At 53.4% G+C, this 83,765-nt stretch carries 65 protein-coding genes and 1 pseudogene (1 of these 66 running past the window's edge); 16 read left to right on the forward strand and 50 right to left on the reverse strand.

Features of this window, described 5'->3' with window-relative positions:
• Positions 1-698, forward strand: partial view of a TIGR04141 family sporadically distributed protein gene (locus ACHZB8_RS08315; protein WP_316859785.1) — the 3' portion only. It extends 877 nt beyond the left edge of the window; 698 of the gene's 1,575 nt are visible here — the last part of the coding sequence; its start codon lies off the left edge, out of view; the stop codon is at positions 696-698.
• 517 nt (positions 699-1,215) lie between these two features.
• Here ACHZB8_RS08315 and ACHZB8_RS08320 read toward each other — a convergent pair.
• The gene (locus tag ACHZB8_RS08320; RefSeq protein WP_316859786.1) at positions 1,216-1,983 is read right to left on the reverse strand and encodes an FCD domain-containing protein; all 768 of its coding nucleotides are present in this window, start codon (positions 1,981-1,983) and stop codon (positions 1,216-1,218) included.
• A 478-nt stretch (positions 1,984-2,461) separates the two neighbouring features.
• On the opposite strand from ACHZB8_RS08320, the gene ACHZB8_RS08325 reads away from it, so the two are divergent.
• The gene (locus ACHZB8_RS08325; RefSeq protein ID WP_316859787.1) at positions 2,462-3,688 is read left to right on the forward strand and encodes an efflux RND transporter periplasmic adaptor subunit; all 1,227 of its coding nucleotides are present in this window, start codon (positions 2,462-2,464) and stop codon (positions 3,686-3,688) included.
• Positions 3,685-6,789: an efflux RND transporter permease subunit gene (locus ACHZB8_RS08330; RefSeq protein WP_316859788.1), complete on the forward strand. Its 3,105-nt coding sequence runs from the start codon at positions 3,685-3,687 to the stop codon at positions 6,787-6,789. Before ACHZB8_RS08325 ends, ACHZB8_RS08330 begins: the two co-directional genes overlap by 4 nt.
• A gap of 97 nt (positions 6,790-6,886) precedes the next feature.
• Here ACHZB8_RS08330 and phnN read toward each other — a convergent pair whose 3' ends face one another.
• The 14 genes from phnN to phnG all read right to left on the reverse strand — a co-directional run bounded on the left by phnN (position 6,887) and on the right by phnG (position 20,065).
• The gene (gene phnN / locus ACHZB8_RS08335) at positions 6,887-7,486 is read right to left on the reverse strand and encodes a phosphonate metabolism protein/1,5-bisphosphokinase (PRPP-forming) PhnN (protein ID WP_316859789.1); all 600 of its coding nucleotides are present in this window, start codon (positions 7,484-7,486) and stop codon (positions 6,887-6,889) included.
• Positions 7,487-7,532: 46 nt separating this feature from the next.
• A complete protein-coding gene (locus tag ACHZB8_RS08340) occupies positions 7,533-8,687 on the reverse strand; it encodes an alpha-D-ribose 1-methylphosphonate 5-triphosphate diphosphatase (RefSeq protein WP_316859857.1) in 1,155 nt (384 codons plus the stop codon).
• A gap of 200 nt (positions 8,688-8,887) precedes the next feature.
• On the reverse strand, positions 8,888-9,577 hold the full coding sequence (locus ACHZB8_RS08345; protein WP_316859790.1) for a DUF1045 domain-containing protein: 690 nt from the start codon (positions 9,575-9,577) through the stop codon (positions 8,888-8,890).
• Between the two features lie 50 nt (positions 9,578-9,627).
• Positions 9,628-11,187 carry a phosphonate ABC transporter, permease protein PhnE gene (gene phnE, locus ACHZB8_RS08350; RefSeq protein ID WP_316859791.1) on the reverse strand — a complete coding sequence of 520 codons (1,560 nt, stop codon included), beginning with the start codon at positions 11,185-11,187 and terminating at the stop codon, positions 9,628-9,630.
• Positions 11,188-11,201: 14 nt separating this feature from the next.
• The gene (gene phnE, locus ACHZB8_RS08355) at positions 11,202-12,170 is read right to left on the reverse strand and encodes a phosphonate ABC transporter, permease protein PhnE (RefSeq protein ID WP_316859858.1); all 969 of its coding nucleotides are present in this window, start codon (positions 12,168-12,170) and stop codon (positions 11,202-11,204) included.
• A gap of 291 nt (positions 12,171-12,461) precedes the next feature.
• The gene (gene phnD, locus ACHZB8_RS08360; protein ID WP_316859792.1) at positions 12,462-13,376 is read right to left on the reverse strand and encodes a phosphonate ABC transporter substrate-binding protein; all 915 of its coding nucleotides are present in this window, start codon (positions 13,374-13,376) and stop codon (positions 12,462-12,464) included.
• Between the two features lie 82 nt (positions 13,377-13,458).
• Positions 13,459-14,304 (reverse strand): phosphonate ABC transporter ATP-binding protein, encoded by an 846-nt coding sequence (phnC, locus tag ACHZB8_RS08365; RefSeq protein WP_316859793.1) that lies wholly within the window; start codon positions 14,302-14,304, stop codon positions 13,459-13,461.
• 205 nt (positions 14,305-14,509) lie between these two features.
• Positions 14,510-15,124, reverse strand: coding sequence for a DapH/DapD/GlmU-related protein (locus ACHZB8_RS08370; RefSeq protein ID WP_316859859.1), 615 nt, complete (start codon positions 15,122-15,124; stop codon positions 14,510-14,512).
• A gap of 80 nt (positions 15,125-15,204) precedes the next feature.
• Positions 15,205-15,978 (reverse strand): phosphonate C-P lyase system protein PhnL, encoded by a 774-nt coding sequence (gene phnL / locus ACHZB8_RS08375; protein ID WP_316859794.1) that lies wholly within the window; start codon positions 15,976-15,978, stop codon positions 15,205-15,207.
• 9 nt (positions 15,979-15,987) lie between these two features.
• The gene (gene phnK / locus ACHZB8_RS08380) at positions 15,988-16,770 is read right to left on the reverse strand and encodes a phosphonate C-P lyase system protein PhnK (protein WP_316859860.1); all 783 of its coding nucleotides are present in this window, start codon (positions 16,768-16,770) and stop codon (positions 15,988-15,990) included.
• Between the two features lie 56 nt (positions 16,771-16,826).
• Complete coding sequence (locus ACHZB8_RS08385) at positions 16,827-17,771, reverse strand: alpha-D-ribose 1-methylphosphonate 5-phosphate C-P-lyase PhnJ (RefSeq protein WP_394706150.1); 945 nt, start codon at positions 17,769-17,771, stop codon at positions 16,827-16,829.
• Between the two features lie 2 nt (positions 17,772-17,773).
• Positions 17,774-18,910 carry a carbon-phosphorus lyase complex subunit PhnI gene (locus ACHZB8_RS08390; protein WP_316859795.1) on the reverse strand — a complete coding sequence of 379 codons (1,137 nt, stop codon included), beginning with the start codon at positions 18,908-18,910 and terminating at the stop codon, positions 17,774-17,776.
• A gap of 1 nt (position 18,911) precedes the next feature.
• Complete coding sequence (phnH, locus tag ACHZB8_RS08395) at positions 18,912-19,580, reverse strand: phosphonate C-P lyase system protein PhnH (RefSeq protein WP_316859796.1); 669 nt, start codon at positions 19,578-19,580, stop codon at positions 18,912-18,914.
• A complete protein-coding gene (gene phnG, locus ACHZB8_RS08400; protein ID WP_394706151.1) occupies positions 19,580-20,065 on the reverse strand; it encodes a phosphonate C-P lyase system protein PhnG in 486 nt (161 codons plus the stop codon). Before phnG ends, phnH begins: the two co-directional genes overlap by 1 nt.
• 425 nt (positions 20,066-20,490) lie before the next feature.
• Between phnG and phnF the strand changes: the two genes are divergently transcribed.
• The 4 genes from phnF to ACHZB8_RS08420 all read left to right on the forward strand — a co-directional run bounded on the left by phnF (position 20,491) and on the right by ACHZB8_RS08420 (position 23,226).
• A complete protein-coding gene (phnF, locus tag ACHZB8_RS08405; RefSeq protein WP_316859798.1) occupies positions 20,491-21,258 on the forward strand; it encodes a phosphonate metabolism transcriptional regulator PhnF in 768 nt (255 codons plus the stop codon).
• Between the two features lie 285 nt (positions 21,259-21,543).
• The gene (locus ACHZB8_RS08410) at positions 21,544-22,008 is read left to right on the forward strand and encodes a YbhB/YbcL family Raf kinase inhibitor-like protein (protein WP_316859799.1); all 465 of its coding nucleotides are present in this window, start codon (positions 21,544-21,546) and stop codon (positions 22,006-22,008) included.
• Between the two features lie 109 nt (positions 22,009-22,117).
• The gene (locus ACHZB8_RS08415) at positions 22,118-22,456 is read left to right on the forward strand and encodes a hypothetical protein (protein ID WP_316859800.1); all 339 of its coding nucleotides are present in this window, start codon (positions 22,118-22,120) and stop codon (positions 22,454-22,456) included.
• A 146-nt stretch (positions 22,457-22,602) separates the two neighbouring features.
• Complete coding sequence (locus ACHZB8_RS08420; protein ID WP_316859801.1) at positions 22,603-23,226, forward strand: response regulator transcription factor; 624 nt, start codon at positions 22,603-22,605, stop codon at positions 23,224-23,226.
• A gap of 20 nt (positions 23,227-23,246) precedes the next feature.
• On the opposite strand, the gene ACHZB8_RS08425 is transcribed toward ACHZB8_RS08420, so the two are convergent.
• Positions 23,247-25,052: a hybrid sensor histidine kinase/response regulator gene (locus ACHZB8_RS08425; RefSeq protein ID WP_316859802.1), complete on the reverse strand. Its 1,806-nt coding sequence runs from the start codon at positions 25,050-25,052 to the stop codon at positions 23,247-23,249.
• A 488-nt stretch (positions 25,053-25,540) separates the two neighbouring features.
• Between ACHZB8_RS08425 and menA the strand changes: the two genes are divergently transcribed.
• Entirely contained in the window at positions 25,541-26,464 is a 924-nt protein-coding gene (gene menA / locus ACHZB8_RS08430; RefSeq protein WP_316859803.1) for a 1,4-dihydroxy-2-naphthoate octaprenyltransferase, read from the forward strand.
• 82 nt (positions 26,465-26,546) lie between these two features.
• Here the strand turns inward: menA and ACHZB8_RS08435 are convergent, their stop codons facing one another.
• The gene (locus ACHZB8_RS08435; protein ID WP_316859804.1) at positions 26,547-27,005 is read right to left on the reverse strand and encodes a copper chaperone PCu(A)C; all 459 of its coding nucleotides are present in this window, start codon (positions 27,003-27,005) and stop codon (positions 26,547-26,549) included.
• A gap of 297 nt (positions 27,006-27,302) precedes the next feature.
• On the opposite strand from ACHZB8_RS08435, the gene ACHZB8_RS08440 reads away from it, so the two are divergent.
• Positions 27,303-28,196, forward strand: a complete 894-nt coding sequence (locus ACHZB8_RS08440) for a bile acid:sodium symporter family protein (RefSeq protein ID WP_316859805.1) — start codon at positions 27,303-27,305, stop codon at positions 28,194-28,196.
• Between the two features lie 18 nt (positions 28,197-28,214).
• Here the strand turns inward: ACHZB8_RS08440 and ACHZB8_RS08445 are convergent, their stop codons facing one another.
• Positions 28,215-28,847 carry a cupin domain-containing protein gene (locus tag ACHZB8_RS08445; RefSeq protein ID WP_316859806.1) on the reverse strand — a complete coding sequence of 211 codons (633 nt, stop codon included), beginning with the start codon at positions 28,845-28,847 and terminating at the stop codon, positions 28,215-28,217.
• Positions 28,848-29,022: 175 nt separating this feature from the next.
• Here ACHZB8_RS08445 and ACHZB8_RS08450 point away from each other — a divergent pair, with 175 nt between their 5' ends.
• Positions 29,023-30,351, forward strand: a complete 1,329-nt coding sequence (locus ACHZB8_RS08450) for an aspartate aminotransferase family protein (RefSeq protein ID WP_316859807.1) — start codon at positions 29,023-29,025, stop codon at positions 30,349-30,351.
• A gap of 101 nt (positions 30,352-30,452) precedes the next feature.
• Here the strand turns inward: ACHZB8_RS08450 and ACHZB8_RS08455 are convergent, their stop codons facing one another.
• From ACHZB8_RS08455 to ACHZB8_RS08475, 5 genes are all read right to left on the reverse strand, one after another.
• Entirely contained in the window at positions 30,453-31,565 is a 1,113-nt protein-coding gene (locus ACHZB8_RS08455) for a sn-glycerol-3-phosphate ABC transporter ATP-binding protein UgpC (RefSeq protein WP_316859808.1), read from the reverse strand.
• Positions 31,566-31,623: 58 nt separating this feature from the next.
• The gene (locus tag ACHZB8_RS08460; protein WP_316859809.1) at positions 31,624-33,267 is read right to left on the reverse strand and encodes an alpha-glucosidase family protein; all 1,644 of its coding nucleotides are present in this window, start codon (positions 33,265-33,267) and stop codon (positions 31,624-31,626) included.
• Between the two features lie 59 nt (positions 33,268-33,326).
• On the reverse strand, positions 33,327-34,484 hold the full coding sequence (locus ACHZB8_RS08465) for a carbohydrate ABC transporter permease (protein WP_316859810.1): 1,158 nt from the start codon (positions 34,482-34,484) through the stop codon (positions 33,327-33,329).
• 2 nt (positions 34,485-34,486) lie between these two features.
• Positions 34,487-35,497 carry a sugar ABC transporter permease gene (locus tag ACHZB8_RS08470; RefSeq protein WP_316859811.1) on the reverse strand — a complete coding sequence of 337 codons (1,011 nt, stop codon included), beginning with the start codon at positions 35,495-35,497 and terminating at the stop codon, positions 34,487-34,489.
• Between the two features lie 404 nt (positions 35,498-35,901).
• Positions 35,902-37,257: an ABC transporter substrate-binding protein gene (locus ACHZB8_RS08475; RefSeq protein WP_316859812.1), complete on the reverse strand. Its 1,356-nt coding sequence runs from the start codon at positions 37,255-37,257 to the stop codon at positions 35,902-35,904.
• 389 nt (positions 37,258-37,646) lie between these two features.
• On the opposite strand from ACHZB8_RS08475, the gene ACHZB8_RS08480 reads away from it, so the two are divergent.
• A complete protein-coding gene (locus tag ACHZB8_RS08480; protein ID WP_316859813.1) occupies positions 37,647-38,666 on the forward strand; it encodes a substrate-binding domain-containing protein in 1,020 nt (339 codons plus the stop codon).
• Between the two features lie 68 nt (positions 38,667-38,734).
• On the forward strand, positions 38,735-40,099 hold the full coding sequence (locus ACHZB8_RS08485) for a GH1 family beta-glucosidase (RefSeq protein ID WP_316859814.1): 1,365 nt from the start codon (positions 38,735-38,737) through the stop codon (positions 40,097-40,099).
• A 327-nt stretch (positions 40,100-40,426) separates the two neighbouring features.
• Here the strand turns inward: ACHZB8_RS08485 and ACHZB8_RS08490 are convergent, their stop codons facing one another.
• The 4 genes from ACHZB8_RS08490 to ACHZB8_RS08505 all read right to left on the reverse strand — a co-directional run bounded on the left by ACHZB8_RS08490 (position 40,427) and on the right by ACHZB8_RS08505 (position 46,191).
• Complete coding sequence (locus tag ACHZB8_RS08490; RefSeq protein ID WP_316859815.1) at positions 40,427-40,891, reverse strand: Lrp/AsnC family transcriptional regulator; 465 nt, start codon at positions 40,889-40,891, stop codon at positions 40,427-40,429.
• Between the two features lie 498 nt (positions 40,892-41,389).
• On the reverse strand, positions 41,390-42,748 hold the full coding sequence (locus ACHZB8_RS08495) for an amidase (RefSeq protein ID WP_316859816.1): 1,359 nt from the start codon (positions 42,746-42,748) through the stop codon (positions 41,390-41,392).
• Between the two features lie 228 nt (positions 42,749-42,976).
• Entirely contained in the window at positions 42,977-45,163 is a 2,187-nt protein-coding gene (locus tag ACHZB8_RS08500; RefSeq protein WP_316859817.1) for an anthranilate synthase, read from the reverse strand.
• A gap of 359 nt (positions 45,164-45,522) precedes the next feature.
• Positions 45,523-46,191: a methyl-accepting chemotaxis protein gene (locus tag ACHZB8_RS08505; protein WP_316859818.1), complete on the reverse strand. Its 669-nt coding sequence runs from the start codon at positions 46,189-46,191 to the stop codon at positions 45,523-45,525.
• A gap of 196 nt (positions 46,192-46,387) precedes the next feature.
• Here ACHZB8_RS08505 and ACHZB8_RS08510 point away from each other — a divergent pair, with 196 nt between their 5' ends.
• Entirely contained in the window at positions 46,388-46,567 is a 180-nt protein-coding gene (locus tag ACHZB8_RS08510; protein WP_316859819.1) for a hypothetical protein, read from the forward strand.
• Here the strand turns inward: ACHZB8_RS08510 and ACHZB8_RS08515 are convergent.
• The 4 genes and pseudogenes from ACHZB8_RS08515 to ACHZB8_RS08530 all read right to left on the reverse strand — a co-directional run.
• Positions 46,487-46,720, reverse strand: a pseudogene (locus ACHZB8_RS08515) (hypothetical protein); the annotation flags it as partial. The gene ACHZB8_RS08510 and the pseudogene ACHZB8_RS08515 overlap by 81 nt on opposite strands.
• Entirely contained in the window at positions 46,674-47,552 is an 879-nt protein-coding gene (locus ACHZB8_RS08520) for a hypothetical protein (RefSeq protein ID WP_316859820.1), read from the reverse strand. The gene ACHZB8_RS08520 and the pseudogene ACHZB8_RS08515, both read right to left, overlap by 47 nt.
• A gap of 398 nt (positions 47,553-47,950) precedes the next feature.
• A complete protein-coding gene (locus ACHZB8_RS08525; RefSeq protein WP_316859821.1) occupies positions 47,951-49,996 on the reverse strand; it encodes a methyl-accepting chemotaxis protein in 2,046 nt (681 codons plus the stop codon).
• A gap of 375 nt (positions 49,997-50,371) precedes the next feature.
• Positions 50,372-51,064, reverse strand: a complete 693-nt coding sequence (locus ACHZB8_RS08530) for a response regulator transcription factor (RefSeq protein ID WP_316859822.1) — start codon at positions 51,062-51,064, stop codon at positions 50,372-50,374.
• 407 nt (positions 51,065-51,471) lie between these two features.
• On the opposite strand from ACHZB8_RS08530, the gene ACHZB8_RS08535 reads away from it, so the two are divergent.
• The 3 genes from ACHZB8_RS08535 (at position 51,472) to ACHZB8_RS08545 (ending at position 58,675) form a co-directional block, all read left to right on the forward strand.
• The gene (locus tag ACHZB8_RS08535) at positions 51,472-52,914 is read left to right on the forward strand and encodes a short-chain fatty acyl-CoA regulator family protein (RefSeq protein ID WP_316859823.1); all 1,443 of its coding nucleotides are present in this window, start codon (positions 51,472-51,474) and stop codon (positions 52,912-52,914) included.
• A gap of 311 nt (positions 52,915-53,225) precedes the next feature.
• Positions 53,226-55,916 carry an aminopeptidase N gene (pepN, locus tag ACHZB8_RS08540; RefSeq protein WP_316859824.1) on the forward strand — a complete coding sequence of 897 codons (2,691 nt, stop codon included), beginning with the start codon at positions 53,226-53,228 and terminating at the stop codon, positions 55,914-55,916.
• A gap of 188 nt (positions 55,917-56,104) precedes the next feature.
• A complete protein-coding gene (locus tag ACHZB8_RS08545; protein ID WP_316859825.1) occupies positions 56,105-58,675 on the forward strand; it encodes an ATP-binding protein in 2,571 nt (856 codons plus the stop codon).
• Positions 58,676-58,764: 89 nt separating this feature from the next.
• Here the strand turns inward: ACHZB8_RS08545 and ACHZB8_RS08550 are convergent, their stop codons facing one another.
• From ACHZB8_RS08550 to ACHZB8_RS08640, 19 genes are all read right to left on the reverse strand, one after another.
• Positions 58,765-61,773: a bifunctional [glutamine synthetase] adenylyltransferase/[glutamine synthetase]-adenylyl-L-tyrosine phosphorylase gene (locus ACHZB8_RS08550; protein ID WP_316859826.1), complete on the reverse strand. Its 3,009-nt coding sequence runs from the start codon at positions 61,771-61,773 to the stop codon at positions 58,765-58,767.
• Positions 61,774-61,837: 64 nt separating this feature from the next.
• Positions 61,838-63,316 carry an ATP-binding protein gene (locus ACHZB8_RS08555; protein WP_316859827.1) on the reverse strand — a complete coding sequence of 493 codons (1,479 nt, stop codon included), beginning with the start codon at positions 63,314-63,316 and terminating at the stop codon, positions 61,838-61,840.
• 90 nt (positions 63,317-63,406) lie between these two features.
• On the reverse strand, positions 63,407-64,084 hold the full coding sequence (locus tag ACHZB8_RS08560) for a response regulator transcription factor (protein WP_316859862.1): 678 nt from the start codon (positions 64,082-64,084) through the stop codon (positions 63,407-63,409).
• 258 nt (positions 64,085-64,342) lie between these two features.
• Positions 64,343-65,854 (reverse strand): Do family serine endopeptidase, encoded by a 1,512-nt coding sequence (locus ACHZB8_RS08565; RefSeq protein ID WP_316859828.1) that lies wholly within the window; start codon positions 65,852-65,854, stop codon positions 64,343-64,345.
• A gap of 350 nt (positions 65,855-66,204) precedes the next feature.
• The gene (locus tag ACHZB8_RS08570; RefSeq protein WP_316859829.1) at positions 66,205-67,470 is read right to left on the reverse strand and encodes an Hsp70 family protein; all 1,266 of its coding nucleotides are present in this window, start codon (positions 67,468-67,470) and stop codon (positions 66,205-66,207) included.
• 159 nt (positions 67,471-67,629) lie between these two features.
• Positions 67,630-68,139, reverse strand: coding sequence for a cytochrome c-type biogenesis protein (locus tag ACHZB8_RS08575; protein WP_316859830.1), 510 nt, complete (start codon positions 68,137-68,139; stop codon positions 67,630-67,632).
• A 54-nt stretch (positions 68,140-68,193) separates the two neighbouring features.
• A complete protein-coding gene (locus tag ACHZB8_RS08580; protein ID WP_316859831.1) occupies positions 68,194-70,179 on the reverse strand; it encodes a heme lyase CcmF/NrfE family subunit in 1,986 nt (661 codons plus the stop codon).
• Positions 70,180-70,235: 56 nt separating this feature from the next.
• Complete coding sequence (ccmE, locus tag ACHZB8_RS08585) at positions 70,236-70,691, reverse strand: cytochrome c maturation protein CcmE (RefSeq protein ID WP_316859832.1); 456 nt, start codon at positions 70,689-70,691, stop codon at positions 70,236-70,238.
• 81 nt (positions 70,692-70,772) lie between these two features.
• On the reverse strand, positions 70,773-72,014 hold the full coding sequence (gene ccmI / locus ACHZB8_RS08590) for a c-type cytochrome biogenesis protein CcmI (protein WP_316859833.1): 1,242 nt from the start codon (positions 72,012-72,014) through the stop codon (positions 70,773-70,775).
• Positions 72,015-72,294: 280 nt separating this feature from the next.
• Entirely contained in the window at positions 72,295-73,689 is a 1,395-nt protein-coding gene (locus tag ACHZB8_RS08595; RefSeq protein WP_316859834.1) for a hypothetical protein, read from the reverse strand.
• Positions 73,690-73,897: 208 nt separating this feature from the next.
• A complete protein-coding gene (locus ACHZB8_RS08600; protein WP_316859835.1) occupies positions 73,898-74,362 on the reverse strand; it encodes an RT0821/Lpp0805 family surface protein in 465 nt (154 codons plus the stop codon).
• Between the two features lie 363 nt (positions 74,363-74,725).
• Positions 74,726-76,129, reverse strand: a complete 1,404-nt coding sequence (locus ACHZB8_RS08605; protein WP_316859836.1) for an ATP-binding protein — start codon at positions 76,127-76,129, stop codon at positions 74,726-74,728.
• Positions 76,126-76,800 (reverse strand): response regulator transcription factor, encoded by a 675-nt coding sequence (locus ACHZB8_RS08610; RefSeq protein ID WP_316859837.1) that lies wholly within the window; start codon positions 76,798-76,800, stop codon positions 76,126-76,128. The genes ACHZB8_RS08605 and ACHZB8_RS08610 overlap by 4 nt, the downstream gene beginning before the upstream one ends.
• Positions 76,801-76,881: 81 nt before the next feature.
• Positions 76,882-77,160 carry a hypothetical protein gene (locus ACHZB8_RS08615; protein ID WP_316859838.1) on the reverse strand — a complete coding sequence of 93 codons (279 nt, stop codon included), beginning with the start codon at positions 77,158-77,160 and terminating at the stop codon, positions 76,882-76,884.
• A 629-nt stretch (positions 77,161-77,789) separates the two neighbouring features.
• Complete coding sequence (locus tag ACHZB8_RS08620; protein WP_316859839.1) at positions 77,790-77,999, reverse strand: hypothetical protein; 210 nt, start codon at positions 77,997-77,999, stop codon at positions 77,790-77,792.
• A gap of 85 nt (positions 78,000-78,084) precedes the next feature.
• Positions 78,085-81,966 carry a glycoside hydrolase/phage tail family protein gene (locus tag ACHZB8_RS08625; protein WP_316859840.1) on the reverse strand — a complete coding sequence of 1,294 codons (3,882 nt, stop codon included), beginning with the start codon at positions 81,964-81,966 and terminating at the stop codon, positions 78,085-78,087.
• Between the two features lie 26 nt (positions 81,967-81,992).
• A complete protein-coding gene (locus tag ACHZB8_RS08630) occupies positions 81,993-82,442 on the reverse strand; it encodes an NlpC/P60 family protein (protein WP_316859841.1) in 450 nt (149 codons plus the stop codon).
• A gap of 3 nt (positions 82,443-82,445) precedes the next feature.
• Entirely contained in the window at positions 82,446-83,339 is an 894-nt protein-coding gene (locus tag ACHZB8_RS08635) for a DUF2163 domain-containing protein (protein ID WP_316859842.1), read from the reverse strand.
• Positions 83,336-83,765 (reverse strand): DUF2460 domain-containing protein (locus ACHZB8_RS08640; RefSeq protein WP_316859843.1); only part of this gene is annotated, 430 nt, incomplete at its 5' end. The genes ACHZB8_RS08635 and ACHZB8_RS08640, both read right to left, overlap by 4 nt.

Genomic DNA, 83,765 nt, shown 5'->3' on the forward strand with positions numbered 1-83,765 from the left:
CCAGGAAAAGCTGGTCAATTAAAAAAGCTCTGGTTGGCTCAATTGTCGTTGACGGAGGTTTGTATGCAATTAGTGAAGGCGAGTGGTATCGGCTTGACGAACAGTTCAAATCAGATGTTGATGCCGTTTTCAACGAACTTAAAGAAAGCTGGCCATTCGCGCCTTTAGTGATAAAGAAAATAATCTCAGAAGATGGGAAAAAGACCGGTTTTGAAAGCGAACTTAGCTACAACTTACGCTGTGCTGAAGAATATGGTCAAATATGCCTCGACCAGAAGATACTCTCGGTTCCTGCCATACCATATGGAAAATTCGAGGCCTGTGATCTCTTGGATATAGAGAACAAGCGCCTGATCCACGTTAAGAAAAGCTCACGACAATCGAGTGTGCTTAGCCATTTTTTCAAACAAGGAGCTAATTCCGCACAAATTCTGAAGACCATCCCTCAGGCCCGAGAAACTATGATTGAAAAGGTTCGCGAACTAACAAATGATGCAACTGCGGAGACATTAGCAAAAGCGATGGGCGATGCAATGGCTGGATGGAAAGTTGAGTTTCAAATCATCGATGCTCCTCGAAAAGATGGGGGATTCATGATTCCCTTTTTCAGCAGGATAACCCTTCGAGATGAGAGCAGAACTCTCAAGGGAATGACATACAAACCAACATTGCGCTTTATTCCAACTCCAGTTACATAGCCATGAAACTCTTTCTCCTGATTAGTGTGGATTCAACTGAGGACTCAAAACTGACCAAAATTCTGCTGCTGCAACAGAAATCTGACTCACACAACTCTCGCACACTCACGCAAAATTTAGAAAATAACACTTATATTACATACTATTAGAAGTTTTTAACTCGGACTCTGACTCCGTCGGTCCTGGTTCGAGTCCAGGATCCCCAGCCAAATTTCTCCGTTACAAATCTGCCCCGTATGCGACGCTCAGGCTTGAGTGGTCGTGCTGGTTGCGTTTGCCGTTGAAGCATAGTCTGTCCGGGGGGATAAAAATGCTCGGCCACGTCGGCTTGAGCTTCAGCTTCAAAGATCTGATGAGGTGACGAGCCGTTTCAGCCAGCAAGCTGCCAATCTGATGCACTTGCTCTTAAAGGCGGTCAATCACGGATACCCCCAGGCATGGCCGCAACAAACTGGCGAGGATATCAGCATCGCGAGCCCCCTCAAGCCTCCCCCGCTTGGCACAGGCCAGTCCGTTTTCATGTCTTTTCCGACTTCGCGCCTGCTTTCTCAATCGCCTGACGCAGATAGGCGGCGCTCGTGTCAATCTGTGCTCTTATGAGGTCTGTGGCACCGCTTGTGTCTTTGGCAAGAATCTTCTCATAGATGTCGGCATGCTCGTCATAGGCCTTGTCCAGAGACTTGATCGGAACCCGACTGGTCACATGAATCACGTCATTGATCAAACCGGCGAAATTGTCATAGATCCTGACAAGAATCTGATTGTCGGTTGCATGCACGAGGGCGAGATGAAAGGCGGCATCGGCGTCGACAAAGCCGGAGAAATTTGTCTCGTCCCGCGCCTTTTTCATATTGGCCAGTGCCGTTCCCATCGGACCAAAATCGGGAGCATCGAGGCTGGCAATGATTTCAAGCGCTTCAGACTCGATCATCCGTCGCACTGTCATCAGTTGCAGAAGATAGTTTGCGTCGGAATAGAATTGCTGGCGCACTGTGACCGCTAGCGCATCGAGATAGTTATTGACGTCATCACGAACAATTTCCGTTCGCTCTCCATGGCGTCGCAGCACAAGGCCCTTGACCTCAAGTTCCTGGATGGCCTCTCTGACGGCTCGTGTGGAGACACCGAATTCGCGCGCAATGGCGCTTTCGGATTCCAGCCTGTCGCCGACTTTCAAATCACCATTCAAGATCCGACTCTCAAGCACGGACGATACGACGGAATGCAGCCTGCCACGTTTCAGTGGTGTTTGGAGCGTTTCACCCAAGTCCATAGAGTCAGTCATTTGGTTTTCATACATCCCTTTTTGGTGTTGCCTCGTCAATACTCACAATACATGCCATATATCAAGTATTATCCCTGCCCGCCACAGTAGGACTGCGTCATGTTAAGCAGCTTTTTAGCGGGAGATTACTTACATGCCCTCATTTTTCAAGCAATTCCTCAAAGTTTTGTATAATCAAAGACGCTATTCACAGTTGTTTCAAAGATTTCTGCTGCCAACATGGAGCATTCGGTTATGCAAATATTTTCATGCCCTGGAAGCAGCCCTAATCCGGCGCCGCAGTCGACGCATTCCGTGTTTTTTCGAATGCATTTCTCGATCCACGGTCCAGAATTGCACGCGGGGACCCGTTTCTTACGAAACTGATACTCTTTGATACAATTAGATACAGGATCGGAAACAATCATTCTTGAAATTGACATACGACAATATGATAAGATCCCATCTTGTGTTCGGTGTCTCTCCAATGGATAAAATAATGAAGCACGTTTTTAGCCTTCTGGTTGCAATTCTTCTCATTTTTGGCGTTTATCTCTATCAGTTCGGAATTCCCTTTGGATTGGGCGGTCTGTTATCAGGCGACCCACCGCAGTCCCAGACAACACGGGGAGCATCTGCACCAGATGGTGCAGGTGGAGGACCTGGAGGTGGAAGCTTTGGCCGTCGGGGTGCTTCGATGGCAACCTATGTCACGCTGACAGATGTTGTTTTCACGCCTTATGAAGACACCTTCAGCTCGATCGGTACCGGAGTGGCCAAGCAAAGTGTCTCACTGGTCTCGGAAGTCTCCGGTCAGATCAAGGCGGTTCATGTCGAGGGTACACCACTAGTCGGGAAGGATGACATCCTTATAGAGCTGGACAGCACCAGTGAGCGGATCAATGTGGAGATCGCCGAAGCGAACCTCTCTCAGGCCAAGGACACCCTGGAACGCTATAGCACGCTTCAAACACGCAACAGCGGCGCGGTCACCGCATCCAACATGAAGGAAGCAGAATCAGCGGTTGCCGTGGCACAGGGACAACTGGCCCTTGCACAGAATGAGCTTGAAGACAGGACCATCACGTCCCCCATCAATGGCAAGCTTGGCCTGTCGGAATGGGAAGTGGGCGATTTCATTTCCAATGGCACAACGATTGTTGAAATCAACAATACAGAGACAATTCTCGTCACGTTCGAGTTGCCGGAACGCGCCATTTATCTGCTCGAGCCGGGGAGAGAGGTCTATGTCACGACGCCGGCGATCAACGGCAAGATATTCAACGGCAAGATCATTGCTTTTGACAGCACCATTGACGAGACGACACGCACGGTAACAGTCAAGGCGGAGATCGACAACAAGGATGGGCGCCTCTGGCCCGGCATGACGTTCGAGGTTCTTTTGCGTCAGAAAACCGAACCTCTGGCCTCTGTACCGGCCATGTCTCTCACCTGGACCCGCGACGGAACCCAGATCTGGATCGCCGAAAAGGGCAAGGTCCGCGCGGTTCCTGTCATTTTCCGATATCGTCAGGATGACACCATATGGATTGAAGGGGACTTGAAGGAAGGCATGAAAGTGGTCGTGGAAGGGGTGCAGAAACTTCGCCCCGGAGCCCCCATCACCTCAAGCGGTTCTGAGCAGCAGGACGCTCGCACGGATGGCGGAACAGGCAAACCTTCAAAGGCAAATGAAAATGCCGCTGGTGCGGAGGCAACCAAATGAGCAACAAACATGTTGATGGCATGACACGCATTTTCGTGGCGCGCCCCATTCTGGCCTTTGTGATCAACCTGCTCATCATCATCGCCGGAGCCGCAGCGCTCAACGGTGTTGAAGTGCGCGAGATGCCCGACATTGACAAGCCTGCCCTCTCGGTTCGCGCAAGCTATGACGGAGCCTCAGCGGATGTCGTTGACAGGGAAGTCACATCGGTGCTCGAAGACGCCTTCGGTGCGCTTGATGGTGTCAAGGGCATCTCCTCGACCTCAAGCTATGGCAGCAGCCGGATCACGCTTGATCTGAACAGTGACGTGGATGTCGATATCGCAGCCAATGAAGCGCGTGAAATCGTATCACAGACCATACGACAGCTTCCCGATGACATGGATGATCCAACCATCAGGAAAAGCGATGCGGATGCCGAACCGATCATTCGTCTGGCCCTTTCCGGCAACAAGAGTCTTGCCGAACTGACAGCCTATGCCGAAGGGATCATCACCGACAGGCTATCTCTTGTCGAAGGCATTGCCGAAATCACAGTGACCGGCGCCAAGGCCAATGAGTTCCGCATCAGCGTGAACATGCCCACGCTGCTGGCTCGCGGTCTCACGCTTGATGACCTCAGCTCAACGCTCACAACCTTGCGCAATGACTACTCGCTCGGCTCCATCGAAAGCGACACCAACACGACCACTCTTCGGTCTGTCAATCCGGTGGTCACGGCAGATCTGATCGACCACCTGCGCATCAACGACACGACCTATGTCTCTGACATTGCAGATGTCCAGTTCACCGGCGAAGACACCAGCCAGGCGGCGCGTGTCAATGGCCGCCCTTCCATAGGGATCGATATCGTTCGCCAGTCGGTCGGCAACACCCTGACCATTTCGCAGGATGTTCGTGCGGCCGTGGCAGAACTCAAGAACCAGTTGCCTGACGATGTCGCCCTGACCATCACGACCGATGACGGCATTTTCATTGAAGGATCGATCACGGAAGTCACCAAGTCCATCCTTCTGGCTGTCGCAATCGTGATTGTCGTCATCTTCCTGTTTCTGCGTTCATGGCGGGCAACAATCATTCCGGCCATCGCCATCCCTGTTGCCCTTATCGGTACATTGGCCGCCATCTGGCTGGTCGGCTTTTCGGTCAACACCATCAGCCTGCTGGCTCTGGTGCTGGCGACCGGCATGGTCGTGGACGATGCCATCGTTGTGGTCGAGAATATCGTCCGACGTCGGCACGATGGCGAGGGAGCACGCTTCGCAGCGGTTGCTGGGACGAATGAGGTCTTTTTCGCGGTGATCTCGACCACGGCCACTCTTGCTGCCGTTTTCATCCCGATTTCCTTCCTGCCGGGCCAGGCTGGCGGCGTCTTCTCCGAATTCGGCTTCGTGCTTGCCTTTTGTGTGACGCTGTCATCGGTTGTCGCGCTGACCATGGCCCCCATGCTTGCCTCTCTGCTTGATCCGGGCAAGCCATCGAAAAAGATGCTGGCCAATGCGCAAACAGAGGAAGAGCACAAGGACGGTTTGGTCACGCGCGCTTTTCTTTATGTCATCGACAAGGCTATTCGACTGCCATTGCTGACAATCGGCATTGCCACCGCTTTCGCAGTTTTTGCCGTTGGCGCATCACAGACGCTGACCAGCACCCTGACACCGCCCGAGGATCGCGGCATGTTCTTCATGCTTGTCTCAGGGCCTGTCGGGGGCACCAATGATTATATGAGCGAGCAGGTCGCCGAGGTGGAAACTGCCCTTACTCCCTTTATTGAAAGTGGTGAGGTCACGTCTATTCTCAGCCTGATCGGACGTGGCGGGGGAACACGCGCTTTCGTGATCGTGCGGCTTGCGGACTGGCTCGATCGCGATCGTGATCAGCAGGAGATCATCACGGATCTCAACAGGAGTCTCGACAAGATCGCGGGCGTTCGCGTCATGGCACGCTCGTCAAACTCGCTTGGCATTCGAGGGGGCGGATCCGGGCTCAGTTTTGCCGTGACGGGGAACGACTATCCCAAGCTCGTTGAAGGGGCAGACAAGCTGATTGCGGCCATGGAAGGCGATCCGTTGTTCGTCAATCCGCAGCTCAGCTCTGACTCCACCGCACTCCAGATCAATGTGAATATTGACCGGGACCGTGCATTGGAACTGGGCATTACACCAGACACGATTGCCGACACCATTTCGGCAGTCACGCAAGGACTGACGCCAACCTCCGTTTTCATCAATGGCGAAGAAGTGGACTTGACGGTGACGCCGGATGGCGGCTGGCCAGTCAATGACGCCAATGACCTTGAGCGTCTGTTTGCACGCACGAGTCAGGGCAATATCATTCCACTTTCCTCGGTCGCAAGCTTCATTCAGGAACTCAACCAGTCTTCCTATGCCCGCGAGGGAGGATCGCTGGCCGTTTCCATTCGCGCCAACCTGGCAACGGGGGTCAATCTTGGTGAGTCTGTCACGCGAATGCGTGAGCTTGCACAGCAGGTTCTGCCTGCGGGAACGAGCATCACGCTGCTTGGCGAGGCTGCCGAACTTGACTCAAGCCGCTTCGGAACAATCCTGATTTTCGGTATAGCCGCCTTGATCGTGTTTCTGGTGCTTGCCGCTCAGTTCGAGAGCTTCGTCTCGGCTGTCATCATCATGATCACTGTTCCCTTTGGCCTTGCTGCGGCGATGCTGGCCATCACCATTACCGGCGGAACGCTCAACTATTACAGCCAGATCGGGCTCGTCATGCTCATTGGCGTGATGGCCAAGAACGGGATCCTGATCGTGGAATTCGCCAATCAGCTGCGCGAACGCGGGCTTGATGTCGACCGGGCCATCAGGGACGCGGTACGCTTGCGCCTGCGTCCGGTGATGATGACGATGGTCTCGACCGTATTTGGTGGCCTTCCTCTCATCCTCACATCCGGTGCCGGGGCAGAAGCGCGTATTGCCGTGGGCTGGGTCGTTGTTGGTGGACTTGGATTCGCCACCGTCTTCACCCTGTTCCTCATCCCCGTACTCTATCGATGGATTGCACCATTCGGCGGGGAGCCGGGTGCGGCGGGCCACAAGCTGGAGCAGGAAGTGGCCGAAGCAGCAAAATCCTGATGCAGCGGCAGGCCAAATAGTCGCTCGCGAAGGCAAACCAAAAAGGCGATGTCACTCCGGACATCGCCTTTTTGGTGTTACGGGCCTCGGATCTTTCCTATTGATCGATCGAAGACAGAATGAGTTCGACCAAAGCCTTGCCAGCGGTTGCCAGTTCGCCAGAATTGTCTAGATGAACCGTCTCATCTCCGAAAAGCTCTTCCCTTGCAAGGCTCTTTGTCCGCGCAAGCCTTTTCTCGATTTCTTCTGCCGTTTCCCGCCCACGACTGGCAAGACGACTTGCCAGGATATGCGGTTCGACAGTGAGATTGATGACCTTGAAATTGGAGAAACGATCCTTGAGGACAGGGATCGTCTTGCGCGAGCCGTTGGCGATGGCAACCCCGCCCTTCTCCAGATGATCCAGCATGGAAACAGGCAAGCCATAACGCAGGCCATGAGCCCCCCACGAGATCACGAAGTCGCCGGCCATCTCGGCTTTTTGGAATGCAGCAAGGCTCATGCTCTGATGATCTTCGTTCGGGTCGTCCTTTTCACGCGTGATACAGCGACGGACAAACAGGACGCGCGGGTCATCCTTGAGACATTCCCTGGCGTAATCGAGCAGACTGTCCTTGCCTGAACCACTTGGTCCGACCATGAGGATCAAGGGACCCAACCCGCCTTGTTTCTGCTTCTCTTGGCTGCGATCATACATTCGATTGCTCCGATGCCCCGTCGCTGCGGGTGTCTGTCTGTTTGCGTCATGCGACCCGCATACCGTTGCGCCAGACCTGTCTGATGACCGGTGTTCGGCGCGACTTCTTGACATGCACCAGATCGGCGCGCTTGCCGATTTCAATCGATCCTCGATCCTCAAGGCCAACCGCACGAGCCGGGGTGTCGGAAATCATCCGAACCGCTTCGGGCAGAGAAATCGCTTCGTCTTCATGGGCAAGCCGGAAAACCGCCTGACCCAACGAATATGGAATGTAATCGGAAGAAAGAATATCCAGCACGCCCATCTCGACCAGATCCTTGGCGGCGATATTGCCCGAATGGGATCCGCCCCGCACGATATTGGGTGCGCCCATCAGAACCGCAAGCCCGGCCTGATGGGAAGCCCTGGCGGCCTCAAAGGTGGTCGGGAACTCGGCCACATGTACGTCGTGACGGACACTTTCCTCGACATGCTCAACCGTTGCATCGTCGTGCGAGGCGAGGATGACACCTCGCTCACGGCAGATATTGGCGATTTCGGTACGGAACCTGTCCGAATTGCGTTCAGAGGCCGCTGTTCTGCGCACGCACATTTCCTTGAAATCGGCGTCCGACATTTTCAGCTTGCCCTTATAGTAGACTGCATATTGATCGATATTGACAAACTGGCGCTGCCCCGGAGCGTGGTCCATCACCGAGACCAGCTTGACCAGATCATATTGATCGAACTTGTGAAAGGCATCCAGACAGTCATCGGCAGAGACCTCACACCGCAAATGGATAAAGTGATCGGCGCGCAAGGTCCCCTCTTCCACTCCGCGATGAAACGCATCGGCCATTGTCTTCATGTCGTCATAGCTCAAGTCTGCATCATGATCGATCCCGACACGCAAGGCATCAAAGACGGTCGTGATCCCGGAGGACGCGATCTGGGCATCGTGAGACAGCACGGCAGCCATCGCGTTCCAGCGCACTTTGGGGCGCGGCGCATAATGGCCTTCGACATGGTCGGTATGGAGTTCGACAAAACCGGGCAACAGGAAGTCGCCCTCGAAATCTTCGGCGGATTTGTCGAGCACGGATGACAATGCCCCTTCCGAGACATCATCGATCACGCCATCCTTGACGTGGACATGGCCGTTTATCATCTCGTCCTTGAGGACGATCTGCGCATTTTTCAAAATCAGTTCGTTTTTCATAACGGACATTTTCCCGTCTCTTAACTCTTTGGCTCAAGCCATTTCGTGGCCTGCAAATTGACGCCCGACAGGTCGGTGAACGCTGCCAAGGCCAAAAAGGCCCAGCGGCACGATTACGACCAGCCAAGGGGTGGAACACGGGTGAAGTTTCACCTTCTATTCCTGGCTGTTCATGGTGACAGGCCAACAGGGCCTTACTCTCAACCAATCGGGAATTGTGCCCGTACAAGGAATGGAGCACCACGCTCCTCTTCCTGATACAGGGACAGGGCCGAGACCTCTCTTGCCTGAGAAAGACAGGGCTCGAAATAGCGTTGCAAAGCCAGTTTGAATGGCTCGGTCAGATGATCCGGAATCGGATTGGTCAATGTCATGTGAAACCGGAAATCATCAAAAATATAGGGGTAAGCCCAAGTCAGGAGATTCTCGCGCTGACGCTCCGTCAGCCTTTCCGGATTGCGCCGGGCGATGTCTGCTTCGCTCAGGGGTGCTCTGAAACTGTCGAAGTCACGCACGAGATTGCTTGCGAGCTGTTTCAGGGCTTCGGATGGCTCGCTGGGCCTTAACGCAAAGAAGGCACCCAGCTGTCCCACCTCGAATGTTGGCAGCATGAACGGTGTCAGTGACTTGCAATAGCTTTCAAGTGCCTCCTCGAGATCTTCGACAATGTGCCCCTCTGCCAATTCGAACGGAGCCTTCAGGGTTCCATGAAAGCCGTAGCGTCGGGCTGATGCTGTCAAAGCGTCGAACTCTTCCCGTTCGATCCCCTCAACCATCGACGGGCGCTCGAGACTTTCACCGGAAAAGACATCACGTCCCAACCAATGGGCCGCTGCCTTGTTGAGCGGGTCCTTCTGGAGCGGGGCGTAAAAGATGGCGTAGCGGGGCACTTCACTTGTTCCTTTGAGGCATTCGCTGCACATCTGACTGGCCGGGCCCTCTAGCCCTTGGTCAGTTTGGAGCGCAACTTGTTGGATATCGTATCAAAAACATAAACCACGAGCAGGATCAGGATCACCATGTAAAACACGTTTTCCCAGTCCTGATTGGTCCGCATGGCTTCCCAGAGCTTCAGCCCGATACCGCCCGCACCGACAGCGCCGATGATGGTGGCGGACCGGGTGTTGGATTCCCAGAAATAAAGCGATTGGGACAGGAAGACCGGCAGGATCTGCGGCACGACGCCATAACGCTGGACAAGAACGGGGCTCGCTCCCAGCGACTTGACGCCTTCGCGCTGCTTGTCATCAATATTTTCCAGCGTTTCGGAGTTGAGCTTGCCCAAGGTCCCGGTATCGGTGAAGAAGATGGCCGAAATCCCGGCCAATGGCCCCGGACCGAACGCGCGGGTGAAAAAGAGAGCCCAGATCAACATGTCCACTGATCGCAGGAAGTCAAAGAAGCGCTTCAGGAAATGGTTGAGGAAATGATTGGGTGTGATGTTCCGCGCTGCGAGGAATGAAAGCGGGAAGGCAATCATTGAAGCAAAGAGCGTACCGACAAAGGCCATCACGATGGTCTGAAGCAGCTTGATCCAGACATCCCCGTGTTGCCACTCGCCATTATTGAGGAAATTATCGATAGCCAGCATGACGTTCGACCGCTTGGGATCAATGCGCTCACCGGAAAAGATCATGTTCATGACCTCGCCTGCGCTTTTGTTCCAGAAGGGTGAATTGGTATCGAAAATGAAATTCTCCCAGCCAAGAAAACGGTGATAGACCTTGACCTTGTAGTCCTGCACTTCGACGCGACCATCAAAACCGAAGCGAGCGACGACTTTTTCATTCTCGTATTTCTGCCGTGCCCAGCCTGGCAATTCACCTTGCGGCAAAACGGCCTCATCGCGCTTGATCTTGATAACAAGACGCTCGTCACCCTTGCTCAGGATGACCTCGCCGGGAACAACCTCGACCCGGCCAGCACCGATGGTGACGATGGCCTTTGTGGTGACATTCTTGATTTCCGCTTTTGCCTCAATGGTCTTGTTTTCCTGCGCAACAATAGCGGGATTATTTGCAGTCGGCGCATCGGGAACCATGAAGCCGATGGATGGCTTTGACGGTGTGGCAGGATTGTCTGCAGTGGGTGCATCCGGAGCCATGAAGCTGAAGGTTGGGGTTGTCACTTCGGCCTGTTTCAGGTCTTCGGCATCAGGCAGAATTTCCTTGTCTTCTCTGGTCTGCTCGATCCACTCAGGGTCGGGATTGTTGCCAAGAGCAGAGAAGCGTGGAAATTCCACACTCAGATAGTCTTTCTCGAACTTGATGTCCGGGCGCGCTTCGTAGGAGATCCAGTCGGCAAGATAGGCGCTCGCGATTTCCCAGTTGGCATTGGACAAGACCTGTCCGACATGCAGGAAGCTGGCGCCGAAATAGGCATAGACAACAATGCCCAGCGCGATAATCCAGCCGCGAAAGCGCTTCCAGAGGCTTGGGCGGAAGACATCGGGGTAGCGGGCATAAACCGACTGGAGGTCTGTGGCAGAAACTGAAGTCATGGATCCCTCTCCCCTTACATACTGGCGCCGAAGGCAAAGGCTTGATTGCCGACGATTTTCTTGCGCAACCACGCAGAAAACTGGTCAATTGCGATGATGGTGCAGAAGAGCAGGAGAACGATGGCCAGCGTCTTGGCTTCGTGTCCGCGTGAAATGGAAAGTCGCAGCGCTTCACCAATCCCGCCGCCGCCAACGGCACCGATGATGGTGGAGGCGCGAACATTGATTTCCAGACGGAGGAGACCATACGACAGAAAGTTTGGCAGAACCTGAGGCACGATACCGAACCATACCCGCTCAACGCGATTGGCCCCGACGGCCTGCAATCCCTCATCGGCCTTCATGTCGGCATTCTCGACCACTTCGAAGAACATCTTGCCAAGAGAGCCGATGGTGTGGATCGTCACCGCGATCATGGCAGGTACGGCACCAATGGTGAGAACCGCAACGAAGAAACCGGCAATCACGATCTCGGGAAAGGCGCGCAGGATTTCGAGAATACGGCGCACAATGAAACGCATCCAACGGCTCGTCGTAACGTTGGTTGCCGCAAGGAAGCAGAGGATGAAGCCGGCGCCAAAACCGATCAGGGTCGAGAAGATCGCGATGTTGATCGTCTCCAGCATTTTGTAGACATACTCGGGCATGTAGAGTGCCCCAATCAGGTAGACGCGCCCGTCCGGATAATTGAATTTCAGGCTGCCATCGGCATAAGGCGTGTTAAGGTCGAACAGAGCGCGCCAAATCTCCCAGCCATCGCGCGGCACCATGTCACCGAAGAAATCAAAGAAATAGGGAAGCCGGTCGAAGAACTTTCCTGCATTGGTCTCGTTGGCAAACCAGAGCGAAGCAATCAGCGAAACCGCCAGAATGGAGATCGATAGCAGCGTATAGAAACGCCGCTTGCGAGCGAGTTCCTGCCAATGGCGCTCGATCGTCGCGCGGCCTTCAGACAGGCTTGATAGGTCATTCAGTTGCGTCATCTTTTCACCATGGCGTCCTGGTTGTTTCATTCGGCTGAGGCTCGCGAACAGGAAGTTCGACTTGTCATGGAAATGGGCATTCTGCCTTGGAAAAAGCCAAAAACCGGGCTTTCTCGATGGTCCTGAGATCACGGCGACCAAACTGCCCGCTTCAATGACAAGGTCTTGTCTGGCATTGGCCTCGCCTCTCAGAGCCAACAATGCCAAAGAGAAGATGACCCGGAAGTCATTCCGGATCATCTGTGCTCATGCAAGTTCAATCACACCCGAACAAATCGGATGCGGCAAACCTTAAGAACCGATTTTTGCTTTACGAGCAGCGATGATGGCTTTGTAGAAGCCAGCATCCACTTCGACGAAGCCTTTGTAGCTGCCGCCCTGAATAGCAGCAAAGCATGCTGGATCAGCTTCTGGCATTTCCATCATGAATTTTTTGAATTTGGCTTTGACTTCCGGGTCCAGGGTAGAACGGACAACAACAGGGCCGTTCGGGATCAGAGGGGAAACCCAAAGAGGAACCAGGTCGTTCATGTCGAGGATGCCTTTGTCAACCATTTTGCGCAGGTTGCCAGAGGTGTAACCGTCTTCGAATTTGCCAACGCCGGAAGCCCAGGTGGTACCTGCGTCGAAGGTGCCTTTGACAACTTCGAGAACGAGGTTTTCGTGGCCGCCGCCAAAGCCGGTGGAACCGAAGAATTCTTCAACAGGAGCGCCAACAGCTTCTGGCAGGGTAACGCTTGGTACCAGGAAGCCAGAGGTGGAGTCAGGATCAGCAAAACCGAGTTTTTTGCCTTTCATGTCAGCCACTTCGTGCATGCCGGAGTCTTTGCGAGCAACCATGACAGAATGGTAGCCGGTGGAACCGTCGGTCTGAACAGTGGTCAGGATTGGCTCAACAGCGTCAGGGTTGGTCAGGTAGGTTTTTGCATAACCGGAAGCGCCCAGCTCAGCATAGTCAAGAGTACCGCCAAGAAGGCCCTGGATGGTGCCGTCATAGTCAGCGGAAGGGAACAGAGAAACTTTTTCAACACCCAGAGCAGCGGGAAGTTTTTCAACCATGCACTGGAAGTTACGCAGACGGTCAGCTTCGTTTTCACCACCGAGGATGCCGATGCGGAATTCTTTTTCAGCTGCAAAAGAAGGGGCGGCAGCGCCAGCCACCAGTGCAGCAACAGAAACAGCTGCAAGAACAATTTTCTTGAACATTTTCATGTCTCCTGATGTCAACCGGCCCGTTGCCGGCATCATTCATTTTCGAGTATTGATTTAGGTTTTCGTAATTGGCCTTTTACGCTGGCGAAGCGATCTCTGTAGCGGCCACAGGTGATGCTGCGGCTTCTGTCGGCTTTGAAGATTCCTTGATAGACGTGGAGGTAATGGCCTCGGAAATTTCGGTATCATTGCTCGAGCCATAAATCATCCTGACGGCTTCGCTCGTCAGTTCCGACGCAGGACCATCGAACACCACTCTGCCGTGATACATGCCGATGATGCGTTCACAATAGGCCCGTGCCGTGTCAAGCGTGTGAAGGTTGGTCACCACGGTGATGCCATCCCGCTCGTTGATGTCCTTGAGGCTATCCATCACGATCTTGGCATTGAGCGGGTCGAGCGATGCAATGGGCTCGTCCGCCAGAATGACCTTGGGGCTCTGCATCAGAGCGCGCGCAATTGCCACGCGCTGCTGCTGACCACCGGACAAGGTCCCTGCTCTTTGCAATGCGGTCTGTTCGATGCCCAGCCGCTCAAGAGCCATCAGCGCATGAGCGCGCTCGTCGTGAGAAAAGATGTTGAACAGGTTCAGCAGTGTGTTGCGATGGTTGAGACGACCAAGCAGGACGTTGGTCAACACATCAAGACGCGGAACGAGGTTGAATTGCTGGAAGATCATCGCGCAGTCACGCTGCCATTCGCGCAGCTCACTGCCCTTGATGGCAGAGACCTGCTTGTCGCCAAAGGTGATTGATCCATCCGACGGATCAATCAGACGGTTGATCATGCGAAGCAAGGTCGATTTACCGGCCCCTGAGCGCCCGATCACGCCAACCATTTGCCCTTGAGGAATAGAGACCGTGACTGATTCCACCGCAGTATTGGCGCCAAAGCGGCGGGTCACATTCTTCAATTCCAGCATTTGCGTCTCCTTAACAATCCCGAGCCCCAAAAGGCACCGGGCCAGCCATTCAAAAAGCGATCATATCTGGCGATGATCTACCCGCCTTTTGTGACACGTTCTTGTCTTGAAGATTGCAGTTCGATGACAAACACAAATTTCATGATACTCAGTTACATATTTTAGAAGCTTGTCACAAAACGGCGCTACACCATTGGCATTATTACTATTTATAAGTTTCGACAAATTTCTCGACGGGCAGATTCCTGAAGTCTTCGAGCGCTTCTCTGAGGGCTTCATGGGACCAGTCCCACCAGGCGATGGCCTTCAATTCCATAGCTATTTCCTTTGGAAAACGCTCTTTTATAGGTTCGGCAGGCACACCACCGAAGACCATATAATCAGGCACATCGTGAGAGACGACAGCCCCGGCCCCGACGATGGCACCATCGCCTATGCTCACGCCGGGAAGGATCGTTGCGCCATGGCCGATCCAGACATCATTGCCAATGGTCACGGAATGATCCCGCCGCCAGTCGATGAAGTCTTCTTCCTGCTCACAATCGTCGAAATAGGTATTGGCGCGATAGGTAAAGTGGTGCTGGGTCGCACGCCATTGCGGATGGTTGGGCGCATTGATCCTGACGGACTGGGCGATATTGGCGAACTTGCCGATCGTCGACGACCAGATATTGCCGTCCCGTTCGATATAGGAATAGTCCCCCATGACACTGTCAATGATGAGCGTGCGGTCGCCCACATCGGTGTAGCGTCCCAGCTTCGAATTCTGAACGGTTGCATTGGGGTGAATGGTCGGCTCCAGACCGAGGCGCTTCACGATTGTCTTTTCTTTCATTGCTCTCTTCCGAATTGCTGCTGCCGGGCATGAGTGCGGATTGTTCCGGCTCAAGCCTGATCTTGCTATTGATAGTCCGCGATCACGCTTTGAGATATTGGGGAATTTGTCCGGTCCGCATGCTGGGCAAAGCGTGAGACGTCGATGATGACGTCGCCAATCTCGCTTCTCACATCGGCATCATGGAAAATGCCGAGCAAGGCGACACCCTGTTGTTTCTTTTCTCGGATAAGACCGATCACCACTTCGCGGTTTGCCGCGTCAAGCGAGGCAGTCGGCTCGTCAAGCAGCAATACGGGATGATTGGTCAGAAAGCCGCGAGCGATATTGACCCGTTGCTGCTCGCCACCGGAGAAAGTCGCCGGGGGAAGTTGCCAAAGTTTTTCAGGCAAGTTGAGGCGTGCGAGCATGGCCCCGGCCTTGTTGCGAGCGATCTCAATATCCTCGCCTTGTTCGACGAGAGCTTCGGCGGCAACATCAATGGCCGGCACACGAGGCATGGCACGCAGGAACTGGCTGACATAGCCGATGGTTTCCCGCCGGACAGCTATGGTGGTGCGTGGGTCTGCGGTGACGATATCAATCATCCGATCCCGATAGCTGACGAGGATCTGACCGGTGTTGGCGGCATAGTTGCCATAGATCATTTTCAGGATTGAACTTTTCCCCACCCCGGACGGCCCACCCAGAACTGCGCATTCGCCAGCCTTGAGCGTGAAATTGACGCCGGAGACAACCGGAATGGTGATCGAGCCCCTCAGATGCATTGTGAAGCTTTTGGTCACGTCGCTGACAATCAATGGATTTGTCTGCATGACAGAAGAAACGGGTTTGTTCATCGAAAGCCCCTAGACCTGTAAAATGGATGATATCAGCAGTTGGGTATATGGTGCCTGCGGATCGTCGAGAACCCGGTCAGTGAGACCCGTCTCGATCACCCTGCCCTCTTTCATCACCACCATGCGATGAGAGAGCAGACGGGCAACCGCCAGATCATGGGTCACGATGATGGCAGCCAAACCCAACTCGGCAACAAGCCCACGCAGCAAATCCAGAAGCCGCGCCTGAACGGAGACATCGAGACCTCCGGTCGGCTCGTCCATGAAGATCAGCCTTGGGCCGGTCACAAGGTTGCGTGCGATTTGCAGGCGTTGGCGCATGCCACCGGAAAAGGCCCTCGGCTGATCGTCGATGCGATCCTTGTCGATTTCCACCTGCTCCAGCCAATCAGAGGCCGTTTGGCGAATGTCGCCATAGTGGCGTTTGCCAATGGCCATCAGCCTTTCGCCGACATTGGCACCGGCCGAAACGGACATGCGCAAGCCATCGGCGGGGTTTTGATGCACAAAGCCCCAGTCGGTGCGCATGAGAAAACGTTTCTCTGCTTCGGTGAGGCGAAACACTTCGCGCATGGAACCATCGCGCATGCGATAGTTGACCATGCCGGAGGTCGGCGTCAGGCGGGTTGATATGCAATTGAGCAAGGTAGTCTTGCCCGAGCCGGATTCACCAACGATGGCCAATACTTCACCGGGCCAGAGATCGAAGCTGATCTCTTCGCAACCGATGCGGCGGCCGTAATATTTGGAAACGGAACGCACCTGCAACAGCGGTTGCTCTTCAAGGTCCATCTGCCGGTGTGGCACTAGCGTTGCGTCTCTCAAACAATCTGCATCCTGATTGATGGTCATCTGTCCGTGCCTTCCCGTTGCTGTTCTGCGGTATCCTCGTCCAGAATATCGGGTGACAAGGCTCCCCGGTGCCCATTGGCTCTGCGGTCCTCGCAATAGTTACTGTCCGAGCAGACAAACATGTGCCCGCCAGCGTCATCGAGGATGACTTCATCGAGATAGACGCCCGTGCCTCCGCACAAGGCACAAGGCTCCTTGAATGTCTGGACTTCAAAGGGATAGTCCTCGAAATCAAGGCTTACCACCTCTGTGTGGGGCGGAATGGCATAGATGCGCATTTCACGGCCCGCTCCGTATAGCTGCAAGGCTTCGCTCATATGCATTTTCGGATTGTCAAATTTCGGGGTTGGCGAGGGATCCATGATATAGCGCCCCTTCACCTTGACCGGATAGGCATAGTTTGTGGCGATGTGCCCCTTCTGGGCGATATCTTCGTAAAGCTTGACATGCATGAGGCCATAGTCTTCCACGGCATGCATTTTCCGGGTCTCGGTTTCCCGTGGCTCGAGAAAGCGCAAGGGCTCAGGGATGGGAACCTGAAAGACGATGATCTGTCCCTCTTCAAGCTTTGTCTCAGGAATACGGTGGCGGGTCTGGATAATGCTCGCCTTTGTCGTGTCCGTCGTGGTTTCTACCTCGGCCATCTTGGCAAAGAAGGCTCTGATAGACACGGCATTGGTTGTGTCGTCCGCACCCTGATCAATGACCTTCAGAATGTCGTCGGGACCGATGATGGATGCAGTGACCTGCACGCCTCCAGTCCCCCAGCCATAGGGCATGGGCATTTCGCGGCTGGCAAAGGGCACCTGATAGCCGGGGATCGCAATCCCTTTCAAAATGGCACGACGGATCATCCGCTTTGTCTGCTCATCGAGATAGGCGAAGTTATAACGCGCGATGTTGTCTGTTGCAGACATGTCATCACAAAGCGCTGTCGTCATGGTCATTGGGCTGCCTCCTGGTCGCCGTCGTCATCAACCGCGGCAAATCTTTCATTGAATTCGGCCTGCATCTTGCGCACCAGACCAAGCTCTGCCTGGAAGTCGACATAGTGCGGCAGCTTGAGATGCTCGACGAAACCTGTTGCCTGAACATTGTCCGAGTGGGAAATGACGAATTCCTCATCCTGCGCAGGCGCATAGATGTCCTCGTCCAGCTCACGTGCACGCAAGGCACGATCACACAGAGCCATGGACATGGCCTTGCGCTCTGACTGACCGAACACCAGCCCGTAGCCTCGGGTGAATTTGGGCGATGAAGATTTCGAGCCCTTGAACTTGTTGACCATCTGGCATTCGCTAACCTGAATGCGGCCGATGGAAACGGCAAAGCCCAATTCCGGCATATCGACCTCGACCTCAACCTCACCGATACGGATTTCACCGGCAAAGGGATGGCTGGTGCCGAAACCGCGCTGGGTGGAATAGCCCATGGACAAGAGAAAACCTTCGTCCCCGCGTGACAGGGCTTGCAAGCGCAAGTCTCTGCTCATCGGGAATTGCCTCGGCTTGCGGGTCAAGTCTCCGGGCTCAGGCCATTCGCCATTGTCTTCGGGCGGTTGACTGTCTGCTTCGATCAGCCCTTCTCCGGCGATCAGATCAGACACGCGGGGCATGGCTTCATCTGCCATCTCTCCGCCGATATCGGCTTCAGAGGCTTCAGGTACCTGTTCATCGCTTGCCAGGGACGGATCGAGCAAACGGTGGGTGTAATCGAAGGTCGGCCCCAAAATCTGGCCGCCGGGCAGATCCTTGAAAGTGGCAGAGATGCGGCGTTCGATTTTCATCTTTGCCGTATCAACGGGTTTGGAATAGCCCAATCGTGGCAAGGTGGTGCGATAGGCCCGCAGCAGGAAAATCGCCTCGATCATGTCGCCCCGTGCTTGCTTGATGGCAAGAGAGGCCAATTCACGATCATAAAGCGCACCCTCACTCATGACACGATCCACGGCCAGCGCCAATTGCTCGGTGATCTGATCGAGCGTTATCGAAGGAAGAGAACGATCACCGCGGCGACGATCTGCAAGCAACTCGTGGGCGGCCTTGATGGCGGCTTCCCCGCCTTTCACAGCTACATACATGTCAAAGCTCCTGATGCTTTTTGGTCCGGCTCACATCTTGCACGGAAATCCGGGTAGTCCTTGGCAGGCAGGCCAATGCATCCGGCGCAGAGAAAATGACGTCGACACCGCGTGGAAACAGGTCATTGTTGCTCGCCCACAAAGGCAGGAAGCTCTGTATGATCGGCTCGACAGAAAAGGGCTGGCTGTCCTTGATGCCGGGGCCCTCAAGCTGCCATAGAGGCTTGTTACCGAGCGCGTCGACCTGAATGATCAGGGTTGTCGAGCGATCGGGATATTCGAGCAACCCTTTGGCAAAGATATCGAGTGAAGGAACGGCCTTCCCGCTTGAAATAACGGCAAAGCTCGCTTCCGAGCTTTCGCTTGCCAATGGAGCACCAAGATGGAAGCCGAGCCAGTCCTTGACGGCTTTGCTTTCCGACAGGGAGGCATCCAGCCACAAGGGCGTGTCCGCATCGGCAAGGGTTGCCAGAATGGCAGCGGTTATCGGGGTCAGTGGCTGTGGTGGACGGGCATCGCTTGCCAGTGCAATGACCTTGCCCGGTCTTGCCATGGCATCCATGATTGCCCGGAAAATCGTCTGGGCCTGCAAAACCGGATTTCCGAGACCTCCATGCATGACATCCAGATCGATATCAGCAACAGGAACATTGAGATTTGCATCGCTCATCAATCGTCACCTCGAACCATTGTGAAGAAGTTGACACGGGTTGCCAGAGTCTGGGCCGCCTTTGCCTGATCGCACTCGGATGCCTTCGCTTTCAGGGGTGAGAGAATTTTCTCGTCAACTGCCTCTGCCATGTCAGGATCTGTTGCCAGGGCATCAATGACAGCTGCAAGCTTGGCCTTGGTCTGATCGCGACCAAGCATGATGGCATGACCCACCAAGCCATTTTCCATGCGAACGGTTGCGCGTGTCACAGTCGCCTCACCAAAGTTGAACGGGGCACCGCCCCCTCCAATCTGTCCCCGCAGGGCAATCAGACCGGTTTCCGGTCCGCGTAAAACTTCGCAGCGAGGATTGATGTCGAGCGCTTGCCACAATGCTGCCAGCTCCTTTGCCGAAGCATGAGCAAGTATTGCCATGCGCTCCTGTCGCATTTGCTGCGCCGGGGACAAGGGGGAGGATGCCTCTCCTGCGCTCTGTCGGGACATGCCTGCCCCTTGCTCATTTTCGCTATTCATATCCTGGTTCTACCCTTTAGGATCTTCCGATTTCCACATCCGCCGACCAGCCCAAACATGCTTTTCGTCTTCGTCTCCAAAGCCCAAATGATCAATCGGGATTGTCATAAGCGACCAAAGTGTCCGGACGGCTTCGGGGGGCTCCCCTTCTGGTGCGCACAGACCGGCAAAATTGCGGCTGCCGGGCTCCGGTAAAGACGAGGCGTGATTGACGTTTCTTATTTGTCTAGTTATATAGACAACTGTACTGGTATGGAATTAGTCAATTTTGATGACATTGATATGACAAGTTGCGCTTTTTCTGATGCTCGCTAAATTATGACTTGCCAGAAACGACACTTTCGGATCATTGAACCGAAAGGCAATCGGATCATCCGCGAACGGAGAAACAGGCTATGGCTTCGGAGATAATGCTGCGTGGCGTTGGACGGCGAACAGGTATCGCCCTGTGGCGTCAAATTGCCGATGCGATACGGGCGGGCATTTCCTCCGGACTGGGAGACGAGACAGGCAAATTGCCGTCTGAGACCGAACTGGCCGAACAGTTTGGCGTGAACAGGCACACGGTTCGATCTGCCATATCGGCTCTGGTCAATGAGGGAATATTGCGGGCAGAACAGGGGCGCGGCACCTTTGTCATCAGTCCCAGCCGCCTCACCTATCCGATTACCCGACGCACCCGCTTTTCCGCCAGTCTCGCCGAACAGGGACAAAGAGGGGTTTCCCGGCTTATCAGTCACGATATCATCGAGGCGCACCGTGATGTGGCCACGTCGCTAGACCTTGAAGAAGGCGTACCGGTTTTGCAAATCAACTCGGTGGGCACAAGTGATGATACCCCGGTAAGCCGCACGACCGCCTGGTTTGACCATGCCCGTTTTCCCGACCTGCTCAGCCATCTGAAAACCACCAACTCGGTCACCAAAGCTTTTGCGGCATCCGGTCTAGACGATTATGTCCGCCAGTCCACCTTGATCGAAGCCTATCATGCAACCCTTGACGACATCGAGATCATGGGCCTTTCCCCCGGTTCGATTGTGCTGGTCACTCACGCGGTCAACGCGGATCTTGATGGAAGGCCCGTTGAATATTCAAAAACACGCTTCTCCGCAGACCGGGTCAACTTGCAAATCGAACTGGGATCAAACGCAGCGGAAGACTAAGGATCAGACAGGGTACAGTCCTTGCCGGTAGCAGGACAGCACTTGCCTTGATGTCGCTCCTTGCTTGTGAGGCAAGTGTGAGTTGAGCGCGGCCTACTTCTGAAGTTTTGTGACTTGAAACGTTTCAGGCGATCAAAAAGGCGGGATGGGCCCAGACATCGCCATTTGCCATAGTATAGTCATAGCTGTTGAACATACCAGACAATCCCGGTGCCCTACTCGACAGCGCCGGAAAGACGTGAGCAGGGTTCCCTCAAGCCCAATCATTTTCAGGAGAACACCTTGATGTTATTGACAAGTCCAGATTTTAAAGACGGCGATCCCCTACCCTCAAAATCCGTTTCGAAACGCCTTGGCGGCGAAGATCTTTGCCCGATATTGCGATGGTCTGGCGTTCCCGCGGACGCCAAGAGCCTTGCGCTCACATGCTATGATCCGGATGCGCCCACGGGCTCCGGCTTCTGGCACATGATCATTACCAATATTCCGGTTTCCGAATCGGGAGAGATTTCCTGCCAGACACTGCCGGAGAGTGCAAAAAGCGCTCTCAATGATGCCGGCACGGAAAGCTATATAGGCGCTTGTCCACCGGCAGACGATCCTGCACATCGCTACATCTTTACCCTGCATGCGTTGTCGCTGGAAGAAATCGAGCCTTCCGGAATTACCGGTGCCTATGTTCGGTTCAACATCATGCGCAACCAGATCGCGTCTGCGAGCATCACGGGCCATTTCAAGAATAATGGCTAACAGCATTTACCAAGACCCACTACTCTGGTAAATCTTGTTCCTTCGGGCCGGACTACACAGTCCGGCCCTCTGCTTATCCGTTTCCAAACAGGTTCAAGGGTTGGATAGAATGAAACGCGTCAATCCGCTTAAACTCAACAAGCTTCAATTGCGGACTCTGGTCCTGACACAAATCATCGCACGCACCCAGCCAGATGACGCATGGGATGCAGATGGCTCGGTGACCATCCTGCGGCTTCCCCATGCACATGGAGATCATCTGCATGTTGGCGAATTTGTGGTCAATATGGCCGATGCATCCGGCTTCAACAATCGTGCGGTATGGACAGCACTCGCCCGCAAGGGCCTTGTCAGGGACAAGGATGTACCACCGATTGTCCTCACCCGAGACGGGCTTGAGTACGACACCGGGCTGGACCATCATTTCCTTACAAAATCAGACCATTAGGCGCGGTTGATCGTCGCTTGTACAGATGTAGCTATGGACACTCACATGGCTTCATTGGAGACTTGCCAAAAAGGGAAGCAAAGTATTTAGTGGTTCTGTGTAACAGTGACCACTAACATGTTCGCGTTGTGACAGGAGGACAGGACTTGCGTATCATTCTTGCTGATGACCACCCTCTTTATCGAACCGGCATGAAACAGATGCTTGAGGGCCTCTACCCCGATGCACGGATTGACGAGGCGGGTGATGCGTCTTCTCTTGACGCACTGATAGCCGTCAAGCCTGAGCCTGATCTCATCATTTCGGATTTACTCTTTCCCGGTTTTGATTATGTCAGAGACCTGAAACGATTGCGGCAAACCTTCTCGCTTTGCCCGATTATTGCCGTATCCATGATGAATGACCCACTGGAGGTGGATCACATCATGGCTCTGGGTGTGAACGGTTTTGTTTCCAAATCCGTTCCCTCCGATCAGATGCTTGAAGCGGTTGTCAGCGTCATGCAAGGGCAGATCGAAGTCCGCATTAGCGAGGATGAAATGCCCCAGACGGTTGCGGGCAAGACCCGCGCGGCCATTGAAGAGCTGACACCACGTCAGATCGAGATCCTGAAATTGCTGCGCCATGGCCTCTCCAACAAGGAAATCGCTCGCGAGTTGGACCTCTCCCCTTTTACGGTTCGCAGCCATGTATCGGCATTGATGAAAAACCTGGGCGTTTCCAACCGCGCGGCAGCCTCCGCCATCGCAGCAAGCTATGGGTTGAATTAGTAGCCGGCTTTTTCAGGAAATCATGAAATCACTTCGGCCTGATCGTGCGTTGACAGGAAAATATCCAGCATCGCCGAGCGCAACTGCACCGGCTGAACCGGTTTGTGAATGAGCAGCAAGCCTGCATCTTTCACTTGCTTTTGCACCTGCTCGCTAGAATCAGCAGAAATGATGATCGCCTTGAGGTCGCTGCCATGGGTCTTGCGGGCTTCCTCGATGATTTCAAGTCCGGTTTCTCCACTTGGGAAAGAGAAATCACTGATGATCAGATCGCAAGGCCCGGATAGATTTTTCACCTCGGCCAGATTGGCCGCTCGGGACAGTTGGCATCCCCATTTCTGCAAAAGACCGACAGTGGCTTCCAGGGTTTCCATGTCATCATCAACCACCAGAATGCGTTTCTGCTGGAACCGCTCACCAATCTTCTCACTTGGATTGGCTGCTTTGGCTGCATGTTCGCTGAGCGGAGCACGGACCAGTCCACGAATGGAAAGACAGGTTCCTGTCGAAGCGGTTTCGAGATGCAGCGTCAGATTCTGCAAATCCGCAAGACGGCGGACAATGGCGAGGCCAAGACCGAGCCCCTTTTCTATCGGCACGACATCGCCGGTATTAAGCATTTCGCGTTTCGACCGTTGGCGGATCTGGGTGAATTCCTCAAAAATCAGGGCCTGATGCTCTTTGGCGATGCCGGGGCCATCATCACTGACGAGAATGTCTACTTGAGCCCCATCGGTCTGAACCTTGACAAAAGCGGTACCACCGTTCGAGTGCCGGATTGCATTGGAGAGCAGATTCTGCACCATGCGCCTGATCAGGATGGGATCCCCGACCACGCCGATCTTCGGGCATTCAAGGCTAAGCGTCACGTGCGCAATTTCTGCCAATGGCTCATAATCATCCAAAATATGGTTGAGCGCATCTTCCAGATCGAAAACACTTTGACGGACCTGTATCTTGCCACTGTCCAGAAGGCTGACATCCAGAAGCGAATTGAACAATTTGGACAAGGTTTGCAGAGAGTTCTTGATGCGGCTCAGCGTTTCCTTGCTCTTTTCATCCATTGCATTGGAGGGCAATGTCTCAATCAGCAGTCCGATCGCGTGGATCGGTTGACGCAAGTCATGGCTCGCGGCGGCAAGCAGACGGGTTTTTTCCCGATTGGCATGCCGGGACGATTCCGCAGCTTCACGATATCGTTGCGCCAGATCGAGATTCTCATTGCTGATCTCAATATATTGGGACATCGACTCCAGCACGTCATGGCCAAAGCGCAGCATCATCGCCAAGAAAACAAGAACCAGAATGGCAAGCAGGATGAACTCATGGCCAAGCATCACGAGCCGAAGCGCCAAGAGTCCAAGATAGGGTGTCGCATAAAGCGCGAATGAACGCGGAAAGACCGCCAGAGACCGCACTGCAGCAGCGGTTGCCCCGGCAGAAATCGCCATTTGAACCGCAAAATGTGCGACATCATCAGTATTGAGGCTGACAAATGTCATAACGCCCCAACTGGTCCCAACAACGAAGCTGAGCAGATCCATGAGGCGAATCCACAAATAGGGATCGCGCTTGTCCGGTTCCCTTTTCAGATAGCTTCGTCGCCAGAGTTCCATCAATAGTGGATAGGCGAGCAGCTCCAAAAAGCCCCAGAAAAACAGAAACCAGACTGGTATCCTTGGATTGTAGTGGGCGATTATCAACAGGACCGAAGCACTGGCAATATGACCCGAATAGATGGCATTCGGCGTTTTCAGAAACACATTGACATGTTCATGAACACGATCCGCCGGAAGTCTCGTTTTGAATGCATCTATCAGATTCATGGCCAATTCTTGACTGCGAGGGATCTCCAACCTTCGCACTGATGTTCATGTTTGCGGTCTTGGTCTAGTCGAATATCTTTGCTTTTTTTTCTTTACATTTCAACGAACTCATTTGGAAAACTTTACTGAAAAGAAGTTTTTGTCAACTGCTGAACAAATGAATTGTGACTTTCTCCTTATAATCAGTCGAAAGATGCCGCACGTTTCTCTTGATAAAAGTCGTAAAAAACTAAGTGATTGAACTGTCGAAAGAGATCCAGCGCGCTTAAAATTGCTCTAAATGCGATTGTAAAAACTGCGCATTCCGAAAAGCCACAATTTTTGTGCATGGAAGCTGTCTTTCCTGCCCATCGGGTTGGGCAAGGTTCAATAAATATTTTCAGCCGGCACCAAAATGGTGTAACAACGCGTTGAAATGGCTTTCAAATATTTCGAAATGCCAACCCCAAATTTTCCCATGCTGGTCTTAGGCAAAAGGTGAATGGAATATGGCAGATCCAACAATCGAGACGATCAGCAAGCCAATGGCCTGGTTCCTTGCAACAAGGCCCAAGACGCTGGTATTGGCACTTGGCCCGATCCTGCTTGCCGGTTTGCTGGCTCTTGATACTGACACAACGTCCAACTGGCTGATATTTCCAATCATCATCCTGTCTGCGGTCTGCATTCAGATTGCCACCAATCTGTGGAATGACGCAGCTGACGCCACATCTGGGCTCGACAATGCCCAGGAACGGCTGGGACCGCCCCGGATGACGAGCCTTGGCCTGTTGCAAGCCGGGCATGTCAGACTGGCTGCTGTTCTGTTTTTGCTGTTGGCTTCCATTTTTGGCCTTAGTCTCGTGTTTTTTGGTGGCTGGCCGATCCTCGCCATCGGAATCGTCGGCATTCTATGCGCCTTTGGCTATTCATCAGGTCCTTATCCGATCTCCAGTTCCCCGTTTGGAGAACTCTTTGTCATCTCCTTTTTCGGCATCATGTCCGTTATGGGCACAACTTATCTGTTGATCGAGCAATGGACCCTCGTCAGCTTCTGGGCAGGACTTTATATCGGATTGCCCGCGGCGGCCGTTCTCACCGTCAACAACCATCGAGACCGTGACGGCGACAAGCTGGGCGGGCGACATACGCTGGTTATCGAGATCGGGCCTAAGCGCACGAAGCAGGTCTATGCGATCTTCATCCTTGTGAGCTGTATCGGCATCATCCATGTCCACAATCTGTTGGAGCCCGGCACTCTCAGTCTCGCAAGCCTGATATTCAGTGCGCTGTTGATGGCCTATTCGTTGATGGTGCCAATCAGACACTTCTTTCTGGCCAGCTCTGCCGCGGAGCTGAATGCCTGTTTGATGCGCACATCGATTTTTCAATTGCAATGGGTGCTGGCATTCGGCGCCGTTCTGCTTTTCTGAAACACCATTTCGCAAAAAAAGCGGCGCGGACACTTCCAGTCTCCGACACCGCCATGATGATTGACCGATCCGGGAAAGGCACCTATTTACCCGGCGCGACCTTTGCCCCGATGCTTGCAACCACAACATCGATTGTCACGTTGCCAGCTTTCTCGAAGGTCAGTTCGAGCGGGAAAGTCTCCCCTTCTTTCAGAGGGGCCTTGAGCTTCATGAACATGACGTGATAGCTGCCGGGCTTCAAGGCAACCGAGCCGTTCGCCGGAACATTGATGGCTTCGACTTGGCGCATGCGCATCACATCCCCCTCCTTGATGTGCGTATGCAGCTCGGTAATCTCACCAACATCGGCATGGGCTGCAATCAGCCGATCAGCCTCGCCGCTATTGCTGATGGTCATGAAACCGCCACCGGCATTTGCGCGACCAGCCGATGCCCTTGCGAAAGGATCCGCCACGCTAATCGAACCAATGTTCCATTCGGCTGCGTTCGTTGCAAAGGTCGAAAGCCCCATTAGGGCGATCGCGATAATCAGTTTTTTCATAGTCCCCATTCCTTGCTCTAGTCGCGTTTCGACACGGTGCCGACAGACATCCGGCGCGCGTGCCTCCCCCCAAACAAAGGCGCATCCCGTTTCAGGGACACGATATCAAAAAAATTTCACTCCCTTTATTATTTTGCGTTCATTCTTTAAACTATAAGACTAAGGGAGACATCTGGGTCCGGCATTTACCAAATCATCCGGTGATGAATGCGAGCCAGTATGTTTGTGGTCCTGCCGCAAGCTGATATGCGCAGACTCTTCCTGACCCGGTTTACAATAACAAAGAGGTAACTCTGCTTGGATACTCCCCTCATTCCCATCGGTCTGGCCCTGATCATGATGACGGTTGGACTTTCGGTTCGCCTTTCCGACTTCAGGGCGTTGTTTCATCAGTTGCGCGCAGTTGGCGCGGGGCTGATTGCTCAAATTGTCTTCCTTCCGATCATCGCCCTCACCGTTGCTCTGGTTTTCAAACTTGATGCCGTGTATTCGATCGGGCTCATTATTCTGGCGTCCGCACCGGGTGGCATTTCCTCCAACCTTTTGACCGTGTTGGCACGGGGCAAAACGGCCTTGTCCATTTCCCTGACGATCCTGACCAACCTGGTTGCCTTTCTGACAATCCCGACCATCCTGTCGATCGCTTTTCTTGTCTTCAGAAGCTCGGGCCTTGTCGAAGCAAGCGGCAGTGATCTCTATGCCTTGCCATTTGGCGAGACGGCACTCAAGGTCCTTGCCATCTCCGCGCTGCCCTTGTCCATCGGCATGGCGTTTTGTCATTTTCTCCCGACCCTTTCCAGTCGCATCGAGGGTCCGGCAAAGTTTGTTGCCTCGGCGATCTTTGCGGCCATCGTGTTCAATTCCTTCTATAGCGAATGGAACAGCATCATGGCGCACTGGAGCACAGTCGGTCCGGCGGTGATCGCGCTCAATGTCGCGGCGATTGGCTCGGCGCTGTTTTTCTCGCGCCTCTTCAAACTCAATGCGCAGCAGGCCTTGACCATTGCCATTGAGTGCGGCTTGCAGAATGTGGCGCTGGCGCTGGTCATCTCGCAATTTCTGGGTGATGGGCGTTTCATGGTCCCCTCTTCCATTTATGCGCTGGTGATGAATGTGTCCGTTCTGATCCTGATCGCAATCGGCAACAGGCTGTCGGAAGAAAAAGACCATTCTGTTGCTAAAGAGCGCTAACGGGTTTGGGGTATTGAGTTAAAAGGTTGGCGGCGAGCAGGCGCTGACACAAATACAGGCTTGCGCTCCGGGGTTGCGAAATCTGTGCGGTATGGCACTGTCAAAATACCACGCATCTCCGGGGCGCAGAATTTTCCGAACCTCTCCGACGGTGACTTCAAGACTGCCGGATATCACAATCCCGCACTCTTCGCCCTTGTGGCTGAGCGATACCCGGCCTGTATCGGCTCCGGGCAGCAGGGTCTCATGCAACATCTGGATCTGTTTGTCCAGTCGGTCTGCCCCGACCAACCGGAAAGACAATTTTCCCTTGCCGATCTCCTTGAGATCGCTGGCCTTGTAGAAAATCTCGCTTTCAAGCGTCGGTTCGAAGGAAAAGAAACGCGCCAGATCCATATCGATGCCATCAAGAATGCGCTTCAATGCTCCGACAGAGGGATTGGCCTGCCCGCTTTCAATCTGTGAGATCGTGGCGTTGGCAACGCCGGTCTTCTTGGCAAGCGCGCGCTGGGATAGGCCCTTTGCAGTTCTCACCTGTCGCAAACGAGCGCCAATATCCTGACTGACATCATCTTCGGGCTTGCGAGGCGATCCCTCGATGCCCTCACGGATGTCCTCGCCCCCCTTCGAGGGGTCGCTTTTTTCTTCCATTTCGCCATCTTCCCTGTCAATTCGCCACAAATGGCCGTTCATATGTTCAGTATATTAAACACATTGCTATGCAGGCAAATCAATTCAGACTGTTACGGGATCGAAAATAAAGACTTGTTCAGGCTGCGCCGGACTATCACACTCGCAAAAAAACAGCTTTCCAATGAGGTCTTTTATGAACCACCAAAGCAAAATGCCAAATGATTTATCCAGCTTCTGGATGCCCTTCACTCCCAACCGTGCTTTCAAGCAGGATCCCCGGATGGTGGTCGCAGCCGAAGGCATGTTCTACAAGTCCTCTGACGGGCGCGACATTCTCGATGGCACCGCGGGCCTTTGGTGTGTCAATGCCGGTCATGGGGCTCGCCGGGTTACCGAAGCGGTTCAGAAGCAGGTTGCCATTATGGACTATGCGCCGAATTTCAATTTCGGCCATCCGCAAGCCTTTGAATTTGCAACACGCATTGCCGAGATCTTTCCTGAAGGCATGGATCACGTCTTCTTCACCAACTCCGGTTCGGAATCGGTGGACACCGCACTCAAAATCGCACTGCACTATCATCGCGCACGCGGTGATGGGGTCCGCACGCGGTTGATCGGTCGCGAGCGCGGTTATCATGGAACTGGCTTTGGCGGCATTTCCGTTGGCGGTATCGTCAAGAACCGGATGCATTTTGGCACTCTGCTGACCGGGGTCGATCACCTGCCCCATACCCACGACATCGAAAAGAACGCCTTTTCCCGTGGTTGCCCGGAGCATGGCGGTGTTGAGAAAGCGAATGCGCTTCTTGATATTATCGCGCTTCACGATGCCTCTACCATTGCCGCGGTGATCGTTGAGCCGATGGCCGGATCGACCGGTGTGCTGATGCCGCCGAAAGGCTATTTGCAGCGCCTGCGCGAAATCTGCGATCAGTATGGCATCCTGTTGATTTTCGACGAAGTCATCACCGCCTATGGACGCCTGGGTGCTGCCAGCGCGGCAGAGCTGTTCGGCATTAAACCCGACATCATCACGACCGCCAAGGGGCTGACCAATGCGACCGTTCCGGCCGGGGCGGTGATCGTCTCAAACGAAATCTATCAGTCCGCCATGGAGCATGCAGATACGCCAATCGAGCTTTTCCATGGCTACACCTATTCCGGTCATCCGCTTGCCACAGCGGCGGGTCTGGCGACGCTCGATACCTATGCAGAAGATGGATTGTTCGAGCATGCCGCGGCCATATCCTCCTATTGGGAAGATGCAGTTCACAGCCTCAAGGGTGCGCGCAACGTCATTGACCTGCGCAACCTCGGCCTTGTAGCCGGAATCGAGTTGGCACCACGGGACGGCGCGCCAGGAGCTCGCGCGGGCGAAGCCATGATGAAAGCCTGGGAAAAGGGTGCCATGATCCGCGTGACCGGTGACATCATCGCCCTGTCCCCGCCACTGATCGTCGAGAAAAGCCATATCGATCAGCTGTTTGGCATCCTTGCCGAAGTGCTGGAAACCATCGACTGAGTTTCGACCATTTGAAAAACAAAGGCGCCGGAGCGAAAACTCCGGCGCCTTTTTTCTGAAAAGCCCCAATGAACGTGCAAGCGTTTGTAGGGCGTTCTGTCCTATTCCTTACCGAGCCAGCGGAAGGAAATGTCGTCTTCGGTAAAGAGATGCCGCTTTTCATGGTCGGCGGTCAAACTGACGGTCTGCCCACGTTCGAAATCATGGCTACCCGGAATTTTGGCAATCAATGGCTCTTCATCTGCATGGGGAGGCTCCATATAGAGCAAGGTCACTTCGCCCAGTTTCTCGACGATGCGAACTTGCTGGTTATAAAGCGCCTCTTCGCCTTCTTCGCAAAGCCGAAGATCTTCGGGACGGACGCCAAACTTGGCCTTCTTGCCCTTATAGTCTGCGGAGCTTTCGACATTGACCGAGAAACTGTCGCCGCCCTGTTCAAAAGCAACGCGTGTTTCATTACCGGTTTCCATGACTTCGCAGTCATACACGTTCATCGCAGGAGAGCCGATGAACCGGGCAACGAAAACATTCTTCGGATTGTTATAAAGCTCCATCGGAGCGCCACATTGTTCGATCACTCCACGCGTGGAAAGAACAACGATGCGGTCTGCAAGCGTCATGGCCTCAACCTGATCATGGGTCACATAGATCATGGTGGTGTCCGGCATGCTTTCAGAGAGCTGAGCAATCTCGATGCGGGTGGCCACGCGCAAGGCGGCATCGAGGTTGGAGAGCGGTTCGTCAAACAGGAAGACTTTCGGGTCTCGCACAATCGCACGTCCGATCGCCACACGCTGACGCTGGCCACCGGAAAGCGCTTTTGGCAGGCGCTCCAGAAATGGTGTCAATTGCAGGATTTCGGCTGCCTTGCTCACCCGTTCATGAATTTCCTTTTTGTTGGCCTTGGCGATCTTCATGCCGAAAGCCATATTCTCATAAACCGTCATATGCGGATAAAGCGCATAGGTTTGAAATACCATCGCGATGCCGCGCTTGGATGGAGGCACCTCATTCATGCGCTGACCATCGATCTGAAGATCGCCGCCGGTGATGCTTTCAAGACCCGCAATCATGCGAAGAAGGGTCGACTTGCCGCAGCCGGATGGGCCAACAAAGACGATGAATTCGCCTTGTTCGATTTCAAGATTGATCGTCTTGAGAACCTTGGTAGCGCCATAGGCCTTTTCGATATTGGTGAGCTTCAGGCTTGCCATCCTGTCCTCCCGTGAGAATTGTCACTTGTCACTGCAACTTTATGCAAATTCTTGTTCATCATGATTTCACAACCCCGAAAAAGGCACCGAAAGCAGGTAGTTTAAGGGTTGCGTCCTGTTGCACGGCATCAAATCCATGACCGTCAAGAGGAGAAATATTACTGCTGTCAAACGCGACTTCACGCTCTGCGCCTGCAAGGTTGAAGGCACAGTAAATCCGTTCCTGACCATGGGAACGAATGAATGCAAGCACGTCCCCTTCCGTCGTCACAAACTCGATGCTGCCCTTGACCATTGCTTCATGCATTTTGCGGAAAGCAAGCATCTTGCGATAATGATTGAGCAGCGAGGCATCATTCTGCTCTTCAAGGTCGACGGTGGTCGAGAGATGATCCTCCGGGATTGGCAACCATGGTTTGGCTTCCGAGAAGCCGGCATAGGTGTTGCCATTCTCCCAGACCATAGGTGTGCGGCAGCCGTCGCGCCCCTTGAAGTCCGGCCAGAATTCAATGCCATAAGGATCTTGCAAATCCTCGAATGGAACATCGGCTTCCTTAAGACCCAATTCCTCGCCCTGATAAAGGCAGGCAGAGCCGCGCATGGACAAAAGCAAGGCGATGCGCATACGGTTTGCCGCGCCCTGAAGTGCGTTGTCGGCAACCGGCCAACGGCTGGCATACCGAACCACATCATGGTTGGAGAAGGCCCAGCAAGCCCATGCGTCAGGCGCTTCTTTCTCAAGATCAGCAAAAGCCTTATGCACCTTTTGTGGGCTAGGCTCTTCACTGCCCAGAAAATCGAAGGCATAGCACATATGCATCTTGTCCCCGCCGGACGTGTAATCGGCAAGGATTTCAAGGCCGCGTTCCTCATCGCCCACTTCGCCAACGGCAGCTGCTGCCGGATATTCGTCCAGCAAGGCACGGAACCGCTTGAGAAATGCAAGATTCTCTGGCTGGCTCTTGTCATGCTGATGCGACTGATAGCTGTAGGGGTTGACGCTTGGCGCGGTATTAAAGCTCTGCTTCTCTGGTGGAAGCGGCGGATTGTCTTCAAGACCCTGACTATGGAAATAGAAATTGATGGTGTCGAGGCGGAAACCGTCCACACCACGATCCAGCCAGAAGCGTGTGGCCTCAAGCAATGCGTCTTGCACATCTGGATTGTGGAAGTTCAAATCCGGCTGGGATTTGAGGAAGTTGTGCAAATAATACTGCTTGCGCCGACTATCCCATTGCCATGCCGAGCCACCAAAGATGGAAAGCCAGTTGTTAGGTGGCGTTCCGTCCGGTTTGGCATCGGCCCAGACATACCAGTCCGACTTGTCATTGGTCTGGTCCTTGCGGCTCTCGATGAACCATGGGTGCTGATCGGAGGTGTGGGACAGTACAAGGTCAATCATGACCTTGAGACCCAGATCATGCGCCCCGATGATCAGTTTGTCGAAATCGGCAAGGGTACCGAACATCGGATCGATGTCGCAATAGTCCGAAACGTCATAGCCGAAATCATCCATTGGCGATGTGAAGAAGGGAGAAATCCATATCGCATCAACACCCAGCGATGCGATATAGGGCAACCGGCAGGTAATCCCGTTCAAGTCGCCGATCCCGTCTCCATTGGTGTCCTGGTAGGATCTGGGGTAGATCTGATAGATCACCGCGCCTCGCCACCAGTCCTTGTCAATTGAAGTCTCTATCATAGAGTATCCAGTTCTATTCTTGCTGTTTCACTGTTTGGCCAGCCTGAAAAAGTCCAGGCTTAGCCCCCCTTGACCGAACCAGCCAGCAGCCCGCGCACCAGATAACGCTGAAGCGCAAAGAAAACGGTGAGTGGCACGACGATTGTCACAAAGGCAGATGCTGTCAGAATTTCCCAGTTGCCGCCACGTGAGCCCAGCATTTCGCGCAAGCGCCCCGTCAGCACCAACTGATCTTCGGTGTTGCCCAGAAAGACCATGGCGACCAGCAGATCGTTCCAGACCCAGAGGAACTGGAAAATGGCGAAGGATGCCAAGGCCGGGAAAGACAGGGGCAGAATGATCTTGACGAAAATGTCAAAATGACTGGCCCCGTCGACGCGAGCCGATTCAATGATCTCGCGAGGCAGCTCGGCGATATAGTTACGCAGCAGATAGATTGCCAGAGGCAAGCCAAAGCCGGTATGCGCAAGCCATATACCGAGATAGGTCTTGGCCGGGACACCAAAAAAGTCCCCTACGCTGTTATAGAGCCTCAGAAGTGGAATGAGGGACATCTGAAGTGGAACAACCAGCAACCCGACGACCACCGCAATCAGCACCGCCCGTCCGGGGAAATGCATCCAGGCCAATGCATAGGCGGCAAAGGCGGCAATCAGGATCGGGATGATCGTTGATGGAATGGTGACCGTAAGCGAGTTGATGAAGGATCTGCCGATGCCTTCGGCAGTCAGCACCTCGCGATAGTTGTCCAGAGTAAAGATGGGCGGCGTATTGATCGTGAAGAATATGCGTCGTCCGCGCGAACCACTCCATTCCTTGGGCTGGGTAATGACATAATTCCCGTCCGCGTCAATGGTCATGGTCTGGTCAGATGACATCTCAGCCGTTTCGCCAGCCTTGTAAAGGGTCGGTTCCTGCGACTTCCAACCAAAAGAGACAACCGTTCCCTTTTTGCCTTCCGCTTCAAGAATATTGCCCTTGAGCACAAAAAGACCGTTTTCCTCGATCTGCGCATCAGGACCGACAGAGCGACCGATGATATTCTGCTCAGAGGAGAAGAGCGCTGTCCACCAGCCCGACACGGCCAGCTGATCCTTGTCCCTGATGGAAGAGACGAAAAGGCCGATGGTCGGCATGGTCCACAAGAGAACCAGCATCAACACGGACAGATGAACGACCCACATCAAGGGCGATTTTGTTTTGGATCCCGAGATCATTGTTAGTGCCCTTTGCTTTCAGAATTAACCGAGCGGATGTTCCAGACCATGATCGGAACAACAAGCAGCATGATGATAACGGCGATGGTAGCCCCTCGACCGAAATCGCCACCCCCACGGAACATCCAGTCATACATGAGGTTGGCCAACACTTGCGTATCCCACTGGCCGTTGGTCATCGCAAAGACGATATCGAAGACCTTGAGAACGGTGATCGTGATGGTGGTCCAGACAACGGCGATGGTTTTCCAGATCTGCGGAACCATGATGTAGAAAAAGATCTGCAACCCGTTGGCACCATCAATCGTGGCCGCCTCGATCGTTTCTTCAGGAATGCCGCGAAGGGCGGCTGACAGGATCACCATGGCAAACCCGGTCTGAATCCAGACCAGAATGATCATCAGGAAAAAGTTGTTCCAGAAAGGTATCGTGATCCAGGCTTGAGGATCCCCCCCGAAAAACTCGACAACAGCGTTCACAATGCCGATCTGGGCAGAGCCTTCGCCGCGATATTCATAAACAAATTTCCAAATAATCGATGCACCAATGAAAGAAATTGCCATTGGCATGAAAATCAGGGACTTGGCAATGTTGCCCCACCAGATGCGATCCGTCAGAGCAGCGATCACGAGGCCAAAAAATGTCGACATCGCAGGCACGAACACCAGCCAGAGCATGTTGTTGAACATCGACTGGCGAAAGCCCTTGTTGAACCACAGCCAGACATAGTTGTCTACGCCGATAAATTTGCTGCCATCATTGTTGAAGAATGACAAGCGGATGGACTCGACTGCGGGATAGACAAGATACAATCCCAAGGCCAGAAGAGCAGGACCGAGAAAAAGCCATGGCCTGATCGCATGGGCGGTCCTTAAATTCACGATGCCCTTTTCGGCAGTCGCAGCGTTGGCTGGAAAAATTCGATCCAGGAGCCAGTTCGAGCCATAAAAATAGGCCACGCATGCCAGGACGCCAATGATAACGGTCCCGAATGCAGATGCTAATTGCTCCATTTAGTCACGCTCCACCTTTTTTAGACCGGAGCATCTCGATCCCTGGCGCGAGAAAGGCTGCAACCCTTTGCGCAGAGATTTTCCTTCTCCGGTTCATTGGTTTGAATTCCACGACCCTTGTCGAGTTCGGCATTAACGACTTCAACAAGACGGCTTTACCAACCCCCATTGGCAAGGGACACAGAAATTTGCAGCTATTTGCAATCATTGTGCGCCTGTATGGATTGGGTTTCAAGGCTTCTACGCCAAAGGTAGCCTGGTCGAAGCATTATTGTTTCGTCGCGTTTTTGTTGTTTCTGTAATGCTTGATCATTTCGCCGCCAGCACATGGGCGGGGCGATTATTTGCCGGCTCCCGCAGAGCGGGGGCCGGCCTTGAAAGGAGAAGTCAGACTTTAACTTCGATTATTTGAGAGCTTCCCAGGTTTTCTGGATTTCGCCAGCAACGTCTTTGGCATCTTTGCCGCCAGCATAATCGACCATACCAGTCCAGAAGGAGCCAGCGCCGATTTTACCTGGCATCAGGTCAGAACCATCGAAACGGAATGTGGTTGCATTCAGCAGAATCTGGCCCTGTTTGCGCAGAGTGTCGTTAGCGTATGCATCAAGGTTGGCCGTTTTCAGAGCGGTCAGCAGACCAGACTGTGCCATCCAGATTTCATGAGCGATTGGGGTTTTCAGGAAATCGATGAAGGCTTCGGCAGCTTTGGAGTCTTTGGTGATACCGAACAGGGTACCTGCACCAAGAACCGGTTTGCCAAGGTCTTTTTCTGCATAGGCAGGGAAGTAGAAGAAGTCAGCATCTTCGCCCAATACGGTGCCTTCCGGGAAGAAGGACGGGATGAAGCTGGCCATTTTGTGCATGTAGCATTTTGGTGGAGATGTGAAGAGACCTTTCGGGCTGTCACGGAAGTCGGTGGTAGCAACGGAGCCTGCGCCGCCATCAACGAACTTGTCGTTACGTGCAAACCAGCCGAATTCTTCAATTGCGGTGACAACAGCAGGATCATCAAACGGAATGGCGTTGGTTACCCATTTGTCATAGGTTTCTGGAGATGCCGTGCGAAGCATCATGTCTTCAACCCAGTCGGTTGCAGGCCAACCGGTAGCGCCGCCAGATCCCAGACCGATGCACCATGGGGTACCGCCGTCTTCAACGATCTTTTCGGTCAGAGCTTTTAGGTCTTCCATGGATTCAGGAACTTCGTAGCCAGCGTCTTCGAAGTTTTCAGGAATGTACCAGACCAGAGATTTCAGATCTTCCTTGAAGGAGAAAGCGAAGAATTTCTTTGCGCCGTCTTTGTCTTTATAGGATCCGAGATCGACCCAAGACTGACCGGCAGCATAGTTTTCTTTCATCCAATCCTTGGTTTCATCGCTCAGAGGGGTCAGGTACCCTTTGCTAGCAAGGTCAGCAGCAAGACCTGGCTGCGGGAACACTGCAATGTTCGGAGCAGAACCAGCACCAGTGTCGATAACGATCTGCTGTTCAAAGCTGTCGGAACCAGCATATTCAACTTTACTGCCGGTTGCTTCTTCGAAGTAAGCGATCACGCTCATGAACAGGTCTTTGTCGGCACCGAGCCATGGACCGGAAATCGTCAGGGTTTCCCCCGTGAGGTCAACGGCATTTTTGAATTCTTCGTAAGATGACCAAGTGAATTTGGCATCTTCGCCCGGCTTGAATTTCAGCTCAGCAGCTTGCAGCCCACTTACCGAGAGAGCAACAACAGCAGCACCAAGCATTAATGATTTCAACATTTCGCGAACCTCCCAAGGACACCAAAGGCGTCCTGTCGTTATTAGACAATAGTTGCACTTAATTCAAAGCGCTTTGAATGGCAAGAGCATGCTTTGCTTGACTGTCAGAGTCAAGAATGAATTTAAGACTTTATCGGGTAATTCTGGCAAAAATATTCAATTTCTGCGCTATTCGTCTAGTTTCACGCTAAAAAGCAAGAAAGCGCTTTCATTTGAGGATTGAAGAAGCACAAAAATTGTGTCTAAGATATTTGTCAAATTCTCAAAGGGCTTTGGATGCATAAATGACGGCCTGTCAAGCCCCCCCGTAAAAAGGCAGACCGCAGAACTAAACGACTGAAAAGTCTCACACTATCAACCTCTGGTCGTGTGAGCATGAGGGAACGAATGTGAATCTCAAGGAACTTTCCAATATCCTGAATCTTTCTCAAACGACGGTGAGCCGTGCGCTTAACGGCTATCCTGAAGTTGGAGAGAAAACACGTATCAGGGTCATTGAGGCGGCAAGAAAATACAACTACCACCCCTCCTATTCCGCCAAGCGACTGGCCATGGGACGCTCCCATGCTGTCGCTCACGTGGTTCCCCAGAACCCACAGCATTCGATGATCAACCCCCACTTCTCCGACTTCATTGCCGGCGCTGGCGAGACCTATGCCCGATACGGCTTTGAAATGCTGATTTCAGTCGTCCCCTATGATGAACAGGAGCAATGCTATCGCGAGCTTGCCCGTTCCCGCCGCGTTGACGGGGTTATCGTGCACGGTCCATACAAGGAAGACCCCCGCATCCCGTTGCTGGAAAATCTGAAATTGCCATTTGTCGTGCATGGCAGGATGGAAGGCAAGGCGACCCATTATTCATGGCTTGATGTCAACAACCGCAGCAGCTTCAAACGCGCGACCAATTTCTTGCTCGATCTGGGTCATGAGCGCATAGCCTTGCTTAATGGCGTGGAAGAAATGGACTTTGCCTTCAGACGACGTCTCGGTTATGAGTCCGCCCTTTTGGAGCGTGGCTTGACAGTGGACCCCAGCCTGATTTTTTCCGCCGACATGGTTGAGCCTTACGGCTATGACGTCACGAAGAAGCTCCTGTCAACGGAGCATCCCCCTTCTGCGGTGGTGACCTCGTCTGTCCTGACGGCACTGGGCGTTGTTCGTGCGGTTCAGGAATGCGGGTTACAGGTTGGGCACGACCTCTCTGTTGTCACATTTGACGATGAGCTATCTTTCCTGCAATATCCCGGAGTACCGCTCTTTACTTCCGTCCGTTCTTCGATCAAGGATGCCGGCAGTCGTTTGGCTGAAATTCTTATCGACCAAATCAATCATCCGGAAAAGGGGCCGATTCAGGAACTCTGGGAAGCCGATCTGGTTGTCGGCCGCTCTACAGGTCCGTGTCGATAGACCTCGAACCAAGCAAATTTTTCTCCATCACGCCCTCTTGAAGGCGTAAAGAAACAAGGGCCGCACCCATGCCAGCACTTGCCAGACAGGCTGACTTTACCGTCAAACGCTCTGATTTCCCGAAAGATTTCATTTTTGGCACCTCCACCTCCGCCTACCAGATCGAAGGCAGTTCGTTTGGAGGTTGCGGGTCCAGTCACTGGGACACTTTTTCCGCCACGTCCGGCAATGTCGTGCGCTGCGAGAACGGGGCCCTTGCCTGCGCTCACTATAATCATTGGGAAAGCGATCTGGATCTGATGAAAGATCTTGGCGTTGAAGCCTATCGCTTTTCGACATCCTGGGCCCGCGTGATGCCAGAGGGGCGCGGCGCGGTCAATCAAGAAGGTCTGGATTTTTATGACAGGCTGGTGGACGGCATGCTCTCGCGCGGGCTTGCGCCCAATCTGACACTCTATCATTGGGAATTGCCAAGCGCTCTTTCTGATATCGGCGGCTGGCGCAATCGCGACATTGCGGACTATTTCGCCGACTATGCCGAAATTGTTGTCAAGCGGCTCGGGGACAGGCTTTCAACCGTAGCAACAATCAACGAACCATGGTGTGTCACTTGGTACAGCCATTTTCACGGCGCCCATGCACCGGGTATGCGGGATATCCGCGCGGTCAGTCGTGCGGCTCACATTGTCCCGCTTGCTCATGCAAAGGCCGTATCGGCCCTGCGTGCCCTCGGTCAGAAGGACTTGGGGATCGTGCTCAATTTCGAGCACACGAGTGCTCTTGATGACAAGCCCTCTTCGCTTGAAGCTGCATCACTGACCGAAGGCATCTATAATCGCTGGTTCCTTGGCGGCCTCTTCAAAGGCGAATATCCTGCCGATGTCCTGCACTATCTGGAGCCACACATGCCAAAAGGCTGGCATGCGGACATGGAGCAGATCGCTCAGCCCATCGATTGGCTCGGGATCAACTATTACACGCGAAGCCTGGTCTCGGCGGGCAAAACGGATCCCGATTGCGCCCTGCCCGAAATGATCGGCAACAAGGGGCCTCTACCCAGAACGGAAATGGACTGGGAAGTCTATCCCGAAGGCCTTGGCTATTTGCTCGAATGGATCAGCAACAATTATACCGGTACCCTGCCCCTTGCCATCACGGAAAATGGCATGGCCAACAAGGATGCCGTAGTTGACGGCGTCGTGGACGATCAGGAACGCATCGCTTATCTCGATGCCCATTTCAAACAGGCTCTTGGCGCGATCGAGAAAGGTGTGCCCTTGCGCGCCTATTTCGTCTGGTCGTTCATGGACAATTTCGAATGGGCTCTTGGCTATGACAAGCGCTTCGGGTTGGTGCATGTGGATTTTGAAAGCTTCAAGCGCACGCCCAAAGCCTCCTATCACGTCTTGAAAAAACTGCTTGAAAAGAGCTGATGCCTGCTCAGGCGTCATTCTGACAGATACCGCAGTTGAGGCATAAAAAGAGGCAGCCCGAAGGCTGCCTCAGATATCAAACAAGGCGCTAAGCACAAAGGCTGGGGGACGCGCGATGTTTTTGCTGGCCGCCGCTGCGGGGGACAACGACGACCAGCATGCAGACCCAAAAGGCCCACGATTGTTGGCCCCAGGGGCCTACGCACAAAGAAAGTTGCCTATCAAAGCGGCGACACTCGTGTGGGGGACTGGTCGCTCTTCTTTCTTTGCCCGCTCATTCTGCCAGCATCCAGGTTACTGTTGCCGCATCTCGAACCACAAGAAACCCTAGAGTGGCAAACGCAGTGTTTCCTTCAATGTTTCCAGAGATATGAGCGTTTCAGTTCTACGCACAGCAGCCAGATGCTTGAGAGATTTGGCTATGAACACGTTCAAATCCTGATTTGTGCGTTCTCGCACTTTCAGCAGATAAGAATGCGTTCCCGTTACGTGATGAACCTCAACCACCCTATCAAAGGCAGTCACTTGGGAAACAAATTCCTGTTCACTACATTTATAGTCCAGATCCACAAAGACGAAGGCTGTGACTTCAAAACCGACAACAGAAGGCTCGACAATGGCCTCGATTGATTTGACGGCACCAGAATCGATCAGCTTACGGACCCGATCATTGGTCGCCGAAACAGAAAGGCCAATCTCTTTGGCCAAATCTGCGCTGGCTCTTCGACCATCCTTCTGAAGGAGATCCAATAATCGTCTATCGGTCGCGTCCATCAGAATAATACCCGTCATGTGTTTCTTCGAAAGGATAGCTACTCAAACTTGAGTATCTTCGCAAGCCCTTTGCTCCAGGTTGTCATACTTTCGTTTGGCATTAGTAGCAATTTCGAAGGCCAAAAGTGGTACATATTCAAGTTCATTAATAAGGAAATTTCATAAATTCTAATATTTCAGCGGTTTTCCAGTCAAAACGCTTCATACAATAGTATAAAATTTTAAACACTCTAAGTTCAGTATTCTGTGGATATCGGAAAACGTTTACATGCTCAGATCAATCAAGATTCATGTTTTACTCTTGCCTGTACATTATCCGTTAAATTTCCGGCAAACTTTTTAAACAACAAAAAATCATACTGGAAAACGAGACTATTTCATTCACCTTTGAGTGGATCTTTGAAATTGTCAGAGTGGCGATATACTTTGAAAAAACACGAGCGGCGGCCCGAATTCTCTTGCCGCCGACGTTAAAACTTGAAAATTCAGGCAAATCAACATTGCCAACCAGACATATTACTGTTGCCTAAGACATGAATCGATAGATTCCGATATATTTAGAAGTCTTTCGTCCTGACCGCTTTCCCCCATGATCATAAGGCCGACCGGAGCAGCCGAGTCTGGACCAACCGGTATTGTCGCAGCAGGTCGGCCCAGAAGATTCACGATCGAGGTATTGCGCAACACTTTGAGATTGGTTTCCCGATATGATTCTTCGGACTCAAGCAACGGCTGTATCTCAGGCGGCAGAACGGCAACCGTCGGCATGAGTACGGCATCATAATTGCGTGTTGCCAGATGGGTTCGCTCCTGCATTTCCTTCTGCAATCGCAACATGTCGATATAATCGGCAGCTGTGATCATGGCGGCAGCTTCTATCCGGCTCGCAACGCGGGGATCCATGCCCTTGCCATGCTCGAACAGGAACATGCGATGGGTGTGATAGGCTTCGGGCCCGGCGATGCTTCCCTGGCGACCGATGTCGTTAAAAATATTGATTGCGTCGACCTTGATGCGCTCCAGACGGGCCCCGGCCTTCGAGATCACTTCAAGAGCCCGGACAAAGGCCCCGGCGACTTCAACGTCCAGACCATCAAGCGCAATAGTCTCCAGAATGCCGAAGCGCAATCCGTTAAGCGGCAGGATCTCGGCATCAGGAATAGGCAGTCCGGCCATAACATGGTCAATGATCCGGCAGCAGTCGATAGATCGGGCTATGGGGCCTGCGGTATCAAGGGTCGTTGAAAGGGGCAGAACTCCATCAAGCGGATGGCGGCCAGTTGTCGGCTTGAAGCCGTAGAGACGGTTGAAGGCGGCAGGAATGCGAACGGATCCGCCGGTGTCGCTACCGAGGGCGGCAAATGCCATATTCTCGGCAACTGACAGGGCTCCGCCTGAAGACGAACCGCCCGGAACATGGCCGGTTTCCCGGTCCCACACTGAAGGTGGCGTGCCGAAATGGGGATTGATGCCCAACCCGGAATAGGCAAACTCGGTCATGTTGGTGTGGCCGAGAAAAATCGCACCCGCAGCCCGCAGGCGAGAGATGACCGTCGCGTCGGCCTTGGCCGGTTTGGCGATTGCGGCCAGCTCTTTGGAACCGCCGGATGTAATCACGCCCTCGATATCAAAAAGGTCTTTGATGGAAATCGGAATTCCGGCCAGTGGCCCTTGCGGTACACCCATCTTGCGCATGGCGTCCGAGGCCGCGGCCTGCGTTATGGCAACATTCTTGAAGGTTCGAACGAAAATGGTGCCACCATTGCCATCTTCTTTCTCGATTTCGTTGAAGGCTGTACTGACCAATTCAACAGATGAGGTTTCTCCGCTTTGCAAGGCTTTTTGCGTTGCCGCGATTGTTCCAGAAACAGCCATTACTTAAACTCCAATTACCGAACCCTTGTTGCCTCAGACGTTATGCCGGGCGAGGTTGTGCGGCTTCGGTTCTATTTCCCGATTGACATGGAGATATATGTTAACGGCAAAAGTCCGGTTTGTCGCCCATACCGGTGCAATGATGGCGGGTCGGTACGCATTTTGGGGAAATTTCTTCTGAAAGGCGAATGTGTTGCACCCGCCTCTCTGTTTCTCGATGATTTGAAGTCAACGCGTTTTCTTGACGCTTGAAATGACATTCTCAATCATTTTCATCCCGGCACCACCCCCAAGGGTCATGATCGATTCGGGATGGAACTGAACTGCCATGATCGGCTCGGACTTGTGCTCGATTGCCATGATCACTCCATCGTCTGTCTCAGCTGTCACCTCAAACTCCTTGGAGAGAGTGACAGGATCTGCAAACAGCGAGTGATAGCGACCAACCACGACCTGATCGGGCAGCCCCTCAAACAGGCATCCGGGCTGAAGCCGGATACGAGTCGGCTTGCCATGCATGGGGACGCTGAGCTGCCTTAAGGAGCCACCAAAGGCCTCTGCCAGAGCTTGCAGCCCCAGACACACGCCAAAGATGGCAACGCCATGTTTGCGTGCCAGTTCGATGGTCGCTTTGGTATTGAAATGCGCCGGAGATCCCGGGCCGGGCGACATGACAACGAGATCGGGCTTGACCTTGTCAAACACCTTTTCAGCGACCGGAGTACGAACCGTGACGACCTCGGCTCCGGTCTGGCGGAAATAGTTGGCCAATGTATGCACGAAGCTGTCCTGATGGTCGACGAGCAAAATTTTCACGCCCGTGCCAAACAAGTCCTTTTTCTGGCTTTCGGCCAGTTTTTCAGGATTGGCAGCATCGCGAATGGCCGCCCGCAAGGCGGATGCCTTCAATTCGGTTTCTGCTTCCTCGGCTTCCGGATCGGAGTCGAACAGCAAGGTTGCCCCTGCCCTCACCTCGGCAATGCCATTCTTGATGCGGATGGTCCTCAGGGTGAGGCCGGTATTCATGTTGCCATCAAAACCGATTGCACCGATTGCACCACCATACCAAGCGCGGGGCGACTTTTCGTGCTTTTCGATGAAGTCCATGGCCCATAGCTTGGGAGCACCGGTCACGGTAACAGCCCATGCGTGGGACAGGAACGCGTCCATCGCATCGAGACCCTCACGCAATCGCCCTTCGATATGATCGACCGTATGGATCAGACGGGAATACATCTCGATCTGTCTGCGACCCTTCACGCGAACCGAGCCGGGCACGCAGACGCGGCTCTTGTCGTTGCGGTCAACGTCGGAACACATGGTCAGCTCGCTCTCGTCCTTCTTGGAGTTGAGCAGGGTCAGGATCTGTTCGCTGTCCTCGATAGGATCCGCACCCCGTTTGATGGTGCCGGAAATCGGGCAGGTTTCGACCAGATCGCCGTTGCTGACCTTGACGAACATTTCTGGGCTGGCCCCGATGAGATATTCCTGTGCGCCCAGGTTGATATAGAAACCATAGGGTGATGGGTTGACCTGCTGCAATCGGCGGGAGATGGCGGAGGGATCGCAATTGACCGTTTCATAGAAGGTCTGCCCCGGAACGCATTCAAACAGATCCCCGCGTTTGAAATAGTCTACCGCCTTGCGGACAATGCCTGCATATTCGCCTTTGACATGGTCACCGGCAGCTGGAACGGTCTTTGACGGGTTGAAGGGATCGACATGGGTTTCGCGCTCCATGCCTTCGGTGGTATTGCCCTCGAACGCAAAATCATACCGATAGCGAATGACTTCCTGCGCATAGAGGTCATTGACGATGACCTCATCGGGCAGATAGAGCACCATGTCGCGCTGGTCATCTGGCCGTTCAAGCTGCAAGTCGATTGCGTCGAACTGAAAAGCCAGATCGTAACCGAAGGCACCATAAAGGCCGAGGGTGCTGTCCTGCCCGGACTTGAACAGGCCAACGATTTCGCGCACGACAGAGAAAACGCTTGGCACGCGGCTGCGTTCTTCCTCGGTGAAGGTTCCTTCCGGCTCCTTGACCTCAAGCGTGATCGTGGTGTCATCCGCTTCGTAGCTTTTGAGAATGAAAAGGTCCTTGAGGCATTTATGGATGGCAGGAATGAGCACCACGCCCCGGTCATTGAGTGCTTCGACGGTCATGGTACGTCCGCGCGCGGTGATCACAAGCGGCGGATTGACAAACCCCAGCTCCCAGCGGGTATAGCGCCCCGGATATTCATAGTTTGATGACAGCACAACGCCGCGCTGGCTATCCAGCTGGTTCAGGCAGCGATCAAGGGCGGTGGCAAAGTTATCACGGCCGGCCTGGCGCATGACTTCGATGCCACCTTCGGTGATATAATCCTCGTCCGGGATAAAATCTATTTCGTCAGTGTCTGGCTTGGACATTTCGGTACTCATTGGATCCTCGCTTCAGGGTCACCCCGATTGCAGGGTATGACTGCTGTTATGCTCTTCCCGCTTCGTCCCGGCGGGTCCTTGTGCAAAGCCTATGGGATACACAAAAGCCGCCGGAAGTCCGACGGCTTGTTCCCAAATTCGATTAACACATAGGGATAGGGTCAGCCGCCGTTAACGCGTCTGCCACCACCAACCAGAATTTTGTGCAATGAATAGTTTCATACCCGTTTATGTAGCGCATTTCCGATTTGACGACAAGCCCAGAATCACGGTGATCAAACATGTCCTTAGAAATGAAAACAGGGCCCGAAGGGGCCCTGTCGGCTTCATTCTTGTAGCAACCCGGATCAGGCGTTTGCGACGCCATTGAGGAAGGAATCAACCTCATGTCGCAGTTGCGATGTACGCTGAGCCACATCCATCGAGCTTCGTTCAACCTGCTCGACATTATGACTTGTCTGCGTGATCGATGCAGACAGATCCGACATGTTGCCCGCCACCTGCGAGGTGCCGCTAGCTGCTTCGGCGACATTGCGGCTGATCTCGTAGGTCGCAGAACCCTGCTCGTCGACAGCGGTGGAAATGGTCGTGGTATATTCGTTGACCTTTTCCATCGTCTGGGCGATGCCCTGGATCGCGGTAACGGCATGGTTGGTCGCGGACTGGATACCCTGGACCTGTGAGGCGATTTCCTCGGTCGCCTTGGAAGTCTGGTTTGCCAGCTCCTTGACCTCGGCAGCAACAACCGCGAAGCCCTTGCCATGTTCGCCAGCTCGCGCCGCTTCGATGGTTGCGTTGAGGGCAAGCAAATTGGTCTGCTCGGCAATGGCCTGAATGAGCGAGACCACATCGCCAATCTTCTGGGCAGAATGGGACAGACCGGCAACGGTTTCGGTGGTTTCCCGAGTGGCTGCGGTTGCCTGATGAACGACCTGAGACGTTTCTGAAACCTGCCGCTTGATTTCCTCGATGGATGCGGAAAGCTCTTCGGCAGCAGAGGCCACGGGTCTGCACATTGCCAGATGCGATTTCAGATGCCGAGGCGGAACTGTTTGCCTTCTCGGAAGTCTGGTCGGCAACGCTTGAAAGAACCTTTGCAGCTTCTTTCATATTCTCCATATTGCTCGCCACCGTGTTCAGCAAATCGGTCGAAGAGGTCCGGAACCCTTCGATCATCGCCTCAATCGCATGCTGACGCTTGGCGCGTTCGTCATGTTCGACGCGGCTCTGCTGTTGCAGTCTCTGACGTTCCTGAGCATTGTTGCGAAGCACATCGACCGAACGGCTCAATTCTCCGATTTCGTCCTGACGATTGGCATTTGGCAAATCGACTTCGAAATTCTGCTGCGCGATTTCCATCACACCCTGATTGAGTTTCTGCAACGGGAATAAAGATGCGCGGATAAACCAGAATACGAAGCCACCCATCGCAATCAGTCCGACAACACCGAGAATGAGAAGGCTTTGCGTCAGATTATTGGCGGGCGCCATGAGCTCGTCATAGCTCTGATGGGTGTAAACGGCCCAGTTTCTGACCAAACACATTCATCGGTTCGGCAATTGCAAGGCTAAGCTCACCCTTGATGTCCACGTCTCCCGTGATGGTCTGGCCGTCCATTGCCTTGGCCACCAGATCCGCCTGAGCAGCCCCCAAAGGATTGACCTCCTGGTCGATGAAGTTGATCTGCTGCATATCGGCAGAGACCAGTTCAACGCCACCGGTTTTACCAAGCCCGGATCTGTCGCTCATGACAGACGTGAAGCGATCGGCATTGACCTCAAAGGCGATGGCTCCCATCGTGAGGCCCCACTTCATGGCAGGACCAACCAGATAACCGGTCATCTTGCCATCATGAACATAGAAGCCAGTGAAGTTGAAGCCTTCGAACTTCTTTTTGGGATCCGTCTTCGCGATGGACACGATCGGGCTTGCCGCCTGGACAAGATCCTGATTCAGATCCTTGTCTACAAAAAGATTTTTGCCCAGCTCAGCCCCTTTGAGGTAGCTGTAGTAGATATTGCCTTCTTTATCAAAGAAGAGAATATCCTTGAAAATGTCACCCTCGATCAGGCTGCCCAGGGCAGCATGATGCTTGAGATGGATCGTTGCATAGCGCTGATCGGAATCCTCCAGTTCGACCAGCTTGTAACGATCCTGCTTCGGGTGAGGATTTTTCGTAATATACAAATCCCGCAGCACAGAGCCAGGATCATCCCCCAACGACTTCCAACCGCTTTGCAATTCAGTTGAAGCATTGGCCGTGGTGGTGTGGGTAAGCAGGGTTGTCATCTTTTCCTGTAATTGTTCGAAATAGACTTCGACCGTGCTTGTTTTTCCTTTGGCGGCAGTAAGCAAGGCGTTTTCCGTCAAGCTCACAGATGTTTTTCCGCCCATCCAAGAAGCAACAACAACAAATACAGCAACCAAAAAGACAACTGAAAGAATCATTATTGCTGGGATTTTGGTTGCAAGACGCTTGGGCATTATCTGCATGGGAATCTTTAAACCTCCGACTATCTGTCGGATAGTTTCAAGCAACAAAATTATCTTTTAGTAAACTCGAACTTCAATTAGATTGAAATTATTGCTTATACCCGGAAAGGTTTGAAAAAGCAGTGTTAAAAGTTCCTATTTGGAAAATTTTGCTATTTATTCTCTTTTGAACAATAGATTGAAATATTTGAATTATATCAATTCAAAGTGATTTTAAAATAACAACAGGGCCAAGAGGCCCTGTTATATTTAATAAAATTTTATATGACTATTTGCTTTTACTATGCACTCGCGACATTTTTCAAGAAACTGTCGACCTCCGCTCTCAGCCGTTCGGTTTGATCCATGACAGAACGCGTATCTGCCTCGACCTGTCCGACAGATTGCGTAGTCTCTGCAACCGACTGGGAAAGGTTGGACATATTGCCAGCAACCTGCATGGTACCGTCCGCAGCCTGAGCCACGTTGCGACTGATTTCGTAGGTCGCACTGCCCTGCTCGACAACGGCTTGAGAAATGGAGCCCGTATATTGGTTCACCTTTTCCATTGTCTCGGCGATGTTCTGAATGGCCCCAACCGCATTTTGGGTTGAACCCTGAATTGCCTGAATCTGGCTGCTGATTTCCTCGGTCGCCTTGGAGGTCTGGTTGGCCAGCTCCTTGACTTCGGCAGCAACAACCGCGAAGCCCTTGCCATGTTCACCGGCACGCGCCGCCTCGATGGTTGCGTTGAGGGCAAGCAAATTGGTCTGCTCGGCAATGGCCTGAATGAGCGAGACCACATCGCCAATCTTCTGAGCCGCTTCAGACAGCCCCGAAATGGTTTGCGTTGTTTCGCGCGTTGCTTCTGTCGCCTGATTGACCACGAGGGACGTTTCCGCGACCTGACGCTTGATTTCCTCAATCGAGGTTGTCAGTTCTTCCGCCGCTGATGCAACGGTCTGCACATTGCCTGACGCCACTTCCGACGCAGATGCAGAGTCGCCTGCCTTCATTGCAGTTTCTTCCGCGATCGATGAAAGCAATTCTGCCGTCTTGTGCATGTTGTCCATGTTCGACGACACTTCGTTGAGCATTCCACTGGACGATGCCCGGAAACTGTCAATCAGTTGTTCGATCAAAATCTGCCGCCGTGAGCGTTCATCCTGCTCTATCCTGCTCTGCTCTTCCAGACGCATGCGCTCCTGAGCATTTTCACGCAGGATTTCGACGGACTGAGTCAACTCGGCAATCTCGTCCTTGGATTTGGAGACGTTGAGGTCGACCTCGTAGTTTCCTTCAGCGATCTGCATCACGCCTTCGTTAAGCTTGTGCAAAGGAGACAAGGTCGAGCGGACGAAGAAAACACCAAACAGTCCCATCAGCACCAAGAGAACGAACCCGACAAGCAACATGGCGTGGGTCTGATCGTAGGACGGTGCCAGCATTTCATCATAGGTCTGCTCGGCGATGACGGCCCATTGCGTCCCAAGAACGGACATGGGCGCAGAAATCGCCCGGAAGCGTTTTCCGTTGATTTCGACATCCCCTTTCGCCTCCAGCCCGGCAAGGGCCTTGGCGGCAATGTCGGAGACCGACGCAGGCAGTGCGCTGACGGTATTGTTCTGGAAGTTCACCTCTGTGAGGTCCGATGAAATCAGCTTGACCTCACCGGTCTGACCAAGACCAGATCGATTTGACATGACAGAAGAGATCATTTCAGGATTGATCTCGAAGGCCACCGCAGCAATGATCTTGCCCCATTTGAGAACCGGAGCGACCATGTAACCGGTCACGCGCCCGTTAAACTCTGTGAAGCCGCTGAAGCTGGGCCCTTCATATGGCGTTTTGGGATCGGTGTTGGCCAGTGTCAAAATCGGTGACATGAGGGATTTGAGCGATTGGGGCAACACATCAGGCTCGGCAACATTGCGGGCAAAGGCGGCCCCTTTGCGATAGGTGTAGAAGATGTTGCCTTCCTTGTTGACAAGCATGACATCCCGGAACAATCCGCCAGTGAGCAAGGATGCCACCGCTTCCTGATGTTTGGCATGGATCTTGTCATAATAAACCGTGGCACTGCCACCCGACATCAACTTGAAGCGTTCATTTTCTGAATTCGGGTTGTCGGAAACATAAATTTTCTGAAGTGTGCTTGAAGCATCCTCGCGCAAAACGCCCCAACCGCCATTAAGCTCGGTTGCGGCCACTTCGGTGGTGGTGTGCGAGGCCATATCCTTCATCTTGTTCTGCAACTGGGACAGATAGACCGTCAAGGTATCTGTCCGCCCTTTTGCTGCATTCAAAAGAGCCGTTTCAGTCAGCTTTACAGACGTTGATTCTCCCATCCAGGTCGCCAGTCCGACGAGAACGGCTACAGTAATTGTAATGGAAGTTACTAATATGACTGGTATTTTTGCAGACAATCTTTTGGGAGCAAAACGCATGATCGTTCCTATAATCAGATTATATCTGCGCGAATTGTCGCAAGGCCGACGTTTCGAAAATGTAAATCGCGGTAATTAATTTTTGCTTTCTTACCTCAGGTTACCGAGCTAAAATTGGGCATATGTCCAAAATATAGTCAACGACATCGGTTTTATGGTTACGAAATACGAAAAAGGGCGCCCAAACAGCGCCCCTTTTCTATAAGCTCACCTATTCTATTGCTTTGAGCTATTTGTTTTTTTTGTGGATGACAGCCAAAAGATGCTGCTTGCTCCTCACATCATGCGGTTGGCAATGGCAACAGCCTGGGTGCGCCGATAGCAGTTCAGTTTCTTGAGGATGAGAGAGATATGGTGTTTGACGGTTGCCTCTGTCAAACCAAGCTCATAAGCGATCTGCTTGTTCAGCAATCCATCACGCAGATAGCGCAAAATAGTCATTTGTTTGGGGGTCAGGTTTGCGAGCTTCTGATACAGGCTGGAGCGTTCCAAAACGGCATCACTTTCGATGACCACATACTCATCGGCAATTCCGCTCTTTACGCGCTTGGAGATTGAGCGCAGTTCCGCGACCGAGGCCGTTTTGTAGATGACCCAATCAGCACCGTTGCCCAGTGCGAAATGAGCCAGTCCATCGTCTGCATGGTTGCAGATCAGGATAAGTCTTGCATGCTTGTAGGCTTTTCTGACATCGGTCAGAGCGGCAGAGCCCCGGCTTGATGTTGCATCGAGGTTCAAAACTAGAAGAGTGTCTTCGCGGTCAGGTGCGGCGCTAAGCAGCTGTTCGAGTCCGGCACAATCAAGAACCGGTGTGTATTCGCGTTTGATACCAAGCATGTTAAGCAGGCATTCAGTAAATATCGGATGGGGCTCGGCTAAAACAACCGTGCGGTAAGTGACAGAGCCTTGTTCGGCCTGATGTCCCAAACCACGACGTACCTCACCTCCAATATCGTCGAGCAGTAGCATTCTCTCTCCCCCTTGTGCTGGTAAATCTGTCTTTGGTGTTCCAGCCAGATAGAGCTCTTAAGATCGAGAAGAAAATCATACGAGATGGTTGGATCAGTCCTCCAAGTTTGATCCTGCCAACAGCTTTGCCCTCAACGGATCCTGCATATGCGCGGTCGCTCATGAGTGGCTTGCCATGCGCTTCAAATCCCCAAATTGGCTTGCGAGTAACTTCGCGCTTCATTGAAGACTCTGAAATTGCTAAGATTTTCCTCCTATCCTAGCCTAAAGGCCAGTAGCGTGAGGCCATTTGAGTCTAGTTACGCAAGTTTGTCAATGAAGAGCTTGATTCTATTACAAAAATTTGCGAATGTTTTTGCAAACAATTTTTTGCAAATTGCAAATCTTGCAAACTTCAGGAGGAAGACTTGTCAGAAAAGCTGTTTGTTGGTCCCAAAGTGAGGATATTGCGCGAGAGCAACGATTTGACGCAGGCAAGTTTTGCGGAGCGTATCGGAATTTCGACAAGCTATCTCAACCAGATCGAGAATAATCAAAGGCCCCTCACGGCACCAGTTCTCCTTTCGCTCAGTCACCATTTTAATCTTTCAATCAATGATTTGGCCTCCGCTGATACCAGCCGGGTGATCGCCGATTTGAAAGAAGCGCTTGAAGAGCCACTTTTCAGGGATACCACCCCTGGTCTACAAGAAATGAAGATGGCCGCGTCCAACTCGCCCTGGCTGACACAGGCCTTTTTGACCCTTCATCAGGCGCATAGGCGGGCCAATGAACGGTTGATGGTTCTGGATGACGCGTTGACGGCACAGTCCCGGGAAGGCAGCGACCGGGCCGTTTTGCCCTATGAGGAAGTGCGTGACTATTTCCAGTATCATGAAAACTATATCGACGAACTTGATATGGCCGCTGAAGATCTGGCGCGCAGACACAGCATGCTCGACGGCAATCGCCTTGCTAAGTTCCAGCAATATCTGGAAGAACGGCATTTGGTGCGTGTCCGCTATACGGAAAATGCGGCCAATGATCAGACATTGCGCAGCTTTGATGAACAAAGCAGAATTCTCAGCCTCAATGGTGGACAGGATGCATCCTCGCTTTCTTTCTTGCTCGCCCATCAAATCGCCATCATGGAGTATCTCGACCTCATCGATGCCCGTGTGGCCAAGGCCAACCTCAGGTCAGCTGCCGCTGAAGCCATTGCACGGGTCGGGCTCGCCAACTATTTCGCAGGCGCATTATGCTTGCCATATCAACGGTTTCTGACCGTTGCCAGAGAAACCCGGCACGACATCGACCGTCTTCGTCATCATTTCGGGGTCTCTCAGGAGCAGGTTTGTCATCGGCTCTCCTCCATGCAAAGGCCGGGAGCGCGCGGTGTTCCCTTCTATTTTCTTCGGGTGGACCGTGCGGGAAATGTCACCAAACGCCATTCGGCGACACGGTTCCAGTTTGCCCGCTTCGGGGGTGCCTGTCCGCTCTGGAACGTTCACGAAGCCTTTGAGGCCCCCGGTCGCTATTTGGTGCAGGTGGCTGAAATGCCTGACGGAATCCGATATCTATGTGTCGCTACAAGCATAACGAAACTCGGCTCCGGCTATCACGCTCCCGTGCGGCGCTATGCCATAGGGATGGGGTGTGAGCTGTCAAATGCCAGTGAAGTCGTCTATTCGGACGGGCTGAATCTGCAAAGCGACTCCAGCGTTGTCGAGATTGGCGTTTCCTGCCGGATCTGTGAACGCAACAGGTGTCATCAGCGCGCAGCGCCGCCGGTGGACCGCAAACTCATCGTCAATCCCAATGTCAGGCAATTCGTGCCGTTTGAACTAGAGAATTCGGATAACTATCGCTAATTCCATTTTTGGTGTTTTATAGGGAAGTGCCTTCCGGAATGTCCGCAAACGCCTTTCTTGAGACAAAAATGCATAGCATTATGCATGGTCGACATGGCTGCATTGCACAAAAGTCTAATCCACAATAAACTTGTGAAAGTTGCAAATGTCCAGGCTGTCGGGTTTTCCTCCAACTCGCCAGAAATGCCGTAAATATTTGCTACTTTGGTCGAAAAATTTCACCATCTATCTAACTTGCTATTTCGTCCCTTCCGCAGATAGGCTTGCAGCTCTAAAAAGTGCAAGCACTCCTCCACTTAGAAGAATCAGATATGCCACACGTTACAAAACTCGTTCGTCTGGACGACTACAAGCCAACGCCTTTCAAGATCGAACACGTATCGATGACCGTTCGGCTGGATCCGAAGAAAACAGTCATCGAATCCCGTCTGTCCCTTTTTCCTGCACCCAATCGGCAGGAAAATGAAAAGCTTGAGCTCGTGGGCGATGATCTGTTGCTTGTCGAGGCGCGCCTTGACGGAGAGATTCTTTCTGAAGACGCCTATCATGCGACTGCCGATCTCTTCACTCTCAGCACCCCTCCGCTCTCCCCGTTCGAGCTGACGCTCGTCACGCAAATTGCTCCGCAGGACAATACCCAGTTGATGGGGCTTTATCGGTCAAACGGCGCCTATTGCACACAATGCGAAGCGGAGGGCTTTCGCCGGATCACCTATTTCTATGACCGCCCGGACAATCTCAGTCTGTATGACGTGCGCATCGAGGCCCCAGCAGAGGTCAAGCATCTGCTGGCCAACGGCAATCTGGTCGAAAGCGGCACAATGCCCGCACCAGAAGGCGCGGACAAAACGCAAGCCTGGCATTTTGCACTTTGGAGTGATCCATTTCCGAAGCCGTCCTACCTGTTTGCGCTTGTTGCGGGAGATCTTGCCCGCGTCGAAGATCATTTCACGACGCGATCCGGACGGGACATCGCGCTGCATATATATGTGGAGCATGGCAAGGAGGACCGTGTCGCCTATGCCATGGATGCGCTCAAGCGCTCCATGAAGTGGGATGAAGATGTCTTCGGTCGTGAATATGACCTCGACATCTTCATGATTGTTGCCGTCTCGGATTTCAACATGGGAGCAATGGAGAACAAGGGTCTCAATGTCTTCAATGACAAATATGTTCTGGCCAAACCGGAAACAGCGACCGATACAGACTATGCCCTTATCGAGGGGGTGATTGCCCACGAATATTTCCATAACTGGACGGGCAACCGCATCACCTGCCGCGATTGGTTCCAGCTCTGTCTCAAGGAAGGGCTGACAGTATTCCGCGATCAGGAATTCTCTTCCGACATGCGCTCCCGTCCGGTCAAGCGGATTTCCGACGTGCAACAGCTTCGCGCAATCCAGTTCCCTGAAGATAGTGGCCCGCTGGCTCATCAGGTTCGCCCCGAGGTCTATTCCGAGATCAACAATTTCTATACCGCGACAGTTTATGAAAAAGGCGCAGAAGTCTGCCGCATGCTTCAGACCCTGCTCGGTGTCGATGGCTTCAAGACCGGGCTTGACCTCTATTTCGATCGCCATGATGGCGAGGCGGTGACCATCGAGGATTTCATCCGCTGTTTCGAAGAGGCTTGCGAGATTGATCTCACGCAGTTTTCCCTTTGGTACAGTCAGGCTGGCACACCCGATCTGGTGGCGACCTATCATTATGATGCTCCGCGCAAGCAGCTTGGCCTTGCCATTGAGCAATCCTGTCCGCCGACACCGGGTCAGCCGACAAAGAAAGTGATGCATATTCCTGTCCGTTTCGGTCTGGTCGGCAGAGATGGCAGCTCTGTGAGTTACAGCTCCATCATTGATGAGACATCCGGTCGCCAGACCTCTTCAAAGGCAGACGATATTCTGGAACTCACGGAACGGCGACATAAGTTCATCTTCTCTGATGTCGAGAGCGATGCCATCCCTTCTTTGTTGCGTGGCTTTTCCGCCCCGGTGCATTTGCGGAGCAATCTCGGTCACGAGGATCATCTCTGTCTCATGCGCCATGACAGCGATCCCTTCAATCGTTGGGAAGCTGCCCAGCTCATCCTGATGGATCATCTGATCAAAACGACACGGGCAATTGGTCAGGGAACATCGCAGGAGCAGATTCCGCCAAGCGATGACATCATCAATGCCCTCAAATCCTCTCTTCTGGACGAGAGTCTTGAACATGCCTTCCGCGCCCAATTGGTTCACCTGCCAAGCGAAAGCGATGTGGCACGGGAAATTGGCAGCAATGTCGACCCGGACGCGATCCATCTTGCCCGCAAGTCCTTGCGGCAAACTTTGGCAAGCCGGATTGGGGACAGTCTGATTGATCTGTATAATGCGCTGGAAGATGACTCTGCCTATAAGCCTGACGCTGCGTCAGCGGGCAAACGCGCCTTGCGCAATGGTCTGCTGGATCTCTGCCTTGCGACAAGGGATGAAGCTGTCATTGCGCTTGCGGTGAAGCAATATCATCAGGCCAGCAACATGACCGACCAGTTCGCCGCCCTGTCGAGCATGGTGCGGAACAATCATGATGCCGCGGATGAGCTGTTGGAAGATTTCCACGCCAAATTCACAAATGATGCACTGGTTATCGACAAATGGTTATCGCTCCAAGCATCGCCTCCGCAGGAGCGGACCTTGCAACGCGTCAAGGATTTGACAAAGCATCCTTCCTTCTCGATAAGCAATCCAAATCGGGTCCGGTCGCTGATTGGTTCCTTTGCGATGAACAATCCCACCCAGTTCAATCGCAAGGATGGTCAAGGCTTTAGGCTTGTTGCGGACATCATTATCGAGTTGGACAGCAAGAACCCGCAGACAGCGGCGCGTCTGGCCAACAACTTCCGCTCATGGAAGGCACTGGAAAGCGAAAGACAGCTCTGCGCCAAGGCCGAACTACAGAGAATCGCAGCCAGTGCAAATCTTTCCAAAGATGTTGCTGATATCGTCAATCGATGCTTGCAATGACTAAAACACACTGAGTCTTTAACAGAATCACATTTGCCTTAAGACAAATCTGATCGCATTAACTTCTCATTAACTAAAAAGTTGGAAGCGGACTCTAGACAAAGTCTCCGATGTCGATTCAAATGAAGTCGACTTCGGAGATGCGGCAAACCTCCGATTTGTTTCAACACTGATCCAGGAGGTCGGGTATGACGCAGGCCAATGTCGCCAGCGCACCCAAAGAGTCAAGATTCAGGTGGTTTGGGCTGGTTCCAAACGACCCGAATGTTGGTGTCTCCGGCCCAGTCCAGATGTTGGCTGGCCCATCCTATTTTCAACGGGTGCGCGAAGAGCCGTGGTTGCGGCGTATCATTCCAGCTGTCATTCTGGTTTTCATCGTTATTGTCGGCATCATGCGGTCTTCCGATCTTTTGTCAAAACGTGACACGATCACGGCGACAGCCGAGCAGGAATTGCAATTGATCGCAGCACTCGTCTCCGAGCGGATGGGGAGCCGTCTTGATACCTATAGTGCCTCTGTTGCGGCCCAGGGCGAACCGTCTCTTCAAACCAGCGAGAGCGATGCCGAGCTGCCAAGCCAGCCGGACGGGGATGACCTCCCTCTCCTTCCCGACGCTGATACCGGAACGGCTTTGAAAAGCGCGCTCGGCGATGAACCGACGCGCACGCAATATCAAGACTGGCTGATCGAGGCCTTGCCCGCGATAGGTCTGTTCGAGCATTATCAGATTTATCTCAATGACCAGACGGGCATGATCGTGGCTTCCGTGCCTCGCGACGCAAAGGACATGCGCAAGACGCTGGTCGAGCTTCTGGGGCGGGCTCAGGCCTTTTCAACCTTCGGGGCGAGTGCAGGTGTCTTTGATGTCTCGCTATCTGCGTCCGAGCAGGCCCTTGCCACCGTGCATCATCTGGGTGGTGGGCGCGGCTCAGTAACGGTGCTGGTTCCGCAAACTGCCCTTTATGGTGCATGGCGATCCGATGTTACCCGCAACGCGATTGTCTTTGTGACCATGAGCGCCATCATTCTGCTCATCGTCTATGCCTTTTTCAGTCAGGGCGCACGGGCACGGGAAGCGGACAGCATGTTCAAGGAGACCGTCCAGCGTATGGACAGCTCCCTCACCCATTCCCGGTCTGGCCTTTGGGACTGGGATCTGACGCGGGGCCATATCTACTGGTCACGCTCGATGTTCGATTTGCTGGGAATGCCCTGGCAGGATGAATTGCTCAGCTTTGCCGAGCTCAATGCCCGCATGCATCCGGAAGACGGCAATCTTCATCAGCATGTGCAGGAATTGTTATCCTCGGACCAGAGCATGATGGATCGCCAGTTTCGCATGTGCCACGAAGAAGGCTATTGGGTCTGGATCCATATTCGGGCCGAGTTGACCTTTTCTCCCAGCAAGCGCCTTCACCTCATGGGCGTAGCGATGGATGTGAGCCAGAAGATTGCCCAGGCCGAACATGACAAGCGCGCTGACATCCGCCTGCGCGATGCGGTGGACACCATCTCCGAAGCTTTTGTCCTGTGGGATGAGAAAAGCCGGCTCGTGCTGTGCAACCAGCCTTACCGCACGCTTCACAATCTGCCTGAAGATCTGGATATCGTCGGTTTGAGCTATAACGAGGTCAGCGAACTGGGGCAGCCGCATGTCGTGGCCATTGAAGACGACAAAAACATCCTGAAAGATGAACTCCTGATTGATCGCGTTGATATTGCTCCCAAAATGGCCCGCAGTTACAAAGTGCAACTGGCAGACGGGCGCTGGGTTCAGATCAGCGAGCGGCGCACGCGCGATGGCGGCTTCGTTTCGGTCGGGACGGACATTTCCAATCTCAAGCTCCAGGAACGGCGTCTGCTTGAAAGCGAACAGCAGTTGATGGCGAGCGTGACGGATTTGCGCAAGTCACGTCAGACCCTTGAAATGCAGGCACAACAGCTGGTTGTCCTGACCGAGAAATATGCGGTAGAAAAAGAAAATGCCGAAAATGCCAATCGGGTCAAATCGCAGTTTCTGGCCAATATTTCCCATGAATTGCGAACACCGCTCAATGCGATTATCGGCTTCTCCGAAGTCATGAAGCAGGAAATCTTTGGCGAGCATGCCACAGAGAAATACAAGACCTATTCCGAAGACATTCATGACAGTGGTGCCTATCTGTTGCAGTTGATTGACGACATCCTGAATATGTCTCGTCTGGAAGAAGGCGATATCGATCTTGATCCCGAAACCATCGATCTTGTTGACCTCACGCGCACGACGGTAGATGAGGCTGTCACCGAGCAGGCGGCTGATCGCAAGATTTCCCTCAAGGATGAGCTGCCCGACGCGCTCGAAGCCTTTGCGGATCCTCACATGGTCAGGCAGGTTCTTTTGAATCTGCTCGACAATGCGGTGAAATTTACGCCCGAAGGTGGTCAGATTTCGCTAAGAGGCGAAATCAGGGATGGCTACACGAGCCTGACAATTTCCGACACGGGCGTTGGCATCCCACAGGATTCCATTGACCGTCTTGTGCAGCCGTTCGAGCAGGTGCAGAACCAGTTCACAAAGACTCACAAGGGATCAGGCCTCGGGCTTTCGATTGCCAGAAGAATTGTCTGCCTCTCCGGTGGCACAATGAAAATCCGGTCCCGTATCGGACAGGGAACACGGATCACTGTGAGCCTTCCATCACATGCCAGACTGGGCACTCAGAGTATGACGGACCTTTTGGAAGGCGAAACGGGGCCTCTTAAGGAAGCAACGAGCTAGCAAGCCCAAAGCGTCTGCCGGAAACACCTGTCGGTTTCTCTGCACCGCGTGTCTGCGCCATTGCTCCGGCTGAAATCTTGAAAATCCCATTAGAGAACCGGCCCTTCATCACCGCCCTCTCCCGGTGATCGCACGGGTCCTATCAAGCGCTCGAAGCAGTTGCGGACTTCTTGCTGATAGTCTGACAACTTTGCCTCAAGACTTTTCATATCCGGTTCGAACGAGGCCGCCACGACGACTTCCTTGAGAGATTGAGCAGCCTTGTTTGGGTTGAAGCTTTCCGACAGGCAGACTCTGAGGATCTGGGTAAGATCGTGATAGAGTCGAATAGCGGGCAGCAGGATCTCTGCCTCGGACTTGTCTATGAGCCCACGATCCACACACAATCTCAAGCTCTCGGCAGTGTTCGAATGCAGAATCTCGGGATTCTCATGGGCGTGGATCAGTTGCAGGCCTTGCGCAATGAACTCGACATCGACCAGACCACCGGGTATCTGTTTGATATTCCAGATATCGCTCGTCGGTTTTTCCTTTTGAATGCGAGCACGCATTTGAGCGATATCGGTCCTGATTGCTTCTTCATCCCTCTTCTGGGAGAGAATGGAGACAATCTCCCCTCTGACGCCATCCATGAAATCGGCATCGCCAGCAATGATCCGGGACCGGGTCAATGCCATATGCTCCCAGGTCCATGCATCACCTGCGTGATAGCTTTTGAAAGACTTGAAAGAGGTTGCAAGCGGCCCTGAATTGCCAGATGGGCGCAAGCGGAAGTCAACCTCATACAGATCCCCTTCCGCAGTCGGCGCGGAAAGCGCAGTAATCAAACGCTGGGTCAGGCGGGCATAATACTGGCTGGCAGCCAGCGGCTTTGCCCCATCAGAATAGGCAGCATCCGGATCATGGTCATATATGACCATCAGATCAAGGTCAGAGGAGGCTGTCATTTCCCGACCACCCAACTTGCCCATTGCGACGATGGCGACCTTGCCACCGGGCACCTTGCCGTGGCGCACTTCCATTTCCCCAAGGCTCACATCAAGCATGTGGCGGATGATGACACCGGCGAGCATGGCGTAGGCGGCTCCGGCCTGCGAGGCAGAAATCGCCCCCATGAGGATGCGCACTCCGATAAGAAACAGCTGCTCCTGTCCAAATATGCGCGCAGCATCAAGGGCCTCTTCAAAGCAGGTTGCTTCCTCCAGAGCACTCGTGAGCTGAATGTTGAAATTGTCCCGCTCAAGGATGTCGCCCAGATAGGCAGGATCCAGCAATGCGTCGATAACACGAGGCCTGCGGCCTATGGTTTGGGCAAGGCGTGGTGAAGCTCCGAGGATAATGATAAGGCTTTCAAATAGTTGCGGATTGTTCCTGAGCAGAGAAAAAAGCTGCACACCGGATGGCAGGGCCTTCAGGAAAGCATTGAAGGAGAGAAAAGCGTCATCGGCATTGTCGGTCTTGCTGAGCGCATTGAGCAGATCGGGCGTGAATTCGGTGAGCCGTTCGCGCGCCTTTGCCGAGCGCATGGCCGGATATCGCCCGAAATGCCAACTGCGAATGGTGTTGATGACTTCCCTTGGATTCTGGAACCCCATCTGCGTGAGTGTCTCCATTGTGGAGGGATCATAATCTTCGCCGGTGAAAACAAGGTTGCCACCGCCCTCGGCCCCAAGCGCCTGTTCTTCCTTGAAGAGATTGACATAATGACCCTGCACACATTCGAGGCAGGCGCGAAGAGCCCTCTTGAACTCATCCAGATCTTCAAACCCCATCATGCGGCCAATTTCGGCAACGCCCTCATCGCTTTGCGGCATGTTGTGGGTTTGCTCGTCACGCTGCATCTGGATGCGATGTTCCACTTTGCGCAGAAACTCATAGCTTTGCGTAAGCTCATTCCGCGCACGAGCGGAAATCCAGGTCAGATTGACCAACTCGCCGAGCATTGCGATCGTCTCGCGCCCTCTAAGCTCGGGATTACGCCCCCCGGCAATCAGTTGTTGAGTTTGGACAAAAAACTCGATCTCGCGAATGCCGCCACGCCCCAGTTTGACATTATGTCCCTTGATGGCAATTGATCCGTGACCCTTGTGAGCATGGATCTGCCGTTTGATGGAGTGGACATCTGCAAGCGCCGCATAGTCGAAATATTTGCGCCAGACAAAGGGGGTAATCTCATGCAAAAACGCGTTGCCTGCCTCGATGTCTCCGGCGCAAGGACGCGCCTTGATCAGAGCCGCGCGCTCCCAGTTTTGCCCCATGCTTTCGTAATATTGCAGCGCCGCCAGAATGGAAACGGCGGGTGGCGTTGAACCCGGATCGGGTCGCAGGCGCAGATCGGTGCGGAAGACGTAACCATCTGCGGTACGCTCTTGCATGATCTTGACGACCTGGCGGGTCAACCGCACGAAAACACGGTTCATTTCCCAACGATCTTCGCAGCAATCATTGTCGCTGTCATAAAGAACTATGATGTCGATATCGGAGGAATAGTTGAGTTCGCCAGCTCCATGCTTGCCCATGGCCAAGGCGACATATCCCGATTGCTTTTCCGGATCGTCCGGGTTGGGCAATGTCAGTTTTTTCCGGTTATGAAATTCGAGCAAGGCAAACCGCACCGCGCTGCGCAAGGTCGCATCGGCGATGTCGGTGAGCGCATTGGTCACCTGTTTGACAGTCCACAATCCGGCCAGATCCGCCAGCGCTATGGTCAAGGCGGCATCCTGCTTGATAATGCGCAAATGCTGCATGATCCGGGCTTCGCTATCGCACTGTTCCTCAAGAGCAGCCTTGACAAGGCGCCTGATACGGCTTTCGGGCTCTTCACTCAGAATAGCCGACAATCGGGAAGGATCGCGTAACATCAATTCGCGCAAGAAGGAGGAATTCTCGAGAACAGAAGCCAGAAAAATCCGCAATCCCGGATGGGCCAGAGCGTTTTGAAGAACGGCAAGATCAATTCCACAGTCGATCTTCTCGCGCATCTTGTCCATTGCTTCGTTCAATAGAACGAGCAGGTTGTCTGCATCCTCTTTCAAAGGAAGCTTTGCCGCTTCCAGCCAAAATGCGTCAATCGCACCCGTTTCCTTTGGCGCATTCATGGTATTTCCCCCCCCTTTGGAATTCCCGGCCGCTTCAATTCACCATTCTTGATCGTATTTATGCTTACTGCTCGTCAAGAGGCGGAAAGCAGATTGAGAAAATCAATCCTGGTTCATTGTCTCCAAGCTCGATTTTTGCATCATGAAGACTTGCCACAGCGTTAACCAGACTAAGACCAAGGCCGGAGCCCGGTTGATTGCGGCTCTTGTCAAGACGAACAAAGCGCTGCAACACGCGATCGCGATCCTCCTCGGCAATCCCCTGCCCGTTGTCTGACACTGTCAGAATGATCAGACCCAGACTATCCTGTTTGTCCGCGTTGTTCGAGATGGTTTTACGGGAAACGGCGATATGGATATGCGGCTGGAGCGGCTCTGTTCCATCCGCTTCGGTCTCCTGCCTCTGCTCCACTGCGTGGCGGACGGCATATTTCATGGCGTTATCGATGAGATTTGCAAGCGCCTGACTGATCAGTTCCCTGTTGCCATTGATCATGTATCCGGTGTCGGCTTTCCATGTCAGCCGCGCGCCTTCATCTTCGGCAACAGGCTCATAAAGCTCGGCCATATCGGCAGCAATGGCACCGACATCCAATGGCGCCTTTTCGATCTGTGTCGATTTGGCCTCGACCCGCGCAATGCGCAGCAAGGCATCAAAGGTTCGGATCAGGGCTTCGGATTCCTCGAGGGTCTGCTCCAGCGCCTGCCGATAGCTTTCGACATCCTGCTGGTCGGAGGAAAGCGTCACTTCTACCCGGTTGCGCAGGCGTGTGAGAGGCGTCTTGAGATCGTGTGCGATATTGTCGGAAACCTCTTTCAGTCCCCTCATCAGCATCTCAATCCGCGAGAGCATGGTGTTGAGGCTCTCGGAGAGGCGATCAAACTCATCCCCGGCCTGGGTGACGGGCAATCGCTCATCGAGCTGGCCACGCATGATATTGCCTGACGCCTCGGTTATCATCTCGATGCGCTTCAGCACCTTTCGCGAGACGAAGATCCAGGCGAGCATGGCAAGAACGATCATCAGGATGGCCGAGACGATGAAGGCCTGCTCAACGACCTTTCGAAACTGTTCCCGCTCACCGACATCACGTCCGACAAGCAGGCGATAGCCGCCGAACATCTCATAAACACTGACAACGGCGTTGTTGTCTTTGCGCTCGTTCTCCCCCAGTCGTTGATAGGTTACCGTCTGCTCAACCGCTCCACGCTCATCAAGCACCCATTTGGGAAGCGCGGCGACATTGCCGGCAACATATAATCCCCTGCTATCGGTGATGAGATAAAGGCTGGCTCCGGGCCGACGGGATCGCTCTTCGATGATCTTGATCAGACCGGCCATCCCCCCCGAGCGATATTGCTCCACGAGACCGCGAACCTCGGCCACGATGGTCGAGTTCAGCTGACGCGTCATCAAGAGCTGGGTGTTGAGCGAAATATAGACGATCAGAAATATGGCAAAGATCGAAAAAATGATCAGATAGATGGCGGACAGCTTGAAAGCCGTGGTCCGCATCGTCTTGCTAATCGATCCTGGCGACATTGATGTCCTTTTTATCCTGAGCAATCCATGATAGTCAGCCGCAGTGGCCGGCTTGTTCGCAAGAGCCATACCCTTTAAAATCGGGTCAGATCAATCGGGCTCGCGCAGACTATATCCCGACCCCCGAACCGTGTGCAGCAGGGCTGGGCCGAAGTCCTTGTCGATTTTCGAGCGCAACCGCGAAATGTGAACATCGATCACGTTGGTCTGCGGGTCGAAATGATAGTCCCAGACATTTTCAAGAAGCATCGTGCGGGTGACCACCTGACCGGCATTCTTCATGAGATATTCAAGCAGGCGAAATTCGCGCGGTTGCAGCAGAATGGTTTCGCCAGCCCGCTTGACATTGTGGGCAAGCCGGTCAAGCTCCAGATCTGCGACGCGATAAACGGTTTCCACTTCACCGGGACTGCGGCGGCGTGCCATGACTTCGATCCGCGCAAGAAGTTCGGTGAAGGCGTATGGCTTGGTCAGATAATCATCACCACCCGCCCTGAGGCCGGTGACACGGTCATCCACCTCACCAAGTGCGGAAAGAATCAGGACCGGAGTTTCATCCCCACTGCCGCGCAATGACTCGATGATCGAAAGGCCGTCCCGTTTCGGAAGCATGCGATCCACGATCATGACATCGTAACCGCCTTTGGTGGCCATGTCATAGCCCTGTGCGCCATCTGCGGCATGCTCGCAATGATGCCCGGCTTCCTTGAGCCCCTTGGCGAGGTAGGCAGCTGCTTCGATATCGTCTTCTATGATCAGGATCCGCATGTCAGGCCTCTTCACTTTCCAATCAATCACTTTTGGCATGAGCAGCGCTCTGCCCTGCCCTTACTCGTCCGGCCAGGTGACAGACTATCGCGGTCTTTGCCTTTGCGCAAAGGTCGATTTGGTGGAAAAGCAGGCCTAACCACAAGGTTGCTCAAGTTTTGGCCCGGATCACATGCCTGTTCGCCACCCTTGGCGAAAAAAGGCCCTGCGAGCTTGCAAAACAAGCCCGCAGGACGTGGTTTCATTCAAATACGAGGCCTAGTGCTTCAGAGGAAGGCCGACAAAGCGAACCCCCTGAGACGCTTTGACGCGCAGCAGAATTGTCTTGCGGTTGTCCTTTTTGGCGGCAGCCACCTCATCGCGGACGACTTGGACGCTTTTGACATCCTTACCATTGATCGTTTCGATCACATCGCCTCTGGACAGGCCCTTCTCCGCAGCCACACCGTCCGGGTCGACGCTGGCGATCACCACACCACTTTCGTCTGCCTGAAGATTCATGCCGAACTCTTCAACCTCGGCAGGTGCCACAGGGGCCTGATCGGTTTCGCCATCATTTGCCGCGACCACATCTTCAGGATAAAGGCCAAGGTGAACCGTCAGCTTGATTTCCTTGTTGTCACGCCAAATGGTCAGTTCGACATCGGAGTCGGGATCGGCACGACCGATGTGACGGGCAAGTTCGCGGGTGTTTTTGACAAGGTCACCATCGACGGCCATTATGACGTCACCGATTTTCACACCGGCCTTGAATGCAGGCGAGGTTTCATCGGTGTTGGTGACCATTGCGCCACTCGCTTCCGCCATGCCGAGGCTGTCGGCAATATCATCGGTGACATTCTGGATGATCACACCGAGCCAACCGCGTTTGACTTTGCCATCACTTTTCAGGTCGGAAATGACGTCTTTTGCGACTTCTGCGGGGATGGCAAAAGCAATGCCGACGTTGCCGCCCGATGGAGAATAGATGGCGGTGTTGATACCGATGACTTCGCCGTTCAGGTTGAAGGTCGGTCCACCGGAGTTGCCCTTGTTGACCGCAGCATCGATCTGGATGAAGCTTTCATAGTTGCGCGCATTGATGTCGCGACCGTGGGCAGAAACGATACCGGCCGTCACGGTTCCACCGAGACCGAACGGGTTGCCAACGGCAAGCACCCAGGACCCGACGCTGGGCAGAACCTCAGCAAATTTTACATATTTGAACTTGCGATCGCTTTCGTGCACCTTCAGCAGAGCAAGGTCCGATTTGGCGTCGGAGCCGATGAGATCGGCATTCAGCTTGGTGCCGTCATCCATGACAAGAGTAAACTCGACACCTTTTTCAACGACATGATGGTTGGTTACGACATAACCGTCTTCAGAGATGAAGAAACCGGACCCTTGAGCCTGGGCAAAATGCGGACGAGCCTTGCGTTCGTCGTTGCCTTTGTCATCTTCTTCGCCAAAGCGACGGAAGAAGCGGTTAAAGGGATGATCCTCCGGCAAATCCTTGAATTCGGGAAAGCCGGGAATGGAGAAATTCTGAATGGTTTGCGGTTCGATTTCGGTTTTGACCTGAACCGAAACGACAGCAGGCTTCACCGCTTCGACAACGCCACTGAAATCGACGGGCTGCGCCTGTGTCACGACTTTTACAGCCTCTGCACGGGCCGCCGGTTGGCCGGTCAACAAGGTCGGGACAGTGGCTCCGGCGAGTACGCCCAGACAAAGGGTAGATGCGAGTAAAGAGGTTTTTACCGAGACAAGTTTGAACTTGGTCTTTGACATCGAGGGTCTCCGCTCATTCTGCGCTCTGACTTTGCGCTTGCGTTTGCGAATGCAGAGCTAATTTGATCAATCGACTTTCAGCTTGACGAAGAAGCGCCGGCCTTTCGGGGAGACGCCGCGCTTTTTGCGTCAATTCGTGATGCCTCTTTTATATGGGGCAATCTTGGCCATATGCGAGCTTTCAGAATTAAAGATGCGTAATGTTTCAAATCGATAAATAAATACGATATTTCAACAGGATAGGAGTAAATTTTTCACAATCAATTCAACCCGGAAAAATGATCGGCGGAAAATCTCGTCACAATTGGGCACGCTTTTGCCACATTCCTACCGATTTCAAGCACTTAGGCTCAAGCGAAACGGCGCTCTGCTTCGAGCGCAAGGCCGGTGCCTACCGAGCCGAATGCATCCCCCTCGACAACCACCGCATTCGGGGCCATGGCGGTGAGGCTGTTTCGAATGAGGGGAAGTCTTGTCGAACCTCCGGTCAGGAAGCACACCGTTATGTCCTCGCCCTTGATCCCGGCTTGAACCAGAGCATCTGCAATCGTGCGACGGATTCTTGTCGTGCCATCTGAAATACTGTCTTGCAAATGCTCGCGGCTGATCGCGGTTGTGAGACCCTTTTCAACGAAGCCAAGGGACAGTTCAGTCTTTTCCTGATCCGAGAGGACAATCTTGGCCTCTTCCACATTGAGGGCCAGACGGTGCCCTTCGCGCAGATCCAGCAGATGGATCAACCGATCCAGCAAATGCGGCTCTCTGGCTTCCCTGCGCAGGTAGCGCAACTCGCTATGGGTCTTGTGGTCATAGAGAAAGTTGATTTTCTGCCAGGTCGCCAGATCATGATAATAGCCGACGGGCATAAGGCGACCCGGCTTTGTCATCTCACTTTGATACCCCATCAGGGGCATGACCCTCAAGAGCGACAACCAGCGATCAAAATCGGTGCCGCCTATATGAATCCCGGCGTTGGCAAGAATCAGATCTCTGGCGTCGTTTCCATTTGCGTGAGGCTGGTCGGGAAGCACCTTGAGAATCGTGAAATCCGATGTGCCCCCGCCGATATCGATGATAAGGGCAATCTCCTCGCGGCTGGCAATCTGCTGGAAGTCGCGGGCGGCGGCAACCGGCTCATATTCGAATTCGACGTGAGAAAAACCGATGTCGTTGGCGATGGACTTTAGTGTTTGCTCTGCTTCTGCGTCAGCATCAGGATTGTAATCGACAAAATGAATGGGGCGCCCCATGACAACGTGCGAGATTTCATCATCAAGGACCGTTTCAGCCTTCCGCTTCATGTGCAGAAGAAACAGGGCGAGCACCGCGGTGAAGGGCTTTCGCTCATTTCCGACCATGGTGTATTCGTTGATGGTGGGAGTTCCAAGGATCGATTTCAGCGCGCGCATCATCCGCCCCTCGCCCCCCTCAAGATAGGTGGCGATGGCGTCGCGGCCAAAATGTACGTGGTGATCCTCGAAATCGAAGAACAGCGCCGAGGGAATGGTCACACTATCCCCTTCAAGGGGCACCAGATGAGCTTTTCCGTTTTTGACAAGGCCGAGCGTCGAGTTTGATGTGCCAAAGTCCAATCCACAAAATACTGCCTTGTTCATGCTCGTTCCCCTTGCTCACACCACGAATAAACAGGCACCCGACGAGCGATCTCGTCAGGTGCCGGGCGCTGGGGATAGCATAGGGGGGAACCGATTGAAAGAAGAGATTTTACGGATATCGGATCCATGCTTGTGGCAAAAGCGGATTGTCAGCCTTTGTCAGCCTTTGTCATCGTCAGACATGATTGCATCGAGCTTTGATTGTTCTTCTTCGCTGAGATGATTTTGACCGCGAGCCTCTGCCTCAACGGCCTGAATACGGCTTCTTTGATAGAAAAGAAAAATTGCCATCGCTCCCAACAGCAGAATGAGTGGTGCGAAGGCCCAAAGCAGAATGTTTTTCGATGAGTAGGTTGGCTTGAGAAGAACGAACTCGCCATAACGCTTGACCAGGAAGGACTTAACTTCCGCGTCGCTATCGCCCATGGTGATGCGTTCACGCACGAGCAACCGCAAATCACGCGCCAACGGCGCATCGGAATCGTCAATTGACTGGTTCTGACAAACCAGACAGCGCAACCCTTCGGAAATGTCCCTTGCGCGGGATTCCTGCTGCGGATCCTTCAGCATTTCATCAGGCTTCACCGCAAATGCCGGAACCGAAGCCATCAGCAACGCCACGACCATGAAACAGGATGCCACGATATGGGCAAAATTGATTTTTTTCATCAAACCGGCTCCCTTTCTGCCGTCTTCGTCTGCTGGCGGATCGCTTTTTTGTGTTCAAGCGGTGCTCGCTGCCTGTCGGGCCCGTCCCTTCCGAGCCGGTGCGCCGATGCGCAAACGCCGATCCGACAATGACAGACACCCGCCGAAGAACATCACCACACAGCCCAACCATATGAAGGTCACCCAGGGTTTGTAATAGATCCGTACCGCGATGCCACCATTTGTTTGCTGTTCTCCCAAAGACATGTAGAGCTGGGTCACGCCTGCAATGGTGTGGATTGCCGTTTCCGTGGTTGGCATGTTGCGCGAGGTGTAAATACGCTTGATCGGGTTCAGTTCTGCGACGTCTTTACCGTCTTTTGTTACCTTGAAATTACCAATCAGATCAACATAGTTATATTCGGCCTTCTGCTGGAAACCGGTCAGTTCGAACGTATATCCCGACACACTGGTCTGCTCGCCCTTCTTCATGATCAGAATGGCTTCGCTCTGATAGGAGCTGGCGACAATCAACCCGAGCAGCGTCATGCCCAGCCCAAAATGCCCGAACGCCGTTCCAAAGACCGTGCGCGGCAGACCGGCAAGACGGGCGATCGAAGTGCCCAAGGGTTGTTTGAACAGGCCAATTCTCAGTTGGATTTCAGCCAGAGCACCGACCATGACCCAGATAGCCAGCCCGATGCCGAGCGGTGACAAGGCACTGCCACCATCGATCAGGGCGTAGCAAAGCACCGTTACGAAAATCGACGTACCAAGGGCGACAAAGAGGCGCTGCATTGCAGCGGCCAGATCGCCCCGTTTCCATGCAAGCAACGGCCCAACCGGAACCGCAATCATGATCGGGATCATCATCGGCCCGAAGGTGGCATTGAAGAATGGGGCACCGACGGAAATCTTGGCACCGGTCAAGGCCTCAAGGGCCAGCGGATAAAGCGTCCCGATCAGAACAGCTGCCGCTGCGGCAGACAGAAACAGGTTGTTGAACAGCAGCGAGCCCTCACGCGAGATGGGAGAGAAAACGCCCCCCTGCTTGAGAAGCGCCGCACGCCAGGCAAACAGCGACAGCCCTCCGCCGATGAAAGCGACGAGCAATGCCAGAATGAATATCCCGCGGGACGGGTCGGTTGCAAAGGCATGCACAGAGGTCAGCACGCCGGAACGCACAAGGAACGTGCCTAACAGGGAGAGAGAGAAAGTGAGGATCGAAAGCAAAATGGTCCAGACTTTCAACGCCCCTCGCTTTTCCATCACGATGGCCGAATGGAGCAAGGCTGTACCGCTGAGCCATGGCATGAAGGAAGCATTTTCCACTGGATCCCAGAACCAGTATCCGCCCCAACCAAGCTCATAATAGGCCCAATAGGACCCCATGGCGATGCCCAGCGTCAGAAGCCCCCAGGCGATCAGCACCCACGGACGAACCCATCTGGCCCAGGCAGCATCGATACGGCCTTCAAGCAATGCGGCAATGGAAAAGGCAAATGCGATGGAAAACCCGACATAGCCGAGATAGAGCAGCGGCGGATGCAGCGCAAGTCCGATATCCTGTAGGATGGGGTTCAGATCGTGCCCCTCAATCGGAGCATTGGGGATGCGCAGAAACGGATTTGAGGTCAGCAGCACGAAGGCAAGAAAGGCGGAGGTGATCCAGCCTTGAACCGCCAGAGTGTTGGCTTTCAGTTTGGGCGGCAGGTTCTTGCCGAATGCCCCGACCATGGCACTGAAGATCACCAAAATCAGCACCCAAAGTAGCATCGATCCCTCGTGATTGCCCCACACAGACGTGAATTTGTAGATCAGGGGCATTTGCGAGTGGCTGTTTTCCCAGACATTTGTGACGGAAAAGTCGGAGGTCACATAGGCATAGCACAGAGCTGCAAAAGAGAGCCCGACAAACAGGAACTGCGTGACGGCGATGGGCCCGGCGACAGACATAAGACGGCTGTCATTGACCTGGGCACCCCAGATTGGCACGACCGACTGCACCAATGACAGGGCAAAAGCCAGCACGAGCAGAAAATGGCCAAGCTCGATGATCATTGACATTCTCCCATTTATTCTTGTCTCCGGAATTGGTTGCCTGGCAGCCTAACCAATCAATTTGTTTTCGTGGCACCATACTGATCCTGCCAATGGCCCTGATCCTTGAGGGCATCGGCAACTTCGCGCGGCATGTAATTTTCATCATGTTTGGCCAATACGGTGTCGGCAGTGAAAGAGCCATCCGTATTCATGGCCCCCTCGGTGACCACGCCTTGCCCTTCCCTGAACAAATCGGGCAGAATGCCTTTGTAGGCAACCTTGATGTCTGCGCCCCCATCTGTCACGACAAAGGACACGCTGGTCCCTTCCGTGTGCTTGAGGGTTTCCTCCTTGACAAGGCCGCCGAGTCTTATGCGTTGACCGGGAGCCACACCCTTCTCAGCGATTTCTGAAGGGCTGACAAAAAAGGTGATCTGGCTTTGCAGCGCAAACAGGATAAGACCAACCGCCATGAACAGAACAAGTCCAGCGGCCGAGATCATCATCATTCTTCTTTGTTTTCTGGTCATCGTCAGATCCTTTTTCCGTTCATACGGATCACATCGCAAATCAAATTGGCCAATCGGGCTTTCTGGCTGCCTCGCGTCTCATTACTGATTGATTGAAACACCCAGAGAGCGAGCTGCTGCTTTCACTTTCTCCAGCCCGTCCAAATCGGACTGAAGCGCATCCATGGCCTGCGCAACCGTTTTTGCGGCCATATCAGGGCGGTTCAGCACCAGTTCTGCACGAATAAGCCGAACCCATTCGTCTGGAGTACCACCTTCCGTTTTCAGGCGGTCAGCGAGATTGGCAACCATGCCCTCAACCATTTGCTGGCGTTCTTCAGCACTCATCTCGGAGGAGGCTTCAACCTGTTCCCTGGTTGGTCCGACTTCTTCGCCGGTTTCGGTTTTCTTGCCTTCTGGAGCGCCATCATCTTCGGTTGACTGCCCAGCTTCTGCATCGGCTACTTTGGCCTCAAGCCGTTTGGTCAGCGCGGCAATCTGGTTGTTGGCAAAGGAGATCCATGGCGCATCGGCCTCAGAATCCTCAACAAGCGACTGCCAAGCCTTGATGGCTTCCACCTCGTCGCCTGACTGTCCCAGCGCTATAGCCAGGAAGAAGCGCGGCTTGGGAGCTTTGGCGTCAATCTGATTGGCGCGTTGAAACAGGCCATATGCCTCTGAAGAGACGACACCCGCGTCCCTTATCACGAGCACCTCACCCAAATCGGAAAGAGTTCCAACCGTTTCCCCTTCCAGACGCAGGATGTTGCGGTAAGCGTCAATTGCCTCTGCCGTGCGGCGCATGCGGGCATAAATGGGAGCCAGTTGTTTCCAACCCTCGACCTGATTGGGAAATTGCTTCAATTTGCGCTCTGCCGAAGCGACCAGTTCCGTCAGGCTCTGTTCCTGCGGCGGTTTGCTCAGCCTTGCCTCGAGAGGTTGGCCTTCAAGGCTTGGAGAGCCGATGGAGAAATACAAACCAAGGGAGATGATCGGCACGATCAAGACGACAGCAGCGACGGCCAGCTTGATGCTGCCCACCCTGTCATCAGGCAGGGTTATGTCAGAAAGCTGAGATAGGGACTTACCATCCTCATCACCTTCCTTTTCAAGATTATCCTGAGCACTGATAAGGCGTCTTGCCACCTCGGCCCGCGCAGCCTCGGCCTCTTCGGCTTCAATCAAGCCGCGCTCGACATCGCCCTCAATCTCCCTGAGCTGCGATTTGTAGATGGTTAAGTCATATGCATTGGCGCTTTCGCCCTGCTTCGCCTTGCGTGTCAAGGGATAGATGGCAACGGCAATGGTTAAGATGGTCAGTCCAACCGCAATAGTCCAGAACATGAAGCTTCCACTGTTTCACTCGTCCAGTTAAAACTTTTCGAAATCAGCGGAGAAGTCAAATTAACTCATGTTCATCTGAAGCAATTGGCACTGCCCAAGTAGTAACAAACACAGGCGGGGCCGGTTTTGCTGTCAATTGGCGGGCAAACCATACAGACCTGCGACGATTTGAACAGCATTTGCGGTTACGGAAGCATGGGCACAATCACACGGCCAGGGAGTTATTCGGCCTCGTAGCCCAGACAGGAAGCAATCGGAGAATCACATTCGGCAGGAGATGTCACCCGGCTATCTTCAAATCCTGGACCATGGAGGCGGCCCGAAGCTGACGACTAAAAGCCATCGCATAGTCTTTGTCGAACAATTGTTCGGCTATGCTAATCGAAGCGGCATGGAGTTTTTCAAGCGTATGGGTGTCCTGCCCGATGGCTTTTCTGGTTCTTTCAACCAGCGAGCTGTTGAGCAGTTCGAAGGTCTGGTCGAGTTCCTTGCGCGCATCACTAATGGGACCATTCAGCGCAAGGGTTTCCTTGGCAAGTTCGGCTTGCTTGAACAGGGACGCACTCTTGATGGCCCGTGACAGGTGATCATCCTCGACAGCTTCCAATTCATCATTGATGGGTGCGCGGAAGGCTTTTCGCAGCGTACTTGGTGCAGCTTCTATTTCCTCTTCAAGCAATTCGCGCATACGCTTTTTCATTTGCGTCAGGCTCTTGCCCCAAGGAGTCTTGCCCGGAATTTCCAACGCCAGTTCCATCGCCTTGAGAAGTTTTCTCCACTCGGTGACATGCTCAACCGTCTCGGCCTGTCTTGAAAGATCCGAGACCAGCTCTTCAGCCAAACCGACACGGGCTTGCATAACCGCAATCAACTGATGGACGGCGGGAGCATAGGCCGTGGCAAAAATCTGTGTCGAGTCGTTGGAGCCAGACAGTTTCGTTACCAACTCAAGTTTGAGCTGAGCGGTTTCAAGTTTCTTGGATGTAGCCGAGAAAACCCAATTTGACCGCAAAGGAGATTGCTGCACATAGCGGGAAATCAACTGATAGGCATCTGCCCCCTCAGGGCTGGACCAGCTCTCTATGCCTTTGGCCATACGTGCCAAAATCGGCTTCAACGGCGTCAATCTCTCCGAACTCGAAAGGATGTCCATGAGATCCTTGAACACATGATCGCCACCCAGCTGCTTGATCAGTTTCTGTTCGCCACCAAATTCCTTTTCAGCTGCCTTGAGTCGCTTCTTGATGGCCAAAACCAATTCGGCGCACCACTCCATGGTCAAACGATCAATGTCGCTCTTGCTGCGATAACTGCAATCCTGTTGCAGTCGATTGCGTTGATCCTGAGAGGCAATGTCATTCTTGATCCAGCTCCAGATGGCTTCAACAGAAGAGGGATTGATGCAGGCTTCCATCTTTTCCGGCAAGTCGACTTCAGCAAAGAAGAAACAGGCATCGCGGAAGAATTGCTTTTTGGCAGCCTTATCCAGAGGCACCAGCTTTTTTTCCGATGCCAAGATTTCCCTCAAGACCATAAGAATAAAATCGGAAGCAATGTCGGAGCTGCCGTCCTGTTGTGCTTTTTCCAGACTACGCAACAACAGTTTTTGCGCACTTTCGGACAAAGTCGCAAGATAAAGCTTCAATTTATCCTTGAGCTTTTCAATGCCCTGCATTTGTCCTCTCCGGCCGTCCTAGAAAAGTCGTCTCAATAGTAATTTAAGGCTAGAAAACGGTTAAAATTCTATATCCAAAGGCAAGAAATTTGAAATTTGGCGGCAAAAAAGGGTGGACTCACATTATAGGAGCCCACCCTTGTGCCTAGCAGAAAGAACTAGACAATTTTACCTAAAATTTTCACGCCAGTCTCAGGCCAACCCATGACTAGTTTGCCGGACGCCAAGTCCCGTCCGGTTCGCGGCAAGCGCGTCCCCGTGCGGTCTCGGGACGACCGTCGATATAGATCGTGTGAGTGTAGTCACGACAGGTCAAGCTGTTCGTCGTATAAGCCTGCGTAGGTACGATTTGACCATAATGGCCACTATCAGGGTTGTTCCAGGCGACAGGAGCGCCTGAGCGGCCATATTCCAGCGCCCTGTTCTGCGCTTCCTCGGCTAGACGTCTGTCATTGTCATCAAGGGCGCGCCCAATCGCCGTTCCGGCCAGAGCACCAAGTGCGGCTCCAGCTGCGATCGCAACCATCTGGCCTTCACCCTGCCCGACCTGAGCACCCAATACGCCACCGGCCACAGCACCGGTTAGGCCACCTAATGTTTCTTTCGGCCCTGCCTGACACCCGGCCAACGCAAGACTCACCACCGCAACAGTTGCGATCAGTTTGATTTTCATATTTTGCCCCTGTTCATAACGGCATGCAAAAAGTCCCCTGCACAGCCCCAAAGAAAGCACCCATGATCCGGGCTATTGCCTTGCCAGTTGTCCTAAAGATGGAAAAGCGCTTGCAAGCAAAGCTTTGATTGCATCTTCTCCCCTCGCAGCAACTGCCATCGGAACGCTGGTCCCGGAGGCGTCATTCTAACTTTGGAATCGCAGATAGGGTAGCAGATAAACAAATAACATGTCGAAATTTTGTTCTTGAACCATCTATGCATTGCTTTGAACAAGGCATTGAGAGACTAGATCATCACCACCTCTTCAAGACGATGGTCTGGTGTGCGTTCCATCTGCCCGCTTTCCACCACCAAGCGCTTTTCAAGTCTCTATCGCGGGAAGGATGACCGTTGCCCTTAATCCACCAAGTTCTGACAAACCAAGTTCAAATTCACCGTGGTAGAGTTCTGCCATCTCCTTTACGATCGAAAGACCAAGGCCGGTACCGGGCTTGCTTTCATCGATGCGTTGGCCGCGTTTTATGGCAAGTTCCATTTCTGCCTCACTCATGCCAGCGCCGTCATCTTCTACGATCATCGTCAGCCAAGCCTGAACCGGAAGCTTGGACGCAGAGCCTGCTTTTGGAGAAAAGGATGGTCGATGCGCCAACATTGTCACGACCACGTGCCCCTCTGCCCATTTGCAAGCGTTGTCGATCAGGTTTCCTGCCATCTCCTCTAGATCGCGATATTCACCGCGGAAGCTGACATCTGCCGCATCGTCGAAATGGAAGTCGATTGTCCGGTCCGGGTAAATCTTGCGCATGACGTCAATGAGTTTGGACAAAACCGGCTGGACCTTCGTCACAGACCCAATGATATTGTGTCGCGCAGCCATCCGCGCCCTTTCAAGATACAGCTGGATTTGGTCCCGCATGATCTGGGCCTGTTGGGCGAGCAGCGGAGTTTTCCCGGTCTCCTCGCCTCGCACTTCATTGGTAATCACGGAAAGCGGTGTCTTGAGCGCATGGGCCAGATTACCCAGTTGTGTACGCGCTCGTTCCAGAGTGTCCTTGTTGGACGCAATCAGCAGGTTTGCTTCATTGACTAGCCCGGCCACTTCCTTTGGATAGGACCCTTCGATTTTTTCGCTGCGGCCCGTTGCAACATCGCGGACTCTTTGCTGCAACAATGTCAGCGGCCTCAAGGCCGAACGTACGAGCAGGAATGACACGACCAGCAGGATGACTGAGAACATGGCCATGATCATCCAGGCTTTGCCTTGAAAGCTGGCAACCTGCGCCTCGAACTCTTCAGTATTGCCTGTCACACGGAAGAAATAGTCCTTGTCAGATCCGAAGGAAATCTTGCGTTCGAGAATGCGGATAGCCTCGCCATCAGGCCCCTGCCCGTTTACAAAGCGCCCTGCCCCTTCGCCATTGTCTTTGGATCGCTCGGGATTGATCGAAAAACTCTCGCCCCCAAGTGACAGGGATGAGAGAATGATCTCATCACTTTCGACTTTGCTTATTGTCCAATACCAGCCAGAGAGTGGCAATTCAAACCGCGGTTCGCCCAGATTTGCCGGGGCGACAAGGTCGTCATCACCGATCAGTTGGGTTGCAACCTCTCCGACGATGATTTTAAGCACCATCTCCAACTGGTCATCGAAGCTGCTCTGTGAGGATATGCGAAAGAATTCGGTCAATATGATACCGGATCCGAAAGCGGTGATAAGCGCCCAGATCAAAACATTGACTATCAGATATCTTGTAATTGACTTCATTTTTTCGGTTTTTCAGGTGCGACCATATTATAGCCGAGTCCCCTCACGGTCTGAATGACATCGACACCCAATTTTTTGCGCAACCGCCCAATGAAGACTTCAATGGTGTTGGAATCGCGGTCAAAATCCTGATCATAGAGATGTTCGACCAGTTCCGTGCGGGATATTATCGTTCCCTGATGATGCATGAGATAGGAAAGCAGCCGAAACTCATGAGATGTCAGCTTGACCATCTGACCATCGACCGTAACGCGGCCTGAACGTGCATCGAGGCGAACCGGGCCACAGGTGATTTCGTTCGATGCATGCCCTGCGGACCGCCGAACCAAGGCCCTGATGCGTGCCACAACTTCTTCCATATGAAATGGCTTGGACACATAGTCATCGGCACCGGCATCGATGCCCTGAACCTTGTCGCTCCAGCGATCACGCGCAGTCAGGATCAGAACAGGCATAGTCCTCTTGTTCCTGCGCCACGCCTCGAGAACGCTGATACCGTCCATCTTTGGGAGACCGATATCCAGAATGACTGCATCATATGGCTCGGTATCTCCCAGAAAATGGCCATCTTCACCGTCGAACGCACAGTCAACGACATAACCATTCTCTTCCATTTCGGCCTTCAGTTGCCGGTTCAGTTCGACCTCGTCCTCAACAATCAGAATTCGCATCCATCGCCCCCTTCGTCCCAAATATTTCCAAACGCAACCCGACCGTGATCTTTTCGCCGAACCGAACTGCCACCTTGCCCGTCAGTTCATGGCAACAAGCGTCATGGATTTCGCATCCAGCACCAAACGCGAAACCGTGCCCTGCCTCGACAAGACAACCAGTTGGTATACGAGCCGACCTCCATCAACGCACAGGTTCGCCTTGATCACATCACCACGAACATGTTTGTTCGCGGCCTTTGTGATCTTGGACAAGCGCTGGGCTTTTCCATCGGCAATGGCCTGTCGCGTTTCCTGTGCGCCAAGACAACCAGCAGCATTCGCTTGGTTGACAGGCAATAAAAGGGAAAGAAGCAACATTGCCAATGCCCAAAGAGCATAGATGTTGGTCGAGTTTTGCATGTCAGTAATTTATGATTTGGCGGCTGAACTGAACATGAACATTCAGGCCTTCAAATATTCATCAAGTTCACAGAGTAAAAAACTTATTAAAAACATTCACTTACTACAATATTTCATTAACTTAAGATTATGCCGTTTTACTTCTCGAATGGTTTGGTCGGTATCGGTGCGAGACCAGGTTATCGGATCGAATAGCAGACATGCAGTGGCTTGGACCAAGCGGTTTTGTGCTTGCAATCCTTGATGTGAGTTCCGTGTGCCGGGCGACTCAGTCTCGCCGATATCCGTCCGACTGGCGCAACCGCTCAGAAGGAGTATCGCGATCGCAATGACAAGAGATCTTTTCATTGGTTTGCTCATCATGTGCCTGATTTGCACGATTTTGGTCGCTTCTCGTCCATTTGGCTTGGACGGCCCTTTCCAGTGCACTCACAGTTTCGTCTCGGACGGCATGGTTGGAACGTTGTGCTTTCTGCTTTTGTGATGCGGCAGGCGATGCTCGCGACCTGGAAAAAAGTGAAGCCAGCATAGGAGCCAGCTTCACGATCAAGGAGAAGATCAAGAGGAGGATTTTCATGGCAAGAAGCCTAAAGGATCGTCTTGTTGGTAAACCATGTACGCCAAACAATGGTTACGGCAGCAGCCAGACTGGAGATCGTCAGGGCAAGTCTTTGCTGAATGTCGGCATCAAGATCAATGCCGAACATTGTGAGGCCCATAGCGAGCACAGATATGATCTGGGTCCAGTTAATTTTGGATTCCCACGCGGCTTTGGCGTCAGTGGTCATTTGTGTCATGGATTGGCCTTCCTTTCTTTTGGGTGCAGTGATGGGAGATGTGGAAATTGCCCGGCAAGGCGAATGGCCGAGCCTGCGGCACGGACTAGTCAGTGAGCAGATCAGTGAGCAGAAGAGACGTGAGATCGAGACGGCGCGACAGTGGCTCACCGGACCCAACTCTCTGGGAAATTTGGGCAACTTCGATCCGAACGGCATCCATGGTGGCAAGTTCGTCTGCGGTTTGCTCGCTCTTCGAATAGAGCCACTCGGGCTCAGTGCACTCAACTTGCCGCAACAGATTACCGGTCTCGGCATGGAGGATTGACAGACTGTATTGTTCACTTTCCTCGGAGAGCGGAATCGTGCTGCCGACCCAACTATCCGCTTCGAGACGTCCTCTGCGAGTCCATGAGAAGTAAAGGCCGTCATCCTTGCGGCTAACATGCAGATGCTGCGGGGAAAGAGGAACAAGACCACGCCCCGGCAAAGACAACGTGATATCCTTGTTGTTTTTGTCATTGACGCTTGAGCCCGTAGGGACCAGACGGAAGGGGAGCGTCTTTTCCAACTGACTTGCGGCAACTTGCAGAGGTTGGATCGCATCGTCCAGCAGGACAATCCGGGCTCCGATGTCGGCACCAGCCATGGCGGCCTGTTCGGTGCCCAGTTGACCGCGCAAGATTCCACTGAGCCGCCATTGATTGGTTCCGATCAACTCGGCATTGGCAAATTGCAGGATTTCCCACTCACCACTTGTCGCCAGAATTGCTGCGGCATTGGCACCATTGAGCACATCTTCCTCGCTGACGGATGCCAGATCTCCACTGAAAAGATCGATGTCGACGCTCAGAATACGATCCCAGCTGTATCCGTAACGAGCAGGCAAGGGGGACAGAAGGTCTCCCATGATCGCAGGAACATCCAGTGTCTGCTTGTAGGAAAAGCCACTGCTGCTGTCGCCGGCATAAAGCGCAATCGCACCCGGCCACGGCGCACAGTAACAGGCCAGATAAGGCGCATGAGGATAGTCTTCCATACCAGGCAAGAGGGGTAAATCGAGACTGACAAGAATTGGCCGGGCCAATGCAGGTGTTGAAATAGAGACCGTTCGCGTTGTCTGATAGAGGGGCATTGTATTGCGCGGCACCGAAAGACTTGCCGACACCTCCCGACCTTCTCCATCTTCGATATCATCGATACGATAGATTTTCTCGCTGTCATTCTCGGTAACGGTTACAAGATCGCCTGCCTCAAGCGCCAGCATGGAAACCGGAAGCTTGAACTTGATCGAGTGACGGGCATAGTTGCTCTGTCGCAGCCAGTTTTTCGCTATATCGACCATGACAGATTCTGTCGAAATCGCGGCAAGGGACATCGAGCTATCCTGTCTTGTTCTTGCGCAAGGCTGGTCATATCGCGCGACCGATTGGCGATAGTCCTGAAACAGCTCATTGAAGGACAGGGTGACGCTCGACACATCCTCTTCCCAAGGCTGCAATTGTCTCGTCATGAGAGCCTCGTCCTCTTCGTCAACCAGCATTGCGTTCTCGATGGCAAGACTTGAGCGCCGCTCGCGCAGTTCAAATCTGATCTTGCTGCCACTTGCCACGACCGAAATATTGAATGCCTCACACAGCTTTTCGATGGCGGAACGCACAGACATTCTGCTCTCGATCACAAAGCCATCGATTACCGGAGCAACTGTTTCAAATACCGGTGCGGACAACCCATAGTCGGACATCACCGTGCGAATGATATCCTGAAGCGGTGCACCGCCGAGGCGTCCATTGAGCCAATGCCCGGTATGCCAGCTGTCACCATCCGACCAGGCATCACTGCTCAAGGGAAAAGCGGGAAAGGGTCGCGCATCCCATGCCCAAAGATACATGTGCTCGGAGGCAACCATCGAGCCGTCATAGCTTGAGGATGCCGGATTCCGATCGGTGCCCTCCTCGGCCCAATAATCAAGACTGGCATCCAGCATTGCCCGCTGAGAGGCGTCACTTCTTGCTCCTGAAGAATAATAGGGCAATGCGCTCTCCGAGGATTTGGGATCCGGGAAGACATTGGGCTGGTTGGGGCCCATATGAACTGCGGGACAGCCAATCTCAGTGAACCAAATCGGTTTTGACTCTGGCTGCCAGGCTGTATGGGTGTTTTGTTCCACCCCGTTGTCACGATCATAGTGGCGGTTTGACCACCAATTGACCAAATCCTTGTAGCGGAAAACCCAGGGTTTGCCTTCAGAGCCGTCCGTTATTTCGGTCCTTAGCTGGTTGTCACGCTCCGTATCGCTTCTGTAATACCAGTCATAGCCCTCGCCGCCGGCGATGTTGGACTGAAGATAGTCGGCTTCCAATCCTGTATCGGCAAGCGAGGCGTCTAAATGATTGTCCCCTGAACGCCAATCGGAAAGCGTCATGTAATTGTCTATGCCAACGACGTCTATGTTTCCATCAGCCCATAGCGGATCGAGGTGATAACGAACCGTACCCTCTTCATCGGCGGGATGATGACCAAAATATTCGCTCCAGTCCGCGCCATATGTAAGGATAGTGCCAGACCCCAGCAGCGACCGAACTTCAGAAGCCAGGGACTTGAGGCACGCAACGAACGGATAGGCGTCATCGCCATCTCTTAGCCGTGTCATTCCACGCAATTCCGATCCGACAAGAAAGGCATCGACCCCGCCTGCGTCACTTGCCAACTGTGCATAGTGACGAATGAAGCGGCGATAGTTCCACTCCTGCCCGGAATAGAAGCTTGTGACCTGTGAGGCCGCCGTTGAGCTTTTGTCTGCGGTTGAAGACTGATCGGGGCCGGGATAACAGGTGATCCGGCCTCGCCAGGGGAAAGCAGCCTGTTCATCCGCTCCATATGGATCGGGCAAACCATTGCCAGAGGCGATGTCCATCATGATGAAAGGATAGAAGACAACCTCCAGCCCCCGTTTCCTGATTGCCTTGATCGCCTTTGTCACCGTGTCGTCAGATGGCGTGCCTCCGTAGGCAGGTCTGTCATCAACCAGACTGACACGTTTTGCCTCGGACCGGGTGAGGCCTGCCACCGACCATTCGCTTTCATCGGTAACCTTTGTCTTGTCATCGACGCATGGCTGGATCTCGCAGTGGCCCGCACGCAAGTCAGATCCGAACCATGTCACGACCAGCGCAATGCGCTCGAGGTTGGGACAAAGGGCCACAAGGTGATCGAGCGAAACCTCGAAATCCGTGCCGGGTTCGTAGGAGTGGCGATTTTCGCTACTCCATTCGGCGTCATCGACTTCGCGCGAGACTTCCTCCGTATCATAGCCGAACTCCGTTGACCCCGGAATCATGACCACGGAGCGGATTTTCTTTTCCAGTTTCCCGATCGGGCGCACGACTTCAAAGGCCAGTTGCGGAATACGATTGCCGAAATCCTCCAGTGGCAGATCTTCAAACACGACATAGGCAAGGCCGCGATAGGCCGGGGCCTTGCCCTCGCCCTGCTTGGCTTCGATGAAACTGTCCGGCTTTTGCGTATCGGTCCCGCGGTAGACACGATAAGTCACATCATCCAGGTCAAGCACGGTACCATTGGCCCAAACGCGCCCGATATAGGCGATTTCTCCCTCGCAAAGCCCCACAGCAAAATTGGCATAATAGCTGTAGGTCGTGGTTTTGGATGAAGATCCAATTCCGCCCTTGGAGGAACCGGTCTTGCTTTTTCTGGTTGTCACCTCTTCAACAAGGTTCGTTGCCCAGATGACTTGTCCGGTCAATCGCGCCCGGCCATAGATACGAGGGATTGGCGATCCCTCGGTTGAGGTTTGCACGGTGAGATCAGACAGGCTTGATCCTTCACTTGAGGAGGAGCCGAACAGAGAGCTGTCGATGAGATAGCCCCCGGTCGCCCCCAATGCGCCACCGAGCGCAGCACCAACAGGGCCAAGCAGAGCGCCACCGATGACGCTGCCCGCGGTTTTGAGTACAAGTGTTGTCATTGTTGGCAAATATCCAAACTAGGGTTCTATCGGAAGGTCGGAAACGCGAAAACGCAGGCAAGATGACGCCACCACCACGGCGACAAGGACACCAGAGAGACCCCGCTGCCATATTGGGCATGCAGAAACCTGTCCTCTTCGATCAAGATTCCGGCATGCTTTGCCGGATAACCGGCCTTATATCGAAAAAGCAGAACATGAGAGGGCTTCATAGCATCAACAGACTGTTCTGTGAGATAGCGGGAGGCAGCCTCTTTCAGGGTTTCCTGACCGTTGGCATCGGCCCAATCGGGAGAATAGGCGGGCGGCTTTTCCGGTTCGCCCCAAAATGCACCATAAACTCCCCGGACAAGGCCCAGACAGTCACACCCCGCCCCCTTGCAACTGGCCTGATGCTTGTAGGGTGTTCCGCGCCAGCTCAGCGCTTCCCCGATGATCATGGCCTCGCTAACCTGTTCCATCGCATTGTCAGTCATCAGCTAGTCCTCGAACAAGGCAGAGCCATCGCGCAATTCCGCAATTTCGGGATATGACAGCAGATAGTCATTGCCCGGCATATGCGGAAAGCCACGAAAATTGAGTTGGTTTTGAAAGGTCTTGCGGCAGGTCTTGAAGCTCTTGTCACACCCGGCATAGAGCTTGACGCCGTCCCCTTCAGTGATGTCAGGATGGATCGGCAACCAAAGTTCGACCAGATCACTGGAACCGGTTCGCTGATGAGACAGAATGTCAAATCGCATGGCTTTGGCGTTGCCTGAAGTCATTTCCAGTTGCCCCATGGCAAGGCGACCGTCGTCAGGCTGCGTATCGAGCTTGAGTTTGATCCATGTTTGGGACTGGATGGCAGACACAGAGCCGGAATAGGTCAGACCGAGCGCATCCAGATCCAGACCACATCGGCTATCACCCAGAATTGCATCACAGCGATATTGAAAGACCCGACCCTTTTCCTGCTCCAGATCGATGGACAGCGAGCGGATTTCGGCTTGAAAACTCTGCTCATCACGGGATATTTCCCCCAGATAACCGGAACGCAGCAAAACCGCCTGGCTGGGCGCCTGCCAGTTGACCCGCCAGGTCTCTATCGTTGCGGCATCATAGCGACCGCTGACAAGATCTGCTTCGGTGATGCGATCTGAGCGGAGGATACCGCTGACATCCTGATCGTCGCTGGCAAAACCATCGCTCTGCCGGATCTCGGACCCGGTGAGGCCAGAGGCCGGTTCGCAAATGATGCCCTCCAGTTCGATTTCCCTGTCGTGATCGGTAAAGCCAAATGTCTGGCCATCCGACCGTTTGAGGAGCCAGCAGGTGGCAAGCGTTGTCACCCCCGAAGCAAGATGCTCGGCGAGCGCCGTTGATATCGTTCTCATAGTTTCACCTCAACAAGAGGGATTGAGGGAACATCGCCGGCCTTGAAAGCGCTCAGCGAGAATTCCAGACTGTCAGTGTCGAAGCGCACAGGAACATCAAACAGGAACCCTGCGGTGATAGTCACTCCATCATCCGGTGCCTGCGTAAACGAGACGAGCCCTGATGTGATATCAACCGTAAAATCAACTGTCTCCTCACCATCGAGTGCGACAATCACAGAGCCATCAACGGGCTTGCTGATCGGCCTTTCATAAGGGGCGTAAGCGCTCCCATAGGTCTTGACGAGAGAAAAGTCTGTGGCAACACCGTCTCCCGTTCCTATTGCCTGATCAGTAGCCTGTGGGGATTGCCCCGTCATGCAGGATGCATGGTCAAAGGGATCACTGAAACGGAAGGCGTAAAGCTTGCCTCTTCGTTCTTCGAAA

The organism is uncultured Cohaesibacter sp., assembly GCF_963556055.3.
In the GTDB taxonomy this organism is placed as follows: Bacteria; Pseudomonadota; Alphaproteobacteria; order Rhizobiales; family Cohaesibacteraceae; genus Cohaesibacter.

Excerpts from the sequence above, each read along its gene's own strand:
- ACHZB8_RS08320 (WP_316859786.1), bottom strand. The coding sequence starts at position 1,983 with ATGACTGACTCTATGGACTTGGGTGAAACGCTCCAAACACCACTGAAA.
- ACHZB8_RS08325 (WP_316859787.1), top strand. The coding sequence starts at position 2,462 with ATGAAGCACGTTTTTAGCCTTCTGGTTGCAATTCTTCTCATTTTTGGC.
- ACHZB8_RS08330 (WP_316859788.1), top strand. The coding sequence starts at position 3,685 with ATGAGCAACAAACATGTTGATGGCATGACACGCATTTTCGTGGCGCGC.
- phnN (WP_316859789.1), bottom strand. The coding sequence starts at position 7,486 with ATGTATGATCGCAGCCAAGAGAAGCAGAAACAAGGCGGGTTGGGTCCC.
- ACHZB8_RS08340 (WP_316859857.1), bottom strand. The coding sequence starts at position 8,687 with ATGAAAAACGAACTGATTTTGAAAAATGCGCAGATCGTCCTCAAGGAC.
- phnE (WP_316859791.1), bottom strand. The coding sequence starts at position 11,187 with ATGACTTCAGTTTCTGCCACAGACCTCCAGTCGGTTTATGCCCGCTAC.
- phnE (WP_316859858.1), bottom strand. The coding sequence starts at position 12,170 with ATGACGCAACTGAATGACCTATCAAGCCTGTCTGAAGGCCGCGCGACG.
- phnD (WP_316859792.1), bottom strand. The coding sequence starts at position 13,376 with ATGTTCAAGAAAATTGTTCTTGCAGCTGTTTCTGTTGCTGCACTGGTG.
- phnC (WP_316859793.1), bottom strand. The coding sequence starts at position 14,304 with ATGCTGGAATTGAAGAATGTGACCCGCCGCTTTGGCGCCAATACTGCG.
- phnL (WP_316859794.1), bottom strand. The coding sequence starts at position 15,978 with ATGAACAAACCCGTTTCTTCTGTCATGCAGACAAATCCATTGATTGTC.
- phnK (WP_316859860.1), bottom strand. The coding sequence starts at position 16,770 with ATGGACCTTGAAGAGCAACCGCTGTTGCAGGTGCGTTCCGTTTCCAAA.
- ACHZB8_RS08385 (WP_394706150.1), bottom strand. The coding sequence starts at position 17,771 with ATGACGACAGCGCTTTGTGATGACATGTCTGCAACAGACAACATCGCG.
- ACHZB8_RS08390 (WP_316859795.1), bottom strand. The coding sequence starts at position 18,910 with ATGTATGTAGCTGTGAAAGGCGGGGAAGCCGCCATCAAGGCCGCCCAC.
- phnH (WP_316859796.1), bottom strand. The coding sequence starts at position 19,580 with ATGAGCGATGCAAATCTCAATGTTCCTGTTGCTGATATCGATCTGGAT.
- phnG (WP_394706151.1), bottom strand. The coding sequence starts at position 20,065 with ATGTCCCGACAGAGCGCAGGAGAGGCATCCTCCCCCTTGTCCCCGGCG.
- phnF (WP_316859798.1), top strand. The coding sequence starts at position 20,491 with ATGGCTTCGGAGATAATGCTGCGTGGCGTTGGACGGCGAACAGGTATC.
- ACHZB8_RS08410 (WP_316859799.1), top strand. The coding sequence starts at position 21,544 with ATGTTATTGACAAGTCCAGATTTTAAAGACGGCGATCCCCTACCCTCA.
- ACHZB8_RS08415 (WP_316859800.1), top strand. The coding sequence starts at position 22,118 with ATGAAACGCGTCAATCCGCTTAAACTCAACAAGCTTCAATTGCGGACT.
- ACHZB8_RS08425 (WP_316859802.1), bottom strand. The coding sequence starts at position 25,052 with ATGAATCTGATAGATGCATTCAAAACGAGACTTCCGGCGGATCGTGTT.
- menA (WP_316859803.1), top strand. The coding sequence starts at position 25,541 with ATGGCAGATCCAACAATCGAGACGATCAGCAAGCCAATGGCCTGGTTC.
- ACHZB8_RS08435 (WP_316859804.1), bottom strand. The coding sequence starts at position 27,005 with ATGAAAAAACTGATTATCGCGATCGCCCTAATGGGGCTTTCGACCTTT.
- ACHZB8_RS08445 (WP_316859806.1), bottom strand. The coding sequence starts at position 28,847 with ATGGAAGAAAAAAGCGACCCCTCGAAGGGGGGCGAGGACATCCGTGAG.
- ACHZB8_RS08450 (WP_316859807.1), top strand. The coding sequence starts at position 29,023 with ATGAACCACCAAAGCAAAATGCCAAATGATTTATCCAGCTTCTGGATG.
- ACHZB8_RS08455 (WP_316859808.1), bottom strand. The coding sequence starts at position 31,565 with ATGGCAAGCCTGAAGCTCACCAATATCGAAAAGGCCTATGGCGCTACC.
- ACHZB8_RS08460 (WP_316859809.1), bottom strand. The coding sequence starts at position 33,267 with ATGATAGAGACTTCAATTGACAAGGACTGGTGGCGAGGCGCGGTGATC.
- ACHZB8_RS08465 (WP_316859810.1), bottom strand. The coding sequence starts at position 34,484 with ATGATCTCGGGATCCAAAACAAAATCGCCCTTGATGTGGGTCGTTCAT.
- ACHZB8_RS08470 (WP_316859811.1), bottom strand. The coding sequence starts at position 35,497 with ATGGAGCAATTAGCATCTGCATTCGGGACCGTTATCATTGGCGTCCTG.
- ACHZB8_RS08475 (WP_316859812.1), bottom strand. The coding sequence starts at position 37,257 with ATGTTGAAATCATTAATGCTTGGTGCTGCTGTTGTTGCTCTCTCGGTA.
- ACHZB8_RS08485 (WP_316859814.1), top strand. The coding sequence starts at position 38,735 with ATGCCAGCACTTGCCAGACAGGCTGACTTTACCGTCAAACGCTCTGAT.
- ACHZB8_RS08490 (WP_316859815.1), bottom strand. The coding sequence starts at position 40,891 with ATGACGGGTATTATTCTGATGGACGCGACCGATAGACGATTATTGGAT.
- ACHZB8_RS08495 (WP_316859816.1), bottom strand. The coding sequence starts at position 42,748 with ATGGCTGTTTCTGGAACAATCGCGGCAACGCAAAAAGCCTTGCAAAGC.
- ACHZB8_RS08500 (WP_316859817.1), bottom strand. The coding sequence starts at position 45,163 with ATGTCCAAGCCAGACACTGACGAAATAGATTTTATCCCGGACGAGGAT.
- ACHZB8_RS08505 (WP_316859818.1), bottom strand. The coding sequence starts at position 46,191 with ATGTGCAGACCCGTGGCCTCTGCTGCCGAAGAGCTTTCCGCATCCATC.
- ACHZB8_RS08510 (WP_316859819.1), top strand. The coding sequence starts at position 46,388 with ATGTTCGACGCGGCTCTGCTGTTGCAGTCTCTGACGTTCCTGAGCATT.
- ACHZB8_RS08525 (WP_316859821.1), bottom strand. The coding sequence starts at position 49,996 with ATGGGAGAATCAACGTCTGTAAAGCTGACTGAAACGGCTCTTTTGAAT.
- ACHZB8_RS08530 (WP_316859822.1), bottom strand. The coding sequence starts at position 51,064 with ATGCTACTGCTCGACGATATTGGAGGTGAGGTACGTCGTGGTTTGGGA.
- pepN (WP_316859824.1), top strand. The coding sequence starts at position 53,226 with ATGCCACACGTTACAAAACTCGTTCGTCTGGACGACTACAAGCCAACG.
- ACHZB8_RS08545 (WP_316859825.1), top strand. The coding sequence starts at position 56,105 with ATGACGCAGGCCAATGTCGCCAGCGCACCCAAAGAGTCAAGATTCAGG.
- ACHZB8_RS08550 (WP_316859826.1), bottom strand. The coding sequence starts at position 61,773 with ATGAATGCGCCAAAGGAAACGGGTGCGATTGACGCATTTTGGCTGGAA.
- ACHZB8_RS08555 (WP_316859827.1), bottom strand. The coding sequence starts at position 63,316 with ATGTCGCCAGGATCGATTAGCAAGACGATGCGGACCACGGCTTTCAAG.
- ACHZB8_RS08560 (WP_316859862.1), bottom strand. The coding sequence starts at position 64,084 with ATGCGGATCCTGATCATAGAAGACGATATCGAAGCAGCTGCCTACCTC.
- ACHZB8_RS08565 (WP_316859828.1), bottom strand. The coding sequence starts at position 65,854 with ATGTCAAAGACCAAGTTCAAACTTGTCTCGGTAAAAACCTCTTTACTC.
- ACHZB8_RS08570 (WP_316859829.1), bottom strand. The coding sequence starts at position 67,470 with ATGAACAAGGCAGTATTTTGTGGATTGGACTTTGGCACATCAAACTCG.
- ACHZB8_RS08575 (WP_316859830.1), bottom strand. The coding sequence starts at position 68,139 with ATGAAAAAAATCAATTTTGCCCATATCGTGGCATCCTGTTTCATGGTC.
- ACHZB8_RS08580 (WP_316859831.1), bottom strand. The coding sequence starts at position 70,179 with ATGATCATCGAGCTTGGCCATTTTCTGCTCGTGCTGGCTTTTGCCCTG.
- ccmE (WP_316859832.1), bottom strand. The coding sequence starts at position 70,691 with ATGACCAGAAAACAAAGAAGAATGATGATGATCTCGGCCGCTGGACTT.
- ccmI (WP_316859833.1), bottom strand. The coding sequence starts at position 72,014 with ATGTTCTGGACTATTGCGGTTGGACTGACCATCTTAACCATTGCCGTT.
- ACHZB8_RS08595 (WP_316859834.1), bottom strand. The coding sequence starts at position 73,689 with ATGCAGGGCATTGAAAAGCTCAAGGATAAATTGAAGCTTTATCTTGCG.
- ACHZB8_RS08600 (WP_316859835.1), bottom strand. The coding sequence starts at position 74,362 with ATGAAAATCAAACTGATCGCAACTGTTGCGGTGGTGAGTCTTGCGTTG.
- ACHZB8_RS08605 (WP_316859836.1), bottom strand. The coding sequence starts at position 76,129 with ATGAAGTCAATTACAAGATATCTGATAGTCAATGTTTTGATCTGGGCG.
- ACHZB8_RS08610 (WP_316859837.1), bottom strand. The coding sequence starts at position 76,800 with ATGCGAATTCTGATTGTTGAGGACGAGGTCGAACTGAACCGGCAACTG.
- ACHZB8_RS08615 (WP_316859838.1), bottom strand. The coding sequence starts at position 77,160 with ATGTTGCTTCTTTCCCTTTTATTGCCTGTCAACCAAGCGAATGCTGCT.
- ACHZB8_RS08620 (WP_316859839.1), bottom strand. The coding sequence starts at position 77,999 with ATGACACAAATGACCACTGACGCCAAAGCCGCGTGGGAATCCAAAATT.
- ACHZB8_RS08625 (WP_316859840.1), bottom strand. The coding sequence starts at position 81,966 with ATGACAACACTTGTACTCAAAACCGCGGGCAGCGTCATCGGTGGCGCT.
- ACHZB8_RS08630 (WP_316859841.1), bottom strand. The coding sequence starts at position 82,442 with ATGACTGACAATGCGATGGAACAGGTTAGCGAGGCCATGATCATCGGG.
- ACHZB8_RS08635 (WP_316859842.1), bottom strand. The coding sequence starts at position 83,339 with ATGAGAACGATATCAACGGCGCTCGCCGAGCATCTTGCTTCGGGGGTG.